The 115,343-nt window shown below is 45.4% G+C and carries 83 protein-coding genes and 2 pseudogenes (2 of these 85 only partly in view); 12 read left to right on the forward strand and 73 right to left on the reverse strand.

Annotation, left to right across the window (positions count from 1 at the left end):
• The 4 genes from EI981_RS16540 to EI981_RS16555 form a co-directional block, all read left to right on the forward strand.
• Positions 1–674: the 3' portion of a polysaccharide deacetylase family protein gene (locus EI981_RS16540; RefSeq protein WP_162616200.1), read on the forward strand. 211 nt of this gene lie to the left of the window's left edge; the window shows 674 of its 885 coding nt (coding positions 212–885); the start codon falls outside the window, past its left edge; it ends in the stop codon at positions 672–674.
• Between the two features lie 73 nt (positions 675–747).
• The gene (locus tag EI981_RS16545) at positions 748–1,785 is read left to right on the forward strand and encodes an asparaginase (protein ID WP_126999963.1); all 1,038 of its coding nucleotides are present in this window, start codon (positions 748–750) and stop codon (positions 1,783–1,785) included.
• 147 nt (positions 1,786–1,932) lie between these two features.
• A complete protein-coding gene (locus EI981_RS16550; RefSeq protein ID WP_126999965.1) occupies positions 1,933–3,198 on the forward strand; it encodes an alkaline phosphatase in 1,266 nt (421 codons plus the stop codon).
• Positions 3,199–3,322: 124 nt separating this feature from the next.
• Positions 3,323–4,285, forward strand: coding sequence for a serine hydrolase domain-containing protein (locus tag EI981_RS16555; protein WP_126999967.1), 963 nt, complete (start codon positions 3,323–3,325; stop codon positions 4,283–4,285).
• Positions 4,286–4,291: 6 nt separating this feature from the next.
• Here EI981_RS16555 and EI981_RS16560 read toward each other — a convergent pair whose 3' ends face one another.
• From EI981_RS16560 to EI981_RS16580, 5 genes are all read right to left on the reverse strand, one after another.
• Complete coding sequence (locus EI981_RS16560) at positions 4,292–4,936, reverse strand: glycerol-3-phosphate acyltransferase (protein WP_126999969.1); 645 nt, start codon at positions 4,934–4,936, stop codon at positions 4,292–4,294.
• 2 nt (positions 4,937–4,938) lie between these two features.
• Positions 4,939–6,030: a glycosyltransferase family 2 protein gene (locus tag EI981_RS16565; protein WP_127004773.1), complete on the reverse strand. Its 1,092-nt coding sequence runs from the start codon at positions 6,028–6,030 to the stop codon at positions 4,939–4,941.
• Positions 6,031–6,212: 182 nt separating this feature from the next.
• Entirely contained in the window at positions 6,213–6,839 is a 627-nt protein-coding gene (locus EI981_RS16570) for a tetraspanin family protein (protein ID WP_126999971.1), read from the reverse strand.
• Positions 6,840–6,870: 31 nt separating this feature from the next.
• Positions 6,871–7,617, reverse strand: coding sequence for a hypothetical protein (locus EI981_RS16575; protein ID WP_126999973.1), 747 nt, complete (start codon positions 7,615–7,617; stop codon positions 6,871–6,873).
• Entirely contained in the window at positions 7,617–8,951 is a 1,335-nt protein-coding gene (locus EI981_RS16580; RefSeq protein WP_126999975.1) for an SPFH domain-containing protein, read from the reverse strand. The genes EI981_RS16575 and EI981_RS16580 overlap by 1 nt, the downstream gene beginning before the upstream one ends.
• A 734-nt stretch (positions 8,952–9,685) precedes the next feature.
• Here EI981_RS16580 and EI981_RS16585 point away from each other — a divergent pair.
• The gene (locus EI981_RS16585) at positions 9,686–10,336 is read left to right on the forward strand and encodes a transcriptional regulator (RefSeq protein ID WP_126999977.1); all 651 of its coding nucleotides are present in this window, start codon (positions 9,686–9,688) and stop codon (positions 10,334–10,336) included.
• Between the two features lie 334 nt (positions 10,337–10,670).
• Here the strand turns inward: EI981_RS16585 and EI981_RS16590 are convergent, their stop codons facing one another.
• The 3 genes from EI981_RS16590 to EI981_RS16600 all read right to left on the reverse strand — a co-directional run bounded on the left by EI981_RS16590 (position 10,671) and on the right by EI981_RS16600 (position 17,868).
• On the reverse strand, positions 10,671–11,876 hold the full coding sequence (locus EI981_RS16590) for an MFS transporter (protein ID WP_126999979.1): 1,206 nt from the start codon (positions 11,874–11,876) through the stop codon (positions 10,671–10,673).
• A gap of 568 nt (positions 11,877–12,444) precedes the next feature.
• Positions 12,445–17,436, reverse strand: coding sequence for a DUF4132 domain-containing protein (locus tag EI981_RS16595; protein WP_126999981.1), 4,992 nt, complete (start codon positions 17,434–17,436; stop codon positions 12,445–12,447).
• 15 nt (positions 17,437–17,451) lie between these two features.
• Positions 17,452–17,868 carry a hypothetical protein gene (locus EI981_RS16600; protein ID WP_126999983.1) on the reverse strand — a complete coding sequence of 139 codons (417 nt, stop codon included), beginning with the start codon at positions 17,866–17,868 and terminating at the stop codon, positions 17,452–17,454.
• A 444-nt stretch (positions 17,869–18,312) separates the two neighbouring features.
• Between EI981_RS16600 and EI981_RS16605 the strand changes: the two genes are divergently transcribed.
• Positions 18,313–19,044 carry an MORN repeat-containing protein gene (locus EI981_RS16605; protein WP_126999985.1) on the forward strand — a complete coding sequence of 244 codons (732 nt, stop codon included), beginning with the start codon at positions 18,313–18,315 and terminating at the stop codon, positions 19,042–19,044.
• A 113-nt stretch (positions 19,045–19,157) separates the two neighbouring features.
• Here EI981_RS16605 and EI981_RS16610 read toward each other — a convergent pair whose 3' ends face one another.
• The 9 genes from EI981_RS16610 to EI981_RS16650 form a co-directional block, all read right to left on the reverse strand.
• Positions 19,158–20,036: a metallophosphoesterase family protein gene (locus EI981_RS16610; protein ID WP_126999987.1), complete on the reverse strand. Its 879-nt coding sequence runs from the start codon at positions 20,034–20,036 to the stop codon at positions 19,158–19,160.
• Positions 20,037–20,060: 24 nt separating this feature from the next.
• Complete coding sequence (locus EI981_RS16615; protein ID WP_126999989.1) at positions 20,061–20,858, reverse strand: hypothetical protein; 798 nt, start codon at positions 20,856–20,858, stop codon at positions 20,061–20,063.
• Between the two features lie 59 nt (positions 20,859–20,917).
• Positions 20,918–22,213 (reverse strand): YwqG family protein, encoded by a 1,296-nt coding sequence (locus EI981_RS16620; RefSeq protein WP_126999991.1) that lies wholly within the window; start codon positions 22,211–22,213, stop codon positions 20,918–20,920.
• A gap of 35 nt (positions 22,214–22,248) precedes the next feature.
• The gene (locus tag EI981_RS16625) at positions 22,249–22,914 is read right to left on the reverse strand and encodes a DUF2625 family protein (RefSeq protein WP_126999993.1); all 666 of its coding nucleotides are present in this window, start codon (positions 22,912–22,914) and stop codon (positions 22,249–22,251) included.
• 55 nt (positions 22,915–22,969) lie between these two features.
• Positions 22,970–24,643, reverse strand: a complete 1,674-nt coding sequence (locus EI981_RS16630) for a DUF6138 family protein (RefSeq protein ID WP_126999995.1) — start codon at positions 24,641–24,643, stop codon at positions 22,970–22,972.
• 69 nt (positions 24,644–24,712) lie between these two features.
• Positions 24,713–25,780 carry a suppressor of fused domain protein gene (locus tag EI981_RS16635; RefSeq protein ID WP_126999997.1) on the reverse strand — a complete coding sequence of 356 codons (1,068 nt, stop codon included), beginning with the start codon at positions 25,778–25,780 and terminating at the stop codon, positions 24,713–24,715.
• 99 nt (positions 25,781–25,879) lie between these two features.
• Entirely contained in the window at positions 25,880–26,689 is an 810-nt protein-coding gene (locus EI981_RS16640; RefSeq protein WP_126999999.1) for a hypothetical protein, read from the reverse strand.
• A 285-nt stretch (positions 26,690–26,974) separates the two neighbouring features.
• Complete coding sequence (locus EI981_RS16645; protein WP_127000001.1) at positions 26,975–27,619, reverse strand: RNA ligase family protein; 645 nt, start codon at positions 27,617–27,619, stop codon at positions 26,975–26,977.
• Positions 27,620–27,663: 44 nt separating this feature from the next.
• On the reverse strand, positions 27,664–28,620 hold the full coding sequence (locus EI981_RS16650; RefSeq protein ID WP_227011468.1) for an AAA family ATPase: 957 nt from the start codon (positions 28,618–28,620) through the stop codon (positions 27,664–27,666).
• Between the two features lie 185 nt (positions 28,621–28,805).
• Here EI981_RS16650 and EI981_RS16655 point away from each other — a divergent pair, with 185 nt between their 5' ends.
• Complete coding sequence (locus EI981_RS16655; protein WP_127000003.1) at positions 28,806–29,903, forward strand: WD40 repeat domain-containing protein; 1,098 nt, start codon at positions 28,806–28,808, stop codon at positions 29,901–29,903.
• A 441-nt stretch (positions 29,904–30,344) separates the two neighbouring features.
• Here EI981_RS16655 and EI981_RS16660 read toward each other — a convergent pair whose 3' ends face one another.
• From EI981_RS16660 to melA, 4 genes are all read right to left on the reverse strand, one after another.
• Positions 30,345–31,523, reverse strand: coding sequence for an MFS transporter (locus EI981_RS16660; protein WP_127000005.1), 1,179 nt, complete (start codon positions 31,521–31,523; stop codon positions 30,345–30,347).
• A 172-nt stretch (positions 31,524–31,695) separates the two neighbouring features.
• Positions 31,696–32,283 (reverse strand): TetR/AcrR family transcriptional regulator, encoded by a 588-nt coding sequence (locus EI981_RS16665; protein WP_127000007.1) that lies wholly within the window; start codon positions 32,281–32,283, stop codon positions 31,696–31,698.
• Between the two features lie 151 nt (positions 32,284–32,434).
• A complete protein-coding gene (locus EI981_RS16670; protein ID WP_162616201.1) occupies positions 32,435–33,901 on the reverse strand; it encodes a stalk domain-containing protein in 1,467 nt (488 codons plus the stop codon).
• Positions 33,902–34,162: 261 nt separating this feature from the next.
• Entirely contained in the window at positions 34,163–35,461 is a 1,299-nt protein-coding gene (melA, locus tag EI981_RS16675) for an alpha-glucosidase/alpha-galactosidase (protein WP_127000011.1), read from the reverse strand.
• A gap of 190 nt (positions 35,462–35,651) precedes the next feature.
• Here melA and EI981_RS16680 point away from each other — a divergent pair, with 190 nt between their 5' ends.
• Positions 35,652–36,479, forward strand: a complete 828-nt coding sequence (locus tag EI981_RS16680; RefSeq protein WP_127000013.1) for an AraC family transcriptional regulator — start codon at positions 35,652–35,654, stop codon at positions 36,477–36,479.
• Here EI981_RS16680 and EI981_RS16685 read toward each other — a convergent pair.
• Complete coding sequence (locus EI981_RS16685; RefSeq protein ID WP_227011469.1) at positions 36,457–37,569, reverse strand: GIY-YIG nuclease family protein; 1,113 nt, start codon at positions 37,567–37,569, stop codon at positions 36,457–36,459. The genes EI981_RS16680 and EI981_RS16685 overlap by 23 nt on opposite strands.
• 158 nt (positions 37,570–37,727) lie before the next feature.
• Between EI981_RS16685 and EI981_RS16690 the strand changes: the two genes are divergently transcribed.
• On the forward strand, positions 37,728–38,612 hold the full coding sequence (locus EI981_RS16690; protein ID WP_227011470.1) for a M23 family metallopeptidase: 885 nt from the start codon (positions 37,728–37,730) through the stop codon (positions 38,610–38,612).
• A gap of 89 nt (positions 38,613–38,701) precedes the next feature.
• Here EI981_RS16690 and EI981_RS16695 read toward each other — a convergent pair whose 3' ends face one another.
• From EI981_RS16695 to EI981_RS16895, 39 genes and pseudogenes are all read right to left on the reverse strand, one after another.
• Entirely contained in the window at positions 38,702–39,334 is a 633-nt protein-coding gene (locus EI981_RS16695) for a hypothetical protein (RefSeq protein ID WP_127000017.1), read from the reverse strand.
• 26 nt (positions 39,335–39,360) lie between these two features.
• Positions 39,361–39,885, reverse strand: coding sequence for a zinc metalloprotease (locus EI981_RS16700; RefSeq protein ID WP_127000019.1), 525 nt, complete (start codon positions 39,883–39,885; stop codon positions 39,361–39,363).
• A gap of 306 nt (positions 39,886–40,191) precedes the next feature.
• On the reverse strand, positions 40,192–40,530 hold the full coding sequence (locus EI981_RS16705; RefSeq protein WP_127000021.1) for a thioredoxin family protein: 339 nt from the start codon (positions 40,528–40,530) through the stop codon (positions 40,192–40,194).
• 80 nt (positions 40,531–40,610) lie between these two features.
• A pseudogene (locus EI981_RS30335) lies at positions 40,611–41,682 on the reverse strand (transposase).
• Positions 41,683–42,161: 479 nt separating this feature from the next.
• Positions 42,162–43,514, reverse strand: coding sequence for a DJ-1/PfpI family protein (locus tag EI981_RS16720; RefSeq protein ID WP_127000023.1), 1,353 nt, complete (start codon positions 43,512–43,514; stop codon positions 42,162–42,164).
• A 736-nt stretch (positions 43,515–44,250) separates the two neighbouring features.
• On the reverse strand, positions 44,251–48,216 hold the full coding sequence (locus EI981_RS16725) for an InlB B-repeat-containing protein (protein ID WP_127000025.1): 3,966 nt from the start codon (positions 48,214–48,216) through the stop codon (positions 44,251–44,253).
• Between the two features lie 139 nt (positions 48,217–48,355).
• On the reverse strand, positions 48,356–49,180 hold the full coding sequence (locus tag EI981_RS16730; protein ID WP_127000027.1) for a hypothetical protein: 825 nt from the start codon (positions 49,178–49,180) through the stop codon (positions 48,356–48,358).
• 347 nt (positions 49,181–49,527) lie between these two features.
• Positions 49,528–50,856, reverse strand: a complete 1,329-nt coding sequence (locus EI981_RS16735; RefSeq protein ID WP_127000029.1) for an alpha-L-fucosidase — start codon at positions 50,854–50,856, stop codon at positions 49,528–49,530.
• 16 nt (positions 50,857–50,872) lie between these two features.
• Entirely contained in the window at positions 50,873–52,006 is a 1,134-nt protein-coding gene (locus EI981_RS16740) for a glycoside hydrolase family 88 protein (RefSeq protein ID WP_127000031.1), read from the reverse strand.
• A gap of 25 nt (positions 52,007–52,031) precedes the next feature.
• The gene (locus EI981_RS16745) at positions 52,032–53,612 is read right to left on the reverse strand and encodes a response regulator transcription factor (RefSeq protein ID WP_162616202.1); all 1,581 of its coding nucleotides are present in this window, start codon (positions 53,610–53,612) and stop codon (positions 52,032–52,034) included.
• A 28-nt stretch (positions 53,613–53,640) separates the two neighbouring features.
• A complete protein-coding gene (locus tag EI981_RS16750) occupies positions 53,641–54,471 on the reverse strand; it encodes a carbohydrate ABC transporter permease (RefSeq protein WP_127000035.1) in 831 nt (276 codons plus the stop codon).
• 12 nt (positions 54,472–54,483) lie between these two features.
• The gene (locus tag EI981_RS16755; protein ID WP_127004777.1) at positions 54,484–55,407 is read right to left on the reverse strand and encodes a carbohydrate ABC transporter permease; all 924 of its coding nucleotides are present in this window, start codon (positions 55,405–55,407) and stop codon (positions 54,484–54,486) included.
• Positions 55,408–55,507: 100 nt separating this feature from the next.
• Positions 55,508–57,256: a sensor histidine kinase gene (locus EI981_RS16760; RefSeq protein ID WP_162616203.1), complete on the reverse strand. Its 1,749-nt coding sequence runs from the start codon at positions 57,254–57,256 to the stop codon at positions 55,508–55,510.
• Between the two features lie 138 nt (positions 57,257–57,394).
• Positions 57,395–58,783 (reverse strand): ABC transporter substrate-binding protein, encoded by a 1,389-nt coding sequence (locus EI981_RS16765; protein ID WP_127000039.1) that lies wholly within the window; start codon positions 58,781–58,783, stop codon positions 57,395–57,397.
• Positions 58,784–59,109: 326 nt separating this feature from the next.
• A complete protein-coding gene (locus EI981_RS16770; RefSeq protein WP_127000041.1) occupies positions 59,110–60,369 on the reverse strand; it encodes an alpha-L-fucosidase in 1,260 nt (419 codons plus the stop codon).
• 25 nt (positions 60,370–60,394) lie between these two features.
• A complete protein-coding gene (locus tag EI981_RS16775) occupies positions 60,395–62,752 on the reverse strand; it encodes a glycoside hydrolase family 95 protein (protein ID WP_127000043.1) in 2,358 nt (785 codons plus the stop codon).
• 147 nt (positions 62,753–62,899) lie between these two features.
• Positions 62,900–64,288 carry an ABC transporter substrate-binding protein gene (locus EI981_RS16780; RefSeq protein WP_127000045.1) on the reverse strand — a complete coding sequence of 463 codons (1,389 nt, stop codon included), beginning with the start codon at positions 64,286–64,288 and terminating at the stop codon, positions 62,900–62,902.
• 156 nt (positions 64,289–64,444) lie between these two features.
• Positions 64,445–65,281 carry a carbohydrate ABC transporter permease gene (locus EI981_RS16785; RefSeq protein WP_127000047.1) on the reverse strand — a complete coding sequence of 279 codons (837 nt, stop codon included), beginning with the start codon at positions 65,279–65,281 and terminating at the stop codon, positions 64,445–64,447.
• Positions 65,282–65,293: 12 nt separating this feature from the next.
• Positions 65,294–66,226, reverse strand: a complete 933-nt coding sequence (locus tag EI981_RS16790; RefSeq protein ID WP_127000049.1) for a carbohydrate ABC transporter permease — start codon at positions 66,224–66,226, stop codon at positions 65,294–65,296.
• Between the two features lie 204 nt (positions 66,227–66,430).
• Entirely contained in the window at positions 66,431–68,017 is a 1,587-nt protein-coding gene (locus EI981_RS16795; protein ID WP_127000052.1) for a response regulator transcription factor, read from the reverse strand.
• On the reverse strand, positions 68,017–69,729 hold the full coding sequence (locus EI981_RS16800; protein WP_127000054.1) for a cache domain-containing sensor histidine kinase: 1,713 nt from the start codon (positions 69,727–69,729) through the stop codon (positions 68,017–68,019). The genes EI981_RS16795 and EI981_RS16800 overlap by 1 nt, the downstream gene beginning before the upstream one ends.
• Before the next feature lie 100 nt (positions 69,730–69,829).
• Positions 69,830–72,004, reverse strand: a complete 2,175-nt coding sequence (locus EI981_RS16805; protein WP_127000056.1) for an alginate lyase family protein — start codon at positions 72,002–72,004, stop codon at positions 69,830–69,832.
• Positions 71,994–73,118: a glycoside hydrolase family 88 protein gene (locus EI981_RS16810; RefSeq protein WP_127000059.1), complete on the reverse strand. Its 1,125-nt coding sequence runs from the start codon at positions 73,116–73,118 to the stop codon at positions 71,994–71,996. The genes EI981_RS16805 and EI981_RS16810 overlap by 11 nt, the downstream gene beginning before the upstream one ends.
• An 819-nt stretch (positions 73,119–73,937) precedes the next feature.
• Entirely contained in the window at positions 73,938–76,268 is a 2,331-nt protein-coding gene (locus tag EI981_RS16815) for a glycoside hydrolase family 3 N-terminal domain-containing protein (RefSeq protein ID WP_127000061.1), read from the reverse strand.
• Positions 76,269–76,324: 56 nt separating this feature from the next.
• Positions 76,325–77,914: a response regulator gene (locus EI981_RS16820; RefSeq protein ID WP_227011472.1), complete on the reverse strand. Its 1,590-nt coding sequence runs from the start codon at positions 77,912–77,914 to the stop codon at positions 76,325–76,327.
• Positions 77,904–79,709 carry a sensor histidine kinase gene (locus EI981_RS16825; RefSeq protein ID WP_127000063.1) on the reverse strand — a complete coding sequence of 602 codons (1,806 nt, stop codon included), beginning with the start codon at positions 79,707–79,709 and terminating at the stop codon, positions 77,904–77,906. The genes EI981_RS16820 and EI981_RS16825 overlap by 11 nt, the downstream gene beginning before the upstream one ends.
• A gap of 48 nt (positions 79,710–79,757) precedes the next feature.
• Entirely contained in the window at positions 79,758–80,588 is an 831-nt protein-coding gene (locus tag EI981_RS16830) for a carbohydrate ABC transporter permease (RefSeq protein ID WP_127000065.1), read from the reverse strand.
• 18 nt (positions 80,589–80,606) lie between these two features.
• On the reverse strand, positions 80,607–81,482 hold the full coding sequence (locus tag EI981_RS16835; protein WP_127000067.1) for a carbohydrate ABC transporter permease: 876 nt from the start codon (positions 81,480–81,482) through the stop codon (positions 80,607–80,609).
• Positions 81,483–81,599: 117 nt separating this feature from the next.
• Complete coding sequence (locus EI981_RS16840; protein ID WP_127000069.1) at positions 81,600–82,913, reverse strand: extracellular solute-binding protein; 1,314 nt, start codon at positions 82,911–82,913, stop codon at positions 81,600–81,602.
• A gap of 191 nt (positions 82,914–83,104) precedes the next feature.
• A complete protein-coding gene (locus tag EI981_RS16845) occupies positions 83,105–84,121 on the reverse strand; it encodes a glycoside hydrolase family 130 protein (RefSeq protein WP_127000071.1) in 1,017 nt (338 codons plus the stop codon).
• 215 nt (positions 84,122–84,336) lie between these two features.
• Positions 84,337–85,878 (reverse strand): DUF4127 family protein, encoded by a 1,542-nt coding sequence (locus EI981_RS16850; protein WP_127000073.1) that lies wholly within the window; start codon positions 85,876–85,878, stop codon positions 84,337–84,339.
• Between the two features lie 328 nt (positions 85,879–86,206).
• A complete protein-coding gene (locus EI981_RS16855; RefSeq protein WP_127000076.1) occupies positions 86,207–87,538 on the reverse strand; it encodes an IS3 family transposase in 1,332 nt (443 codons plus the stop codon).
• Between the two features lie 120 nt (positions 87,539–87,658).
• A complete protein-coding gene (locus EI981_RS16860; protein WP_162616204.1) occupies positions 87,659–88,294 on the reverse strand; it encodes a hypothetical protein in 636 nt (211 codons plus the stop codon).
• An 84-nt stretch (positions 88,295–88,378) separates the two neighbouring features.
• A complete protein-coding gene (locus EI981_RS29710) occupies positions 88,379–90,064 on the reverse strand; it encodes a phosphotransferase (RefSeq protein WP_227011473.1) in 1,686 nt (561 codons plus the stop codon).
• Positions 90,061–91,134 (reverse strand): ribosome small subunit-dependent GTPase A, encoded by a 1,074-nt coding sequence (gene rsgA, locus EI981_RS16875; RefSeq protein ID WP_127000080.1) that lies wholly within the window; start codon positions 91,132–91,134, stop codon positions 90,061–90,063. The genes EI981_RS29710 and rsgA overlap by 4 nt, the downstream gene beginning before the upstream one ends.
• Before the next feature lie 608 nt (positions 91,135–91,742).
• On the reverse strand, positions 91,743–92,216 hold the full coding sequence (gene greA / locus EI981_RS16880) for a transcription elongation factor GreA (protein WP_127000082.1): 474 nt from the start codon (positions 92,214–92,216) through the stop codon (positions 91,743–91,745).
• A gap of 744 nt (positions 92,217–92,960) precedes the next feature.
• On the reverse strand, positions 92,961–93,461 hold the full coding sequence (locus EI981_RS16885) for a hypothetical protein (RefSeq protein WP_227011474.1): 501 nt from the start codon (positions 93,459–93,461) through the stop codon (positions 92,961–92,963).
• The gene (locus EI981_RS16890; RefSeq protein WP_127000086.1) at positions 93,451–99,138 is read right to left on the reverse strand and encodes an RHS repeat domain-containing protein; all 5,688 of its coding nucleotides are present in this window, start codon (positions 99,136–99,138) and stop codon (positions 93,451–93,453) included. Before EI981_RS16890 ends, EI981_RS16885 begins: the two co-directional genes overlap by 11 nt.
• A 126-nt stretch (positions 99,139–99,264) precedes the next feature.
• Positions 99,265–102,468, reverse strand: coding sequence for an RCC1 domain-containing protein (locus EI981_RS16895; protein ID WP_127000088.1), 3,204 nt, complete (start codon positions 102,466–102,468; stop codon positions 99,265–99,267).
• 207 nt (positions 102,469–102,675) lie between these two features.
• Here EI981_RS16895 and EI981_RS16900 point away from each other — a divergent pair, with 207 nt between their 5' ends.
• Both EI981_RS16900 and EI981_RS16905 read left to right on the forward strand, forming a co-directional pair.
• On the forward strand, positions 102,676–103,275 hold the full coding sequence (locus tag EI981_RS16900) for a TetR/AcrR family transcriptional regulator (RefSeq protein WP_127004783.1): 600 nt from the start codon (positions 102,676–102,678) through the stop codon (positions 103,273–103,275).
• A 41-nt stretch (positions 103,276–103,316) separates the two neighbouring features.
• Positions 103,317–104,639, forward strand: a complete 1,323-nt coding sequence (locus tag EI981_RS16905; RefSeq protein WP_127000090.1) for an MFS transporter — start codon at positions 103,317–103,319, stop codon at positions 104,637–104,639.
• Between the two features lie 293 nt (positions 104,640–104,932).
• On the opposite strand, the gene EI981_RS16910 is transcribed toward EI981_RS16905, so the two are convergent.
• From EI981_RS16910 to EI981_RS16930, 5 genes are all read right to left on the reverse strand, one after another.
• Positions 104,933–106,204: an MFS transporter gene (locus EI981_RS16910; protein ID WP_227011475.1), complete on the reverse strand. Its 1,272-nt coding sequence runs from the start codon at positions 106,202–106,204 to the stop codon at positions 104,933–104,935.
• Between the two features lie 100 nt (positions 106,205–106,304).
• A complete protein-coding gene (locus tag EI981_RS16915; RefSeq protein ID WP_127000094.1) occupies positions 106,305–107,054 on the reverse strand; it encodes an SDR family NAD(P)-dependent oxidoreductase in 750 nt (249 codons plus the stop codon).
• Positions 107,055–107,085: 31 nt separating this feature from the next.
• A complete protein-coding gene (locus tag EI981_RS16920) occupies positions 107,086–107,976 on the reverse strand; it encodes an NAD-dependent epimerase/dehydratase family protein (protein ID WP_127000096.1) in 891 nt (296 codons plus the stop codon).
• Between the two features lie 22 nt (positions 107,977–107,998).
• Positions 107,999–108,397, reverse strand: a complete 399-nt coding sequence (locus EI981_RS16925) for a hypothetical protein (RefSeq protein ID WP_127000098.1) — start codon at positions 108,395–108,397, stop codon at positions 107,999–108,001.
• 23 nt (positions 108,398–108,420) lie between these two features.
• Positions 108,421–109,221 carry a DUF817 domain-containing protein gene (locus EI981_RS16930; RefSeq protein ID WP_127000100.1) on the reverse strand — a complete coding sequence of 267 codons (801 nt, stop codon included), beginning with the start codon at positions 109,219–109,221 and terminating at the stop codon, positions 108,421–108,423.
• A gap of 226 nt (positions 109,222–109,447) precedes the next feature.
• Here EI981_RS16930 and EI981_RS16935 point away from each other — a divergent pair, with 226 nt between their 5' ends.
• Positions 109,448–109,900, forward strand: a complete 453-nt coding sequence (locus EI981_RS16935; protein ID WP_127000102.1) for a putative iron-sulfur cluster-binding metallochaperone — start codon at positions 109,448–109,450, stop codon at positions 109,898–109,900.
• A 157-nt stretch (positions 109,901–110,057) separates the two neighbouring features.
• Here the strand turns inward: EI981_RS16935 and EI981_RS30115 are convergent.
• The 7 genes and pseudogenes from EI981_RS30115 to EI981_RS16970 all read right to left on the reverse strand — a co-directional run.
• A pseudogene (locus EI981_RS30115) lies at positions 110,058–110,150 on the reverse strand (aldo/keto reductase); the annotation flags it as partial.
• 129 nt (positions 110,151–110,279) lie between these two features.
• Positions 110,280–110,771, reverse strand: coding sequence for an RNA polymerase sigma factor (locus EI981_RS16945; protein WP_127004785.1), 492 nt, complete (start codon positions 110,769–110,771; stop codon positions 110,280–110,282).
• A 324-nt stretch (positions 110,772–111,095) separates the two neighbouring features.
• On the reverse strand, positions 111,096–112,190 hold the full coding sequence (locus tag EI981_RS16950) for a sensor histidine kinase (protein ID WP_127000104.1): 1,095 nt from the start codon (positions 112,188–112,190) through the stop codon (positions 111,096–111,098).
• Positions 112,180–112,875, reverse strand: coding sequence for a response regulator transcription factor (locus tag EI981_RS16955; RefSeq protein WP_127000106.1), 696 nt, complete (start codon positions 112,873–112,875; stop codon positions 112,180–112,182). Before EI981_RS16955 ends, EI981_RS16950 begins: the two co-directional genes overlap by 11 nt.
• Before the next feature lie 106 nt (positions 112,876–112,981).
• Positions 112,982–114,043 (reverse strand): sensor histidine kinase, encoded by a 1,062-nt coding sequence (locus EI981_RS16960; protein ID WP_127000108.1) that lies wholly within the window; start codon positions 114,041–114,043, stop codon positions 112,982–112,984.
• The gene (locus tag EI981_RS16965; protein ID WP_127000110.1) at positions 114,040–114,726 is read right to left on the reverse strand and encodes a response regulator transcription factor; all 687 of its coding nucleotides are present in this window, start codon (positions 114,724–114,726) and stop codon (positions 114,040–114,042) included. Before EI981_RS16965 ends, EI981_RS16960 begins: the two co-directional genes overlap by 4 nt.
• 25 nt (positions 114,727–114,751) lie before the next feature.
• Positions 114,752–115,343: the end of an ABC transporter ATP-binding protein gene (locus EI981_RS16970; RefSeq protein ID WP_127000112.1), read on the reverse strand. It continues 1,181 nt past the right edge of the window; only the last 592 of its 1,773 coding nucleotides appear in the window; its start codon lies beyond the right edge, outside the window; its stop codon occupies positions 114,752–114,754.

The raw sequence follows: 115,343 nt of genomic DNA on the forward strand, positions 1-115,343 counted from the left end.
ACTATTCATTGAAACCTGTATTTCAGGAGTATGATCTGGGTAGTCTGGTTACTGATGAAGGCTTCTTTCCTAAAGACCTTACATTTGTTGAGATGAATGCAGATCCCTCTCAGGTAAAAGCGGAATTGGAAGCGCAAATAATATGGGCGCTCTCGCATGGAATCGATGTTACGCATTTGGATAGCCATGCCGGCTCAGTGATGGGTCTAGCGACCGGCCGCGATTTTCTTGAAATCGTATTCGATTTATGCGAGAAGTATGAATTACCCTTTAATTTACCTTTACGGATTATAGATCAGTCTTTCTTTAGTAGAAGCCAAAAAAGTCTTTTTGAACAAAGAATTGTTTCTGCTAAGCGTCGTGGAATCAAGTTAATTGATGATCTGATATCGCTCCCCTATCATCTTGAACCCGGAGAGAATTACGATCAGATGAGAGACAGGCTGATTCAGCAGATTGAATGCTGCAAACCAGGTATTACACAAATTGTCGCCCACCCAGCTAAGGTGACGAGAGAGCTTCAATCTCTTACCCCGCACTTCGAAAAAAGGGGGCTTGAATTTCTGCTATTCAATGATCCGTTAATCAAGCACACGCTTCAAAATAATCACATAAAACTAATATCATGGGAATATTTACGCTCCCTGCAACAATCCAAGAAGTCGCCGTATTGACTTATTGGCAAATATACGTTAATTTTCTGACTAAGCAGCACTGAATAGATCGCAACTGGAAAGGAACTCGTACATGATAATACCTGATTATTCCGTAAAGTTTGAAGCTTTGCCCTCTTATAATCCTAAGCTAAAAAATGTTGTCGTTCTAGCTACCGGCGGGACGATTGCCGGCAGTGGAGAAGCGCATAAAACATTGAACTACGAGCCAGGTTCACTACCTATAGAACATCTTCTGGATAGTGTGCCGCATTTGAATGAGATCGCGAATTGCAGCGGCTTACAGATTAGCAATCTGTGCAGCGCTGACATTACTGGCTCACACTGGTTGACCTTGGCCACCATCATCAATGATCTGGCCCAAAGAGAAGATGTTCACGGCTTTGTCATCACTCACGGGACAGATACGCTTGATGAGACATCCTATTTCCTGAACCTTGTCGTCAAGACTGACAAACCTGTCATTATTACCGGTTCCATGCGCCCGGCTACGGCAATTAGCGCAGACGGCCCGCTGAACCTGTTCCAGTCCATTGCACTGGCTGCGAATCCAGAGGCGATCGGGCAAGGCGTAATGGTCGTATTTGCAGAAGGGATCTACAGTGGCAGAGATGTGCAAAAGGTGAACACCTTCAAGGCCAATGCCTTTGACGAACGGGACTTCGGCTGCCTTGGTTATATGCGGGACCATCAAGCTTTCTTCTATACCCGCTCACTGAAGAAGCATACAACGGATGCCCAATTTGATATTTCGCAAATATCTGAACTGCCAACAGTCTCTGTCGCTTATTTCCATGTCGATGCTGACCCCGGGATTCTAGATTATCTGGCTACAATCTCCAAAGGGATCGTCATCGCTGGCGCTGGCGGAGGCATTTATAGCAAACCGTGGATCGACCGGGTTCGGGCACTCAAGAACAACAATATTCCGGTAGTACGCTGCTCGCGCATTTCAAGTGGCATTACACTCAAGGATGCTTATATTGACTTGTCAGCCAATTCCATTCCTTGCAATAGTCTTGTCCCACAGAAAGCCCGGATCCTTCTCTCTCTTGCGTTGACACAGACGACAGAGTATCACGAAATTGCAGCCATGTTTGATGAATATTAATTGGGATATCATCAACAAAATGTACAAAGACAGCCCTGATTCGTCAGGCTGTCTTTATTCATTTACATAAACTGTTAATTGCGAAAACACTCTCTTAACGTAAGTCTCCTACTATTAACTTGTAGAACATAACTTAGGAGGGAAAATATGAAGCCACGTAAGACCAAATTGAAACAAACCATTGTAGCGACTGCCGCTGCAGCTATTCTCGTCTCCGGTGCGATCTCCACGCAAATCGCAAGTCATGCAGATGCCGCATCCCCGCTTACGAAGAATGTAATTCTATTCGTTGGAGATGGAATGGGCACGGCGCAGCGCAATGCTATCCGACTAGCAACCGTTGGCCTTGAGGGTAAGCTGGCAATGGATGATATGCCTTATACTGGTCTGGTTCATACGAGCTCCACCGTTCCGGTAACAGATTCTGCTGCAGCCGCAACCGCCTATGCTAGCGGCGTTAAGACATACAATGGCGCGATCGGCATGAATGCGGACAAGAAGAAAGTCAAGACGATTATGGAATATGCCAAAGAATCCGGTAAATCTACTGGCGTCGTGACAACCAGTCAAGTGACGGACGCAACAGGCGCTGCCTTTGGCGCACATGTGGAGGACCGCTCCAAGCAGAGCGATATCGCACTGCAGTTCATAACCGAGAGCAAGATCGACGTCATCCTCGGTGGCGGCGAGGACTTCTGGTACCCTGCCGGAGATCCAGGTAAGTTCGAGGATGAGCCTGCTGAAGATCCTTCTGAGAAGAGCAAGGGAACTCAAGGCAACCTTGTTAATAAAGCTAAGCAATTAGGTTATACTTATGTTTCTAGCAAAGAGGAACTGCAAAAAGCGAAGAGCGGTAAGCTGCTCGGCTTGTTCGCCAATGAGGAAATGTTCCAGCAAAATCCGGAAGGCGAAGGCGATATTTACAATCCGGTCGTCTCCCTGCCTGATATGACGAAGAAAGCGCTCGATACACTCTCCACCAACAAGAAGGGATTCTTCCTGATGGTCGAAGAGGAAGGCACGGATGAATTTGCCCACGCAAATAATGCAAAAATGACGATTAAATCTGGCCAAGAGCTAGATAAAGCCGTTAAGGTCGCTAAAGATTTCGCTAAGAAAAATCCAGATACGCTCGTATTAGTGCTGGCCGACCATGAGACTGGCGGCTTCTCGATCGAAGCGGTGGACAATGAAGACGAATCAGGAGATGGCATTTCTCAAGAGGACGGACCGTTCGCTATCGCTAAATCGAAGCATAACTTCGTTGTGGACTGGACGACATCCGGACATACGGCTGTAGATATTCCATTAACGGCAACAGGTAAAAATGCCGAACTATTCTCTGGGATCTACGAGAATACAGAAGTATTCAGCAAGCTGATGCAGGCTCTCGGACTGAAAGTGAAGAAATAACTTTTATTAGACCCTATGACAAACAGCCCTTTCGTCACTTGAATGACGCTAAGGGCTGTTTTTTATGTTTATTTAGGCCATAATGTTATATGTACATACATATTATCCAAAGGATGAACACGCCATGAAACTCACATCACTGCCAGCCTCCCTTGCAGAACTGAAGCTAAGAAGCTGTCTGATTAGTAAGCAGGGGCAGCTTATATTCGAATATTACAAAGACACGAACACCCCGGTCCAAATCGCCAAGATCAATTCCTGCACCAAGAGCATTCTATCCGCTCTAGTCTGCATCGCCATGGACCAAGGGGCTGTTCCTCCTCCAGAAACTGCAATCTCGAAATACTTCCCGGAGCTTGTCGTCAAGGCGAAGTATGACGGCATCCAGACGGACGAGCAATCCGCCGCCGGCAAAATATCGGATGCTCGTAAGCTCGATATCACGATCGATCATCTATTAACGATGTCTGCCGGATTTGATTGGACAGAGTTTGGCGGGCAAAATTCTTTTCCGAAAATGACCAGGACGCCGGATTGGATCGATTTCGTGCTGAATCAATCTCTCTCTGATCTGCCTGGGGCAAGAATGGAGTATAATTCCGGAGTCTCACATCTACTGTCCGCTATTCTAGTACAAGCGACCGGCTTGTCCGTTGCCGAATTTGCTGATAAGCATCTATTCGGTCCGCTTGGGATTGAGTCCTATAAATGGGAGACCGACCCGCAGGGCTTCCACACCGGCGGCTTCGGATTATGGCTTCGACCTGCTGATATGTTAAAGTTCGGTCAACTCTATTTGCAGCAGGGAATCTGGGAGAATCAGCAGATCATCTCGTCGGAGCTTATCGCCCGATCCGTCAAGCCTGCTCTTTCCGCCGAAGCGCCGCGTCGTGGATTTTATGGCTGGCACTGGTGGGTGGATTCATTGTCTTCGATCGATTACTTCTATGCACGCGGCTTCGGCGGGCAATTCATCCATATCATTCCCAGCCTTGAGACAGTGGTTGTGCAGACGCATGATAATCGCAAGGAAAAAGAACAGCCGGATATTTTTCGTGAATATATCTTACCGTTGTTCATCGAATAACAATTCCTACTGATCACCCTTGTGCCCCTGATTACGCGTAGTTCGATGATAGGAGTTGCTCTTGAGAAAGGATATCCAGGCTTTCCGGTTCGTATAGAGTAAAATACCAAAGTTAATCACCCAGATATATAACAAGGGCATTGAGAAATGGATTAGCCCAATATAGATCGGTAATATAAGAAATCCAGCAACCACCTGGAAACCATCTGCGTCCCTTGGATCTGTTCTGCGGCTCGGTAGCCATCTAAAGCAGAGCTTCATTAAAGCCAATACGAGTGCATAAGCCAGAGCTCCCTCAAACCTGGTCAGTGCACTCCACACCCCAAAGGTCACGGCTATCGCTTTGCCACCCTTGAATTTCATAAATGGTGAGAATACATGCCCCAAAATAAAAGCAGGAGCGACATAGACCGGTTCATAGCCTTGAATGAACCCGGACTGCAGCATCAAGAGTAACGGAATATACCCTTTGGCAAAATCGAGCACAATGCCCAACATCCCGAGTCTATAACCCGCCGCTTGCCATAAATTGAAGGCACCCGGATTGCCGTCCCCTTCTCTTCGTATATCTTTGCTGGCTACCCTCCCTAGCCAATAAGAGAACATCAGCGAGCCGGACAGAAATGCCGTAACGGTCAACAAGATGATCATTGCTAGGACCTGCCCCTCACCTGGATTGCCCTTCCTTTCCACGACACAGCACCAATAAATACGACCTGATAGGCGGAATACAGGAGCACAATCAGAAAGAACAATGTTGATAAAATATGAACCAGCGGCATAAGCTTACCGAACTTCCCTACGTACTGAATAAAGTAAAAAATTTGAAGCGTATATATTATATATCCGGCCAGTGCAGCAAAAAACCACGATTCGTTACCCCAGAGAAATAAGAAGCTCTCTGATACGATGAGCCCAACGAGCCATAACGCAACCAATACGGTGGTTGGTGCAGCCAAATTGGCGGTGCTGAGAACAGCCCCTTTTCCAAAACCCTGTAACTCACTTTTGATCCCGCCCGGATACATTCTGGAGGAGACAAGGTCATGCCCCAGGAAATTGGTCACCGGAATTCCTGCTGCCCGATACCTTGCCCCTAAATTAAGATCGTCTAAAATCTCCGACTTGATTCCATCATGTCCCTGAACCTCTTCATAGTCCACTCTGGTCGTAATGATACAGGAACCGTATAGCCCTGTTTGTTTACTTTTGCGTTCAAAAGGTGAGGTGAAGGCGAACACGCCGAGAACATTCGTGATCATTGCTAGTCGTTCGTAGAATTTCTCCGTATAGTGATACGGAATGACGGAGATAACTCCGCCAAATTTGCGGCGTATTCCAAGCAGCTTCTCAAGCGCCTGGGGAACCAGCCGGACATCCGCATCCAGAAAAACAATCAATTCACCGGAACTATGCAGGAAGCCGTTCCATACGGCCCAGGTCTTCCCCGTCCACCCCACAGGCAGCTCCGGATTATCGACCACCTTCACGCCGAAACTAACTGCAAGTTCTCGAGTTCGGTCCTCCGAACCATCATCCACAACAATAATCTCATCCGGTTGATAGCTCTGTTGCAGTAAGGAGCTGAGAATATGCGGCAAGTTCGCTTCCTCATTTCTGGCCGGGATAATGACGGAAATCCGTTCATCTCGTATATAGGTTTCTGTACTTTCCGGTACTGTGTTTTTTCGAAACAGCACAAACCCTGAAATACACCCCAAGACGGCAACAACACAAACTGCTATCACCAAATCGATCCCCCCAATCAGAAAGGAACTACTTACTGCTTGAACAAGATTATTTATGTATACGCGACATAACAGTTATCGATGCTAGAAGTATCTATACAGCAAATAAGCCACGAACCCCCCACCTGTAAAATATAGTGAGCTGCTTCATGGCTTATCGTCTACAATCATATTAAAAACTAAGTCGTTGCCTCTTTATAGGGTACTACAGCACCGCAGAAATCGCACTTTACCGACCGATCCGGTGGAACTGTAGCTACGGCTCCGCATCCCGGACACTCGACGGATACAGGTACTTTAGGAGCCCCACCTGCTACTGAAGAAGCATCTCCCGGAAAAGCATTAACTGCATTGTCATTCTCCGACGATGAAGTATATACATAACTGGTGGTAACGGTTCTAACCCCCTGATTGCCTGCCTGTTTGATCTGCTCCTGTACATAATCATTGACCGACCTGGCATCGAGCGGGTCAAAACCTCTATTAACTGTTCCCTTCGCAGAGGGGCCCGGTTGGTTTGAATTAGGGATTCCATACGGTCCACCATTCGGTATTCCATTATAATTACCAGGATTTGCTGACCTACCTTGAGGATAGCCTGCCATATTAATCGGGAGCTGCTTCTTGGCATCAACCATCCTGATACTCATAATCAACAACAGAATGCCTGGTACAATTAATAGAATAAGAGCAAATATGCTAATCGCCACTTCAGAAGCGGCCAAACCTCCAAAAAAACCGACGATTCCAATAAGCAGCAAACCTATTGATAAAATCATAAGCAAGACACCGGATAATTTCTTCACTTCCTAACCTCCTAAACCTGAACATTAAAGACTATTTCGATATGAGTAGCTGGCTGTTACGTCTGGCAAGTGTACTAGAGAATTCATTTAAGCTTTGCAGAATAACCTCAAATGATAACTCTTGGTCGCCAGAAAACATCAGCGTTACCTGCTCTATCAGTGAATGAATCTGATGATACAATGATTGATCCATGTATGTAAGTGACTGTGGTGTAACCGGATCGCTGTAATGAACCTTGTCGATCAGTTTGGTCATAACGGACTCAATCTCATGACTGTACGGGCTATCTACGGAACGAATTTTTTCGTGTAATTCCTTTAACGCCATTTCAATAGCATGCAAGTTGATAACGCCTGTGCTCGTCTCCTCTTCGCGATCGATAGCTGATCTTAGGAACAAGATAAGTAGCCCGCCAAGAATAACCGCCATGGCAAAGGTCAACACATGCAAGAGGATGAACCAACGTAGAGCTAGATCAGCGAATCCGGTAAAAAAGGAAAAAATAAGTACTGCCACGAAATAAGCAACAATAACGGTACCAAGAGCCAGATATCCGGGAATCATTCTTTTAATGGTATCGACATTACCGAACCAATAATCCGCATAACGCCACAGGACGGTTTCCGCCAATAGAACAGAGATCAGCGAAATCCAGAAGGAAATCGTCATCACAAAGCCCGTATATAGTGCCAAAAAAGAGATTAGCGTTGAAAAGACTGCTACCAGATATAGACCAAATAATACGATCTTTCCTAAAGGTAACCGATTGGTTGCCACTAATCGTTGCCCCCTTCCAACAGGCTGGCCCCGCATTCCAAACAGAATTTTTGATTTGGACCAACTTCATGCCCGCAGCTATTGCATTTTAGAACAACTTCCGTACCACAATTACCGCAGAATTTACTGCTACCCGGCACTAATTCGCTGCACTTGGGACAATGACGAGGTAACGGCTCCTTACATTTTACACATTCCAGGCTATTCTCAGGATTATCCGTACCGCACCTTGGACAGGCAAAATATTTATCACCACAGTTCGGACAAAACTTGGAATCCTTCTGAATCGGAGAGCCGCAAACGTTGCAGGTTGCGACGGTTTCCTTGGCCGCGGCTTGTTGTATACTCTCCGCTAACGGCTGGCCGCAGCTGCTGCAAAAAGCCGAATTCTCCTCGTTAGCATGCTGGCAGTTCGAACAAATACGGTAGGCGGCTTGCTTGTTTGTCACTTTTGTATTCATAGCTCCTGCAAGCTCGGACATCGCACTTCCTATCGGGCCGCCAATGCCTGATCCCATTCCAAAGCCAAGTCCGGTCCCCATAATTCCGGCCTGCATGCTTCCTTCATTTTTGGCGGCTCCCTCTAACGTATCAAAGGTACGCTCCTGCTGATAATTGTATCCGAGGATGTCCATCTCCGCTTTGCGTGCCAGCGCATCTCTCAAGCGCTTGACGGAAGGATCCGACTCTGGAAGGTTCACGCTCTGAACGTATAGGTTTAAGACATTAATCCCGTACTCTTCCATAGCAGTAGCTACAGAACTTTTGAAATGATCTGACATTTCACTAGTAAATGCGTTGATCTCCAGCACGCTGATCTTTTTATGTACAAGGTACGAAGTAATTAGCGAGTTAATGTTCATTCCTATTAAGCCGCGGAAGTACTCGACCAACGTATTCTGGGTAAATCCGCGTAGTGTTCCTACCAATTTGGTCAGGAATTTGCGTGAATCCTCAATTTCAATACCCAACTGTCCAAAAGCCCTAACAGGAACAATAATATTATACTTAGGATCCTGTAATTGAATCGGGCTGGACGTTCCCCACTTCACATCCAACGAACTTACCTTGTTAATATACCAAACTTCAGCCGAAAACGGAGATTTTCCTCCAAACGGCAAATTGATGATATTGTTCAATATCGGTATGTTTGCTGTACTTAACGTATGACGACCAGGGCCGTATAAATCAAGCGCTCTGCCATCCTTGAACAGAATCGCCTCCTGGGATTGATTTACAATTAGTTGAGTCCATGTCCCTAATTCTGTCTCGGGATGCTTCCATACGAGAACGTCCGGGGAGCCATCATACTTGATTACATCAATTAGTGCCATTTCTCTTTCCCCACTTATCAATATATTTATTTAAATATGTATTCTACCAGATGCCACCTATTTCCTCCTGCCATAAAACAAAAGGACTAATCTAAAAGTCACTGCCAAGTTGATCTGTCGCACCCTATTGAGATATATCATAGCAAAAGTTGCAAAACTCATAATAGCGAGTTACAATTATGTAAATTGGCCATAAGGTAGATGCCGCTTCGATATTGATGATCGAGGCGGTTTTTTTGTCTTTTAGATCTGTAGCTGAACAACAGGTGTGGCATAAGCCTCTCCCTATTCTCTAACGAAACTACGTATCGTTATTTAAGCAAAAAAAGGCCTCACAAAATTCTAACGAAACTGGGTATCGCTATTTAGTGAAAAAGACAGGATTACTCCTCATTTTCGCTCAAATAACGATATGGTGTTTCGTTAGATTTGAAAAGGCATCAATTTTGCCTAAATAGCGTGTCACAGTTTCGTTAGCGGGGTTGTGGCGACTAATGTTGCCAAGTTTTGTTCAATTAGGTTCTTGGAGCTCAATGGCAACTTATTCTTAGTGACGGCGCTCCGGTTGCACTAGTGGCATTGCAGTCAACCAACGACACTATCTAAATAGTTGTCAAATTCTAGGATGGAGGTTAAACTTATCCTAATGTGGTCGTAAAGCATACGCCGCTTCGGTACTTATGTATCGAGGCGGCTTTTTTGTTATTAAAATTTCAAATCGGTGGTGAAGCAGATTGTCAACATTCGAGCAGATATATGAGGAATGGCTGGAGAAAAATATTGCTCAGGAAGAAAATCAAAGAAGACGTGAATTATTAGTAAAAGGACTGGGACATGGAACAATTGAATTTCTACGCACCATTTGGTATCCCGCCGTTCAACATTTCGATCACTTATATCCTGAATGGGAAGTACGCGATTTTCATAACGGGTATCGTTACATCGATCTTGCCTATCTTCCTGGAACAATGAAAGGTGCCATCGAAATTCAAGGCTACGGCCCCCATGCTAGGGATCTTGACGTTAGACGGTTTAAGGACCTTTGCTGGCGGCATAGCTTGTTAGCACTGGATCATTGGATCATTTTGCCGATTGCTTACCTTTCAATTAAAGATGAGCCGCAGCGATGTCAACAGCTTATCCTATCATTCATTGGCAGGTTTATGGCTGTTGATGCGCCGCCCGAGCTAGATTATCTTGAAGCGGAAACCGTACGTTTTGCACTACGACAGTTCCATTCTTTTAGTCCGGCAGAGCTTGCAAATCACCTGAGCATTTCAGACCAATACGCACGGCGTATTTTACATAAGCTGGTATCTGCGAATCATTTGGAGGTAGCCACCGGAAGTAAGAGATATCGCAAATACCGTCTAAGAAACCTATGAGCCGAACAACAGGTGTGGCAAATACTCACCTTATTCTCTAACGAAACTACATATCGTTATTTAAGCAAAAAAAGGCCTCACAAAATTCTAACGAAACTGGGTATCGCTATTTAGTGAAAAAGACAGGATTACTCCCCATTTTCGACCAAATAGCGATATGGTGTTTCGTTAGAACTCTCGAGGCCTCAAATTTACCTAAATAGCGTGTCACAGTTTCGTTAGCGGGAGGTGTCCGGTGGCATAACGCCGCGATCCGGCCTTACCCGCAAGCAGCCAAGCATTTCCGCTGAGTGTGACTCATGAGCCGCTGCAGAAGAGCTTGCAAAATGCTCAATTACTTTACTTCAACCGATTGTAGATCCTGGTTTGAGCCTTTTTTTAAAGTTAACATCACAATGAAGGAAACGCAGTATAAGGCAGCCAAGTAGATCATTACGACCGTCATGTCATACCTTTGAAGAATATAGCCAACAAAAATTGGTGAAAATCCTCCTATAGCTCTACCGAAGTTAAAAATCGTATTTGTCGCCGTACTTCGAATTTGTACAGGATAAAAATTACCAATTAAAGCTCCATACCCGGCGAACATGCCATTCGAGAAAAAGCCGACAATCGCGCCACCGAGTAAAATGGCGATACTTCCAGTTGCGTAAGAGTATAAAAACACAGCACATGCTGATGCAATCAAAAATATACCAAAAGCCCGCTTTGCGCCAAATCGATCCATAAATCGGCCAAACGCAAGCATCCCAATAATCATGCCAACCGCTGTACTAATTGTCCATAAAGCAGAGCTTGAAACCGATAAACCTTGAGATTTCTGCAACATAGATGGTAACCAAATCATTAAGCCATTGTAGCCGGCAATTTGCACAGTTGCCATAATAATCAATGAAATTGTTGTCATCGATGTTCTAGGCGTCGCAAAAAGCCCGGCTAACTTCCCTTTATTGTCCTCTTTTTTATTTTTTTGAGCAGCCAGCCATTCCGGTGATTCCTCAAGATTCTTACGTACAATAAAGGCGAAAATAACAGGTAACACACCAACTAAGAATAAAGCTCTCCACCCTAAAGTTGGTAGAATAACAGCACTGAGCAATGCTGCTAAAATAACCCCGTACTGAGCACCTACACTAACATATGAAGAAGCTCTCCCTTGCTTATTCTTTGGCCAGGCCTCAGCAACAAGAGCCATACCTATTCCGTATTCGCCTCCTGCGCCAAGACCTGCAATAAATCTATAAATATATACTTGTTCAATATTCGTTGCGAGTCCAGTTAGAGCTGTTCCAATGGCAAACAACAAGACAGTGTACGTAAACACTTTTACCCGCCCATACTTATCAGCTAAAACCCCAAAAATAATTCCACCTAACAGCATACCAATATTCGTGATGGATGAAATCAGTCCACCCGTTGCGAGATCAATGTTAAATTCTGAAATAATCATTGTCATCGCAAAGGAAATAAACATGATGTCCATCCCTTCTAACGTTAAACCAGCTACTGAAGCTACCACTGTTTTCTTACGATAATCCATTTTAGCGCTCCTCCAATTTCTTGTTGTTAAAACCTCTTTTAGGTGTTTGAGGGAATGGATTACACAAACTTCTCCATTCTCTTTTGAAGCCTCACGGGACTTCTTTTAAAAGAGTCACATAAAAAACATAATAAAAAGCCCTTCCGTCACAGAGGACAAAAGGGCATGTAAATACATAGATATTATTAATCTTATAACATCAAGTACCCCTTTTCAGCCTCTCTGGACCGTTTTAAAGGAAAATTATTTCGTGTTACATAGTAGCAAAATAGAATAGGTGATGTCAATAGCTATGATGAATTCGCTAACGAAACTACAGATCATTATTCAGGCCAAAAAAGGCCTCAAAAAAATCTAACGAAACGTGGTAGCGTTATTCTTTGAAAAAAGCGGGGATAAGCCCGAATTTTGCTTAAATAGCGATATGGTGTTTCGTTAGATTTAAAAAGGCCTCAATATTGCCTAAATAGCGTGTCACAGTTTCGTTAACGGGATTATACCACCAAAGGTACGAGCGTGTTGCCACTAGCCTCTAGCCACTAGCGCCCAGCTCCCAATATCTGCCCCTTTATAACTGCATCAAAATTTGCGGATCCTTGATTTTGTTATCTTCGGCTAGCAACACGACCTTGGACAGTACTTCAGCCGTTCTCGGGTCCTCATCCATAAACGGCAAGAACAACCGTCCGCGATGCTGAGAGTGCACTGGAATAATGTTCAATGCCCCGGTTCCTTGTTTGTATGCTATGCCACTACCAAGATGAATAGCGTATTCCCCAAGCTTGCCTTCGATGTGAGCAAAATTGCCGTCCAGTCTCACCTTATCCAGCTTGAGCAGACGTAAGGACTCCTCCACGATCACTTTTCGCAGTTCGATCGTCGTCAGGCTCGCCTCCGGATCCACGCCTCCGACATGCGCTGTGCTGACAACAAGATCGATGTCTCGCATCGTTTCTGAGAACAAGATCGGTGGTACCTCAGCTATAGGAATATGTTTATACGTTTTCCGGTCGAGGAACTCCACCGCCTCCAACGTCGGAGCTTCTGTATCCGCAGGCGAGAACCAATCCGCCATCGCATAGACCGTAGCGATAATATTTTCCCGATAATGCACCTTTTGCAGGCCCGATTCGTAGTTGACTGTCCAACCGCGTCCGCGCAACAGCGCTACCGTCTTGCTTGGCTGTACCTGGTGCCCGGCATAACGCTGCGATCCAGTCTTGCCTGCTCGTTCATCTTCGTTCACAAGATACAGCTCGCGGAATACTTGCTTGAACGGCTGCCGGATGCCACGGGAGAACAAATCGCGTTGATAGTCGCTCCATTCGCCGCTCTCGTAAAGATCCAGTGGATGGGCAATCGTCAGCTGATCCTTGTCTGCAAGCACCCAGGCATCGCCGGACGGTTCAACCAGTCGCAAAGTACCATCCTCTGTTGCCGTGAAATATCCAAGCTGCTGATCCGCTTTGAACACTAACGCAGCAACTAGCGGACGTAGCACCGGACTCGCTGACAAGGCCGCCAGTTCACTAGCGCGGAAATAACTTTGCTCTGCCATAGAACGCTCTAATTCCCGCTTTGCACGACGGTATTGATCTGTCAACTCCGTCTTAGCTTGCTTGAGCTGCTCAATATAAACGTTCTTCTTGAATCTCGCCGGTACCGATTTTAGCAACTTCCCTTTGCTAGTTACTTCTAATTCGGCTTTACCTTCTTCGTCCACCGTCAGGTGCACATTTGTATCTGTATCCAAAGCGTATGGCTCAAAAAGACCGGCCAATTGCTCCAGCATGCGAGCTTCCATATCCCAAGTCAGCCGAATCACATCGGCGTATCCAGCGCTACGAGCCAGATTGCCAAGTGCAATTTGCCCGGCCGTACCTTCGCTCGCACGCCGCTGTGCACCGAATCCCCTACTCTGCTTTAAGAATTCCTGAATAAAGTTATATCTCTCGCGTAAATCCTGCTCCGGATTAGATGCAAACGGGATCAAACTGTACGCCAGCAAATGCTCCTTATTCCGCTTATCGATGACGGATCTCTTCATGTCATCGAGACGCAATTGTCCGAGCACGGCATCGGCAAACAATTGTGAGCGGCGGTGATTGGATCCTGCGGAAATATACTTTGCGCAATCATATAACTGGCGGAAGCGTTCTTCACCTATGGTGCGATATGCTTCATTAAACCAATTGACGTCAAATGCTCCATCGTTAAAGTCCTGCGGCGTAATCGGTGAGTAATGGGCGACAATGGTCTCCTTTTCCGCTGAGAAGCTCTCATTGATATGGGCATGGAAATACCAAGCCGCGCTGCGAAGCCCCTCCCAGCCCAAATACTTGGCTACAATTTCGATCCATTGCGGTGCATACATAGCAGCTTCAAGCAGAAGCTTCTCCGTGATTCCCGTTCCCTGGAGCAATTGCCCTAGCTTCTCCTCATCCTCCCCATCACGCGGATAACAAATCTTCAGGAGATGGCTGAGCGACTCCTTCTTCGTCGTCTGGTTACTGTAACCATAAATATATCCACGAACAAACGTCTCACCGCGCAAGCTCGTCAGTATACGGATCAATGGTTCCATACCATAAATACGCTCGAAAGACATCGTGAACTTAGTGGCATCCGTTGACAAATCGCCGCGAGCAAGCTCAATATCAAGTAGACGAGATACGATTCGCTCACGCAGCTCGATCAGCTGCTCTTGTCGATTCACCAGTGTATCCCGTGGTGAGGTCAGCTCACGCATGTGACTACGTGCATCCCCGCCAAGTAATTCCTTGAACAATTCGTTCTCTCCGATCAACTCCAGCAAAAATGCTCTGAAATATTGGTCTACATCAAGAATCGAATAACGATCCTCCTCATCCATTTCTCCTCTCCGCAGATCATATTGAACCGCCGTTCGGAAGAAAGAGCGGAATGACTCCACATCATGGACACGGCTCTGCAAAATGGAATACAAAGGATCTGCCGCCACTAGCCACACGGGTTGATCCTGCTTCTCCAGCTGTTTCACATCGCTCGTCATCACTTTGATCAGAGCGGCTTCCGCCAACTCATACGTGTCGCCTCTCTTGCTGTCGATAAAGCAAGCAGACACCAACGTCATCACCTGTTGGGTATATCGCAGATCATCCAACATTTCCAATACTTCCAGGATGCTCTCCAGCGGCAGATGCTGTTCCAGGAATTGTCTCCGTCCGCCCTCTAAAAGCTTGGTCTTCCTCATTAGATCGTAGTCAAAAACATCGGAAAAATGACTGTAGAATGAATCTACTCCATACTTCAGATTTTTCATTTGCAGAGTGAGATGAAGTCCCATTAGCTCCTGTGTGCTCACTCCACTCTCTTCATAAAACTTCTGCCACTTCTCAGCTAAAGGATAATGCTGCAGTTCACTTCCTGTCTCGAAGTGATCGTGATCCAGCACCTCCCTCCAATTCTTGTACGATATAGGCCTTAACTCAGCTCCGATGAGCTTAGATTCTTTATGGCCACTGTAATACTCAACCTCGTATTCGGTATCACGATATTCATGCACCAACTCATCCAATCCATGCAGAAACTTGCTTGCTCGTTCTGTAGAGACCATCAAAATTTGCCTCAGGTCTACCCCAGATACATCTCGCTGCTCCAGCAGCCAAGCCTCCGTCTGCTGCGGATCGTAAAGACCAAAGCCGTTCTCGGCGCTAAAACCGTTGTCCTGCTTCAATTTATCAAGCAGCTGTCTTTCCTTAGGCGACGGACTCGTGATGCGATCTGCCCACGGCTTCAACTGTTCGTATTGCTCCGCGCGATCCTGATCGTCTTTGAGCTCTGTTAATAATTCAAGTCCAGCAAGACGCTGCAACTCACCTTTAGCCAACAACAGCCGTTCTAGACTTAGGGACAGCAATTCTCCTGGCTGATGCAGGAGGATATCGATGGCATTCTGCCGTAGTGATCCTGTCTTAAGCTTAAGCAAGTCTTCAACCAGCTTCTGCTCGTTCCCATGCAATGTCAGCTTCTTCACTTGGCGTAGCGCATGCTCGCGATTGGTCATGCTCTTATCGGAGAGGGAAGCGAAAATAAAAGCCCGCTGCTTCTCAGAACTAGAATCACCTGCGAAATAATTGATCAAATCGCCCCTCAGATCTGGACTCATTTGCGCAGACATATCAATCAGCTCGGCGATCCACTCAGAGTCCATATCGTAAGCGGTCAAATATAACATTTTGCGCAGTACCAGATCAGAGGAATAGTGGAATCCCGCAAAATCAAGCACTGCCGATACGCCCGATTTCTCCTTCACTGGAACCGCTTTGAGAATCGCTTTGAAACGCTCAAATTCCTGCTTTCTTGTTACCTTATCTTCCAACGCAGGCGTGCGCTTGACCTTCAGAACACGCTGCTCGATCCCGCCAACATGCCATTCATATTCATAATCGTAGCTATAGTTCTGCAATATCCAATACAACAGCTCCGGATCATTCTCATTCAAGTTGTTCCGAGCAATTTCAAACTTCACGGCCTGGTTCTGACTGTTCGCCAGTACATATTGAGCGACTACCTTCTGATAGTACTCACCGTTCTCCATCAAATACTTGATCTGTTCCGGAAGTACCTCTTCCTCATGAACAGCGGAAGCCCAGAGGCTAATGTATACCTGATTGGCATTTGCGGAAGTAAGCCACTCTCGACGCTGCTTCTCATCAGTAAGCGCGGTATAAGCCTGCAGTAACAGTTGGCCTGCCACACGTTGATTTGCTGCTTCCAGCCCCATGCCGGTCCAGGTACCAAGAGCACGCACAATCGAGCTGAACCGGAACAAGTCGTGATCCAAAATAACTTTCAGCAAATACAAATTCGCCTGTAGCGTACCCGCATCCATCTGCTCGGCAATCGATTGGCGAAGTCCTTCCTGCAGCCGTGCTGCGATAAGCAACTCTCCAACCATCGTATATACATCCTCGCGATGGCTGATCAGAATCCCCTTGATCATTTCAGGCTTAAGGAGAGCCGTCTGGTTATCGCCATAAATGATCTCTCTTAGCGTCTCTTCTACCCAGCCATCACCATGGTCGAGTTCATAAGCAATCAAATCTGGAATCACTCGATTGATCCAGTAGATCCGCTCGATGGTATAATCCGGTTTAGTCAGGTAATCCCGTAGCGAAAACTGCAAAGATTCGGCAGCGAAGAGTTCTTTGATTTTGCCAAGAATCATGTTCAAATGGACTTCAGGCCGCTGTGTTCTGAACGGTCTCCGGTAATACCCACTCGCATACGGAAACTCAACCGCATGCCGGATAATGTAATTTACCATTTCTGCCGTCTTCTCGTCAGTCAGAGCAAGCATCGTTTGCTCAAGCGGATCATAGAAGCTATCCGGCCGTTTGCCACTGAGCCTAGTCAATTCCTTATACAGTGCCATATATTCATCACTATCGGAATTAATATAAGGCTCACGAATGAGCTTGTATAATTCCCGAACCACCGTATCCTCGCCTGCCTCGGTCTCTTTGACCCTAGCTTCGATCGCTGTCCAATATTGTTCTTCCTGAGTCAGAGCCTTCATAATCTCCCTCCATGTTCACCATAGTCCTCCCGCCAGCATCGTAAAGCGCATAAATACGATACGATCCCCTTCCTGGGTCGCTAGTGGAGCATCCAAATCCTCAATTTCCGTCTCATTGATAAACACCCGATACAAGCCATCTGCGAAAGCAGTCAATGCCGCACTCACCGCTTGCTCAGGATCAGCCTGCCTATCATCGTAAACCGTTCCAAAGCCTACCTTGCCCTGTTCTGCGCTTTCCCCGATCTGCGTCTCCGTTATGTAGGGAATTACATTCTTCTCAGACTGGCGTTCCTTAAACGCCTGAACTCCCCCTTCCACAACCCCGGTAATCAATTCTCGGAGGGTTTGTGGAATGCCAGGCAATTCAAGCTCTTGGGCCACAAGCTCCTTGCGTTTACCCGGTTTTTTCACTGTTACGGTCAGTTTCATCTGCATTTCCCCCCTCACTTACATATTCCACTGACATATGATCCGATTCCCTATTTGGAACAATATGTATCGAAAAAATTCATATGCACGAAATTCATTACGTCCTATTCCTATACAGAAATTAGCTAAACAAAGCGTGATCCTGATTCAAAAATAGTATAATGCTTGGCAAGTTATGTAATCAATTTCTATCATTCACGGGAACGTTAAACAATCCTTTGGACCCAGGTTGGTTAGTTGGATTTACCTAGCCTTCTCTTGCAACTGTTGTCACAAATAATCGAAATTAACTATATGGCATCATATATTTTCATAGAAACTTTCTTGAGTAGTAAAACGTTAAAATAATAAGGTTGCTGGAAGCCACGCTTACATCTTTACTTGCGGGTGATTCCCTCTTTTCTCGAACTGCATATCTTACATATTCGAAAGGAAGTCCAAACGATGAAAAAAATCATTGCCTTATCTCTGTCCGTAGCTCTTTGCACAGCTTTGGCCACTGTGTCGCTCATTCCCGCTTCTTCCACAGCGCATGCAGCGGCAACAAAAGAATTAGTTCAAATTTCGAAGCAAGCCCAATACTATGGTGAAGTCACAAACGGAGCACCTAACGGACGCGGTACGATCCATTGGGGGGACAACAAGCAATACTCGGGCGATTTTGTGAATGGCAAGCGCGAAGGCAGCGGTAAATATATCAATGAATATACGCAGGACGGCGATCAGCATAAAGTGGTCTATAACGGGGCTTGGAAGCAGGATAAAATGGAAGGCAAGGGAACTTTGACTCATAAAGTGATCCAGGAAGACGGCGAGGTCATATGGAATGAAATCCAAACGGGTACATTTAAAAACGGGGTGCTTCAAAATGGTTATGATGTGATTCACGCCCAGGCAGACCCGGATTATAGCTTTACCTATAAAAATGGAAATGAGAAGCTGGAAATCCTGGGTACAAATTCCGGACTAAAAGAATCACTGCAAAAAGGCACACTGTTCAGCATTAAATACCGTAACGGCTCGATCAATAAATTATATTCAAGCTTTCCAGCAGATACTAAATCCGAACAACGTAAATTAGACGATGCATTGAAGTACTTAAAGGGGATCCAGAAGAAGCTGAACCCTCACATGGATGAATTCGAACGTTTGTCCAAACAAGTACCGCTGAACTAACAATATAACTTGATCTCCAATATAGAAGCTGCGCAATTAAGCGCAGCTTCTATTAGATTTGATACGGATATCCACGCCCCCAATATTACAAATCCTTTCATCCTGCCATCTTCCTAATCCAGCACCGCAGCTGTGAAGATATAAGCACGACCATCCGCATTTAGAACCTGCGGACCGTCATCTAGTTCAGCCAGCCCCTGTTCCCAATGAATATGCCCACAGCAGACTAATGGGACAGGAGCCCCCTCCAGCTCTTCGAAAATATCCGGGTTGCCTGGTAGTCCATGCGCTTCGATCTTTGGGCTTTCATGAAGCAGTAGAATATCAGGCCCCTGCCTGACAAGCCGACGCAAGGTTTCCAGATAATCAGCTTCCGCGATGCGGTTAGGTTTGTCCGTCCTGCCAATGATCCCTCCTAGCCCTGCTATGGTCAGCCCGCCGTATGTAAACTTATCTACATCAGAGAAAAAATGAATTCCTGCCGTAGAGGATAATTCGTCTATCCCCGCCTTCGTCAAGAGATCATGATTCCCAGTAACGCCTGTCACGAACCCGAAATATTTGCGGAAAGCTCGCCATACGGGAAGTGGATCGCCGCTGGCCCCCCTTCGGGCTAGATCTGTAAATAAATCGCCGCAAAGGCATACCATCACCTTGGCCGGGTCCAAGTCCGGCAAATGGATTTGCAGCAAGAGCGCCAGCATCTCCGCTAGTTCTTCGCCCAGCAGCTTCTGCGCGCCTCTCGCAGATTCCACCACTTGATTAGCTTCCTGGCCCTCTACACTACTATGCCCCGCGATCCCCTGCAAATCAGAAGCGATAACCAGCGCATCCCATTCTTCCGGCAGCCCAATCATCTCACCCCAATAAATTGGGAGCCATTCGTAGGATATGCCTGCTCCTCGGGAAGCGGCAGTGATATAAGGAATTCTCTCCAAGGGTTCTCGGGCGATGTCTACAATTTGCAGCGATCTCTTGCTATGTTTCTTCATCGCAATGCCTCCTGCTAAGTCCTGTTACAGATAGCGGCCGAAATAGTACTCTACCTTTTCATGTGAATACCCGTCTTCCCCTCTCCAGGTGGCCATCGACATAAAATCGGTCCCCCGCCCGCGCTCTTTACGGTAATCATCCTTCGATTCCAGCAGGCCCGCATATCCCCAAATCTCCATGATTACGTCACGTTCATTCTTATTCGCAGGAAAAATATCTTTCCATCGTTTCTCCAGCTGCCGAGCGGCATCCTTATCTTCGCAAGAATCAATGGCTTCAATCATTCGCTTTAAGATTTCCACATCTGCATCACTGACAGTAAACGGATCTTCCTTGCTAAGACATTCAAGGTCCAGCAGGCAGTATACCAGCCAGTTCAAGCGGATGCCTCCCCATTTCACCCGTTCGAAATTCTGAACATTCAGACCCTCATTAACATACTCCTTATTTGACATCAGTTTATGGTCGTTACAATCCCCGCAAGCGCTGTACGACCGCTGTTCCGCTGGCCGCTCAGCGTAAGTATGCATAGGCAGATCATAGGTAAGAGCCCAGCTTGACAAAGCGCTTCGCAAATGGACTTTTCGCGTAGACAAGCTATGCAAAAAAGCCTCAACAATAACATCTTTTGTGAGAACTTCTTGATGGAGCTGCCGCAGCCTTTGCACACATTGATCATGCGACAGGTTTAAGGGGTCGAACATGAGTCCGTGGCTCTTGGCATACTGAAAATCTTCCTCTGTATAGGTATATCCCCCTCTTCTCCAACCTCCAGATTGCCAGAAGGTATCGAACAGGATTTTCTTCGCTTTCCGATCCATAGATAATAAATATCTCCTTCCTTAGCGCCGATTTGCCTTATTTCGCATAGAGATCCGATTCAGCTTTGCTGGTACGTTGTCGCCGTTATCCGGTCCTTGGGACAAATAAACATATAATAAATCCCCTCACCGTAATCCTCCAAATCCGACCAATCCAACTGTCCGATAAAAAGCATACTCCGGCCACAGCATGGACAATTCGGGTATCCGGCATCTTGTACCCAACCCGGATATCCGCCGAATTTGGAATGGGAATCCAACTCCCATACCGCGGCGTAGTAAGCAGAACGAGGGATGCTGGATAACATCAGTTGCGGACCAACCAGCAAATACTCTCTGCTGTATTCTTCTAATTCAATGTCGGGCAAGTAATCGGGCTTCCGGTTATATGCGCTCCAGCTTGGCGCACCGTCTCCATCCAGTTCCATATAAATAACGCCATAACATCCACAATTCACACAGGTATCCACCTGCAGCCGCTCCCAGGACAGGTTCAATCTGGCCAGTGCCGTATGGGTCGTATCCACATCGATCAGTCTAGTTAATTTCCCGCTGCACCACGAGCAAGCCGCAGCAGCATGTCTTAAAAATCCAGAGAACATCTGTTGAACTGTGGAATCGCGCTGGTCTTCCATTTTCTCAACAGCATAGCTACTCCCTTGAACCAGGTTGCGGCGTTGCCCAGAATCCGACAGCTCCCAGCCCGCTTCCCGGGCGTACAATGCTGGAACGACGTACAAATGCTCTGCCCACTCCGGAGGCTTCATCCGCCATTCTTGAAAGCGGCGAACGACTTGTTCATCCCCAATCCAGGCTAAGGCAAGCAGAATAAAATTCCTATTTTCGTCATCCCATTCTACCTGATCCAAGAGCCGGTCCCGAACATCGGGTCCAGCGTCTTTATACAAAATTCCTGGATAGTATAGCTCGTGTTCCAAGAGGAGCGGCAAGCAGCCGGCGATCGATTCGTTACGGAAGCTCACAAGGGAGGATAGAATGTCACGGCTCGTATCTTCATCTCCTGATACCAGCAAATGAGACGCATAAGCGGCCATGCTCTCCGCTTCACTAGGAGACAACGACGCGTAAACCTGTTCTTTGCTGCGTGGATATGGAGTGTATTTAATAAGCGGATCATATTGCAGGGGGCTGTGCATGATTTTCAAAATTTCCACCGGATCATTCAGCCCTTCATACAGATTCACCGTTTTACGATGCTGTTGAATATAGGCTTCCCGCTTCCTCCGCTCTTGCTCCTGGTAGCAGGGCATGCAGTATCCTCCCGTTTTAGCAGCTGTTGACGGTAAAATCATAGCCGCGCAGCCTTCGCTTTGACATGGAACTTTTTCCGTCATACTTCCTCTGCCCTCCTCCTAATAACTTTAGGAATTTATTGTTTTACAGCTGCGAGCCATGCTTCCTTGACCGAGATCGGGCTTTTGCTACTGTTCTGCCCGTCCCCTTCTTCCGACCACAGCGGCGGGTAGTAACTCAGTACTTGATCGGACTCCAACTGCCTGACTTGCTCCTGCCAGCCTTTCCAGCGGAAGGTTTGGTAGAACTGCTCCAGATCTCCATCGGCCAGCCACGCCATAAATCCGGAATAAGCTAGCTCGGTTGACTCCCATTCCAGCGTGTCCGGAGCAAAATAATAGATTAGACCGGTACCTTCATATCGTCCTGTATCCAAGGCGAAAAAACCGCCTGCAGCATCGTAGGCTACAACCAGCATTCCCTCCAAGGGAGCAAACTCTAGATCATTCTTATGAAGTCCATTCCAAGAAGTCAAACTGCCGCATATTTCAGCTCTACCAGCTCCAAGCAGAGTAATCCATCCTTCATCAAACAAGATCCCTCCGGTCCGGTAGGCGACACTCCCTAAGTAGGATCGGGTGCTCACTTGCAAAGCGTATAAAGTCTCCTTAGCTGTATCTAACTCTGCTGGTATAATTCTGTAGGTATTTGCACTGTCTTTCAGCATTTCGCTAAGTTCGACCCATGAATCATTTTCAGCATCTATAAGTTCTTCGATGGGTTTTTTAGATTCATTTAACATGGTCCTCTTGTTTCACCTTCTTCTTGATTCCTTCGGTCAGGCTCTTCCAGACTACTTATCTCATCCAGGCCAGCAGTATCTGCAGCTTGTCCTTGAGTGGCGATGTTTCTTTCTTCGCACGCTGCGCGAGCTTGCTGCGGCTGCCAAAAATCCGGTAAAGAACGTATTCACGCTGATAGTCTTCCTTTGCTGCAAGCTCATGCACAAGTGCGTCCGCCAGTTCCAGGCTGTCGATGACGATATTTTTAACTGCCCCTGCCGACTCATTGCCTCCCAGTAAGATAGATATCAACACTGGCATCTGTTGCACGGAAAGCCCATGTGCTTCCACAAAAGCCTCCGCATATCCGTCCTGAACCGATTGATGCTCCGTATCCACCAATTCCATGTACCGCTGCACGAGCGGGTAATAGACTTCGCTGTACAATCCCAATCCAAACACTGCATAGGTTCCGGGCATTGCCGACTTCTCGCCGGGCTCCACATCCCCGTACCAGGCGAATTCCTCCAAAGCAGCTTCCACATATTTCGCTACGCGCGGAAACAAGTCTGGGTACTGGACGCAATTGGCAAAAAATTGATGCTGCTGCGATTTCGCCAGCTTTTTAACCGGTAAATAGTTTTTGGCTTTGCTTCGTAACGTAAGCTTATAACCTTTGGGGAATCCTTGTTCCAACAGCGAGATGACATAATCCAGCGCTTCGCGGTAGGCCGCTTCCTCTTCAGACGCAATTCGGATGTCGATCGTCTGCAAAATATCATTCGCTTTGCCTTGGAACAAGCTGCCTTGCCGCATGCTTTCATACCGTCCGCTGCCCTGCTGCAAATAATTTGCTGCCTGTTCCGATCCGAGCTGCTTGGCAAGTTCAAGATATTCCTTGCGAGTGTCCGGCTTTTTACGGCCAATCTGCAGCGCCGCATATAGGAAAAATTCTATTGCATCGGCATTCGGCAGGCTAGCCTTGGCTCCTTCTTTAAGCAGCCATTCATGCCCGAAATTCCCGGTTCGGTCAAAATACCGCTCCAAAAACTGTTTTTCCGCCCACTCTCTTAAGGCTGAAGTATACTGATAGGACCACTGCTCCAAACGGCTGCGGTTCGCACGATGCTTGTCGTTCAGACGCTGAATTAACGGATCTATAATGTCAGATTTCTGCGCAAAAAACTGCGGATTAAGTAAATGGCGCGCAAAGAAAAACTCATCGTCTTCGTTCGGTCGCACTGGCAGCTCTGCCAGTACCTTGGATTGGATAAACGCAGCGAGTTCCTGCTTCAGCACTTGAAGTTTATGCTCATTGATTAGCACCTCTTGACGGTGCTGCGCGGCAGACCCCCGCTCCAATTCCAGAATCAGTTCCATTCGGTAATCGAAAAACCGGCTGCCATATCGATCGGATTGAAAAGTCTCTTCTACTTGCGCACGTAAAGCGGAATAAAGTTCCTCCAACAGCGCTTCATCCTTCATTTCCAGCAAACCTTCAATATAAGAACCTGCTTCTACCGTATAAGAGCTATCGCTCCAATCAAAGGGTTCATATAAATCGATATATATCGTTCCGTATCCGCCGCCTTGCTGTTCGTTCTTCCACGAGACTTTAAAGTAATCGTTCACCCCAGCCTGAAGCCGGCTACGATTTTTTAACTCTTGAATTCTTTTGCTTTCCCGCTCATAGACCGGGATAATCTGACTCCATACATCGTCAAGAAAAGCTTCGACATATTGATTCAAACGCAACTCTCCCCTTATTGACCTACGTATAGGCTTACTACTTCATCTCCTGCTTCTCCCTTGTTTATGTCAGCCGATCGTCTCGACGACGTTGCCCTCTTGATCTTTAATATGAGTCTTTATGATTTGGAACAAAAGCCCTGGCAGTGAAGCCAGTCCAAACTCGCTTTCCAGTGGTACCAGCCTTTGACTGAGCTCGGTGGCAGCTTCTTGATTCAAACGAATACTGACTTCCTTATCCTCCATACGAAACTCGGCACTTTCTCCTGGCTCAAATACAACACGGATTTCTTGACTCACAAGGGTAAGACTTCTTTGTTTTAATATCCGTCCACGCAGCAGTTTGCCAATGATTCCAGCCTGCTTCGCTCCGAGCTTCACGCGATCCGGCTGTTTGTTGAACCATCCTTTCTTCCCTGGCTCCCAGCCCAACTGATCCACGAATAAAAAGCCAGTATTAGAGCCTTCCTGCTCTATCCCCTGTTCAACCGCCTCAGCAATCGCCGGAACCTCTAAAAGAGAATCACGCGTTAAATCCGTAACATAACCTGGAATCTGTGCCAAGCCTGCTTCAAGCACGCCTAATGTATTCCAAGTCTGCATGGCCTCAAGCTCATCGACTGTAATGCCAACCATTTGAATAAATTCCAAATGACCATTCGGTGTCTCAATCGTCGGTAGTTCCGGGTCGAGTGTAAAAGCAAGTGCGGTGAGTAGCGTATCCGCGCCAAGGCAGATGGGGCCATTGGCATCCAAATAATCACCGGAGCGGAACACATTGCCGCTGCCGAACACGTATCTCCCCATATTTTGCAGCAAATTGAGCGCCCATGCGGGAGGCTCTTCCTCGTCTTCATTCCGCACAAGCCGAAATGTAAGTTCAAACCCGTAACCGCTGTACTCCGCATTCTCCAATTCTTTCTCATACAGTTCCGAAAATCCATACGTGACAAAATGCCAATGTGGCACTGGCGTCTCGCTTTTGTAGGCGCTAATACCATCGAGTGGATCCTCGCCTCCAAGTGAATAGGGAATCATCGTCCCATAATGCTTCAGCTCTTGCTCCCCGTAGATTTTACCTAATTCCTGATCAATCGCATCCCAGCCGGATGTATTTTCTTCTACTTCTTCGCTCATCACTTTGCCTCCTATGTATTTATGACTAATTGAATATAAGATCGTGTTCAGAAAGATCGGTTTTCTTATCAACACTGGGCTTTTTGAACTACCTTTAAATTACGGTAATTTTCGAACGCGTTGCTTGGGCTTTTGAGTCCGCCAGGCCACCAGAATCCCGGCTTCGCCTAATATCTGATTCACAACCGTAAGATGTTCAACCGGTATTTCCCATACGAAATGACTGCCGAGCGGACGGAGCGACCCTCGTTCTTCGTCATCTTCAATCCAGTCTCGCAAGGTCGGGCCATCTCCCTGCCCCGCGATATGAATTTTCATATGCTTCTCACTGAGAAGATTATATGGATACACCATCCGCAACATGCTTTCTGTGTATCGACCCTGTCCCTGATAGGTTCCTGGCGCTTCGTGAATAAAAGCGAAGCCGTTCTCATAAGGAAACATGGTGGCACCGTTTTCTCCCGCCGCGTAGTACATTGCTTTCGTAATTCTATCTACCGTATATACAATGCCGTATGGTACATCAAACCGCTGTGCAGCACTGTTAGTCCACTCCGTTATCGCTCCATATATCTCTTCAAGCTTACTGTCGCAATGGGCCCCGATATGCGGAAAACTACCATATTCACCGGTCTGATATGTAAAAGCAGCGTCCCAGGGTCGCCCTCCACGTACATCGCTGTAAAGCCAATAAGAACTTGTCAACCCGTTCTCGATCCTTGCCTTTAGTTCCTCCAAGGATACCTCGAATAGATCATGATCCCCTTCATGGTCCCCATCCTTTATATGCTCATAATAAGTGGCTCCGGTAATCGGCATGCCAATGGCATCAAAATAAGACTTCCCGGCTTGCAAGGCATCCAAAGGATGAATATGAAGAGTGTCGTAAAGCGAAACTCCTGTGCACAAAAATAATCACCTCCTATTCAGGCTCAGATGTTTTTCTAACGAAACTACAAACCGCTATTGCCTCAAATACAAGCTAAAATCGAATCTAACGAAACTACAGAACGTTATTTAGGGTAAAAACAAGCACTATGCCCCCATTTTAGGTCAATAGCGATACCCCGTTTCGTTAAAATTTTCAGATTTCCTTTCTAGCCCCCATAGCGATATCTAGTTTCGTTAGAACTCATGTTTTGGGTACTTCTACTCAGAATTACATGATCAACACCTCTTTCTTTATCAACAACTTTATTCCGCCGCTACCTCGGTAAGCAGGTTCGATTCAACCTGTTTGCTTAACCAATGTTCATCGGTTTGAACATGGTTTTTACGGACGAATTTGGCTACGGACCGTTTGAAATCCTCATACGCAAAGGCAGATGCCAGCCTGACAACGTATCCTTCTTGTTCTCCGCCGCAGCGAGACTGTGTGGTATAACACGCCTTAGCCGCTTCCTCGCTCCAAATTCCTCGGTACAGCACAGGAACTGTCGACAAATTGAGCCGTGCCGCCAAATCTACTGTCTCATCCCAAGACAGGCAAATATTGTGCTCATTCCATACGGAGAACAGCATGAAATAACTTGGCAGAGCCGAATAATACAGGGAATGCTTCGCGTACACATTCTCACCGCATAACCGATGTCCTTCCGGAATCAGGTATTTAATGCCGCCATGCAGCGTTTTTACGTAATGCCGGGATGAATGGTCCTTACTGTCCAGCGATCTGGCATGAATGAAATCTGGATACATGGTCGTATTTTCGCCGTCCATTTTTTCAGTAATAACGACTTCTCGCCCTACAAAATGATCGGTATTTCGTAAAATCTTATCATCATCGGTATACCCGCGCGACCATGGCAGATGCATCGTTTTCGGATATTTGATTTTCATAGATCAATCACCTCTTTTCTATCAGGATGCTGCAGCATCCTCATTTAGCAAAGGAATCTGCTTCGGCAAAAAAAATAGAGCTCCGCCAGCCGATCCTCGCCAAGCAAATGATAAATTCGGGACGCACCAGCATCACCGCCGTGCAAGATCTCCATATGGAAGCTGACCATATTCACAACATGCAGAATAAAATCGTCTTCATAGCCAAGCTCATTCAGCACATGGCAAGCTATCATTGCAGACACATGCTCGTGCCCGTAATACGAGTAGTACCCGCGCATCTCTTTCCATACTTTGCAGAACGGTTTACCCGCGTCGTGGAATACAGCTGCAAGCTGCATCGCCAGCAAGCTGTCGCCTTCATAGAAGACATTGATATAATCCAGGACGGCATAGGTATGCTCGGATAGGGTTTTGGAATGATGCGGATTCTCTTGATCATATCCCAGCATGACCCGAAAATGGGGCGAACTTGCTAAATAAGCAAACAGTTCATCATGCCCCGCCTGTTCCGCAAGCAACTGCTCTAGCCTGGGTCGATCGAGATCCGTCTCTGCCGTAGCATGAATCAGATGCAATGCTTGAAATCCTTCACCTAAAACAGGGAATTCGAAGTTTTTGGCAAACTTGGTGAGCACCGTGTCGCTGATCCGTCGCTTTCTTCCCTCGATTCGTTCCTTTGCTAGCGCAAAAGGAGTATCAAAAACGTGGCACTGGACCGGGAAGTCTTTGAAACGTTTCAAAAACTTGAGACGCCGATCCCGACTGACATTCGTGGCATCAAAGACCACATTTCTGCCCGTCCCAAACGCCTGCTCTATCTCTGCAAAGGCCTCATCAAAAACCAAATACGTGTTTTTCTGCTTCGACTCGCTGCCGAACAATCTTTCCCGAATGGAATCGGTCGCTACCAGCACTGCTTTTTCCCGCTTGGTTAATTCTTTGGCATAATAGCTTTTCCCGCTACCCGGAATACCGACCAGCATATGAATCACACTCATCGCTATATCACCTCCTTTCCAGCAGCCCTATGATCAGTATATAGGAAGCATTTTACGAAACACACGGGACCTGCGACGCATCGACCTCGGCCTTTTCACCTGAATTTTCCTGTTTATGGTCTGTATGGTCCTACTTTCATGGTATAATTTGACGAATCTATAATGAAAAGGGGATTAGCCATCCTATGAGAAGAATATTTCAAAATTCACATAGCCATAAAACCTGGGAAATCGACTATGACGGGAACCGCGTTGTCATGTCCAATAATGGAGGCAAGCCTCGCGAGAAGTTATTCGTCGATTCCGGTCAAGCGGCGAAATATGCGGAGAAAGAAATGTGGAGTAAACTTAAAAAGGGCTTCATTTATAGAAATTCCGAAGCTGCGCCGGGCACACCATTGTTCCACCTTTATATCGGGGCCGGTTACACCGGTTTTATGCCGCTGGCTGCTATTGCGGATACCAACCAGTTCTATGCTGGATATGTGGTCGGCCAATTTGAAAAGGAAGAAATCTATCATCTGGACGAGCATGGGCAAAAACAGGTTACTTGGGAGTTGGCAGGTAATCATTTGATCTATGATATGTTTTATTGTCTGGAAGCGGGCAAGCTTCTCATTAATGACAGCCATAAGATTTCAGGAATATCCATGGATGGAAGCGTTCGTAGCTACACTTCATTTACATATCATAACAGCACGCTCTCCCTTTCGGGAAACCGTGGGCTTTGGTACGATGGATCTCATTTATTGATGACAGATCTTCTGACGCAGGAACGCCTGTATCGGACTGAGGCAACACCAGAAATCGTTAATGGTCACAGTCCCCAGCTATGCGCCGCCTTATCGCGAGACGGGCGCTTAATGGCCTACTGTACTCATCCTGATGATATTATCATTTGCGATATGGAGACAGGCTCTGCACATTCGATAGCCAAGGACATCAGTGCTATGACCACAGCCATGGATTTTTCAGCCGATAACCGCTACTTATTTACCCAAGAACAATACGGCTCATGGGAACTTGCATGCTATGATATGAACACTCTAACAAGACGGTCGGAGTGGAAAACCGATCATGTTAGAAGCTTCGCCGTACATCCGACCAAACCACTACTGGCCATATTTAGCTTCGGAAAGGTTCAACTCTATCATACAGAGTCCTGGCAGCGAATACTCGAATTCAAGCCAGAACATGTCGTGAAGAACTGCAAGCTGGTCTTTACTAAAGATTACTTGGCGTTGTATTCCGATTATGGTTGCATAAGCTTGTATGCCATCTAACAATTATATATCCACATTTTTTGCTACCAAAGCCAGTTGAACTCGAAAGCGCACAATAACGAGAATCAACGATCAGGTTCTCCCCTGTCACACGAAACTGCAGCAATTAGGCGCAGGAATCCTGGAACTAGCGAATCACACTTATCAAGCGGTCAAAAACGACCGTTAGAGTAGGGAAACAGCAAATTCGCTCTTCTAACGGACACTTTTGACCATTAGAAGCAAAAAAGACGGTTTTCTGCGACATCCCCCCTTGTAATGGACATAATTGTCCGTTACAAGGACAGGGTACAAAAGGATCAACGCTAACGGTCAAAAATGTCCGAGTAATCAGGCCAAGACATGGGAATGCCCACATTTTTGGGCATGCAAAAGGGGCGTCTCTAAGTCGGAAAACCAACTTTTGAGACATCCCCCTGTTATTGCTGTGTTGTCCGGCATTTATGCGCAAGTCTGTTTCCTGCTTCCCGTCTGAACCTCCGTTTCACGGATCTTTAACAGATAAGGCAGCAATGAAATAAGTCCCAGTACAGCCAGGATCACACCAACCCATAAAGGAGAAGTCAAACCAAAACCTTGATCGATAGTGAATCCTCCGAGTGATGAGCCTATAACAATACCTAGATTGATAATGGAGACATGAATCGTATTAACCAATGATCCCGCATTGGAGGAGCGTGTAACTCTGGTCGTCATTGCCGGATTCATTGGCACTCCTGCGAGCCCAATGACGATCACAGCCATCACTACGATTACTGGGTGATCAGCCAACAAGCCAAATATAATCAATGCGGAAGTGAGCATAATCAAACCTGTAGTTAATATAGGCATCATATATCGGTCAGCAAGCCTTCCTGTGATGATATTCCCGATGACTGTTGCCACCCCGTAGATGCCAAGCAAAAGCGGGACAGTCTGCTCTCCAAAACCAGCAACATCGGTCAGGATTGGTGAAAAATAACTGAATGCCGCAAAAGCCGCTCCAATAATCAACATGCTAGTCGTATAAGCGGCCCACAAGTGACGATTGTTGAAGTCTTTGAATTCTTCCCATATACTTACGGATTCTGCAGATGGCGATGAAGGAATGAGCCATTGTGCCAGAATTGCGGACAATAGTACCAGAACATCGACCGCCCAAAAGCTTGCGCGCCATCCAAAATACTGATCGCACAGCATCGCAACAGGCAGACCGATCGCAGTAGCCACCATTAAACCGCCTAGAACGATGGATGCTGCACGGCCGCCGGACTCCGAACTTACAAGCGTTAGAGCTAGCGCAATAGAGACCCCAAAGCAAGCAGATGAAGCGATTCCGGTAATTACCCTCGCTACCATCATTATCTCATAGTTTGGTGCTAGGGCTCCCAAGGTTTGGCCCGCAAAGAAGACAATAGCAAGCACCATAAAAGCTTTTTTACGCGGCACCTTATACAATCCCACTGTAAGAAGCGGCCCCCCAATAATCATTCCGGCGGCATAGGCGGAAATAAGATATCCAACTGCTGCAATCGAGACTCCGAAATCCCTCGACAATGAAGACATCATTCCGGCGACCATAAATTCTGAGGTGGTCATGGAAAATATCATGAGGCCAAGTACATAGATGACTAACGGCACGCAAACAACAACTCCTGTCAATATTTTATTTTTGTATTAATCAGTACAAAAGTAAACAAAAAAATTCTATTCGAATTAGATCATTATCAGATGAACATTTTTTATAGATAATCAGACACTTTTGTATTATTCAGTACAAAATTGTACAAAAAATATATGTGGACTTTTCTCTCTAAAAAATGGAATCTAGGGTTCCGTCAATGATCCTTTTCGCCAAAGTGTAATTCATCGTAGCTGGAAAAATAACGCGAAGTCCATAATAGCTGCTAAGTATCATTCCGGCAAGCTCTTCAGTTGATTGCTCTTTTGATATTTCGCCCGTATCCTGGCCCCTTCGGATGGCTTTCCATATCGCTTGTTCCAGTAAATCTACATGTTGCTTGAAGATCCTCTCGACGACTGGGTCGCTCTTTGCCCTTTCACCCGCCGCATTAATCAGAAGACAGCCTCTACTGTCATCTTTCTCTCCCCTTGGAATCTCCCACTCCAATAACGAGCGGAGACAGTCCTTTACCGGGCCCTCTTGCTCCAATATTTCGATTTGCGCCTGAATACCCACTTCATGATAACGCCGAAGGGCATGCTCATACAATTCGTGCTTGCTGCCAAATGCGTTATATAAACTTCCTCTGCCGAGTCCAGTTTGCTTACAGAGGTCATCCGTTGAACAGGCTTCATAGCCATTCGTCCTGAACACTTCCACAGCGGCATCAATAACAGCGGTATCTTTAAACTCTCGAGGTCTTCCACTTTTGCTCATAAATCAGCATTCCTTTCTTAAGATTGAACTGTAATTAGAATACGCATTTTGTACTGTTCTGTCAAATATACCTCAAGCTTAGTCCCCTGCGAAAAAAATCGCAGGGGACCCCTTTGTCTTGAACAAGTAGTTTGGAAACCGCGCAGTCTTCTTAAGATTGAATCACAATCTCTCCAGTTGCTTTGTTCCATTTTAAATCGATTCCCAGACCTTCACAGATCATCTCGAGCGGGAACAGGGTCGAGTTGGACATAGAGATGATGTTGGCCGGAGCCTCCGACTTTTTGCCATTGATGTATACCTCGCCTGGCTTGCCTTTGTTTATGGATACCGTCCGGCTGCCATAAGTGAAGCTCCACTCCGTGTAAGAACGCGGGACAGCCTTCGGATCGTTCGCCTTCACTTCTTTGCGGGTAATGGTTATGCCCATCGCTTCAAACACACTGGTGTAGGGAACGTATAATTGATTATCCACTACACCTGAGGTGGCATAAAAACTGATGTCCTCACCGTTCACTTTCCAAGACAGAGCTTGCTGCACTGGAGTTATCAGCGCCTCCGAGCGGTTATATTCCGAGCCACTGCCTGAGGCAAGCCCTGCGTTATAACCATTAGACCAGGCCAGGAACTCCCCTTTTTTATTTAAGGCAAAGCCTGTCTGCCCCGTCGTTCCCCATATTGCCGAGATGCCTGTCAAACCTTTGATCTGAAATGGCTTGGCCTTGCTGCCAGAGTTGTAGTTCCACTGCCAGACAGTACCGTCCTGCTTAAGAGCATAGAGCCGGTTATAACCTGTCTGGATATCAGAGATCTCTTTTAACCCACTGATAGCCGTGAGTTTCTGATTCTTCTCGTTCAATTGAAGTACAGCTCCATCCTTACGCAGCACGAAGATGTCTCGCCATGATATAGCTACGCGTGATATCTCCGATATGAGAATCTCTGGTGCCTTTATCTCATTCACAGTCCGATACCTTCCGTAGAAGTCATTATATATATTTAGCGAGCTCAACTTGCCATCCTGATCCAGAAGCAGTGCTTTCGAGCCCATAATATGAACTTCTTTAATCCCTGTAACTCCTTTTAGTGATACATACTTCATCTGCTTTTTATAATCAGAATCATAAAAAACATGCCACAATGTAGCCGTACCGTCTTTATGCACTGCGATTCCTGCGGAACCGTTCGTACTGATGCTTGCCACATCTCTTAGACCTTCAAGCTTAGATGGAAGTTCCCTTTTTTGATATGGTAGTACAGGATCATCGTTCACATAACCGGAATATCCCTCTCCCCATGCCCATACCTCCCCCTCAGCCGTCACAGCATATGAAGTACTCTGCGCTGCCGCAACCTGGGTTACATGCGCAAGTCCTGCGATCTTCTTTGGTACATATTGATGAATGCCTGTACCGTCCCCGACCTGGCCGAACTTATTGTATCCCCATCCGGTAACGGAACCATCGCTCCAGGCTGCTACTCCAAATAAATCTCCACCAGCGGCGCTAACAACATGAACCGGAGAGTCCGCCTTCACTTCGTGACCGCCCGGCCATAAGCTGCCGATAGCCAGGAAGGCTATAATGAACCATTTTCCGAAGATATCCCTTCGCTTCATCCAACTTCCTCCTTCAATACTATCAGATATTCTACCAAGCCATAATACCATATATTGGGTGTCAAAAATATAAAAAAGCCTGCAAATATGCAGCAATTTAACCAATATTGCCACCTTAGAGATCAAATCCCTGCGATAATGCAGTTTTTGAGTTTGGCTAAAGGTTTCAAGTTTGGATGAGGAATATCCATATAAAAGAGACAGCCCCCATTGTCTATTAAAACAGGGAACTGTCTCTCATAAATTAAGTAGACTAAGAAATTATTTAAATTCCGGCAGCCAACTGCCATGCGCTTCAATCAGATCGTCACAGAGCGAGACGATATCATCGATCGACAACTCGGCAGAGGTATGCGGATCAAGCATGGCGGCATGGTAAATATGCTCCTTGCGTCCGGTTACGGCTGCTTCAATGGTCAACAGCTGCGTGTTGATATTTGTCCTGTTCAAGGCAGCCAACTGCGGCGGCAGCGCTCCTACATAAGTTGGAGTAATCCCAGACGCATCCACCAGACATGGTACTTCCACGCAAGCTTCGGACGGAAGGTTCGTAATTAACCCGGTGTTCATCACATTGCCGCCGATCTTGAACGGCTTGTTCGTCTCGATCGCTTCCATAATGTAAGAAGCATACTCATGAGTTCGGACATGCTCAATGCTCTCGCTGGCAAACAGCTTCTCGCGCATTTCCTTCCAGCCTTTGATCTGTTCAATACAGCGACGAGGATACTCGTCAAGTGGAATATTGAAGCGTTCGATCAGCTCAGGATAGTTGCGCTTGATGAAGTAAGGATGATACTCGGCATTATGCTCAGACGATTCCGTGACATAATAGCCGAAACGCAGCATCAGCTCAAACCGCACCATGTCATGATGTTTCTCCTTCTGTTTCTCCGCCGCCCGGCGCTTGATCTCGGGATACAGATCTACCCCATCCTTTGTGACTTCGAGCAGCCAGGCCATATGATTAATTCCGGCAATTTTGGATTGAACCCCTTCATGATCCATGCCTAATGATTCAAGCAATCCTGGTACACAGACCTGTACGCTGTGACACAACCCTACAGTGCGGATTCCGCCGACAGTATTCATCACATTCGTTAGTACCGCCATCGGATTCGTATAGTTCAGGAACAAGGCATCGGGGCAGACCTCCTGCATATCCTGAGCGAAATCAAGCATCACCGGAATCGTCCGCAAATTGCGGAATATCCCCCCGATTCCTAAGGTATCTGCGATCGTCTGACGCAAACCATACTTCTTCGGGATCTCAAAATCGGTAATCGTACAAGGATCATAACCACCAACTTGGATCGCATTAACGACAAATTTGGCGCCTTTAAGAGCTGCCTTCCGATCATGGTACGCCTTGACTGTGCAACTGCTTCCAAGAGTCTGCCTCATACTATTCAGTAATCTCTCAGAATCGCTTAAACGCTCCTCATTTATGTCATACAAAGCCAACTCATAGCCTTGCAGAGCTTCCGTCAGCATGACATCGCCTAGCACATTTTTAGCAAAAACCGTACTGCCTGCACCTAGAAAAGTTATTTTGGACATTAACCATCGCCTCCATGTCATAATCTATCTCGAGTATAAGCGCAGACAGAATTAGGGAACATGGAGCAACCCATGATTTACATGTCATAATCCAATATCTATATAACATTTATAGCGATAAACCTGTGTCTTACCTGTTATAATATAATATATAGCTTCTACTCACTTCACGAACGGAGGACGTTGCTGCATGTCCCGAATCAATGTCACGATTAATTCCGCGATGCCGCCGGACCGGCTGGATCTTAACCTGATCTTCTTCGGCAAAGAGGAGTGCTTGCCTAATCATTCCTGGGGTCCAGGGGTACGTGATACCTATATTCTTCATCATGTTCATAGCGGTTGCGGTGTATTTCATAGCGGCAATCATAGCTATTCCCTATCCGCCGGGCAAGGCTTCCTGATCGAACCAGGAACTATTGTTCATTATGAAGCAGATGAGCTTGATCCATGGACGTATTCATGGGTCGCCTTCAACGGTCTCAGCGCTAAATCATTCATGAGACGTGCTCAGCTTGAAGCGTCCCAGCTCATTTATGATACGCCTCATAACCCTTATTTTGAATCCTTCTACGATGATCTGCTAGCCGTTCATTCCGAGCGAAGCAGTGATGTATTAAGCCAGAGCATACTTTATCGGCTAATTGCCGAGCTCATATCCTGTTCTGAAACCTCTTGCGAACAGTCCAAGCCTTCTCCCTCCAGAGATACTTATATCCAGCAAGCGATAGGTTTTATTGAGAGCAATTACAGTCAGAAGATTACGATTCAGGATATCGCCGCCTTTGTTGGTCTGGACCGGACCTATTTATCCAGTCTGTTCAAGACCAAATACGGCAGCTCCCTGCAGAGCTTCCTCGTGGAATACCGAATGAACCGAGCGACTGAATTGCTGGCTAACCCGGCGTTGTCCATCAGCGACATATCGCGCTCCGTCGGCTACACAGACCCATTCATTTTCTCGAAGATGTTCAAGAAGGTCATCGGACAATCCCCTAAATATTTTCGCGGGAACTAGGCGGCAGGAAGCTGTACAACACTTCATCCAACTCTTGTTGCTCCATCTCCCCCAGCCAGGATTGCTGAATATGGAGATGACAGCTTCCGCTTCCGTGTAAGTAGTTATATATGATCTGAGCCTGATCAATCTCTTCTCGACTTATTTGAACCAGGGCCTCATCAGAGTCTGAATCTATCTTAAAATATTGCAGGATTCTCGATCGGATCTCCGCCGCTAATAACACTCTCTGTTGTCCATCTGCAGGGAGAGCATATTTTTGACTAAATAAAATGTGGTTCTGTCTAATCAGGAAAAGCTTGATCATAGCATCGTCAATATACTCATAGACGACGGTGCTAAGATTCTGCGCTGAGAATTCAATTACTTTTCTCTTACTTAACAGAAAGTTCACGGATTCTATATGATCTCTCCATCTCGCAGCCGCTTCAAATTCAAAGCTCTCTGCGGCCATTTGCATGCTCTGTTCCATCTCATGAAGAAGAGCTGAACCGGAGCCTTGAAGCAAACTCACGATACGATCCATGATCCGCTCATACTCCTGCACTGCCTCCCCGCCGAGACAGACTCCAAGACATAGCCCAAGAGAATAATTTAAGCATGCCCTCCCAGCTAACGGCTGACTGCAAGCAATGTGATAACACTCCTCAATACTCTGAATGGCTCGCTGAACCGAATGTTTACTGGCTGTATAAGGGCCGAAATACATACTCTCGCCGTCGCCACCTGGGGTGTCAGTCACTTCCATGCGCCGCAGGCCGGCCTTATTCCGAATCGCTACATAGGTATAAGCGAGCGGATTCTTCATCTTCCTGTTGTACATCGGCTTCAGCTCTTGAATCAGTCTGCACTCCAGCATAAATGCTTCAAATTCTGTATCGGTATTGCGATACTCCAGCTCAGCGATATGGGCGACCAACTTGGCAATCTTCGGCGAATGAGACTTTGAATTGTGAAAATACGACTGAACCCTCCGCTTCAGCTGTTTGGCCTTGCCAACATAAATGATCGTACCCCGGGAATCCTTCATCAGATATACCCCCGGCGTTAAGGGCAAATTTCTAACCCGTTCTGCTACATGCGTGTTCAACCCTAGTCTCCTCCAAATCTCCCAGCTTCTCATTATGTCAAAATATCATCCATTCTATAATCCGCTCTCATCTAATCCATGCTTATGTAGTAATTCTACTATTTCAATCGTTATAGATTAAGAGGTTATTATCGACAATATTGAATATAGAGGTAGCTATGAGAAAAATTAGCCGCAAAATCGGGAATACCAACATGTTGCTGGCCTTCATCATTTTTTTGCTGTGGATGATTGTTCTAGGGGCGCCCGGCTTGCCGTCGGTTTACGCCTGGTTTCTGTTAAAGCTTGTTATGCCGTTCCTCGGCTCCGCAGGCATGCTGATCAGTCTTGTCATTATTGCAATCAATCTATCTAAGGGAAGACGGCTTGCAGGTCGAATAATCACTTTTGGGCTATGTACGATTATGGCGCTGCATCTGCTCCTCACGTTGAATATCATTCTAATGCCGTACCCTGCGCAAGTCGACAGGACCAAACCTGCCGTTACCGCTACATGGCCTCTTGCCGGGCCAACGGTTGTCGGCTGGGGTGGCGATTCCACCCATACCAATCTTCCCCACGTCATATGGCCGTCGGAGCGCTGGGCATATGATCTACTGATGGAGCCATATAGTACAGGCAGTACTCATTTTGAAGATTACGGGATTTGGAACCAAGAAGTACTTGCCCCCGTATCCGGTACAGTCATCGCTGCATATGACGCTGAGCCTGATATTGAGCCTGGATCAGAAGATATACTATCAATGGAAGGTAATCATGTATATTTGAAAATGGATGAGACCGGAACTTATCTGTTGCTAAACCATCTTCGGCAAAATAGTGTCACAGTGCAGGTTGGGGACCAGGTTAAGCCAGGTGATGTCCTGGGTCGGGTTGGCAATAGCGGTTCAAGTTCTGAGCCTCATCTGCATATTCATCATCAGCGGCAAAATCCGTTGTCCACTCCTCATCCGATATTGGCAGAGGGGCTCCCGTTGTATTTCACAGGAATCGATGCAGAGCCTATGCCTGAAAAAGGAGATATCGTCCTTCCGCTTCAGTAGCACTAAATATAAAGACTCATATTCGTCGGGCCCTGCTGGCCCTGAATATGAGTCTTTTACAATTAACAGGATATTCGCTTCAGAAGCGATCACTCCGTTAACTGTTTCAAATCTTTGAAGTTTATCTTGATCGTATTCTTATCGCTAGCGATAATCTGATTATCAACCAGCTGATAAGATCCTTGAATCGGGTTCAGCAAGGAAGCCGGAGAGTTATCGAAGGTTGCCAGGAACATAATATAATCGCCATTCATTTTAAGCTCGGTCGAATCATTGACCTTGAAGATCGTCTTCTGATTCTCGCCGCCCACCTGTTTTACTTGTATCGTCTCCTTCTCCGTCACCTCTCCCTTATAGACCTTCTGAATCTCCACATCATAAATGGTGTATGGGATCAGCGGACTGGCCGCGGGATCAGTACCCGGATTCAATCGCTCATCGCCGGGATCGGAAGGCTTCTGAGCAACATTCAGAAATTTGAACGTAGAACTCAGTATCCGTCCTTCAACGATAAGGTCTGCCCGATTCTCGAGTTCCCCTAAGCTGCTATATTTCGGAAAAGAAGCATCAATCAATACTTCCTGCTTGGGAACCACTTCGGAAGCTCCGTTGGCAGAAGTCTGCGAATCGCTGGACTTTGCTTCATTAGAGCCGCAACCAGCAAGCAACGCCATGGTGAGGCAGAATATTGAGAACACAGGAATCCATTTACTTTTATTCATGCCCATCCTCCTCCAAGTCCTCTTAATTAATATACCGAATTGACGTCATTAATGTCATACTGCTGTGGGGTCGTTACGGTATTAAAATTGTTGGTATACTTCATAATCGAGGCAAGCGTTGTATTGGGGTTATCCTTCAAGAAGAAGCAATGTCCAAATTCATGAACCGTGGTACCTTTGACAAAATTGGAGAAATTCGTAGCATCTCTAGCGATGGTTCTGGCATTTAATTGGATGGTGTATTTATAAGGGGATTTCCATTGTGTATTCAATCCGTACCATGTATCCGAGTACTGGGCAGCTGTAATGGAATTCGTGGAAGAGCTCAAGTAACCGATAGTAACCTTGGTTGCAGTACCATTCCAGGCGGAGATTCCATTGGAGATCGGCGTCTTCCATGTATCATTTAGGTTATCCGGATACTTCACATCGATGCCCGCTTTCGGGCTTCCGATATTCGTTAATTCTGCATTTGCCTGAAAGCTATGGGCGAGCAATAGTGGAAGTAGAATGACAGATGAGACCACTAATTTCATAATTCTAATTTTCAAAATTCTCACCTCGTATAATTTTTTCTTGAACCACTCGGTTACATTGACCGACGTTGATGGGCTTGAGCTTGTTGCACTTGCTCCCCTCCTGTCTCCTCTTAATACCGCTTCAACTACCTATTAATCTCTTTTTTAACTTATTTAGTATAATAATGATTCTATCAAAATATATACCATATTGTACCTATTATAGCAATATGATCTATCATCCCATTCGATAGTTCAACATCAGTGAGAATACTTACACTAATAACAAAACCCCGCGCCTAGGCACGGGGTTAGCCAGAAACTTAATACTAAGCAGGATTAATGCGAAGTATACAGTTCATATATTCTTTTTAGCTTCTCCTCTAAATCCGCAAAGCGGACGAAACGATCCTCTCTCAAATATTCCTTGCCCTCGACGAACAAGAGTAGTGTAGGTGCTGTGAAGATCGATAAATGTCCGGCGATCTCTTCCACTTCTAACGCATTCACTTGCCCTAACTCCATTTGCGGAAAATGGTCCAACAAAGTTTGCAGCTTAGGTAGTATCGCATGACATACACTACAGTCTGGTCTTGATACATATAGGAAGGATAGCTCATGCTCTTTGATGAAGGCTTCTACCTTCGCATATGAATCTAATTCTCCTAGTTTCTTCATCATTTTTCTCCTATTCTCTTACTGGACTCTATGTTTGGCTTTTAAATAAAGGGTATTCGGAATATGTGGTGGAAAAGGGCTTATAATTCGTCCTTCTCCAATTTCTCAATCAAGGTGGAAAGATCGATACCTAGCAGGGTTATTTCTTCTGGCTCACGTATAACAGGTGACATTTTAAACATCGGGAAGTTTTCTTCCCGTTCATAGTTATCGATTCGCCGCTGATACTTAGGCTTACGTTGCTTTGCAAGCCCCTCTGTAAAGAGTATTTTGGCTCGTAGGGATTCGGAATGAATAGCCTCTACCCAAACGGTTAATGACGCGGATAAGGCTGTTCAGTGACTCCGTATAAGCATTAGTAACGCGGTGATCGAAGTATCTCTTCTTCCCAGTTAGCCATAGCTTTTGTAACATCTCTTCATCAGTTAAATGTGTATATATCATAAGAGGCTCAAAAGCCGTATGAAGTTCTTTTGGAATCTTCGCTTTCCAGGCGTAGTATTTGAAGTATGCCTTTTGTCTACTGTCGCTATCCCACAATGTAAAGAACGATTCTTTCAATTCGTAGACAATGCCGAGAGAGGAGTTAGGAAGTCTAGAAAGATAAGCTATGACCGTATCGCTTATTACGATTCGGTAGAAAGTCGACAAGTGTTCTTTCCTCGATGTTGGTTATGACGCATCTTGGCTTGATAATGTGGATTTCATCGATACCGAGCCAGTTAGGAATTTCAAAGCTAACCGTTTTTTCCAGACGGTTGATGTAGTCACGAAAAATATTCCGGACCGTCTTTTCGTTCATCCCAACGTCATCGGAAATGCTGACAAATGTTCGTTTAAGACTTTGCTTTTCAACATAAGACAGGAGACTCTTAGTACAGCTTCTCTTTTCGTCTATGGTATGGTCTAATCGCTCCCAAAAGGTTTGATTACACTCACGGCATTTATACCGCTGACGCTTAATTAGAAGCCCTACACGCTTTCCGTGAATCGGTAAAGCTGCTCTCTGTTGCTGTGCTTGTAGAGGTTCGCTACGCACCCACAATGAGGGCAATGAGAAGGTAGAGAGTTAGTCTCCACTCGAATTAGAAAATCGTGTTCATTCTCTGAAATGCTAAGAACCTTAAAACTCGAAAGATTAAGAATATCCATATGGCTACCTTCTGTTCATCAAAAATAGACTTAATTTTTTCTCTTCGAACGGGGAAGCAAGTATATAGGGTAACATTTTTTTATTGCTCTTCCTGGTGGACCCGGAACGATGGAAGAATATTTCTAGATCTTTACATGAGGTTAGCTGGGATTGCATAAAAAGCCATGTGGTCTGCTAAATATCAATCAATATTTTGATCCACTAGTGTCCATGTTTGAAGTTATGGAATGTAAAACAATTCATGCAGCCGAAATATACCGTCAGGATTCTTAAAATTAATATTAGTTGACCCCAATAATTGTAGCAGCGGCCGTCATGGACGACAAAATAAAGTCCTAGACTAACCGCTGTTGTATTGAACTATTGTTTCCCGGTAGTTGAATCAGCCACTTATAGTCTCTCTATTCCAAAATCCGCATTCGATTAGCCCTGCCCCGACTGCCCTTTGTCGGATGAACCGTTTCACTCGATGCGCGAGCTATCCTTTTTTCCTGCCGATAAGACGCCTATCGATGAACCGAGCGACAAGCAAAGACAGGATACCGAGCAAAATCGGTATGCCAAACGCTTCAAAGGAGAAAGGGTGGCCCTCCAGCTTCAGGTGGTCGGTGGCACGATATTCAAGCCGCTTAGCGGCAAATTTCGCTGTCTGGATATCCTCCTGTTTTGCCAAATCCTCGAATGCAGGGTCCATTGCAAACCGGCCCGACATATCACGATGCAAGAACATCATCTTCGCACTATTGCCGCTGTTATTCCACTGCTTGATATCCTCGGCAGCTTCAGACTCGGCATCGGCACCTACGACAATCATTTTCTCGAGCTTCGGCACGTCTTTTGTTTGATAACGCGCGACCAGGTTCAGGCCGTGTTTCGTTACGATGGCTTCATTCTTGCTGGAAACCGTTAGTGTGGTTGTCGTACCCGAAGCGGCATACGTGTCAAATGCGGCTGACAAATCCAGCTCATCTGCGCCGTTATAGAGAAGCACGCCCGCTTTGACTTTGTTCCATTGATAAACATTATTCAGTACGTACGTTATATCACTCAACCCGGCATTGAATGGCTTCATTTTCGGATTTGTCACGTAATTGTAAGAAGGATAATTCATATTTTCCGCTACTTTTCTCGCAACCGCATCACCCAACTGCTGAGAGATGACATATAGCGTTGCGTCGATCCCTGATGTCAGACCGGCAGAAGAGACGATATTACCTTGCGGAACGTAGCGCTGATCTTTCACCCACTGAATGTCTGGATATTTTTTGATAAGCCGGTTAATGTCTCCCCAGTGCGTCGCGGCTGATTTGCTGTTCAGCAAGCCAGTATCCGCCAGATTTTCTGCTCCGTTGCAAATAGAGAGCAATGTCGTATTAACGTCCGCGTGCTTTCGAATCCATTCTCGGACAGGTACATATTTATTATCATCCAAAATCGGCATAAACGGAATGACGATAATGTCCGGACTTTTGCCTAGCATCGCGTCCATTTCATCAAATGAATAATGTGGGACAACATCGAGTCCCCCGGTTAGGGATTTAATTTCGCGGTCAGGGGCAACGCCATATACATTGTAAGCCTCTGTCATCGCAAACATCTCGTATGGGACGAGAAAGTCGAACACTTCCGTCACTTCGTTCGCCAGTAGCACAGCCACTGTCGGTTTGCCGGCATCATATTTCGGTACCTGCACATTCGTTAATGCGGGGACGGCTTTATTGTAAATCGACATTCCGTTATTCATTGTGTTGATGAATCCGATCGCTCCTGCCCCTCCCACGACAACGACAAAAACGATGAGATAAATCGTGATGCGTAATACAACTTTCACTTGTCATTTCTCCTTTAGCTCCGGCTTCTTTACCAAAACAAAATATAACAAACCAAGATGAATTTATCATCAGTCTATGGTTGGTTAGAGGAGCTCGACCAATGTTGGAACGGATGCTGGACCTAAGACTGTTCTACTTTTTTTGCAAGACTCGATAGGGCTATAATTTTTCTGGAAAGGGTGAAACATCAACGAAATTTCCACAAATTTCCCATATGCACGTTCTCATGAATTGGGGGCAATGTACCTGATGGTGGAACATGTATTTGTGGATGGACAAAAGCCTTTATGTAACTGTTCCTCATCATCGACTGGTATTGCCGCAAAGTCATCACTTTACGACGTAAAAACATTGTCACTACACCTACCTTTTGACACTACAAGATGAGGAATTATCCTACCTATATTTCACCATAAAAAAGAGTTTTCCACTATATAATCCGACTTTATCGTATAATGTCATTGAGAGCTATTCCACCACATATTCCGAATAGCCTAAATAAATAACCCTGTTGATATTAGTCTATGGTATTTTGATGGTACAAAAAACCGCTCCTTTCAATGATGGATGTGTGATACCTCCATTTTAACAGAAGACGCTTTTTTGTCCGTTGACTTAAGGAATAAGTAATGGCCCTCAGGTCAATTTGGTCCTTTTTAGGTTAGCTTATACAATAATAGACGGAAGCAGTCTTCACCGCTCCCGCCTTCTACCGTATTAAATGCTTCAATTAAATTAATCCGTAGACGAAATCCATTTTGCGTAAAGAACCGTATTATCGGAGACGGTGCAGGTTTCAAAGTTCCACGCTGTCGTATAGCTCTCGTCTGTATACCAACCGCCGAATTTATATCCCTTCCTCGTCGGGTCGATTGATGGTTTAGATGCAAGACCGCCTACAGGTACAGCCTGATGCTGAATATAGCTTCCTCCCTGTCCCGTTTTAAACTCAACAGCCTTCAGGCCTTCATTCCCAATTTGATGCACGCCGATATCAAGCACATCATCAGGCCGAATGGCATTTCCAAAAAAGTCGCGTGTCAAAGGGAAAATTTTGCTTAGATCCCGCCGTCCTTCAAGCGTTTGATCTGCTCGAAATCCAGCGCCTACCGCAATATTTTGGTCTGCTGACTTGAGCTTGAAGCCTGCTAGCTTAGACACATCAAATTCGGAGCGGGCAATCGCTCTGCCGATCCCAGTATTTCTCGAGTTGAACAGAACTGTATTCTTATCCCCGTTCTTAACAATAGTACCGTTGGTTGGAATAGCGTCTTTAGGAATGATGTCTATATCCAGAGACTGCCCAATATTTTCCAGTATAGTTGTTGGGTCCGCATAAATATTATGCGATCCATAAACGCCTGAAGCAAATTTGCTTCGATCGATCAGAGTTTGCGGATAAATGATATTATAATCGAAGCTGCCATTTGTCATGACACTCTTTGAACCTATGTCGAAAACATTAACCGTATCCTTGCCGTACAAAATATTGTTATAAAAATGGCTCCAGATCCGACCTGTGCTGGCTGTACCGAATATTCGCGTCGTGTTTGTACCAAGCTTGAAAATATTGTTGTGAATAATCGGATAATCGGCGCCATTTGAGCTGCCACCAACCGCATAATAAAACAAATGCGAGTATGCCGCAGATCCTTCTTGAGGACTGCCATCATCAATACTAATGTTGTAACGCACAATGCTGTTCTTCGACCCTGGCATGAACAACATGAAGCCGCCATAATTGTTTCGGCTATAGTTATATTGATAAACTGCCCCGTCATTGAAACTGTCAATGTCAAATGCTTCACCATCGGCGCAATTGTACGGGTTATCCACCACTTCGTTAAATTCCATCACGGAGTCCTTGACGCCCATGAACCAGAGCGCAGCATAATTGGCCACACTGATATATTTGCCAACCCCATCGGTGATGTTTGGACCTTCCCCGTTCGGCTTCGCGTCAGTTAAATACGTTTTTCCAAAACCCGTAATGTAGTTGTATCGAGCTTCGCCCTCAAGAGCGTTGGAAAGAACCATCGCATCACCAGAGCCGTTAGCCATGTAATTGTTGAAGTAACGCACTTTCATAATGGCGGGATATCCACTCTTGGTCCAACCGTCCGGGTGGAAACCTGTATTGCGAATTCCTTCGTTGTCGCAGCGGATTGCGGTATTGCCCTCGGCCAGAATATCGTCGATATAGCCGTAAAATATAATGCCGCCAGCCACCTTAGCACCGCCATAGGACTGGTGAAGGGCATTGACATCGTGTACATAGGAATTGGTCACGTATACATGGCTTTTTTTGCTGGCCATAAAGTTCTCGGGAGTACGCTCCCTAAGCGTCTCAGCGTAATTATTCATAATCATAATGCCGTTACGTCCTATTTCCCATTGGGAGCCAAGGTTTGTCACTTCAAGCCCGTCGATTTCCCAATATTCCTCGTTCACGAGCTCGACAGCGCCGGAGGCTAAACGACTTTCTACCGGATTAGTGTCAAAAATATAGTACAGATCCTTGCTTAGGGTACCGCCGCCATTAATGACCGGTCTCTTGTACTTTTGACCTCCGTCGTTATATTTGCCAAGCTTAATCACCTTATCCTCCGTGCCGGAGCCTCGCAGCTTCAATTGACCGTTCCAAATTGATTCGGCATCCAGGAAAATTTGATCCCCAGGATTGAATCTTTTCTGATTTATTTTGTCCAAAGACTTCCAAGCAGTCTCTGGCGTCAGTCCATCATTGGCATCATTCCCGGTTTGGTTTGAAACATAATACACTCTCGGTTCATGATTCACAATGTCGACCATAACGTCCAGGGTCTGCCCGCCTTCAAATTCTAGCTGGACTGCTGCCTGACCCACAGGTAGCGAGCTTAAGAAGCCGTTCTTCAACAGCATCATGCTTGTGGTGTCCATCAGACTATAATCGACATCTTCGATAAGTCTCTGGCCATCGTACAGTACCCCTGTCAGGTCGACCAGGTCCGGCGTCACGCGCAGGGTGATATTTTCCTTGTTCTCCAGGTCAAATTCAACAGCAGCGGGCGTTACTTTATATTGTTTACCCGCCAACTTGATCTGAGTGGAGATCGTAGCGGTTTTCAGAGTCGCCGACTGCGAAATGACAGAGACATCGTCAAAAAAGTAACGATTTTCGATATTTCCAGCGTTAGCGTTCCAGTTGGTCATCAGCACAAGGGCGCCGATGTCCTTGACCGCAGTAGTTTTATACGCTATTTGCCCGTCAATTTTAGCGGTCATACCGTCACTGTTGACGATCCACTCGAATTTATGCCATCCCCCGGAACGTTCAATTTTATTGCTGGTCGAACCGTCTGTAGGATTCCATGCGCTGCCTGCACGCCAAATATAATAACCTTGTCTGTTTTTATCGCTTAGATCCTGTACAACACCTAGGGCATAATAATTGCTGGTACTGTTGTTATTAGCTACATTCTGGACGCTGAACGCCAGTTTAATCAGTTGATCCATATCGCCATGATCATAGAACCAAGCCGTAACCGTTCCATGAACTGGACTGCCCGCTCTTGAATTCACCAGCGCTCGAGCAGGCCCTGTAGTACCTGATACAGCGGTAGCGGCGTTACGCCCATAGTGCGGCATCACAGTAGTATGACTATAGGAACCTGGAACCCCTGCAGTAAACTTCTTGTCGCCCTCAAAATTATCCATGAAAAGGATGTCGATGCCCTCATAATAAGAGACCGTCGCGTATACAGTAACCTGGTCATCTTCTGACTCACCCGGATGATAGGACGACTTGACATGAATATTCCCGTCCCGGTCCACATCAACCTTAGCCTTATCTACATCGTTTAGACTAAAGGCGACATCATCAATGACGTAATCAAATCCGCCATCAACGAACAGCCTGTCGCTGGACCCCTTGCTCAACACGGATGAATCAAAGCTCAACGAAAGATCATTAGCAGAGAGTTGTTGCGCATTAAATAGACCAAAGCCTTTGGAATCGCTTAATGCGGAATCCGGGGTATGCCGATTATCAGCCGTTACGCCCTTAACCTTGAATGTGTAATCACCCGGGCCATGTTGGCTGATCATGCTGTCCCAATCATATTGGTTAGTCAAAGAGGCTTCCAGCCCTAATGAAGTTGTATTCTTAAACAATTCAACTACATAGCTGACAGCATCGGGCGTCTCCTCCCAAACTGCCTTGGCTCCGGACCATGCAAGGCCTGTCACCGCATTCAGTTCGTGGCCTATCGTTAGCTTCAATTCACGTTCAGCATTCCCAAAGCTCAATTCAAGCAAATAGCTCCCCGGCGACAAACTATCCAAATAGTGATTTGAAATAAGAACAGTATTTTCGGACGTATTAACGGTATAGTTTCCGCTGCCGATAGACTCGCCGTTCAACTTTGCTTCCGTTAAATCCTCTAGATTCGGCAACACATTCACTATCAGACCCTGTGCTGATCCATGACTATAGACAGCGCTTTTAGGATGAATGGAATAGTCCTCCTCGTTCTCATTAAGAACGATCCGTCCGCCTTCCTCTTCCCCGATACCTTCTGGCTTGTCCAAGCTAGCATCCAGAGTAAGCAGTCCCTCCTCCGAATTACCAGCTTGAACATTAGCTAGGGCCAAATTTGCTCCTATAAGTGAGAAGATTAGAACAAGTGATACAATCTTTTTGAACCGTCTAAAAAGATACATACTTTCCCTCCTCAAATCAGAATGCTTCCCTGAAACTTCATGAATTTAAAACTTAAGATTCGTAATATGCCTTTTTCACCTCCCCCCTTTCAATCTTCTAAAGATCGCTGAGTAATTTAGGCTGATTGATAGATGAGTCCTAAAATCGGATAGAGTTCAATTTCTGCCGGTCAATGTGTATATTTGCATTTTCAACGCGTTCTTTCACCATCAATTGAAGTTGATTCTCTGCATTCATTTGTAATAAAAATGGTTTAACCTCCGAATAAGGCCTATAACCCATTTCCTTTCTAGACATCAGCAATACATCGACGAGCTCACCTTTGTATTCAACTTTACTCAGCTGCTCCCCCGCCTCCAGCTTGTTCAATTCATACCAAATATTAAGCGCTTCCATATCTCCCTTTGGAATATCATTCTCCGACTGAGTCAACATTTCAGTGGAGCCGTCCTGCCGCAGCATCATATATTTAAGTTCAACACCCAGCGTAAACATATCTTTGTCTTGTTCGTAAACAGGATATAACTCTTCATCCGTCACCCTCGTTGTATCCAAATACCACTTGACGAGCTCAGACCAGACATTATTTCTGACATAGTTATAGTATTGATACTCATCAAAGGAAGACAAACCGTAAAACACCTCGCCATCCTTCAGCATGCGTTCGCGCTCGGCATTCGTAATTTTTCGTTCATTCATGATGGAAGAAAAGCGGATATCCTTGTCAATCAGCCCATGTTCCACGGCAATGATAGCCTCCATTTTGGCTGTCAGCAGCTTTTCAAGCGCGCTGTGGCGGGCATATTCCAAGGGAGTTTGCCCGTCATATTTGCGATCCCAAAATTCAGAGTCGGCGTCAGCTCCATATTTCTGAAGAAAAGTGTTGGCGGTTAATGCACGTTCATCATATAAAAATAGTAGAAACTCCTGTTCGGATACCCCAAATCCGTCAATGACAATCAAGTCACCCCCCTGAGGTGATCCGCTAACCGGTTTTATTAGTGAGGAAACTACGAAAATAAGGCCAATGGCAACGACTGTAACGAAAGAAACCAATGCAACTCTCTTAGTTTTGCTATGGATAAGCAAGCGTTTAGACAAAAAAATGCACCCCCAGATGGCTTAATGCAGGCGTTTTGTTTTAATACTATAATAGGGAATCGTCCCTTCAGGAGCGTGCATAAAAACTACCATTATGTGCAACTTTTGTACGATAATATATCACGGCACAGATCAGCTGTGTTTTCAAGCAGACAAACGGCCCACCCGCCGTCTGCGGATGAGCCGTAACAATTCCGAATATTATTCTATCAGCATAATTCCTCTACCACTAGGGTCAGTTCGATCACCGTATCTATTTCATCAGGAAGCGGAAATGTATAGTGTTCAGGACGGGATAAGGAAAGAAACGCATCATTTGAATACAGCGCCGTGTTCCATGGATGCCCGATCAACACCTCAGAGCCGTCCGCCAGCAGGCGAGCTTTCTTGATTCGTCCGGCTAATCCTAGCAAATTGATCGCACCTACATTTTCTTCAAACAAATGGGCGTATAGCTTATCCCCTCTCTTCGTATAACGCCCCCACTCCGGCTTCTCTATCCCGGCTTCGCCGCATCCGTAGACACTGTCCGAGTTGCGCCGGATCCATGAACCGATTTCTTCCAGTATAGCTTTTGACTTGTCCGGAATTTCCCCTCTGGCATTCGGTCCCACATTCAATAGCAAATTGCCGTTTTTACTAACACACTCAACCAGCTTACGGATGATCATTCTTGCCGTTTTATACACCTGGTCGCTTGAGGAATAACTCCAATGATTGTTCAGCGTGATACATGCTTCCCATGGTATGGACTCACCTGCTTCATTGACAACCCCTCTGGGCGGAATGATCTGCTCCGGAGAAGCAAAATCCCCGGAGTAGAAGCTGGGATCGTTAGAGTATATGCTTCCGCCTATCGAACCGCTAGCTTCCAATCGATTATCCACGATAATCTGCGGCTGCAGTGAGCGAATCATCTCCATTAATTCATTAGCACGCCAAGCTTTCCCTTGCAAGTGTTCATACGAGAAATCGAACCACATGATATCCAACATGCCATAATCGGTGAGCAGCTCCCGAACTTGTCCGTGCATATAATCCAGGTAGCGGTCAAAAGTGGCCGGATCCCGCTCAAACTCGGGATTATCGCGCATAGGATGATGGAGATCCCCATAGGCCGGATAATCGGGGTGACGCCAGTCAAGCAAAGAGTAGTATAATCCTACCTTCAATCCTTCGGCGCGGAAAGCATCCAGAAATTCTCGGACGAGATCCCGTTTCGCTTGCGTATTCGTCGACTTGTAATCGGTTAGCTGACTGTCAAACAAACAAAAGCCGTCATGATGCTTAGCCGTCATTACAGCGTATTTCATCCCGGCCTGCTTGGCTATCCTCGCCCAAGCTCGCGGGTCATAAAGGTCTGGATTAAATTCATCGAAATAAACCTGATAATCTTCCAACGTCATTTTTTCCTGGCTTCGTACCCATTCGTCTCTTGCCGGAATTGCATACAGTCCCCAATGAATGAACATCCCAAACCGGTCGTGTAAGAACCACTGGGTACGTTCCGTTCTTTGTTCAACAATACTTCTATTCATACCAGCACCCCTTCATTTATCTTTCATACCAGTATCCAGAAACTCCCCGTTCAAGACGCATCAAAGCCTCAAGGTAGTAATAATCTCCCCATATTACGAAGTCGTCTGGAGAATGCCCATGACGTACGCTGTAAGAGCCGCGCCGGAGAAACCCTTCCGCATCCGGATCGCCGATCGTTGAATACCGCTCCACCAGAGACTCCATAGAGCGCTCCATCCATTGCTGGAAATAGTCCCGTTCCGGGTCATTCGTTTCCAGATGACTCAGCAGCTCGTGCAATCCCGCGCAGACGATAGCGGAAGCGGAACTGTCGCGCGGCGTACCGGCGTCGACTGGCGCATTCAGATCCCAATAGGCGACGCGATCCTCCGGTAGATGCTCCAGAAAATAGCGAGCCAGCCGTTTGGATGTTTCCAAGAATAGCTTAATTCCGGTATAACGGTACGATAAAGCGAAGCCGTAAACGCCCCATGCCTGCCCCCGAGTCCATGTCGATCCGTTGTGAAAGCCTTGATGGGTTGAGCCGCCGATGGGGACCCCCGTCAACTGATCGAAGGAGAACGTATGATACGAGGAATCATCGCCTCGGACCAGATACCTTCTGCTCTTCTCCGCTTGGATCATTGCTCTCTCGCGATAGCAAATATCTCCGGTTACATCCGATGCCCAATAAAGCAAGGGAAGATTCAACAGGCAGTCTATAATAATGCGGCCTCCTTCTACCTCATCGCCCTCCTTCCCCCAAGCCTGAATCAACTGCGACGGTTCACGCCAACGCTTCATTAATTTATCCGTAGCGCTAATCGTCAGTCTCTTCGCCTCTTCATTCTTCTCGAGAATCCATTGAGCCTTGGTGGACAGCGAAAATAGAAAGCCGATGTCATGATGATCTAAAGAGATATACTGCTGCAAACGATGGCGGAAGCTTTCGATTTGTTTGATCGCAGCATTGCGATAAACCTCATCCTGTGTGTATTCATAACAGAGCCAGTTGATTCCCGTCCAAAATCCGTTTGTCCACTCATTGTTTGGGTTCAAATTTTGAGTATAACCGCCGCCATTGACCCCGACATGGGGAAACTGATCTCCGAATCGAGCAATATTGGCTCTAGTTTTCTCAACTGCATCCTCTATCGCTTTATTCCACATCCGTCCTAACCCCTCTTCATTCAAGTTAGTGCCTATATTCGCTTGGAGTCACTCCGTTATACTTTTTGAACACCTTCGAGAAATAAGTTCGATCCGAATAACCCAATTTCATGGAGATCACTTCGATCTTGCCCGCATCGTTCTTGATCATCTGCGCCGCCATATCCATCTTCAGACTATGTACATAATCCGTGAAATTCATGCCGGTTAATTTCTTAAAATACCGGGAGAAGTAATTCGGATTCAGAAATAGGTGACTTGCCATCGTAACAGCTGTAATATTCTCCGATATGTGCTCTATCACATAATCTTCAATAACTTTCAGCCTGGGTGTTTTCGAGAACATCATGACGGAATCTGCCGTCGGTCCCATGACATGCTCAATCCGCATATGAATCAGCTCCAGCGACTCTTCGATTCTTCCAGCATGCAAGAAATAGTAATGAAAGGATTCTGATTCTCCCTGATAACCGAGCTCAAATTCAATCATACGAATCATTTGCGAGCATTCCGAACGCCCCCTAGAGGGCGATACCCGGCTTTCCTTCATTTCTGCCAGCGATTTATCGAACAAATCCAGTAGCAACTTCGGGTTTCCTTCCCTCGCAGCAGCCAAGAATGACGCTCTTACGCCTGTCGTCATATGGGGTGTTCTGAGCCACTCGGCCGGCTTCCAATCCTGCATGACAGCTGAGGAGACCGAATCGTAATACAGATCTGAATCATACTGCTTCAGGCGGGAATGAATCGAACCGATCGATTTAACGCCTTGGAACGGATTGCTGACGACAACCCGTATTCGAACCTTGATATACTGCTGAACCGCTCTATGAACTTGATCTATATATCGACCGAATCGTTCACACGCATTTACAGCAAGATTCTTCTCGTAATTATAGATCAGCAGAATCGTTCCATCTTCGTCTTGAAACACTGACATTCCGTCAATGGCCAAAGCTAAATTTTCGGCAATATTATAAAGAGCGAACCGGATCGGCGGAAGATCCTTGAAGCTGTAGCGCGCCGCGAATGAAGCGTAATCGAACATGCCATGCGCCATCAGAAAGTCGCTTTTTTTCCATACAACCCCTATTCTTAAGCCCAATTTCTTCACCGAATCCGAGTCGTCTCCAGACAAAACTTGCTTCATGAATGACTGTTTAAGCAAGTTCTTATGCCGTTGAATCTCTATCCGATCTGATAATTGCTCCAGGCGGCTCGTCATTTCGTCCAGATGCGATACCGCCTTGAGAACGCTTTCCTTCAATTTGACAGAAGTGAGTTCATCCTTGATCAAATAATCGTCCGCGCTGATCTGTACCGCCTTGCGGGCGTAAGAGAAATCCTCGTGACAGGTGAGGAAGATAATCCGGACATCCGGATTGATTTTCTTCATCTCCATAGCCAGTTCGACCCCATCCATCTGCGGGAGACCTATATCTGTAATAACCAATTGCGGGTCCATCTCTTTGAACAGACGCAATGCCTGAATACTAGAGCAGGCAGAAGAGGTTATTCTCAGACCGAGCTCATCCCATGGCAGCAGTTGTTCTAAGTAACTTAACATAGGAACGTCATCGTCAACCAGCATCATCCGATATATCATGCAGCTTCCCTCCACATCTGCTGTAAGTCTATCCTTTGACTCCTCCCATAGTAATTCCATTAATCACTTGCTTCTGAAGAAGCACGAAAACGATAAGAATAGGCAAAATCGTCGATAAAGCAGCCATCATAATCACCGCATAGCTTGTACCGTATTGTGAAGCAAACGACTGTATTCCAAGCGTAACGGTATACTTGCTTTTACTGATCAGGAAAATCAATGGGTTCTGGTAATCATTCCATGTCCAGAGAAACTTCAGAATGCCTACAGTTGCCAAGATCGGTTTGGCCATCGGCAGAATGATCTGCCAATAAATCCGCAAATGCCCGGCGCCATCGATCTTCGCCGCTTCGATATACTCCGTATGAATATCCTTAATAAATTGACGCGCCAGAAACGTCAACGGGATCGAACATGCTCCCATCAGGATCAGTGCGAAGTGCGTATCATAAAGTCCGAACCATTTAATAAGGATATATCTTGGAACTAGGGTTGATTCCTGCGGAATAAGAAAGAATGAGAGCACGAGTACGAACAGCCCATTTTTGAACGGGAAATTCAATTTGGCGAACGAATAGCCGGCCATGGATGAGAAGAGCAGTGTCAGTAATGTCATTAGAACCGCGAGTTTCAATGAATTCAAATAGTACAAGCCGAACGGCACATTGCCAAGCCATACGGTTTTGAAATTCTCAATCAGGTTCCACTTGGTCGGAATCCATTCGATTGGAAATTTCATCACATCTACTTCATATTTGGCAGCTGCAGATAACATCCAAACCAATGGAGAAATGAACAACAAAGAGAAAAATCCGACTATGACAGTAGTTATCAATTTACCCAAACTCAATTTTTTCATCGGTCATACCCCCTAGAACTCGTTCTTCTGCATACGTGATGTAATGATCGAAATAATAGCGATAATCATAAACAGCACCATAGACAATGCAGAAGCGTAGCCCATGCGGAAATTTTGGAACCCTTCCTCATAGAGGTAATAAACCAATACGTTGGTCGAGTTATTCGGACCTCCGGAAGTTAGAAAAGCGATCAGATCGAACACCTTGAAGGAAGAGACTATGCCGGTGATACTTAAGAAAAATGTTGTCGGTCCAAGCAAGGGAACGGTTATCTTGAAAAATTTCTGTAAAGTCCCAGCTCCATCGATATCTGCCGCTTCGTACAACTCATCTGGAATATTCGTTAATCCGGCCATGTAAATGATCATATTGTAGCCGAGAACCTGCCACACCGCGATGATAATAATTGCCCAAAGAGCATAATTTGTGCTGCCCAGCCACCCCGGAGGCTCGCTCATCCCTAATGTCATCAAGATGTTGTTGATTGCGCCTTGCGTAGGGTGGAATAATATGCTGAACACGGTTGCAACTGCTACGGTTGTAGCAATATACGGGATAAAAAAGACCACTTTGAACAGTTCCTTCAGATATACCCTCGAATTGATTACCGCAGCCAGAATCAATCCGAGCAGCATGCTTACCGGAACAAGAATGACGGAATAAAGCAGATTGTTCTTCAGTGCTTTGAGAAATTTCGCATCAGAGAGAATCGCTTTGTAGTTATCGAGACCAATCCAATGAATTGCATCGAGCCCTCCAACCAGGTTCCACTCTGTAAAGCTTAAATATAGCGAAAAGAATAACGAGAAAACGCCGAACAACAGGATGCCCGCAATCTCCGGGACAACAAACAAAAATCCGACTAACGATTCCCTACGGGAGTTTGTCCAAAAAACCTTCCTACCTTTCTCAACATCTGTTTTCGTCGAAACCATTGCCATATCCCTCACCTCAATCTATATGTATCTATGAGAGTATGATAATGGATCACGCGAAAACCCGAGGAAACGATTTATACTAGTATGTGAAATATTGTTACCTTGGACACTTATCGTCATCGACAACAATATATTCGGCCTGCTCTCGTTGCTGGTTGCTCTCTTCAGGTTTGGGAATAAACATGATAAAAGTGGTGCCGGCATCCTCATTTCGCAGCACGTCTATTGTTGCATTAGGTCCGTAAGTTAAACGCAAGCGCCTGAGCGTGTTTAACAACCCAACTCTGCGATTTTCCTGGGCATACGTTTCCTCCTTAAGTATTGTCCTGAGCCGATCGATCTGTGCTTCTTCCATGCCGATCCCGTTATCTTTCACCTGTATGATCACCCCTGACTCCGTCTCGCTGATTTGAACCTCAATCTCTGCATAATCGGGCGGATTTGCAAAACCGTGTACGATCGCATTCTCTACAAGAGGCTGCAGCACAAGGCGTGGAACTTCGAATGACTCCAGATTTTCCGGAAGATCTACGATCAGGTAAAGCCGTAAACGGCTTCTGACCTTCATGATATCAACATAATCCTGGAGCAGCTTACACTCCTGCCTTAGCGTACTCTTATCGTTCACACGCATATACGCTCTTAAGAGACTCATTAAAGCTTCGATCTGCCGGCCGCGGATGGAATCCCCAGCAAGCAGCAAATCGCATTTGATGGAATTCAAAGTGTTTATCAAGAAATGAGGTCGAATTTGGGAGAACAGAGCCTGCAGCTCAATAATCCGCTTCTCCTCCTGCTCCTGCTCAACGTCTGAGATCAACTGGTTGATCTGATCCAGCATATTATTAAAGGCCTTGCCCAGGACCCCGAATTCGTCGGAACCTGTTACAGGGAATCGCACAAGCCGATTCCCGTCTCCGAATTTCTCCGCAATCCTCTGCAGCTTGAATAACGGTCGATGAATCCGTTTCGCCAAGACGATGGACAGAGCGATAAAAATAAGGGCCGATACGCCGAGCACTAGCCCGTACAGAAAAAATATATTCGTTATCTCGTCCGTAATCTCCTTAGGTGAAAACCGATACACCACTTTCCAACCCGTTCTCGAAACATTTGACTGCAATTCGATAACTTCGGGGACGGATTCAAGCTCTGATTGCTGCGGGTATAAAAGAATCGGGTTCCCGTCCGCTTCATACAAGCCGATCTGCCCTGCTCCGATGCCTTCGAACAACTGATGAAAGTACCTGTGGGAAACCGCTACGTACAGCACCCCCAAGTAATCATTGCCGTTATGTTCTTTGATCACCTTCACAAAAAGATAATTTGATTCATCAATATCGTACAATTCTCCTTGCCCAGCAGGCACGTTAAACCAATAAATCCGCTCCGGATTAGCCTCTTTCTTCCATCGTTCTGTAATCCATTCCGATGATATCGCCTCGATCCTATTATTGGCATCGTAATCAGCACCGGCAGTTCCGATCTGGAACTGGGCTTTGTTCACATAGAATACAAGCGCTTTCAGACCGGAAGTCTTGGAAAAGGCTAGGTCCAGCATTTCAGAAATCCGTCCGTATCTCTTATAATCTTCCGAAGAAGCAATCTGGTCCACATTCTTGAATGCATGCAAATCATCATATAGCGCGTTGTATCTGAATAAGTTCGAAGCGTATATGATGTCCTCCACACTCTTTTCCATATCTCCGGCCATTACATTGACTACATTCTGACGCGAGTTCTGTACCTTATCGATGACAACATCCTTGATCAGGAAAAAGGTCATGAATGAAACGATGGACAGCGGAAGCAGGATAAAAATTAACAAAGTCAGCTGATTCCGCATATAAAACGACCGTTTAAAAAGTTTGTACATGCGCCTTTCGCCTCACTCCGATCTAAGTTCCGATTCAACCGAAAGCCTGAAAAGGCCGCCATGGCGGCCGCCTTTTCAATATACCAATCTATCAACCGGTCAATCTATTCATTTTTTCGCTTGGCTGATGATTTTATTGGCATCATCCATCATTTGCTTCTGTGCGGCTTCGAACGTGAGATTGTCAAGCATAAAAGCGCTGAAGCCGTCCTCGATAACCTTCTTCATCTGCCCTGCATAATCGGTAGTCCAGTTCGCGTCGTAGACCGTTTTCGCTCTACTGTCAAAGACTGTCGCTTTCAAGGATTCCTCCTCGATCAACGCAGCGTCCGGGCCGACCAGAGCTTGGATTACTTTGCTGGCATCTGTCTTCTTGTAGCCTGGGAAATCTCGAATGACATCGGTCTGCAGAGCTACATATTCAATGAATTTATAAGCTTCTTCTTTGTGCTTGGAAGAAGTGCCCACGGATAGGTAGTCCCCGCCGATATAAGAAGATCCGATTTCCGCGCTATCGGACGAACGAGGTAGAGGCGCAAAGACAGTCTGGAAATCATGTGGATATTTCTCTTGATCCTTGATCATTCCTACAATAAATGTTGCTGTAGGCACCATAGCTGCTTTCCCGCTGAAAAATTCTGAAGCGTAATGAAGCTTGGCACCAACGATCTCAGAGAACGGCTTGACCGATTTGTCTTCCTTCTCCATAGCGCGGCGCAGCTCGAAAAATTGCTTGTAGGATTCGTCGTTGAATATCGGCTGCTGATCTTGGGACAGATACGGATGCGGCTTTTCGGAGTATGCCGGGAAGCCCACGTACTCTCCCCAAGTATGGAAGTAAGCTCCGAATTGTTTATCTGCTCCTTCGCCCCTATTCAACTTTTTCGCATAATCACGGAAATCATCCCAGGTCCAGCCCCATTCCGGAACCGGAAGATTTGCTTCATCGAGGGCCTGTTTATTGATAATAACCACCCAAGGGCTGGCCATATCCTGAAGACCGTAGACCTTACCCTGATAGACCGGATTGACGTAGAAGTCGTTAGCAGGATCGATGTTATTATTCTTCAGATCATCGTCGATCGGAGCCAGGACGCCTCGCGCTGCCCGCTCGATAATAAAGTCGACATGAGAGAATTGAATGACGTCAATAGGATCGTCTGCTGCGCTCATAATATCCAATTTCTTATAGAAGTCGGTGCTGTTTGCGTTATCTACAAGCTGTATCGGTTCTACATGGATACCAGGGTTCTCCTTCTCAAAGTTATCGACAATCTTCTGTATATCCTCGAATTGTGAACCATTGTACCAAGTGTAGTATTTGATCGTAACCTTATCCTGTTTCTTGTCTTCCTCTTTCGGCTGAGTTGCGGCCTGATTTCCATCCGTATTGCCTGATGCCTGATCGTTCGCCGGCGAATTTCCCCCGCTTGAACCGCATCCTGTGACCAATGCAAACGCAAGGAAGCTGATCAATAACATTTTGAACCTTTTCATTTCGCATCCCCCTACCTATCATTATGTAACTTCGATTTAGATTTTAGTAGTAAAAGCGCTTCCATAGTGTGCAATATTTCGATATGTTCGTGCAATATTTCGATATGTTCGCTGCATTTTGATATTGAATGGAATCTGGTTATTGGTTTATCACATATAAAAAGAAACCGCTCCTTTTGGGTGATTGGTAGTGTAACCCAAAGGCGGTTTCTTTTTATAGTTTGACTTAGGTAAAAGGGTATGCCCCTCAAGCGACAACCTATCCTTCTTCACCAGCTTCGTAGGCTTTTCAGAGTTGCTAGATTGATGGGAGGCTGCAGACTGATCTATTGCGAGCTATATACAGCAAATTTACGAATGATCGGATTAGCAACAGACTCCGTAAGCCGTAACCGGATTTTATCTGCATTTATTGGTGTCAGGGCATCGATCTTCTTATGGCCGATTGCGCTGCCATGAACGATCTCCTTCCATTCTCCATCGGCATGGACTTCAAGAACATATTGACGCACCCGTTCCCCGTACTCTATATCTTCCATCAGCACGACATGATCAATCAACGAAGCTTTGGTCAGTTCCAATTCAAGCATCTCACCGCAACCCTCAATCTCAGCCAGAGAATGACTGAATCTACGTCTGATCTCCTCTCCAAGTTCCAGCAGGCGCTTGGCATCTACCTCAGGCAGCAGCCCACGATCGTCCGGGGAGACGTTAAGCAGAAGGGTCGCCCCATGACCCACCGATCGATAATAAATATCCATCAATTGCTCTAATGTCAATAAGGAATCCTCATCATTCGGATGCCAGAACCAGTGATCCTTACGGATCGGTACGTCGCATTCCGCCGGCACCCAATCTGGGGTCTCCGGCAGCCACTGTAAAGATGCTTCACTGAACATGCTTCCTTTCGCTGTCTTTGCCGTATTCCAGCAAGGGTATGGGGCAAGTCCGTCCTCATTACCAACCCAGCGTATCGTCGGAGCGCCCATATTGAAGATCATCGCCTCTGGCTGGTGCTGCTTGACAAGACCAATGATCCGCCGCCAGTCATATTCACGGCCTTCGGAGCCAGCGCCGTCGAACCAGATTTCCACTAGTGGCCCGTAACCAGTAAGCAATTCCTCTAATTGACGGCAGTAGAAGTCGTCATATTTCTCGGGATCCGAGTAGCATGGCTCGTGTCTGTCCCAGGGAGACACATAGATGCCGAAGCCCATCCCTTCCTCACGGCAGGCGTTCGCACATTCTCTAACAACATCGCCTTGTCCATTCTTCCAAGGACTAGAAGCGACGGAATAATCGGTCGTCGAGGTTGGCCAGAGGCAGAACCCGTCATGATGCTTCGCTGTCAGAACGAAATAGCGGAATCCCGCCTCTTTTGCCGTTCTAACCCATTGCCGTGCATCCAGTTCCTTCGGATTGAACAGAGCAGGTGAATCATTGCCTTCTCCCCATTCTTGATCACAGAATGTATTCATTCCGAAATGGCAGAACAAGCCAAGCTCCTTATCCTGCCAAGCTAGTTGCTCTGGGGTCGGCAGAGCCATAACATAATCCGATGGCTGCTTCTTCAATTCATTATTCATTTATATTTACCCCTTCATAAATTTACTATTTATTAAGTACGACTAGATATGTGTGTCCAGGCTCAGCAGCAAATGTATATCGATAACCTTGCCCAGAGTATAAACTTGCCATCGTTACAGGAACATGCTGAGCATCGTAAATAGATAGCCGTTCTTCACTAAACAAATTACAGTCCCTTGCGCTTGTAGAATATATCTCTGCGGCTTCCAGTTTCCCATTCTGCCAGCGAATATTAATGACGAAGCCACCTCTGGCCCGCAAGCCTGTAACTGATCCGCTTGACCAGGCGGTAGGAAGAGCCGGCAGCAGCCGAAGCTCACCGCCGTGCGATTGCAGCAGCATCTCTTGAATGGCTGCAGCTCCACCAAAATTAGCATCAATTTGGAACGGAGGATGATCGCCGAACAGATTCGGATGCACTGCCTTGGCTAGCAGTTCACGCAGGCTACCATGCGCCTTGTCCCCATCGCCAAGTCTGGCCCAGAAGTTAGCGATCCATGCCTGGCTCCAGCCGGTATGTCCGCCTCCATGCTGCAGCCGCCGTTCCAGCGTCGCTCTGGCGGCGACTCCCAGCTCAGGCATTCTATGTGGAATAATCTGTTCACCCGGATGAAGGGCAAATAAATGAGAAATGTGACGATGGCCTGGTTCATGCTCTTCGTAGTCGACGGCCCATTCCATGATCTGACCGTGGCGGCCGACTTTAGGCTCTGGCAGCTTTGCCCGGGCTCCAGTCCATTGCCCTATCAATCCCTCATCCATCCCCAGAATCTCCGCCGCTTCAATACAAGCGGTAAATAACGCGTAAATGATCTGCGAGTCCATAGATGAACCTGAGCATAAAGAACCAACCTGCCCCTTCTCGTTCACATAGCTATTTTCTGGTGAGAGTGAAGGTGTTGTAACCAAATAGCCATTCTCATCAAAAATAAGGAAATCAAGAAAGAACAGTGACGCTTCCTTCAACACCGGATAAGCCCGTTCGCGCAAAAATGCTTCTGAAAGATTATACCGATAATGCTCCCATAGATGCAGCGCCAGCCAGGCCCCGCCCATCGGCCAAAAGATAGCTGGCGTCCAGGCTCCGAACAAGCCGCTCTCCGCCCAAATATTCGAGCTAGAGTGAGCCGTGAAGCCCCTTGCTCCATATAAGGTTGCCGCTGTCCTCTGTCCATTAATGACCAGTCGATCGATGAAATCGAATAACGGCTCATGACATTCTGACAGATTACCTGTCTCGGCGATCCAATAGTTCATTTGCAGGTTGATGTTCAGATGATAATCGCTCTCCCAAGGCGGTGTGAAGCTGTCATTCCAGATCCCTTGCAAATTCGCAGGCAAGCTGCCTGGTCTTGAGCTTGATATGAGCAAATAACGACCGTATTGATAGAACAGAGCTTCAAGCTGTGGGTCCTCGCCCCCTTGCCGATAAGACTGCAGCCGTTCAGAAGTAGATCGATAATTTCCTACATATTCACGGCTAGTACCTAACGGTTCTTCAATCACTTCGGCTTCTCCTGCTGGATCATCCGAATGAACTTCAAGGCTAACACGATCAAACAACATGCCGTGATCAGCCGTATGTGAATCAAGCAATGTTCTGTACGTGATCGCTCTGGCTGCTTCCATCTGACAGAGCGCTTTCTGGTGCGGATCCACACAGCGGAACGTGGTCTGTGCCGTGAGCATTAGTGTCACCGCATCAGCGGATCGAATGTCCAGATAATTGCCGGATGTCCGGCACTCTCCTCCTGTTGCTTGAGCGCTCAATACCGCTGCGTACTTAACGCCATCAGGTCCACAAATTCCCTCCATCACTAAGGTATGCTCATTCTCCTGCAGCATGTCCCCATCGAAGGGACGCCGACTTAATCGTGCGGTTAAGCTTATAGCCTCCGGTTCTGATGCCGTGATTCGAACGACTAATACCTGATGAACGGCACTGGCAAAGACTTCACGATGATAGCGGACTCCATCCACTACATAACTTATTGAAGCGACTCCTGTACTCAGATTCAATCTCCTGCAGTAATCCTCCGCTTCCGACTTTACGTTACCGAACTGAAGCAGCAGGTCTCCCAGAGGCTGATAAGGTCCAAAATATTGCGGAACATTCGTGAAATGAAGGAGCATCTTCCTCTCTGCCTCTTGAACCTCGCCTTTACGCAACAGATCTCGAATCTCGTCCAGCTTCATTCTGCCCTGTGGATGATCGCATTGTTTTGGACCCCCGTACCAGATAGAATCTTCATTCAGGCCGATTCGCTCCGAGGACACGCCGCCAAATAACATCGCCCCAATCCTACCATTACCGACTGGAAATGACTCTGTCCAGATCCAAGCGGGCTGTTTCTCGATAAGCTCGTTCATCAAGTTCGTCATCGTTCTACTCCTATCTACTCCAAATAGTCTTCATATTCCCGTTTAAATAGATAACAAGGGCCGTCTCTCATGTTCATAAGATCATTGAGACGGCCCTTGCAAGTCAAATGTTAATCATCAAATCTTTACTATCTAATCAAGCCCGTATTATTCAACGAAGCCTTTCTCATTGATGTACTTCGTCGCTTCATCTACCATCCACTTCAATACATCATCAAGCGGCTCATTGCTAAGCATAAATTTACTGAAGCCATCATTGATAACTTTCGAAATTTCCGCGTTAGCTTTAGTCATCTTTTCAGAAGCGCCAAGGAACTGAATATCATCGCTAAACAAAGAGTATTTGAGTGAATCCATGTCATACATATCTTCATGACCAGCAACCAGCTTGTTCATTATTTCTTCGTTGTTCGCTTTCTTATAGCCGGAGAATTCTGGTCTGCTTGGTGAATCTGCTGTAGTCATAAATCTCATCAGCTTATAGGACTCTTCTTTGTGCTTGGAAGTAGCACCCATTACAATTTGCGAACCACTAGTGAAGTATTTGCCTTCATAACCTTTAGGTTCAGCTCCTGCCGGAGGTACTGGTACCGGTGCAAATGCAGTCTTGAAAGTATGTGGATATTGCTCAGTATTACCTGGATCAGCAATCGTAAAGTTACCTGTCAAAATCATAGCCGCTTCTTCGTTGAAGAACTCGGTGCGGTAGTTCAGCTTCGCTGCGAGAATGTCTGAATAAGGCTTAGATGTCTTATCTACAGTCTCCATGTCTTTACGCAATTGGAAGAAATATTTATACGATGGATCAGACAGGATCGTCGTACCGTCATTATACACGAACGGGTCCTTCATCATCGTCTGAGCAGGAGCGTTCATGTAAAGCTCCCAAGTATGGAAGTAAGTACCGTAACGTTTATCAACGCCTTCGCCTTTTGTCAGCTTCTTCGCATATTCGCGGAAGTCATCCCAAGTCCATCCGTATTTAGGAACTTCAAGACCAGCTTCATCCAAGGCATCCTTGTTCATCATAATGTAGTTGATGCTCTTGGTATATTGCATACCATAGTTCTTGCCATCAACCTTAGCATTAACCCAGTACTCATCATCAGGGTTGACGCCTTCCTTATCATAGAACTCATTCAAAGGTGCGAACGCTCCGCGGCCCGCACGTTCAACAGCAGAGCCCAAGCTTGCTAATTGTACTACGTCAATGGATTCTCCAGAGGAGATCAGAAAGTCGAGCTTCTTCTCCATTTCAACGGAATCACCAGGTACAAGAACGACATGCTCAACCTTAATGTCCGGATTCTGTTCCATAAATTCCTTCAGCATTGCATCTGTTCCAACTGCTTGTGCATCGTTATCCCAGTTGTAATACTTGATCGTAACTTGTTTGTCGGATTTTGTATTCCCGGAATTATTCGTGCCTGATGCAGCATTTCCGTCACCGGATTTTCCGCATCCGCTTAACATCAAGCTGATGGCAAGAACGGTACCGAGAATGATAGAAAAGCTCTTTTTACCCTTGTGTCTCATCTTGTTTCCCCCTGCACTGAAGTTTTTTAGTGTAGTGCCTGTACAAGTCTCATTATAGGCGGTTGCCTCGAAGGCCAAGTGCAAAATTTTGATGTTATAGGATTACATTTTTGACTTTTCGATAGCGCTTACTTTTTTGATAAGGCTGATCAGAGATCAGCCTTTCACGCCCCCAAGTGCAATCCCGTTAATAACCTGTTTCTGCAGAGCGATGAACACGATCAGCAGCGGGATAATCGCCGATACAGCTGCTGTCATCATAATCGCATAGTTGTTCGTGAAGTCATCACGGAACAGTGTCATTCCGAGTGGAATAGTGTACAGATCCTTGTCCAGTAAGAAGATGAGCGGATTCTGATAGTCATTCCAGGTCCAGATGAATTTGATAATAGCTACCGTTGCCAGTACCGGCTTACAGAGCGGCACCATAATGGATGAGAAGATTCTTACATGCCCTGCCCCATCGATTCTTGCTGCTTCAATAAACTCATCACTGACGCCAATCATAAATTGCCGCAACAGGAATGTAAAGTAGATCGAGAACATGCTCATAAATATAATCGCTGCATGTGTGTTATAGAGACCGAACCAGCGAATCAGCAAGAAGCGCGGAATCAAAGTCGCTTGATCAGGAATAATCATAAAGGACAAAAGTGCCATAAATACGAGATTCCGTCCTTTAAAATTGATTTTTGTCAACGCGTAAGCCGACATCGATGAGATAATCAGCGTAATGATAGTTGTAATAATAGCTATCTTGAATGAGTTGAAATAAAATTCATAGAAGGGAACCTTCCCCATCCAGACTGTCTTAAAATTATACGCTACATTGATCTTCTCGGGAATCCATTGAATCGGGAAGCGCATAACATCTTTCTCGTATTTGAACGCTGCTGATACCATCCAGACGAGAGGTATTAGGAATACGATGGACAGAGCACCCATGAAGACGGTGACTATCGCTTTTGATATGTTTTTTCTAATTAGCTGCATTTGATATTCCCCCTAGTCTTCATTTCTCATTTTCCAGGTCAGTGCTGTAATTATGCCGATAATAGCGAACAGCAGCCAGGAAATGGCGGAAGCGTAGCCCATGTTATGATATTTGAAGCCTTCCTCGTAAATGCGGTATACGAGCACCATAGAAGAGTTGTTCGGACCACCTTCGGTCAGATACGCGATGACGTCGAACACTTTGAACGAGCCGATCAGCATCGTAATCAACAAGAAGAAGGTTGTTGGACGCAGCATCGGTACCGTGATGGCGAAGAATTTCTTCATAGGTCCTGCTCCGTCAATTTCCGCTGCTTCATAGATTTCATTGGAGATGTTCGTTAGACCAGCCATGTAGATAATAATGGTATAACCGAGGCTCGCCCACGAACTGATAATTGCGATCGACAATAATGATGTCTTTGGATCAACCAGCCATTTGGGTGGATTGGAAATACCGATATCCATCAAGAATTGGTTAATTGGACCGAGAGACGGGTGGAACAATGCGCTCCATACCGCTGCTACCGCGATAATCGACGATATGTACGGAATGAAGAATGCTACCTTGAAATAATCTTTGAAGAAAACGCTGTTATGAATGAGCACTGCCAGTACCAAAGCAATTGCGATCGGAATCGGCACGGTCAGTATCATATAGATAACATTGTTCTTAACAGCTTGGATAATCGTCGGATCATGGAACATTTTTACATAGTTATCGAATCCGGTAAATTCAATTCCCTTCACTCCAGATAATAAATCCCATTTCGATAAACTCAAATATAGGGAAAATCCAAGAGCAAATACATTAAGGAATAGCATGCCGACAATTTCCGGCGTTAGAAATAGCCAACCGATCATTGCTTCCTTGCGATGCGGAGTCCAAAATTTCTTGCGTGGTTCTCTCTGGATGTCCGGCACAGGTTGTTTGACTGCCTCCACGTTGTATCACCTCAACAATTAATAAGTTATCATTATAGTAATATATTCGCAGGCAACTAGAAGGAGTGATTATGACTAGGAGCGTGCACGATTTTGACCTTCTACTGAGCGCCGAACTTATGGATATATAGGCCTTTTTGAAATACAAAAAAGCGCGGCAAATTGTTGAGAACAATTCACCACGCTTATTCTAGTCTAATATGATTATTTACGCGCCGTATGCTTGGCTTTATATTCGCTTGGCGTTGTGCCTACGTATTTCTTAAATACTTTAGAGAAATAGGTTCTGTCCGAATATCCCAGGCCGATGGCCATCGATTCTAGATTTTGATTGGACATCTTCAGCATCTTTGTCGCCAGCTTCATCTTGTACTGATGCACATAATCGGTAAAAGTCAGCCCGGTCATCCGCTTGAAATAACGAGAGAAATAGCTCGGATTCAAGTACAGATAACGCGCCATATCGATCGAAGTGATATTGTCAGCGAGATGCTGCTCAATATATTGCTGAATGACCTGCAGCTTCGGCTCCTGAGTCGTACTTGTTCCCTGCTTGTCCCTGCTCTCCGTAATCTGGACGAGCTTCCGCTCAATCAGCTCCATGGAATCGCTTAGTGTACGAGATAAGGTTAGATATTTGAACAGATCCTCTTCAAACTTCAAATTAGAGAACATCAGCTCAATACCCCGCAACATAAAAGAAAGCTCCTTCGCAAAATCACTCGGTTCGATCATCGATTCCCGCGCATTTCTGGCGATCTCCAGCAGAATACTGTGGATACCGTCCAGATCTTGCTTGATTACCGCCTGCTCCAGCTGCGACACGCAGCTATTCAGGAACCCTTGTGGGGCCTGCTGGAAGATCGGGGCAGCACTCTGGGAAATATCTGTAATCGTATAATCGGCTGTTTCATAGAACTCCAATTTACCTTGCAATATTTGCTGATAGGCCGGCCCCACAGAATCCAGCTCCATTTTATCTGATACAGATACAATACTAGGCTGAATCTTAAGATAGTTTACACACTTGGAACGCAGCTGCTGTAGGAAATTGCTAAAATGCAGTGTGGCATTCTGAGCTAAATTCATCCGGAAATTGTACAAAATCGCGATATTGTCTTTTTCAAGAATCGGTGTAACTCCTTCAAAGGATTCGGACAGTTCCAGTGCAATATTGTATATCGCGTACAGAATAAGCTGATATTCACTCTGTTTATATCGCGTATCGAAGTTGGCAAATTGTACATTCACGATCCCCAGCATGAACCACGGATAATTCCAGGAGACTCCGATTTGTGAAGCATACGCCATCGTCATCTCAGACGGTGCCCGGTCAATGACCCTCTTCAGTAAATCCTGACGGAATAGCTGGCTGTTATAATTAGAAGTCTTCCAGCGAATCAGACCGCTTCTAGACTTCAAGATCGTAACGGATTTCTCCAAGCTCTTCTGCAGTTGATCCGCTGTCAGTTGATCCTTGATCAGATAGTCATCCGCCTTAAGCTTAATCGCCTGCTGAGCATAATTGAAATCTTCATGACAGGTCAGGAAGATCACCCGTACATCCGGCTTGATCGAGGTAAAGCTGTCGGCCAGCTCAATTCCGTTCTTCTGCGGCAGGCCAATATCTGTAATTACAATATCAGGCTGAACCTCTTCAAACATATGCATGGCCTTCACGCTTGAATAGGTCGTCCCGACAATCTGCAGATTGTTCGCTTCCCAGTCGATCATCTGCTGCAGCACTTTAAGCATGGGAACATCATCGTCGATAAGCATGACTCTATACATTATTCATTCCCCCCAGATAGAAAAACATGGTGTATCCCCAGAGGCAAATACAGAGAAACCGAAGTACCTCCCTGCTGGAGGTTGCTGATCGTCATTGTAGCTTCTTCTCCAAAGGTCAATCTCAATCTCTGAACGACATTGATCAATCCGACTCTCTGATAAGAACCGTCCTCTTCGTCATCGAACATGAGTCTGCGGTTAAGCATCCCTAACGTCTCTTCTTCTATACCGCTTCCATTATCCTCAATCTCAATCATAACTCCGCCTGCGTCATACCGTGAGCTAACTCTGATCGTTGGCGAAGGATGATCCACAAATCCATGCACAATCGCATTCTCTACCAACGGCTGCAGAATAAGCTTAGGTACGATCAGTTCTTTCGTCTTAGGCTCCAGATCAATCTCAAGCTTCAACGGGATTTCACTGCGTATCTTCATAATGTCTACATAGTGAGCGAGCAGCTTGCATTCTTCTTCCAGCGTGGTCGGTTCGTTCACTTTTAGATATGCTCGCAGAAGACTCATGAGGGAATCAATAATTCCACTATGCAGCTTGTCCTGCTGTAATATGAGACTGCATTTAATCGAATTGAGCGTATTGATTAGAAAATGAGGGCGAATCTGCATAAACAGCGCTTCCAATTCCATGACCCGCTTTTGCTCTTGTTCCTGCTCGATATCATGAATCAGCTGCTGCAGTTGATCTAGCATTGTGTTCAACGTATGGCCTAGCTCGGCGATATCATCCCTGCCCTTGACCTCCAGCCGCACATCTAGATTACCAAGACCAAATTGACGAACTACTCGCTGCAGCTTATGGATCGGACTATGCAGCCTCTTGGCGATCACCATGGAAGTCATCAAGAAGACCAGGAACAGCAGAATAACGACGATAAGTCCGGTATAGAACGTACGAGAAATCTGACCAGACCATTCTTTCTCCGACGCCTCATAGACAAGCTTCCAGCTTGACTTAGAGATGTCACGGAACGTTCGCACATTGTGATTAGGTTCTGTATTATCCAATGACAATTCCGGATTCCCGGAGATCAACTCGCCCGAAGAATCGAACAACGCGACCTTACCGAACTCCACAGGACTTAATAACTTGCTAAAATAGGATTCCGCAATCGAGACGAGCAGAACGGACACGTACTGCTTCTCCCGGCTGTCATAGATGACTCTGGCAATATAGTAGCTTCTGTTGCCGAGACCACTGTCAGCCATACCAAGCCACTGCAGCTTCTCCGGCTCATTCAAATCCACTCGCTTCATCAACTGGGTTACACTGGCATTCACCCCCGTCAAGTTCTCCGTTCCGGAAGAAATGACAAAGTGCTGACGGTTAACGAGGTACATGCGAATATTGTTGTTCAGCGGCTTCGTGTTGATTAGGTTGAATAAATCCTGAATTTGTGTAAACAGCACATACTCATTGTAATTATTGATTCGCTTCGTATCGGCAAAAGACTTCAAATTGGCTCGTACATTGGCATCGTTTACAATAAAATGGGATGCAAACGTGACGTCATCAACCGTCTTGTTCATCTCGTCGGTCATTACGTTCAGGAAATTCTCATTGCTGAGCTGAAGCTTCTCGACCATCGAACCGCGAATTAATAGGAATGAGACGGTCGAGACGACAATCAGCGGAATGAAGATAAGAACTAGGAATGACAGCTGAATACGTCTATAGTATGTTAGTTTGAACATGCACTCCCGCGCCTCTTTCTATAGGTAGTTCAAAAAGTCCGCTTTTGTTTACGTGAACTCTCATCTCTATTTTATCAGTTCGTCATCCCTTAGGCATTCATTAATTTATAACCGTAATCTTCCTCTTGTCAGCAGAGCCCGTAATAAGTACGACCTCTCCGAAAATCTGTACCCCGTCCACCACATAGGAATCGTAATGACCTGAGGGTACCTTATGACTGATCACTAGGATATGCTCACTATCTAATTCAGGATGGACAATCCGGCAAGCCTCGGCCTGTGCATCATCTACCTGTTCACCGGTATGGCGGAACACTGGGATCTTGCTTACTTGCGGGGCTACCGATTCGCCAGGACGCAGCGGGTAGAGTAGCTGCATCATTGAGGCCATTCCTCTCCCGCTCCGTGAATACGTCACTTGATGGTTGGATTCCAACAAATTATATTCGCGAGAAATGACGCCTTCGGATACTTCGGCATGAAGCCCTTCACTCTGAATTGGGAGCATGAGCAGGTTCGCTTCCTCGTCATTTTGAGTACGACAGATTAGTGAACCCTTCTCTAATCCGATGACACCCGATCCGAAGTGGAAATGCTGCTTGAACTGATGCTCTCCCTTACTTTGGAAGCGGTCAACGAGCAGCCAGTAATGCGGCTTGATAAAAATAATTCTCCGGTTTACCAACACTGGATCGTCTAAATGCAGATAGCCATCATGGCTGCCTTCTACATAGTCGTAATCAGGGCGACTGATCCATTTGCAGCCTAGAGGACTGGCAATGCGATGGAACATCCAAGTGTCAGCAATTTCCGTAAAGCCGATGTCATCGACTGTCGTCGTGTTGTGGGCTGCGCTTTCTTTTAACGCTTGTCGAACCGGTGTATGGTCACTGTAATTGTATCTGCCGAGATCCGTTAGAAATTCCTTCCCGTAGGCGTGAAGGTCAATATGCAGCATATCCGCATGCCCGTGTCCGCCGCCTTGCGGCCCACAGTGGAAGTACATATACAAATCCTGCTCGCTCCAGCCTGAACGCATTACATAATGCCCGGAGTGGAGAAAAGCATGAGACATTTCCGCTGGCTCCACAGGATTCAAGCTCTCATAGCTTCTGACGGCTTCCATTCCAAGCAGCCATGCACTATCATAGTCCATCTGCTGATTAGCACCGAAACGTAGAGTCTCATCCTTAAACAGCGCAGCTGCATACGTCAATAACGAACGAACGTCATTATCGTCGCTGTCGCCGAACATAGGCTGCCTATGACTAGGATTAGCCCAATACAGGGAAGCCATAGCCATCTCGTGCACTTTGCCGCGGAATTCCTCGTCCAGCTTAATTCCATGTCGCTCGGCAAAATATAGACAATCGAGGTAGCAGCACATCACCTCATGATGATAGGTCGGCGATTGCTCCCAATGAATTCCGTCTGCCATAACCTGAATACGTGCTGTCTCTCCAAGGCGCTCTTCGCCCAAGCTGCACCACTGCTCGGAACCCTTCAGTTCAGGGAAGGTTAAGGCAATCGGAAGTAAGCCATTCGTCTCCAGCACGCCCCAATTGCTGATATGCTTCCAGCTTGTAAATGCATCCGCTAAATACCGAGCATGCTCCGATAAGGAGATCAGCACTTTCGCGAGCAAGGCCGGCGTGAACTGCGGAGAATCCCACACATAACGCAGCGCCTTAATCCAGTTGCTGCCCCGCAGACCAGCTTCAATCGTACGCCAGTTAAGCGTATCGCTGGTAGGCTCGTTCGGCACTGGATTGCGATCGATCCAATCTTCAAGCTGGCGGCATAACGCTGCCGCATATTTATCATCTCCGGTCATGGCGTAAGCCTGACCCAGGGCGATCCAGTAGCGATGCCGATTCAACATGTACGCCCATTCCGGATCGACATCAGGAATGTAGTTCCAGTCAATTGCTTCATCGAATGTAACTGGAACCTGAGTCCGCTCCATATCCCATGGGAACTGGAATAGGAATGTCTGGTTAACGACTTCATCCGCCGTCTTCATCACCATTGCGACCTCATCCACCCAGTTCTCTTTGACGTAATTGGTAATTTGAGCAGTTTCCTCTTGTGACCATCGGTTCCCTGGTAGATGACGCTCCAGATAATAACGATGCAAGGCTTGCAGGGCATCTTCATAGTGATTCTGCTTAACCGCTTCAGCTACATCAGCTAATTCTGGCTTCTCCAGTTGAAGCAGCGAAAAGACCGAATATACTTTGTCCTGATAACTCGCTTCCGTACCGTTAACGTTCATACCAATACCCCTTTATTCCTTTTTCAAGACGCATTAAGGCTTCCAGATAGTAGTAATCGCCCCAGATCATATAATCATCCGGCGACAGTCCGCCACGTACATAATAAGAACCACGGTTCAGAAGTCCTTCCGCTTCCTCTCCAATCGTGGAGTAATTCTCTACCAGGGAGGTCAAGGAATCGGTCAAGCCTTGCATGAAGTACTCCCGATCCGGATCCTGCTCATCCATATGCTCCAATAGCTCCTGCAGACCAGCCGCTACGATAGCCGAAGCTGAGCTGTCACGATAGGTGTCTTTGTCTATCGGAGCATTGAAGTCCCAATAAGCTACATGATCCTCAGGTAAATGGGCAAGGAAATAACGGGCCATTCTTTTTGAAGTCTCCAGGAATAACGGATCGCCTGTATAACGATAAGCAAGTGCAAATCCATATACACCCCATGCCTGGCCACGTGTCCAGGTTGAACCGTTTGTATAGCCCTGATGTGTAGCCCCGCCGATCGGTTCACCCGTGCTTGGATCGAAGAAGAAGGTGTGATAGGAGCTATCGTCTCCACGCACAATATAACGTCTCGTCTTCTCAGCCTGTGTAATCGCGACCTCACGATACTTCGGATCGCCGGTCTGCTGTTCCGCCCAGAACAGAAGCGGCAGGTTCAATAGGCAGTCAATGATAATCCGTCCTGCTTCCTTCGGATCTCCCTCGCGTCCCCACGCCTGGATGTAGCCGCCTCCAGCTGGACGCCAGCGCTTCAAGAGGTGATCTGCTGCCTCCAGTGTCAATTGGCGAGCGCTTTCATCCTTCTCAATAATCCACTGTGCCTTCGAGGATAGAGAATACAAAAAGCCGATATCATGATGATCCAGCACGATCTTGGCATCAAAGCGGCGACGGAAATCTTTTACTGTCTCGATCGCCTTCTCACGGAAAGACTCATCTCCTGTATACTCATAGCACAGCCACAGCATCCCGCTCCAGAATCCGTTCGTCCAATCCTCATTGTCATTCAACTGATAGACGCCGTCCGTACTAATATGCGGGAATCTCGTTCCGAACCGCTCCATATTTGCCCTAACCTTACCTACCGCATCTTCAATCGCCTTATTCCACATCGTTCTTGCTCCTTTCGAGTCATGTTGTCCTAAGCCTATAATAAGAAGTCCAGTGCCTTCCTAGTAGGGGGTATTTTTGACCTTATGTGAACAATTTTGACTTTTAGTAGAAAACAGACCTTTGGTGACTGAAAAAAGGGGCCGTAAACCGTGAAATTCCCCGTTATTCTCCAAATCTATCATATAATACTGCCCGTACCGGGCCTTGCTTTTTATGTACAAGATTGTGTTAATATGTTTACTTTCTTTGTTTCAAAATAGTATTTGAACAAGTTATAGAGATGGAGAAAAGTTAAAAGGGATGATCCAGAAAGGACAAAGCTACGGGATACAGAATTGCGTGATCGCACTTATCAAGTGGTCAAAATTGACCGTTAGAGCAAGAAAAAAACAACTTCGCTCTTCTAACGGACACTTTTGTCCATTAGAAGCAAGAATTGCGGCTTTCCGCACACTTTCCCCATGTAATGGACATCCTTGTCCGTTACAAAGGCAGCTTACCAAAATCTAGGCGCTAACGGTCAAAAATGTCCGAGTGATCCGGCCAAAACATGAGAATTTACACATTTGGGAGCACGCAAAAAGGGGCGTCTTCAAATCGGAAAATCGACATTTGAAATGCGACTACGATTTGGTACTCCACCTTCTCCGAGAATTCAAGGTCGGAATGAACGACCCAAGGAAAAGAAAGCTGAGCGATACTAGCTAATTAGCCACATTAAAACACGAATACTTGCAAATTCTAGGGCGATGAGCGAATAGATACAATTATAAAAAAACTGCCGACAAGGACTTTGCCGACAGTTTGAGCTGCTAATATTATGTTGGCAAATTGTTACCAGTAATTATCAATTCCGCCGAGACTGTATTCTGGGAGCTGCCGCCAATTTGAATGGCAACCCGGCAAGGCTCTGTAGCGAACCTCATCTCCCGATTCCAAAGTCCCAGTTCCTCCTGGCCTATGCTGAAGGTGACCGTCCGCTGCTCGCCTGGAGGTAATTCTATCTTGCGAAAAGCTTTCAGCTCGGCTATTCGCCGGGTAATCCCGGATTCGCGAGCCTGAATATACAACTGAACTGTTTCGGCTCCGTCTCGTTCTCCTGCATTTTTAACCGTTACCGTAGCCGTAATCCGCCTGCCTTCTTCCAAGGCGGCTGTGGAAACTTCATTCTCTGACAAGACAACCTGCCCATATTCAAAAGTCGTATAGCTTAATCCGTAGCCGAAAGGGTACAGCGCAGCGGAAGGCATGTCAACATAAACACGCGGCCGGCCCGGATCCTTCTGGTTATAGTAAACCGGAAGCTGCGCAGCGGAACGTGGCAGCGAAACCGGCAGCTTGCCGCTTGGGTTCACCTGCCCGAACAGGATTTCAGCGATCGCCTGGCCGCCCTCCGTGCCGGGATACCACCCGCAAAGCACTGCATTGCTGATCTGGGCGATGTCGGTCAGAGCATGCGGCCGCCCCTGGATGATCACCGTAACTACGGGCGTTCCGGTCGCAGCGACCGCCTCAGCCAGCTGCAGCTGAATGCCACCAAGCGAAAGGTCCGCGAGATCCACGCCTTCGCCACAGTCCATTTCGGATGGGCTGCCTTCCGAGACGATCGCCGCACCATTGCTGTCGAAATTGCCGCCGAATTGGCGTGCGCTGCTGCCACCAATTACGAGCACCGCGACATCCGCCCCTTTGGCAGCCTCCACCGCTTCATTCAGCCCTGCCATCGATTCATCGCGAATGCCGCAGCCCCAGGCGTGAACGACCTCTACGCCTTCCGGGGCGCACATGCGGATGCCCTGCAGCACCGTTGTTCCGGTTCCATTACGTTGAACGCTGGTATAATCGCCTAGCTGGTTATACAAGCGGTCCGCATTAGGGCCGATTACCGCGATCCGCCGCAGCTCTCCTGCTTCGCCGAGGGGCAGCAAATTCCCTTCATTCTTCAGCAGTACCGTCGATTCGCGCGCGACCTGTAAATTAATCTGCTGGAACTCCGGCCGGCCGACAACGGAAATCGCACGCAGCTTCTCAGTATAGGGATGATCAAACAGGCCGAGTCGGAACTTGAGCAGTAGTACACGGCTTACCGCTTGGTCTATCTGGGCTTCTGACACAAGTCCCTGCTTTACTGCCCTTTCTAACGTCGAGAACGATTTATCCCAGAGGCTTAAATCCACTCCGGAGGATAAAGCCAGCGCAGCGGCCGATTCATGACTTCCAGTCAGCGCCAGCAGCCGGTCGATTGCACAGCCGTCGGCCATCACGATCCCATCGAACTTCCATTCCTCGCGAAGAATACCAGTGAGCAGCGCCTGATTGGCATGACAAGGAATCCCGTCAATTTCGTTATACGCTGCCATAAATCCGGCTGCCCCGGCTTCCATTCCTGCTTTGGCTGCCGACAGATGAATTTCACGCAGCTCACGCTGCCCGATCGCAGCCGGCCCCGCATTTCGTCCTCCCTGCGCCGCACCCTGGGCACATAAATGCTTCAGCACTACAGCAACCTTATTCGGAGAAGCCAGCTCGCCCGGCTCGTCTCCTTGCATCCCGCGAACAGCTGCTTCCGCGAAGCGTGCAGCCAAATGCGGGTCTTCACTGAAGCATTCCTCAGAACGTCCCCAACGGGGGTCCTGTAAAATGTCCAGTGCTGACACAAGACCGATATGGGCTCCCCGGCTTCTTATTTCCGCAGCCACATACGCGTAAGCCTGCTGCATCAGCGCCGGGTTCCAGGTCGAGCCTACAGCTAAGTTGACGGGCAGAAGCGTCCCATCCAGCGCCTGATGTCCGTGCGGACATTCCTCAGATAATAAGACCGGGATGCCCAATCGCGTATTTTCTATTACGTAACGCTGCACCATGTTCGCGGCCTCAGCGCTTTCAGCCACAGTGATTCCGTTTTCATAATTGACGCCCGACCAAGGATCGCTGCGGAACAATCCATACAATGCGCCCATCCCATCTCCAAAGGCAACCTCCTGCTTAAAAGCTTCCGTCAGCGAAATTCCATCGCCGTTTCGGACATAGGCATTCCATCCGTACATCCGTTGGTTTAGCTGTCCTACCTTCTCCTGAAGATTCATCCGGGAGAGCAAGTCCTGCACCCGCTCCTCTATTGGAACGGAGGACATCTTGTACTTTTCCATTACCTGATTCCCCCTGATATTGCCTCATTCGTTCTCATGTGTAGTCATAACCAGGCTTACTTGCCTGCATCCTTGCTGGCACTAAGCCCGCGATATTCTTTCGGCGTCATGCCCGTATACGATTTGAACACGGACACGAAATACTTATATTCCTTGTAGCCTACCTTATCCGCAATTTCGAATACCTTATCGTGGGTTGTGGCCAGCAGCTCTTTGGCTTGATCAATCTTGGCCTCATTCATGTATTCTGTAAAACCTTTTCCTGTGCTTTGCTTAAAAATATAACTGAAATAGCTCGGCGTGATCTTCAGCCAGGAGGCCACCTCGGAAGCCTTCAAATCCGATTGATAATGATCGTTCATGTACTTCTTCGCCTTCTCAATGATCCAGTAGGATTTATCGATTCCCTGCTTGTCGATCAGCAGTAATAATTGCTGAATCTCTTTCAGCACCAAAACCTCTAGCCCAGTATAAGAGTTGTAAACGTTCAGATTCGGAGTCTCGTTGTGCCCGTAGTCCAAATCGGTCATTCCGCTTTTGCGAAGTCGTTGGCGCAGCAGAGCAAAGAGCTCTTCGTAAATTTTGACGATATCCGGCAGCAGGAATCCTTCTTTTCGAAACAATTGAAACATCGATGCCACCAGTTCCTTCACTTCATCCTGATCCTGCTTAAACAGCGCCGATACCAGTCGCTTTACCCTCTCCGCAATATCAAAATCCGGCAGTATCCGATTCATCCCGATACTATCCCGATACTCCGGAAGCAGAACAAGAAGCCCTTCCGAAACATGATATGACAGGAGCTCGGTAGCTTCAGCACAATAAGCTGAAGTGTCAGCTAGATCATCATAGGGAAGAGAAGCCCCGCCATATAGGCCGATATCCTTCTCTGTAGACAGGATTGCAGAGGCCAGTAATTCATCCCAAGTCTTGCGATCCAGCCTGATATTCGACACAGCTAACGTGATTAACAAATTCTCGTGATAAAAAACAGATACCGCACGCAGCCCAGAGTGCTGCAGATAGCCTTGAATCATGCTCATCCATCTATCCTGAATCTCTTTATATTGAACAGGCGGTATTGTACTATATCGTTCGTAAAAGTTGTCCAGTTGAGTGGCGAGTATACGGAACTGTACACCATGCAGCGACGTCGGCACTTCTTTACTGTACGAAATCCCGTGACGGGCCATATCGAGCAGCCACAGCTTGGCCTCCTGAGGAACTCCTTCCTGTTCACGCTTATGAATACTGGTTACAACCTTGCTTACTACCGTAGTCAGCTCTTCGATATCGACCGGCTTAAGCAAATAATCGCTGACGCCAAGCCTGATTGCCTGACGAGCATATTCAAAATCCTCATAGCCGCTGATCATAATGACCTGCACCCTCGGAAACTGCTGTTTCAACTGCTCTGCTAACTGCAAGCCGTCCATATCTTCCATCCGAATATCAGAGAGGAGGAAATCAACATCATGCTCCTGAACCATCTGAAGCGCTTCCTTCCCGTCATATGCCTCGCCTACGACCTCTACGCCAAGCTCGTCCCAGTTGATTGTGCAGCGAAGACCCTCGCAAATGACAGGCTCGTCGTCCACAATCAGCATCCTTATCCGTCTGTCGTTCGACACCATATTATTGCTCATGCTGCTCACCGCCAAGTTTGTCGGCCGTTTCGCGGGGAAGCCTAACCCGTACCCACATGCCTTCGGCCGAATTATTTACAATTTCCAAACCGTAGTCTGGTCCGAAGAATATCGATATTCTCTCGTGTATGTTATTCATGGCTCCCTCCCTGCCCCCAGGTTTCCCTCCATTTTGCAGCGAGCTTCGAATCTCATCTTCCCTTGCAGGCTCCATTCCTTTGCCATTATCGATCACATCAATCCAAATTTCATCCTCAGCCGAGTAGCATCTTACCTTAATATCGCCAAATTCTTTATTACGATCAAAGCCATGCTTAATAAAATTCTCTACCAATGGCTGTATCGTAGCCTTAAGCGTTACTGCGTCCTCAATATCCGCCTCTGAATAAAGACAATATTTCAGCTTGTTTCCGAGACGACGCTGCTGCAAATACAAATAGGATTGAGCAAATTCCAGCTCCTTGCGCAGTGTTGTCTGATAGCTGCCATTGTTCACGCTAGAGCGGAAAAACTTCGAGAGCATCTCAATCAACTGGCTTGATTTTGACGCCTTCTCCAGGCGCGCTGTCCAGCGGATCATATCCAAGGTGTTATATAGAAAGTGGGGATCCATCTGGTTCTGCATCAGCTTCAGCTCGGATTCCCGCTCCCGGAGCTCTAGCTTATATTTATGATCGATCAATTGCTTGATCGTGAAGACCATTTCGTTAAACTTGTGGTTCAGCTCAGAAATTTCATCTCGCGAATTCACCGGTACCCGGGCATTGAAATCCCCGTGCATCACGCGATTAGTTTCCTTCTTCAAGCGAAGGATCGGCAGGATAATCGTGTAATGGAACCCGATAAGCGCTGTCAACCCGAGCAGTAAAATCGCGACCAATATAACTACCATGATCACTTTAACGGAACGGAATTCCTCCGCCACAGTTGCCTCCGGAATCATAGCAATCACTTTCCAGCCTGTGTTCTCAATTCCCTTGTACAACGTCAAATAGCGCTCGTCCTCTATGGAACAAGTGATGAAACCGCCCCTGCTGTTAACCAGCTTGTCTAGCAAAGCCGCATCCGGAATAAAGCTATCCTGCATTCGATCCTTTGAGCCGAGAATAAACTGCCCGTTCTCTTCGACGATGAATACAGTTCCTACTCCTTCCTTAAATATCCCTTGTTCCAGCAAATGAACTATGCCCGCTTCATCCATCCGGATCGTTAACCTGCCTAGCGGTTGAGTGATCTGGCTGTAGGAATTCAGAATTCGAAACAAGGACATAATCCGGACATCGCCATACCAATCACTGTTCAGATTGTAACCTTCAGTCCAGACGATTCCTCCCTTACGAGCATCAGCCTCCTGCTCCCACTTCGTCTCATCCCCGCTGAACGGTTCGCCCATCTCGATTAAGCTGCCGTTAAATCCGGTTATTTCAATGGATCGGATATAGCTTCTCGACATGAGTTGGAACGTAAGAAAATCCTCAATATTGCGCTTGAGATTCGTTCTCTGTTCACTGTTCAAAGGCGGAGAGGGGCGCAGAAATAGACGCATATCCGGGCTTAAAATGAGATAGTTGGCGATATCCTCGACCATTTTGGTCTGCTCTCCCAGCTGATTGGTTACGTTATCCAAATTGCGTTTCGTAGAATTGATGAATTGTTCTCTTAATATCTCATTAAATTTATACTGCACGACTACACCGACGCCGAAGGTAGGCAGAATGACAAAGATCAGAAAAATGACAAGCGCCTTTCGTTTTAAACCGAAGCTGCCGAGAAATCTCCCCTTGCTTGTCCCCATAAGCTGTTCTCCTTCCTACGCTACCCTACGGACTCGGCGTGCATCTGTTTAGCCCTTCACGGCTCCCGCCGTCATACCGGCAACAAGCTGCTTCTGCAGCAGCAGGTAGAAGATAATGATTGGGATCAGGGCGATCGTCAGCGCAGCCATTTGCAAAGTCAGGCTTGCCGTTTCAATGCCGACAAAGTTGGCAAGTCCGAGCGGTAGCGTCTTCAACTCTGATGAGGTAATCAATACGAGCGCGAATAAATATTCATTCCAATTGTAGATAAAGTTCAAAATAATGACCGTAGCGAGTGCCGGTCTTGTGATCGGCAGAATAATCGACCAGAAGATGCGGTAAATTCCCGCTCCATCCACTACGCCCGACTCTTCCAGGTCTTTAGGAAACCCTCTCATAAAGCCTTCTAGAATAAAGACGGTCAGAGACAAGTGAAATGCCGTATACGGCAAAATTAACGAGAAATAGGTATCGATTAAATGCAGCTTCTGCATAATCAGAAATATCGGAATCAATGTGGCATGAATCGGAACGAGCATTCCCAACAGGAATAAGCTGTAAGTCAGCCCGCGAAGCTTGAATTGAAACCGTGATAGAAAATAAGCTGCCAATGCCCCTAACAGTACCGTTACGATGAGAGAGACAAGGGTAACGAGAATACTGTTGAAAAAATACACATCCATATTGGCAACCTTCCACGCCTCGACATAGTTGGAAAATTGGAAATCGGTCGGGAGCGAAAATGGATTTGCTGCGTACTCCTGCTCCTTCTTAAAGGAGTTTACCACCATCCAAAAAAGAGGAACTATATTCATAATAGCGAATAGACTTAAAAATGTGTATGCGAATAACTGGAACAGACCAGACTTCTTCTTCATGGCTTATTCCTCCTTCCCTTAAGCATCTTTCTCACCGGCCAACCGATTAATCAATGTAATTACAACGAGACTGAACAACAGTATTAGAATGGAAACCGCGCTGCCATAACCGTAGCGCATGTTCATGAAGGCACTGTTGTACATATAAATCGTCATAACCTCGGTTTGATGCGCGGGACCGCCGCCCGTCAATATTTGAATAAGATCAAACACGCGGAAGGAATTACTGATGCTATAGACAACGCATACCATAATAGTGCTTCGGATCATCGGAATAGTGATCCGCATCGTCCGCTTGAAGCCGGTTGCCCCGTCCAGTTCGGCTGCCTCATTGACTTCATCAGGAATATTTTGCAGAGCAGCCAGAAAAATAACCATATAAAGACCGCAGTTTTGCCAAATGTAAGCAATACTGATCGACAGCATCGACCATTTTACATCGCCAAGCCAGTTCTGCTGCCAGCCCTCAAGGCCTATAAACCCGAGCAGATTGTTCAGCATCCCGTACTCTGTGTTATAAATCATCCCCCAGATCAGCGATACCATGACCGAAGAAATGACAACAGGCATAAAGCCGATCGTCCGGAAAAATCCGGAGCCTTTAAGCCCACGGTTCAGCAAAATCGCTAGCAGCAAACCAAGTGGAAGCTGACCGATCAGACCGGTAACCATAATGATGACGTTATTTTTCACAGACAGCCAAAAGGTGCTATTGCTTAAGATTTGTACGTAATTATCGATGCCGACAAACGTCATCGAGCCAATACCATTCCAGTTCATCACGGAGTAGTATAAGGACAACCCGATCGGAACGATGGCTATTCCCAAATAAATCAGCAATGCAGGAAATAAACCGAAAAATATCGCCAGCTTCGTTCCTTTAAGTGTTTGCATCAAGGGATTCCTCCTTTGTTCTCATCTTGCTTTCAATCCCGATGAATGAAGAAAACCCGGATTTCGGGTTTTCTCCGGGCATCGGATTTGAACGACAGGATGATATAGAATCAGCTTCTAATTCATCGTGTCAAAGGCATCTTGAACTTCTTTAGCCAGCTCTTCAGGCGTTCCTCTACCTACGGTAAGGGCTTGCAAGCCGTTTTGCAGAACATCGACCACCTGTGTCGGAACGACACTGTCAAATACCGGAGCAGTTCCGTTACCGGTCAATTCCAGCATCTCCTTCAAATATTTGCTCGCATCCTCCGGCACATCCACTTTCGCTGGAACTACAATTCCGTTGCGGATCAATTCTTTATATAAATCCTCATTCACGAAAAACTTCATGAACTCTTCAGCAGCCTTCTGCTTCTTCTCATCCAGTCCGCTCTTGATAGCAATGCCGTATTGAACGACGCCGGCACTCTTAACCGGATCACCCTTGCCGCCTTCTACGCTCGGGAACAGCGCAATGCCGAACTTGTCCCCTTCATCATTATTAATACGAATCCTTCCGTCAACGGTCGAGGATGAGATGTGCATTGCTGCTTTTCCTTGAATGAAATAATCCTGGCCCTGAACGGAATCCATATTGTTGGCATCCGTATTGAAGGCTCCAAGCTTGGTCAAATCATCAATGACTGATAACGCTTTTACGAATTCAGGGTCTGTAAACTTCGCTTGTTTCTCTAGCACGGACGGCAGGAAATCACTACCCGTATAGCGGTCCCCGATGATCGAGATATAAGAAGACTGGAGCGGCCATTGTTCCTTATTTCCTAGAGAAATCGGCGTTATTCCCGCTTCCTTCAACTTCTTCACCGCGTCGATGAACTTGTCGTAGGTATCCGGAAATTGATCATATCCTACCTGCGCAAACATCTCTTTGTTGTAATAAATAATATCCACGAACGATTGCTTCGTCGGAATGGCATACTGCTTGCCATCTACATTAAATCCTGCTAATGCGCTTTCAGGCATAATAGAAGCCCAATTATCCATCATGTCATTGATCGGTTGCAGCAAATCGCCTGCTACTAGCGGATCCAGATCCGCTCCAGGCCATACCACGTTAATATCCGCCAAATTGTTAGCCGCGGCTAACGTCCGCAGCTTGGTTTTGTACTGTGCTGCCGGTACGCCGTCCTGTTTGATCACGATATTTGGATGCTGCTCCTCGAACTCGGCGATCCGAGCCTTGTAGACTTCATTGTCCACGTTAGGAGAAGTCCAGGGGTGCATCATGTTCAAAGTGATGGTCTCTGATTCCGAACCTCCGTTGTTATTTCCCTCTGCTGCCTTGTCCTTGCCGCAAGCTGCCGTAACCATAACCAGCATCGCAACCAGACCGAGAAGCACTGCTTTTTTACCTTTGTTTGTTTTTCCCATAATCAACCCTCTTTTCTTATAATTGAAAGACAAGATGTCTGCCTAAAAAGATGGGAGTTAATTGATGTCCATCTTCTATACATTTAGTATAAAAGCGTTTTCATCTGGACTATATCCCACAAACTTTCGATTATATCCGAATTATTCATCTGATTTTTGTAAATAAAGGCGATTAGCTCGAATACAAAATATTATTGCGGTTCATTTAGAATATAATCCACCAAATCATCCAGCGGCACTGTAGCCAGCGCAATCGCTGTGTCTGTAACTCCATAGTAAATATAGAGCAATCCATCCTTGACTACATTGCCTGTCGGGAAAATAACATTCGGAATTTGATAACCAAATTTTTCATAATACGTTTCAGGCTCCATAATGAAGTTTTTCGTTCTGGCAATGATTTTCTCCGGATTGTCCAGATCCAGCAACATGGCTCCTACCCGGTAAACAACATGATCATCCACCCCATGATAGAGCACCAACCAACCTCGATCGGTTTTTACTGGAGGCGTGGAACCGCCGATTTTTCTCGATTCCCAGGCCATATTCTCAGCCTTGGCAAGCAGCTTCGGCTCCTCCCAATGAATGAGATCCTCCGAATAGGTAATCCACATTGCCGCTTTCTCCGTACCATAGGCCTCGCCTACATATTCCTCCGGACGGCGCAGCAGCACATATTTGCCATTGATTTTTTCAGGGAAAAGAATATTGTCCCGATCATTCATGTCCAGCGGCGTCGTATCCGTAAGAAACTCCCAATCAACCAGGTTCTTCGAAGTTACGATCGAAGAGCGGGTCAGCCAATGCCCCTCCTGCTCCCCCCATCCGTCAGGGTACGTCGGAATCGAACGTTCCGGAATGCCCGCGCCTGTCGGATAATAGCTCATCGCGCAAGGCCGGAGTGCATAGTTCATATAGAAGGTGTCATCTATTTTTACAATCCGGGGATCCTGCACGCTTCCGTAAGGAAAGCCCAGCATATCCGGAGTAAGGATAGGCTCGTTCTTCACATGGGTAAAGTTCACACCGTCCTCGCTTTCCAGAAGTCCTAGATAATTCTTGCAAGGGGTAAGCGAGCCTGCGGTACGCTCAATCATGTAAAATTTTCCGTTGTCGATGATGACCGCCGGATTGAATACAGTAACCTTTCTCCATTCGTATCCTCCCGGAACCACAATGGGATTGTCCGGATGTCTAGTAATTTTCATCGGGTCTGCCTCCTTTTGAAAGCCCTTTTATTTGTTTATAGTGCTATTATAGACTGGGGCTTCGGCACAAAATATCCTACAAACTTTCGAAATCATCTGAATAATCCGGGTATTATTTTATATAAAAAAACGTTTGCTGAGAGCGTATTCAAAGACATGAAAAAAGGCCGCCCAAAAGCGGTAAACCGCATTAGGGAGCAGCCTGTCCTAAAGTTCTAATCAATCTCAAGCTCAAACCCGATTTCAAACATCCGTACCCAAGGAAAATGCAGATCTTCGATCCTAATTTGCCCTTCCTTGATGTTACCCAAATACTGAGCCACTGCGCTTTTCATTTTAGCAGCAAGGATCGCATGCACCTCGTCCAGACAATGTCTAATCATGTAATAGCTGGCGTTCAGTCTGGGCAGATCATTCTCGAGCATATCCTGGCGAACCAAGGATTGATAAATAAAGTCCTCAACAAGGCGATGATAGTAAAATTTGCGGCTTTCATGAATGATATTGTTCTCAGCCTGCCCCATGTAGTAAGAAATGATAATAAAATGAGAAATCACCGTACCGAGGGTATTTCCCGAAGTGTTCCAGCCGGCATATGCCGTCAATTGATCCAGCAAGCCCTTTTGCTTCAGCAGCTTCATCAACACCGGATCCCCGCCGTTGCAGGTTGCGACATCCCCGAGGGCAACCAGTTTCCCTTTGCGCAAATAATTTTGCATCGCCTCTACCGTCTCTCTGTAGTGAATCTCGGAAAAGTAAGAACGATGCCTGTCTTTGAATGGAATTTGCTCTGCCATCCCTGCCTGATCGATAGCTGGTGAATGCACGACAAGAACCAGTGGCGTTTCAAAGGAATGATCCGTCATCAAGGCACCTGAAGCGGTGACATGAGACTTGATACTCTCGTTCAGGCTTCGGTCTTCATATTTCGGCTTAATTGTCGGGCCCTGGGTGGAGGAATAACGTACAAATATTTCAGGCTTATAGTTTTTGATCTGGCAAAAAATATGCGAGAACATCGTACACCCGATTTCATCGGCACCCGGATAAATCATGACGCGATCCATAATGTCCAATTCCTCAACCCGGCAAATCATCCTCCGCTGCTCTCTGGAAGAAAAGCCATACTGGGAATTAACATCAAGCGGGATAATCAAATGATCGATTATGCCATCCTTCGCTAGCTGTAATGCGTAATGATTGATCCCCTGATTGACCACTCTGCGTTCGATAAAATCATGCAAATATTGCTTCGGGATCAACTCCTGCAAATTTTCAAGCTCCCGCCGCTCCGCTTCGGATAGACTGTCACGCTCCGACTTATCCGTCAAATAGCTATATTTGAATATTTGCCCTCCATGAAATTTGTAATAATCAGGCTCTTCCTCGTCTTTGTTGTTGTTCGGAACCCTCATAATGAGATTGAAGGCATGAATCTTTATGTACGGATAGGATCGTTTGATATCACCCAACACGGAAATCCTGCGTATACATTCCTCCAGGGACAAATGATGCAGCCGGGAAGGAACGATTCCGCCATACACCAGCATATCAATCGATACGAGCAGCACATCGGTATCCCGCGCCGCCTCCAGCAGCCATTGTCTCACTGCGGCCGTATCGGCTGGCTTCTTCTTGCTGCCGAGGATCTCTAATTCAGGCACAACCACCTGCAGATCGGTCATTTTAGCAAGCTGCTGGGGAAACAGATAGTTACAGGGGCGCTCGTCTAATGGCAGGTATACCACTTTTGACATGATGTTAGCCCATCTCCTTTTTCTAAAATAAAAATGACTTCTAATTGTTATATTAGCTTCCAATAGGCTCAGGAAATATCCTAGTAAATTACGATATTATCCGAAATTTCACATCCTTGTCCCCAAAGCCGTGAATGACGCGCTTAGAGAAGCACTTCTAGAACCCGAATGTGAATGATGATCCCTAAATACCATCACCCATCAACCTGCCAAACTTAGTAATCTTACCTTTTTCAAACGCGCCAATTGTTACTTGTAAAAAGAAAACCACATGGAGAGCTGAACTGTAACCCCCTTTGTGGACAGCATTGAAAAAGCGACTATGGTCTTAGGCAGCTAAGAGATGGCTTCTGAATTCATCAGGAGTCATCTTTTTTAATGTCCATTGATAGCGTTCTGAATTGTAATGGGCCATATACTCATTAACCTGTAGACGCAGTTCTTTAAGAGATTGACAATCTTTGTAGTTAAGTTCGTCCTTCATATGACCAAAGAACGACTCCATGGACGCATTATCCCAGCAGTTTCCTTTACGAGACATCGACTGCTTAAACCCAGCCTTGGCGATGAGGAGACGGGTTTTAGGGTGTGTATAGTGTGTCCCCTGGTCGGAATGGAAGATGGCGTCTGGATGAATATTACCGTCCAATCGTTTGAGTAAGCGAGCCATGGTCCGTTCAACCAACGTTAACTCCAAAGTTGAAGAGAGATAGTGCGCCAATATTTGCTTCGTAGCACCATCCTTCACACAAGAAAGATACGCCCACTGACCGCTACCATAGCGCATGTATGTGATGTCTGTAAGGAAGACCTTCTCTGGTTCTCCCTGATCAAACTTGCGCTCCAAAAGGTTAGGACATGTACGATGTTCTTGCGTCGCTTTAGCCATCTTGCGATAAGGATTGGCTTGACGGATCGTAGCTACTAATCCGAACTTGCGCATGATACGACGAATCTTTTTATGATTCATTACTATGCCATTCAATTTCTCCAGCCTCATTTTGATGACCAATGCGCCTGCTTTTCCGTTCAAGGCTTCAAAATGCCCCTTAATAAGCTGGAAGTCGTATTGATCGGCTGTCTCTCGCAGCTGACGTGTTTCTTCAGCGCTGCACCAACGATAATAGCCGCTCGAACTAACTTCAGCAATTCGACAAAGGTAACGTGTTAAACGTCGTAACGCATGCTTACGAACCGTTTGATTAATGAGCTGAAAGCGCTCGGAAGGCGTCAACTCCTTACTGTTTCGCCTTTCGAGCGCTTCTAGCTTTTTTAAAAGCTCGTTCTCCGCTTCGAGGAGTTTAATCCGAGCTTCTGCTTGTTTCAGCTTCTCTTCTGCTGACGATTCACGTTTTGATCGTCTACCTGTACTTCCTATACCTCTGCGCTCCGCTAGCAAGCCAGCCTCACCGTACTTAGCATAGGTCTCTCTCCAACGGTATAGGCTCTCTGTAGGTGTCCTCTGACCGATAAGTTCGATATTAAAGCCTGCTTTCAGAAAAATTTCCATTGGTGGCTCTCCCGCTTGGTTAGCTTGCACCGCTGCGAGCTTAAAAGCTGGGGCATACGAGATGTTCCTCCCCGATACGCGGCTTACGTTCGGATTGGACTCCAACAGCCTGATCTCTACTTCAGTATATCCTGTTCTGATTTTCCTCATGATGTTCATTCCCCGTGTTTTCTCGATAGTATGATTAAAACACAAAAACCCGTAAGAGGTCACTTTTTTCAAGTGTCCATCTTACGGGTTACAGTTCAAGCTCACATGTGGTTTCAAATCTCATAGTTTTGCTTCTTTAAACCAAACACTCAACGATGTTATATTATCATCCAAAACGCATCCTTCACTAAATGCTTCAAGTCCGGTTAATCTCCAGTCACTAAAAAACCTGGTAAGGACGTCTCTTATTACATCTAATGAATTTATTCTCAGAGGAATTTCAACATCAACAATAAAACAGCCATCAATTTTAAAATACTCTGAGACTCCCAATAGATTGAAACTTAATGATACATGTTTGATAATCGTTTTAACTTTATTAGTAGCATCGATTTTAGATACACTGTTAATATAGAAACTGCAATTTAACGTTTTTTGCTTGTTATCATGCTCAGCATGAATGAAATGAATATTTATATCGACACTGTTAATTGAGGCATTGAATTTACCCGCATGAACCGACGAGAACCCCCATGCATATTTATTGCATAACGTTTTAAGAATCTCTTTTGCCATATCTACATCGATAATCTCGTGTTTTGTTTGTAATTCTAGGGTAGTCACATAATACATCGAGTTGTTTTCGTTCTTTTTATCATTAGCAACTACAGTCCCAGACTTTACAAATGACGATTCAAGTGCTTTAATAATTTTTTTTGAAACCTGTATTGTCTGTTCTTTCAATGCGGTATTCACTCGATATTTTAGAATTATCAATCCCTATTCTCCCTTTTTCTAGGATTCATAAGAAATTACTAAGGGCTCAATCGTTATATACATCTACATATCCCTCATTTCATAGATTTTTTGAAGCGCGTTCACACTATAACTCTTTTCTGCGGGATCTTCGGAAAAAATATACTCCTGCAGCATGCGGTATCCAAACTTGATGAGGGTCATTGTCAGAATACACGCTTCATCCATCGGCGGTATATCCATATATTCCGAAATGCCTTTCAGGTATGCCGGAACAAGCCGGCGATAGTTTTCCTCAAATCTTGTAACATCCATGCCGTCTACAATTAGGCTCGCTATGTCCTCTCCGAGAAAGCCCCATCCGGTTGTGTCCCAGTCTATCATCCTTATTTTCCTGTCGGTAAAGAATATGTTTTCATTCCAGAAATCCCGATGGCACAAAACGACAGGGAGGTTTTGCAGCTTATCGAATATTTCATCTTTACGGTTATCCATATCCATGAGCATCTGTTTTAGGTGTTCGGGTATATTGCAGCCCCTTGAACGAAGGTAGCCGTATTCAAACGATTTTCCCTCAACCAACTGAATGTCGCCGTCTTTGAGCATTTGCTTCAAAAATTCCGGCATGCGGCACGGCTCCGACACAAGAAAATCGTATGTGAATGACTGCGTATGCCATTGATTGAACTCTCTCATTAAAAAGCCTTCATCCCCAAGACATGAGATTCCCCTTAAGTCATCGTGCTGTTTTGTAATACTGCCTTGAAACCGTCCCAACTCTAACGTGGCTTGTTCAAGCATTTCAATGGTAAGGTTGCTACCTGATACGCCGTCAATGTACTCGATCCACAGTTCTAAGTCCCCATCCCGAAGCTCCGAATGATAACATTCCGGCCAGCGGAGAGCGGGCGTGAACGCTGCGCCGAGATTGCTTTGATACAAATCATACTCTCTGCGCCATGAGTTCGGATCACCAGGGCGTTCCCATTTCCCCTGTTTTTTCCACACTACATTATACGGCAGTTTTTCACCGTCAATAGTTTCAGCAGCGCCCGTGACAAGCAGAACATCTCCTACTGTCCCACCTTGCAGTGGCTTGGTCTGGTAACTGGCGTGGTTTATAGCCTTGCCGAGCATTTTACTCAGCACGATTGTCAGCTTTTCGACCTCAAACTGCGTCTGCTCAACTTGTGAAAAATCATAATAAGTATAACTGAGCCGTTTATTTGTTTTTTCAAATCCTCCTGGTACAATCTCAATGGCGAATACACAGCCCTCCGGGTCATCTACACTGCCATCCCTGCCAATGCCAAGTTCACGGCAATCCAAGAATCCCATTTTCTTTTTAAATACATCGGGATGCCCGCACGTCATACATCCGGTATAACCAAGTAATTTTGCAACTTCAAGTCCGTGCATAACCAAAGCCGTCCCGATTCCTTTGCGTTGGTACTCGTAGGATTTTTCAACATGGCTGTCTTTATCACCATGCTTGACTGCAAGGCTGCTGAGCCATACGATGTGTTCGCCATTGTCTCCCATAGGCATCGCGGAAAAAATAGCGTGTCCGAGATAGGTTAAGCCGTCGTCTGTGACTGCTACCAAGTCTAGCTCCGGGATATAGTATGGTGAACGGCGAATATTATCCGCGAAAACCTCATGGAAATCTCCGTCACTGTCGCGCTCATTAAACTCAAAAGCATTACGATTAAGTTTTCTTATAACACCGTATTCGTCCGCATGTATTTGCTTGATTTTATAATGGCTCATTTCTTAAATCCTCCGTTTTTCTTGATTTGTTTATTCCGCATGGCAATCGACTTGTGACACGCTCGTTTATCCATTAGATAACCCGATTTATCGTTCACAAACTTGTTTTCCTGTTTCTGTGTAAGGTATCGCTCCCAATGCTCACGCGGCAATGATCCATCGGCAAGAGCGGCAAGAACTGCGCAGCCCGGTTCCGTCTGATGGCGGCAGTCATTGAAGCGACACTGCGTGAATAGTTCCTCCACATCGTTAAATCCCGCGCTGATGCCGTCGTCCGCACCGAACAGCCCAAGTTCTCGCATACCCGGCGTATCAATGACCATCGCGCCAGAGGGAAGCATGAAGAGCTGGCGGTGTGTTGTTGTGTGCCGGCCCCGGCTGTCCTCCTCGCGGATAGCCTGGACAGTCATCACTTCCTGATTCATCAATGCGTTTAGCAGCGAGGATTTTCCCACGCCGGACATACCGAGGAGTACCACGGTTTTGCCGGGTTGCAGATATTCGCAGAGCGCGTCTAACCCAACCCCTGTGTGACTGGAAACTGCGTGTACTGGCACATCAGGAGCGGCTTTCTGTAAATCAGCTAACAGTGCGTTCAAATCCGGAGCCAGATCAGCTTTTGTTAAGATTACGACAGGCTGACCGCCGCTCTGCCTTGTCTGTGTCAGGTAGCGCATGATGCGATTGACCTTGAAATCCCAGTTTAGGGATGACACGATAAATACATAATCAAAATTTGTTGCTACGACTTGCTCCAGTATTGTTCTGGCATATCCTATTGCGTGCCCCGAAAAGTCAGCGCGGGAAAATTTCGAGCGACGGGGCAGCAGTTTTGCAATGCGAGAAGCGCCGTTCTCGTTGTATTGCAACAATACAAAATCTCCTACGCTCGGGAAATCCTCCCGAGCCCCCGCTGTGTGATAGAACGTGCCCTTTAATACAGCCGTCACTTCTCCTTGTTCAGTGATGACGGTATATTGATCTCTCTGAAGTTCCGTAACCCTTCCGGGTATTAAACCGATCGGCGGCGTTTCGGCTTCGATATAGCCGTATTGTTTCAAATCAATCATTGACCCTATTCTCTCCTAAAAATTAAAGTTGTTTTTGGACATAAAAATACCGCGAACAAGCAGCCTCCTAAGAAGCTGCTGTTTCGCGGCGAAAAGCCAAAAAGTCGGCTTGTAATCAAAAAAGGATACGACCTTCATCGTATCCCGCTAACAGCAGTATTCACGAAAGGTTACTGTTTACGGCATAGCAAACAACACGGGTGATATTCCCATTTTCTCTCATTCCAAGCTATAATCAAAGATTGGAATTTACTATGCCCGATATTCGGTTAAGTTAAAACCACCAATACCATATAAGCAGTCATTAAAAAACATCTCCTTTCGCAAGAAAAAGTTGAAATACAATTTTACTTCTATAGTGAAACATAATCCTTTGTTAGGAATCAATGGAAAATTTGATTATAAACAAGTTTTACCTCTCCAACTCAATCCCCCAACCATTGCATATAACATGAGAAAAGCCACCTTCATTCTCGATTTCGAAGGAGGCCTTTCATACCGATTTGTTGCTGATTCGCATGTTTTTCATTCATCTCGTAAAAAAAATTAGCCCCACATAAACGATACGTTCGTCTAAGCGGGGCCAATTCTTTTCAACTAATTTCTCTTTATTTGATCTCAAGAATTTCGTATTTGATGATACCTACTGGAGCTTCGACGTTGATGATGGTTCCTATTTTCTTGCCAAGAATCTCCTTACCGAGGGGACTCTCATAAGAAATTTTGTTCTCGAACGCATCTGATTCGGTAGGTCCAACGATTTGGTACTCCACCTTCTCTTTGAATTCCAAATCGTTCAGTATCACCGTCGAGCCGATGCCAACTGTTCCTTCTTCCACGCTGTCTGAATCAACAACTTTGGCGTTCTTCAGCATTTTCTCTAAGGTGAGAATACGTGTCTCCATGAATGCCTGGTCTTCCTTGGCGGAGTGATATTCGCTGTTCTCCTTCAAGTCGCCATAGCTGATGGCTAATTTGAGCCGTGCAGCCAATTCACTGCGCCGTGGGCCCTTCAGTTCCTTAAGCTCAGCTTCCAGCTTCTCGAGCCCTTCTTGTGTCAATATTACTTCTTCATTAGCCATTATCTACATCTCCTATTTATCCTGCATACCCTTATTTTAAACTATTTCCTTAAAGAAAGGAGCATAAACTTAAGAGAATTTTTCAGAAAATAAATATAGATTATTTCTAAGGACTAATCATATTTGTGACTGTTCTGATCTATTTTGATAATTTAATGCGAAACTTACTCAAATAACACCATAAAAAGTCGGTAAACAACACCTTTGATTTTTTTCAAAGGCTTTTTGCACACCCGCATATTTGCCCTTTCAGATTGTGAAGCCTTCATTACAAGATCCTCTACCATTTGAATTCGGATGATGATCATTCAATTAATCCCCGCCGACAGGTTCATTATGTTTAAATCTTCAACGAATAATTTTTTTTGAATTCTTTAGTTTTAAAATCAGCTTCACTATTCTGTGCTGATTTGAAAATCCGCTTTTATGCAATTTTAGGAAATAATCTTTAAGAGCCTTGTAGTTTCATGACCATCTTGAATATCCCAATAATAATCGAGAACTACTGTGAGGTCTATTAGGTTGTCAGCCCATCTCACTTCCGTAACTATGTTATCTGTGAAATCAAAATTTTCTAGAATATCATTCAAATTAGTAGCCGACACTTTTCACCGAGCTACTTTCCAAAATAAATTACTAACATAAGTTACCACGTGTATTTTTCGCAATAGAAATTCTAATATTACAGCTAATTCTCAAATAGAAGACAATAGAAAGGAGGCATATACAACATCACAGTAGAAGTCATTGCTCATAAAGAGTGATTGAAAGACCTAATTCCCCCATGAGTCCTTCACTATACTCAGCAATAATATTTCTGTTTGGAAAAAGTTCTTTTGCTCTTCTCATCCAGTTATATACCAAGATGTCTCCAAACTGTTTTAAAATTTTTTCATTATCCATAGACTCGCAGTCTTTTCCCAAGAAAAAGTCACCAAAACTCCAACTATTAACCCATTGTTCTATGTGTTTTTTATTAGAGTTGAATTGTGATTCTAATTTCAATAACTTATCCAATGCTTTATCTTCTTGAGTCTCGAAGAAATCAGCGATAAATATATAACCATTGACTTCAATAATATTTGGACATAGAACATAAGCTACTGAAATAAAATCCTCAATGTAATTACTGTTCGCCGAGTGGTTAAACAGCGAAACTCCTCTTTGTTCTTTGAACTCATGAAATATCTGTTCGTTTACGATACTTTGGTATAATTTTATAGCGTTCATCTTATCACCATCCAAATAAATCTTTAATAAATTGCGGAACTGCCCCATCTAACTTATATGGCTGGTAGAACTCTTTACCAGCTGGATTGACGTTGATATTAAATGCCTTAACTCTATCCCCGCTCAAATCATAAATTAATTTTCCTTGTCCATCATACACAAAAACATGCGCGCTATTGGCAGTAGTATAGTAGCTATTTGGAGCGCCTGTTACTGGGCGATCACTCCCTGAAGAATTTACTTTTACTATTCCATTGTTTTTTAACCCCTTAAATTGATTAGCTTTTAACTCAGAAGTATTGGTAGCCCCTCTTATAAATGCATTACCCGTACCCCTACCAGAAACTATCCCCTTATTATTTCTACCTCCAAACGATCCAAAACCAGCAGCAGCCATTGCTGCAAATACTTCTTCTTGTACTGAATCTTGATATGCTTCTAATAATTGTGCTTTTGCCCATGTAGCCCTACCCTCATTATTCCCATAGGTACTTGTTTGTGTTAACAGGCCAAATAGATACTTAAACTGATTATTGTTTTTATCATTAAAAATAGGCTGGAATTTAGTTCCGAGGTAAGATCTATAAGCCCAATACTCTGCATTTTTAGTTGAGGTTTGTTTGATTGCCTGCGTTAAAATATTATCAAGTTCACCGTATTCATAAGGCTTAAATTTGAAATGCCCACTTGGATCAATGAAAATTAATGGATTATTCTCCACATACGTATACAAATTCAGACTAAGCGGATTCGTAAGTTCCCCCTTATACGTATCCTCACTCACAAACCTGCCATCTACTGGATCATAATAACGAGCGCGTAAATAGTATAAACCTGATTCGTCGTCATAATATTGACCTGTGTATCTGTAAGGATTAGACATGGACTCGGCCATTGAAGTGATTCTACCCCAGGTGTCATATTCATAGCTGTTGAGCATTGTTCCAGCAGAATCATTTATTTGTATAACATCACCATGGCCATTGTACAAATAATATCCTGCTTTATTCGAGTTGTTATCTTCTCGATATAGAAGCTCATTACCCCAAATATTTCGTGCTTTTACTCCTGTTACATTACCATCTGAATCCAGGTTTAACTCTTCAATTACATTGCCGTTTAAATAAACGTACCGAACTCTCTCATTCGTTCCCATCTTAGTTGCTCTGAGTCCATCAGCGTAATACGTGTAGGAATATTCTGTGCCCTCTTCTTTGTCTGAAAAACCATTAAGCATGTTGGCAGCGTTATATGAATAATGAGTCTGTTTGGTGGAGGGCTGTTCTTCATCAAAGGTCGTGTTTCGTTGCTGGCGATTCCCTCGCTCATCATATACATATTTAATTTGCCCTGGCTCTATATCTTCCTGAACAAGACGATTCAGACCATCATATGAAAAACGCTCATTCGAAGACTGATTTCCCTTCGTTCTATTTATTTCTATTATATTCCCCAGTCCATCATACTTATTAAGTTCTTCAAATGCAGCCACGCCATTCGTTTGATGAGTTAGTCCAATGATCTCACCAAATTCATTCTGCTGTATTCGTTGGGATGTCCGGTTTGGATACGAAATAGTATAAAAATTGTTATTAAGGCCAATTGAATAATTGTATCTCATTATCCCAGAATTTCCATACTCGACGGAGTCAATACGACTTAGATTGTCATACGAAATCTTCTGAGTCTTGGTATCTGGAAAAGTTAGGTTTGTCAAGCGATCCCACTTGTCATACCCTAGTTGATAGTTGCGTCCAGCTACCGTTTGTTGATCCATACGATTCCATTGATCGTAATGATAGTCGATACTCTCTACTTTGTTTTGTTCCCCATACTCAGCAGAAGTTAAATTAATAATCTTGCGAGTAAGTTTATCATAAGCATACGTAATCCCATAGACTTTCTTGTTTGAATTCGTAATCTCTACAGACTCAGGCTCATTATAAGTTGTGTATGCATAGCGTGTAACTTGACCCTTTTTGTCCATAAATTTTGCGGTTAGACCAATGTTATTGTATTCATAGCTTTCCTTATTACTAGAAGCATCGGTACTACTCATAGTCCAACCGGCTTCATTATATGAATTTTCGGTTTGCTTCTTTCCGTTAAGATAATAAGTTAAAAGATTACCATTATGGTCATAAGCATACTTATGTTGCTTACCCTCCTGATCTTTCAGAAGAATTAAATGATGATTTGAATCATAGCTGTATTTCGTAGTATTACTGCTTCCTGGGGAACCTCCAATCTGAGTAATTATCTGGTCTTTAGTTACATCACCAAATGCTGAATATGATTTAGAAGTCGTTCGAACTTGATCAGAAGATTTCTCAACAATCCGCTCTAATAGTCCGATTGTGTTGTAATATTTAGTCTCAACCTTGCCATCTGGATAGTTCATCTCAATTGTTTCTTGATAGCGTTCATTATTTCCAATAGCTGTATTCGCATAAGAGAAGACGGTTGTATTCCCCATGCTATCTGTTATTGTCTTTTGTCTTCCTGTTGAATCATAAGTATAGCTTGTTTGTAAGGACGGCTCACCAAAAGGTAGTTCAGCATCAATGATTTGACCATCCGTCGTCTGATTGACAAAAGTTACTCGACTCATACCTGCTCGTGACTGTTCGCCCCGTAAGGCTAATCCAAACGGAGAATACTGAGTTCTCTGAATTTCTCCGTCTGGAAATGTAACAGTTACTTGCCGCTTCGTATCATCATAAGAAATTGACGTCGTTCTAGTTGTTTTAAAACTGGAGGATACTACTCTATTCATCGAATCATACTTGTACTCTCTATATGAATAATCTGGATATAAAATTCGGATAGTATTCCCGCGAATATCATATTTATACTCTGTCTTTAAATCAGATATATAGATGCTACTGGATAATTTCGCCTTAAGCAATTCAGTTTCTACCTGCCCTAAAGAGGTATACGTATAGATTCTCTCTGTAACCGGCGGTATCTTCTCAAACTGATCCCCAGCAGCTGATTCCAAGGTCTGGAGTACATTTCTATCTTTGTCATACAGAGTGTATTCTGTTTTATAAGTATCTGTATTAACTTTAGAAGGGGTTGCAGGATCACTATACCTCTGAGTCCAGATTGTCCATTTAAGTTGATCTCTCTTATAGGCTTCAGGATCATTGCTTGAATAATATACCAGCTCTTGGACTACTTCCTGTTGTTGATCTGAACTTTTGATAGTTTTCTTAGTGAGTTTATGTTGAGGACCATCGTACTGATATACTGTCGTATTTCCTGATTTATCCTCGTAATTTGCTACCAGCCCCCACTCGTTATATGTATATGACTCTTTAATGCTGGATAGAGGAGCTGGAGGAGGACTTTGAACATCTGATATGTTACCTACATAGGACGAAATAACGTTCGGTTGCTCGGTACCTTGAGTATATTCATATCTCGTAATATAGCTATTCCGATTCGTGTAATGAATCCCTCCATCATTAAGATCCAACGGGTTGTAATCCTCAGGGTTAACCCAATTATATTTCAAAACAAAGTTAATTCCGTCAGGCTCATATTCATACTGTTTAAAGCTGTAACTTTGCAATTTTCCAACTTGCTTTTGTGTTCTTATCGTTTGCTTATGTCCAAATCGAGAACTATTTTTAAGTCGAGGGATGTTCTGTTTATGGTTCTTCCAATATTCATTAAACTGCCAGCCATGATCCAAATGTTGATTCGCATAATAATCCGAAATTAACTTTGTCTGATTATTCTCTTCATAAATATAGTCAACCCGTTCAACCGCATGATAACCGAAATATGTTATTGCATTTGAATCTGTGTATAATCTTGTACTACCTCTGAATAGTTCCTTCTGCACATATTCCGGGTTAATTGACCAACCAGAATTATAGTTCTGATAATTAAATTTAACCTTTAGCCCATTAAAAAAGTTAATATCCTTCAATAATAAGTAGGCGATCTCTCCATACTGAATGTTGTTCACTTGAACAATACTACTAGATTCAACATATTGATTATCTGAGCTCCACAACCATTGATTGGAATAGCAGATTTTAGTCTTATCTGTACATTGATTTGCATCGTAAGACGTAGGAATGCCATCGGCGTTAGAACTATAGGCGTAATCATTAGATTTGAAATTAAAATCCGCTAATTTAGTTGAATCAATCGTATAGTAATCATAGGACTCCAATATTTTCTTTCCTTGTGTTTGATCGATTACTTGTTCTAATTGCCAATAACCCAAGTTAGGATTTTCTACCAATTGAGCCCCTGTATCATCCGACCAAGTTCTGTATGCTAGATTCGTTACTGAACGGGAAACATCATACTTTATATCTTTAACAATCGTCGTCCCATCTGTTACTTTAATTCCTGTTATAATAAGAGGACTATCTTTAAAATTCAAATCTCTTTTTCTAAAGATAGTAATGTTTCTTTGATAGGAGTCAATTATATTGATATTATCATTACCATCAATTTTAAAATCATTATATTGATACAAGATTTTGTCACCATAGCGGTTTTCCTTGCTTAAAATTCTTCCAGAGGGACTAAACGTATATGTAAACTCCTCATTTACTATTAATTTATAATTGGATTGTTCCTTAACTAAGGATAAGCTCTTATAAGGGTATTGATAAGGAAGCCCATTATGGAATTCAATAGATGCTCCATTTTCCAAAGTAAAGATAATCTTCTCTACTTCTGACGTTTGCAATGAATACCTGGTCAGGAATCCGCTTGTTGGAATATTTGAATTTGTGTCTCCAGCACAAGGATTATTTGCTTCAGAACAACTAAGTAACTCTGGTTTGATTTCAGCAATTTCGGAAGTGATTTGCATATTAGGTATATTTAAAGTCCACCCGGTAGCAATAAAGCCATTAATCTCAGCCTTTGAAGTTACTCTTCCTATATTTCCAATACCAGTTTCATACTCCGGCGATAGAACTTTACTGAACAAAGAATTATAGGAGCGATTCAGATTTAGCGCCAATCCATACTTTCCCGTTAATTGAATATCCGTCACGCTATGATTTGCAGTTCTATATACAGGATCAACGATATTATCGGTTTGGACTGAATAATTATATTCAATATTAAATTCATCGACTTGAAACGGTTTTGTAGAATTTATATTACTCAATGAATTAGGAGTGGTCATAAGTTGAGTAATTGTTTTGTTATCCTCCAGATTAGATTGATAATCTTTTAAATAATCCTCTCGATTCTTAACATAGTTATAATTTTCGATAGCTGCTGGCACAATTTTATCCAATTGCTCTTTTTCTCTTTCGGCTAATTGTTCGATTATAGCGATTACTTGTTCTTCATTCCAATTGACTACCTCTAGTTTTTGCTCTTCCGTTATATTGACCAGCTCCTCAGGCTGATAATATGCCAGAATTTGTTTCAGTTTTGGACTAAAATTTTTTTGGATAAATTGCTTGCGACCTGTAATATTCAGAGTACTGTCCACTTTTTGATGCTTTAAGCTAATATTCTTACTCTCCGAACTTCTATAAGTAAATGCCTCTGGCACTATCTCGTTGGTAGATTTAGTCACAGGAGAGGTTGAATCAGAAGTGCTATCTTGTTGAGATGATGCCGATGAATCCGCAAATACCAGCGAACCAGGATTTATGGAAGTTATTATAATTGCAACAACAAGCAATTTTACTAGAATCTTCATTGTAAACCTCCTGTTTGAGATAATTTAAAGAGCCACTTATGACTGCAAATCTAAGTGGCTCTTCTCGTTGTGATTATGAAATTTTCATCTTTGTCTTTAGTAAGTAAAATTTCATTCTTGGGAATGTTACTCGGTTTCCGAGTCCTGTAATAAATCATGCTCTGACGAACTAGCAGTGGATACAATCAGGGATTCACTCGGTAAAGACAGGTTGCCTGAGCTATCTATTGCAATGATCTCATACCTATAAGAGGTGCCCGGTACTAGTCCCATATCCTGAAAGTTATTCACGCTTGAGGTTCCAACCAGTTCAGAGTCACGATATATCTGGTAACCCACTACCCCCACATTATCTGTTGATTCATCCCATACTAATTTAATACTATTAGTCAGTGTTTCTGAATAAGTTAGGTTGGTTGGAGCAGAAGGACTTTCATTATCAGGTATAATTGTCACATTAAGCGGAACACTTGGACTCGATTTATTACCCGCAGCATCTCTAGCAACAACAGTAAATCGGTAAGGTGTACTAGGAAGGAGATTAATTACTCCACCACTTGGCAGAGCAACTGTTGCAACGAGATTCGTTCCTTCAAAAATGTCATAAGCAACTACACCAACATTGTCTGTTGATTCATCCCATTTCAAAGTAACTGAATTGTTAGTCATGGTGACCAAAGTTAAATTAGTAGGTGTGCTAGGCTTCGTAGTATCTGCCTTTGTAGTAAAACTAACATTTGAACTATCTGCCGATTGATTTCCTGCATTATCCCTGGCTCTAACCATAACAGTGTAGGTTGTATTCGGTTGAAGTTCATTTAACGTATATGAGTTTGTTGTACTGGTTGCAATTAGATCTGGATCCGAGTCAGAGATAAGATAAATATCATAGCCTACAACTCCCACATTATCGGTTGACTTCGTCCATGATAGCCGTGCACTAGTAACACTAATTATTGAAGCTGCCAGATTCGTTGGAGCGGTAGGTGGTTCATGATCGGATGATAGAGTTACAATCAAAGGTAAACTATGCTCGGACACATTACCTGCCATATCTTTGGCCCTTACTGTAAAGGTATAGGTTCCACCCTCAGTCAAGCCATATATAGTTACGGTTAGTTGAGTAGTAACTGCTACTTGCTCTCCATCTTTGAACAACTCATATTCGGCGACCCCAACATTATCTTTCGAAGCTTCCCACTTCAAAGTAACCGAATCATAGGTGGAGGAGACCTTAGTCAATTTAGTAGGTACAGTTGGAGGTTCAGTGTCTTGACCTGTTTGAATAACTACTGAATTACTCGGTTCTGATACATTGCCAGATAAATCTACCGCTTTAACTGTTATTAAGTAAGTCTTGTTTGTTTCTAGTTTTTCTAAAGTGACTCTGTTCGTTCTTGAGCGAGTCAGCTTTGAATCATAATTGTAAATATCATAACCAGCAATTCCCGAATTATCGCTCGAAGTTTCCCACTCTAATGTCACAGTATTAGCAGTCTGTTCTACAATAATCAGGTTGTTAGGCTTGGTTGGAGGAATGGATTCGTATCCTCTTGTCCAGACAGGAATCGGAAATAAGCTTTTTTTACCGTCACCGGTGCCAATTTGTCCGTACGTATTATCTCCCCATGTCCAAAGTGTTCCATCGGCTTTTAGTGCAATTGAATGTTCTTCCCCAGCCGCAATGGAATCTACTCCAGTCAAATTAAGAACTTGAGTAGGAGTTAATTGCTCATTAGTTTTTCCTCCTAACCCATCTCCAATTTCCCCACTCCAGTTTCTTCCCCAGGCCATTACAGTTCCATCGGCTTTTAATGCTAGTGAATGATAACCTCCGGCTGCGATAGCAATTACCTCTAATTCAGGAATTTGAACGGGTGAATGCATTGATTTTGTTGAGCCAATCCCTAGTTCACCATAACCATTTCTTCCAAATCCCCAGACTTTACCATTATCATCCAAAACTAAGGTGTAACTATAACCTGCGGTTACTGCTTTTATATTATTTAAACCTGGAACCTGAGTTGGGACTGGTGTATTATGTAATTTTCCACTTCCATCCCCTAGTCTTCCACTATCGCCAAATCCCCAAGTCCACACTGTACCATCACTTTTCAAAGCAACAGTATGATCATCACCTGCAGCAACTCCAACAACATTGCTAATACCTTCAACTTGAACAGGAATGCTTCTATTAATAGTAGTTCCATCTCCTAATTGTCCATAATTATTTCCCCCCCATGCCCAAACTGTCCCGTCTTTTTTTAGTGCTACTGTATAATCATATCCCGCAGTGACCGATATAACATCTGTAAGACCTACAGCCACTACAGGTGTATATTTCATTTCGGTAGTCCCATCACCTGCTTCCCCTCCATTATTATAATGAGAATAGGTCAACACGGTTCCATCTTCCTTAATAGCAATAACATGTCTATTTTGATTCCCTAAAGCAAGCGACTTTATATTTTCAAATCCTGGTAACTCAGATGGAACCCTCGTATATTTATCTGAACTGTTTGTTCCCCACCCCCATACTTTACCGTCATTTCTTAGTCCATAAGTTACATATCTCCCACCCGCAATTAAATTAACCGACTGTGGATATTCAAAGTTCGTGTTATCTACTTCAATTCTTCCAGATCCTGAAGTGATACTATGGATTGCTATTATTACTTTTGCTTTAACCGCATTAACAGGAACATTTCCTCGGATTGTAATATGTTCATAGCCCTGATTCGGTTCGTTAATCTCTTGAAATTCACTACCAACTAGAACACTAGATGAATTATAAAATTCAATTTTTAATTGCGCGGTCGCACCAAACAGATCTATTACACGATAATAGCCACCTAAAATATATGATCGTCTCCCTTGGATGGCTATTGTTTGACTAAGTCCGATTGAAGATCCGCTGGAAATACCACTGGCACTTATCCTTTGAGATTGTTTTCCTGAATAAGATGAATTCGAGATGTCATATATAGCATTTCCATTTCCATTCCCATAAATCTCCCAGTGGTCTGCAACTCCATTATTCCCTGAGTACAGCTCAAAATCCGAATTTGTTAGACTATCTAAATTTCCCACGACTATCCTTCGAATCAAGCTTCCATTTTGATCATTTGTATATTCCCATGAAGTTTTTTCACCAGAGGAAGAGGTTACCGTTTTGTGGATCAATCGATTTGAAGAATCATAATTATAGTATGTAGTAGAACCATAGGCTTGTAAGTCAAACAACAAAAAACTAAGTACTGTAATACAAGTAACTAGACACCTTCTAAATCTAGACAAAATATTCGCCTCCCCAAATAGAAATATATTCAATTATGTGACATATTCTCCCTTATCATCTTATATTCCTCTATTTATGTACATTACTTTTCACTTCTACACCCCCTCCCAAAATTTTTCTAAACAAAGTCTTGCACTCCCCCCTTTAAATTTGATATAATCCTGAACGAACGTTCAGTATAAAATATTTTTGCTAATAAGTTAAGGGAGCCGATTGTAATGGAATCGAAGGGCGCTGCATTGAATAAGAAGCAATTGCAAAGTGAACAGACGAAGCGAAGAGTTGCCGATGCTGCACGAGCTTTGTTTGTCAATAAAGGCTATAAGGCGACTTCGATTGAGGACATTTCGGAGGCGACCGGAAGCAGCAAAGGGAATATTTATTATCATTTCAAGAGCAAAGAGGGTCTATTCCTCTATTTATTGGATGAGTGGGAGCAGGAATGGGAAGTGAAATGGCAAGAGAATGTGTCTCATTATAAGACGGTCACCGATAAGCTGTACGGCTTCGCCAAGCATTTGGTGCTTGATGATCTTAATCATCCCCTCTCCAAAGCAGCTGGCGAGTTCTTCAATCATGATGAGAAACCAGGTGATGTTGAGGAACGTATTATCGAGATGGTGCAGGGGCACCTTAAATTTAATCAGGATCTGATTCAGCAGGGCGTCGATAACGGAGAGTTCAAGGCGGAGAACATCGAATGTCTTGCCATCATTTTAGAGAGTCTCGTGATCGGTCTGAGTCATATGTCGCGTCAGTTGAAATTGCAAAATGCGATTCAATTGTATCAGCAAGCCATTAAAATATACTTATATGGTATCGCTAATCCCCCTCATTAAATTTATTGGTTCTTTCAAATGAGGTTTAAATATACGTTATTATGCAGCTTTCATTTTTTATTATTTTTTATAAAACGAACGGTCAGTATAGTTCCAGGAATCGGATGTATCCACCGACAGCCTCAACTATTCTACACCATGCGGAGGATATTATTATGTCAATTTTATTTAAAAATAGAGGAGCACTACTGCTTCTCATGCTTAATATTTTTATCGTATTTACCGGGATCGGTCTTGTCGTTCCCATCATGCCGACCTATATGACTGAGCTGCATATTAGCGGTAGCACCGTCGGCCTGCTGGTCGCATCATTCTCACTAACACAACTTATATTCTCTCCTTATGCTGGGAGATTATCCGATATGTTCGGACGAAAGAAAATTATTGTAATCGGGATGGTCGTATTCGCCGTATCAGAGCTTCTCTTCGGGATCGCTAATGCGCCAGCGCTACTATTCGCAAGCAGAATGATCGGTGGATTGGGCGCCGCGCTGATCTTCCCTGCCGTAATGGCCTATACGGCGGATACTACCACCGATGACGAGCGGGCTACCGGAATGGGCTTCATCAATGCAGCCATTACGACCGGTTTTATTATCGGTCCTGGTATTGGCGGATTTATCGCCGAATTCGGGATTCGCGTTCCATTCTTCGCGGCCGCAGTTGCCGGCGCCGTCGCCGCCACAATTACCTTGTTAGCACTGCCGGAATCCAAAAAACAAGCGAAAGTGGCAAAGGATACTGCCAACGTTGCTCCTAAACAGTCATTATTCAAACAATTACTAAACTCCTATAAAGAACCTTATTTTATTGCTCTTATCATCGTGTTTGTTGCTTCATTTGGTCTGGCGAACTATGAGACCGTATTTGGACTTTTTGTTGATCATAAGTTTGGCTTTACGGCCAAAGATATCGCCTTCATAATTACCTTTGGTTCCATCGCCGGGGCGGTCGTTCAATTAACGATCTTCGGCTGGATTTTGAACAAGTTCGGAGAACGCAATGTCATATCATTCTGTCTGATCACAGCTGCTGCATTCGTTCTTCTAACGCTATTGGTGCACACTTACTGGCTCATTCTCGTCGTAACATTCATTCTGTTCCTATCGATCGATATATTGCGGCCTGCAATCGGTACACAAATGTCCAAGATGGCCGATGAGAATCAGGGATATGTGGCTGGTCTGAACTCGGCATACACGAGCCTTGGCAATATTGCAGGTCCGATTGTTGCCGGATTCTTGTTCGATTATAACATCAACTATCCTTACGTCTCAGCTGCAATCGTTCTCGTATTGTGCTTCCTGCTCTCGCTCAGAGCGAAACGAAGCAGCCAGCAAAGCACTCCCCAAGCTGCAAAATAACGAAACAAAGGGGCTATCCTGACGCGATTGCTCTTATCTAACGGTCAAAAATGACCGCTAGAGCAAAAAAAGAACAACTACGCTCTTCTAACGGACACTTTTGACCATTAGAAGCAAAAAATGCGGTCTCTCGCGACATCACTCCTTGTAATGGACATAATTGTCCGTTACAAGGAAGTTTCACCAAAGATTCAACTCTAACGGTCAATAATGTCCGATAATTAGGTCAAACAAAGCAAAAGGGGCATCTCCAAGTCGCAATATCGACTTTGGAGATGCCCCTTTAGTTGCTTCTACAGCTGAATCGCCTTTCGATTCACAAAGCCGATCACAGCTGTGATCAAGCTAAGCAAAGCAGCCAGCAAATACATATTCACAATTCCGAACCATTCCGCAATTCCGCTCAGCAACAGAAGGGACAGTCCATACAAGGTGCTAAGCAGCGTTGATTGTGCCGAGAACACTTTTGGCAGCATTTCTTTATTCACACTGCGCTGAATGAGCGTACGTCTGGTCACTCCAGCAAGCTCGGTAAATGGCCCGGTGAAGAGAACAATGACAAGTGCCAGCCAAGCCGTATGATTCAGCGCGAAGCAGGCGGTTAGAAGGCCGTAGCCCAACGTCCCTATGATCATGGAGAGGAACATTTTTTTCTCGAATTTCTTGACCAGAGCGACGACGATGAACCCACCAAGTACTGCTCCGGCAAAGTAACTCGCATTAATATATCCCCACCACTTCTCATCCTGATGCAGTACATCCTGGACAAACACGAGGATGAACGCGCCGACCCATACCATCCCGCCCAGCGCATCGCATACATCCATCAGCGTCAAAGCACGAAGTCTAGGAACCCGCCAGAGAGCGACCCAGCCTTCCTTCAGAACCTCCCAGCGAGTTAAAGCCTTCTCATCCGATGATGTTCCATCCCCCACCGTATCCTTCGCCATCGTCACCGTGGTATGCACGTCGAACAAGTTTCTCCGCTTGGCCTCCGTAGGATCCTCGATCAGAACCGTAACCGCAGCAGCAATACAGTAACACACTGCAACTACCACTAATACGGGAAAAGAGCCCATCGCCGCAACCAGCACCCCGCTGATGGCCCACCCGGCGAACTGCACGATCTGATCTGTCGTTCCGACAATCCCATTCGCCTTCATCAAGCTGGAATCATCCACTAATCTTGGGATCAGTGCGTTCCGTGCCGGACTTGTCCACCCATCCAGAAAGGATAGGCCAGCAATGAGGGCATAAATGACTACGGTATTCACACCGCCAAACCATGGTGACAGATATAATGCAAGTACTGTGAACAGCATAAACTGTCCACTTTGCGCTAGTGTCAGCAGAAACGATAAGCGATAACGGTGAATCAGCAGCGGCGCCAACAGCCCGCTAAGCATCTGAGCGACAACGCGAAAGAAAGGCACCAGTGTGGCAAAAATAATCGATCCGGTCTGATTCAGCACATAAGTGGTCAATGCCACCAGGTAGAGCACATCGACCGTATTCGATAATGTCTGTGATCCCCATAAATAATAAAAAGACGGTCTGAATTTCACCATGTTCACTCCTATTTAGTTGTATAAAAATATTAATCTAAGAAGCGCATGGCTTAACTCAAATCGGTCTCATAACAATCTCCTTATCTATAAATAAATCCTAGGGCTCGTATATCATTTTCCGGGTCATTCCCCCATCGACCACGATATGTGCCCCTGTAACAAAGGTATTATTCGGATCTGTAAAATATAGACACGCCCGGGCAATATCCTCTGGAGTTCCAACCCTGCCGGCCGGATGCTGTTGATGATCAATATCCCGCAGCGCCTCATAATCCCTAGTCTCAATCCAGCCGGGACTAATGCAATTGACGCGAATCTGATCACTTCCGAGTGTCACCGCGAGAGCATGACTAAGAGAGGCAATCGCTCCCTTGGAAGCGGCATAGGCTTCCGAATTCGGCTCCGACATCAAGTACCGCGTCGATGAGATATTGACGATCGAACCTCCGCGTCCGCCCGCCTTCATATATTTGGCGACTTCGCGCGAGGCGAGAAAGCAGCTGCGCACATTTGTGTTCAGCACATCGTCCCAGTCCTCCACCGTTAAGTCAAACAGATCTTTGAATCGAGATACACCCGCATTGTTGATCAGTACATCAATCCGGCCAAACCGCTCATGAGCTGCGGCCATCAAGCGGATAATATCCGCCTCCTGCCTGACATCACATGGAACGAACAAGCTAGTTCCACCGCTAGAGTTGATCTCCTCAGCGACCTTGTTCCCCGCCGCCTCATTCACCTCAGCTACGACAACCGCCGCTCCAAGCTCGGTATAGGTCTTAGCTACGCCGCGTCCAATGCCCTGCCCCGCCCCAGTGACGATGACAACTTGACCCTGAAACAACACCTGAATCCGCTCCTCTCAAATGAATAAGCATCTATTCTCTATGTTCAGATACAATATCGCGGATCAGCTTTGGCAACCATTCCTGAACGGATTGAAAAGTGTAACCCGCCGCCTGAGCTTTGGCCGTATCCATCGTCCATGAGGTCGGAATGCCAAACGGAGACATATGTTCCTCCTCAGTCTCTGGTACGATGTGGGCCTCTTTGCCGGTAGCTTGTTCAATCATTTTAATAATTTGGCCGATCGTCACCGACCCATCAGAGCTTCCATTCACAGGTCCTGTGATCGAAGCGTTGCCTAGCCATTTCATGAAGGACGCTACTTCACCCGAAGTGATGAATGAGATCGCCGCCTCAGGATTAGGAACACCAATCGTCAGTTCCTTCTCCACATGCTCTACATGGAAATGCAGCCTGCGTGTATAGTCGTCCAGTCCAAGGACAATCGGAATGCGCATCGCACACACTGGAAACTTAGCCTTTTGTATGAAGACTGTCTCGACAAGCCGCTTCCCCTCCGCATAATCGAACTGATCACGGTCACCCATTTTCAGCTCATAATGATATGGATCAAAATCCGCCTCGACTAGCGTATGATTGAGGTAGTCGTACACCGATTCTGAAGAGGTTACAATATACCGACCGACATAGCCTTCAAAAGCTTGCACCGCAGCTAGTGCCTCATTCGGAGAGTAACAAATATTGTCATAGACGATATCCCACGGCCCAGACTGCGCCACTTCCCGCAAGGAAGCTGCGTCTGTGCGGTCCAGAACAATTTGTTGAACCTCGCCTGCAAATTCTACCTTCGTCAGCCCGCGCGTAGCGACCGTCACCTGATGCTGCCCCTCACTGGCCAGCAGTTGAACCAGCCTCCTCCCGAAATATCGAGATCCTCCTAGGATCAATATTTTCTTCTCCATAACACATACCTCCCCCTCTTTTCTACCGACTACCGAATAAGCTCTTCATCAACGTTAACCCACAGAGTATCCCGAAGAAGAAATGGCCCTCCTGTCTAGCTACATCTAAATACAGAGCATAATAAGGCATCTTGAAGAAAATATTCAGCACCGGATAGATCATTAGAATCAAACTAGGCAAAAATACGAAAAAGAACAATGGCCTATAAAACTTCCTGCGTGACGGCAAACCATTAAGGAGGCTCAAATAGATCCCGAACACAAGCGCATATATGATATTGCCCAGTAGACTATAATCGATGCGAAGGAACTCCCCCTTCTTCGACTCCATCATGCCAACGAATTGGTTGCCGTAATATACGACGATCAGCATCCCGATGGTCCATAGCAAGTAGTAAAAATAACCCTTCGATTTATTCATCACTGACCACCTCCGTTCTTATCTTAACTGACAGTTCCCTCATTCCCATCACTTTTGTGCCTGGTCAGACCCGTTTTGACATGCTTCAATTGCGCTACAATAATAATGCTAATCACAACCAACAGGAACCATGAACTGATCTTGCCGATATGAACGAGCTGCCACTTGTACTCCTGATCCGGATATCTCCAGGCTCCCAGAAAAGTTGAAATATTCTCCGCGATCCAGATGAAGAAGCCAATCAGGACAAAAGACAGCATCAACGGCATCCGGTACGTCTGGGAATGAAGCGTGTAATGCACTCTCGTCCGGAAGAATATAAGGAATAGGAGAGCCGTTAGCCACCAGCGATAATCGCCAATAAAATGATGCGTGAAAAAATTGAGGTAGATCGCCGCACAAATAAGCACAGTAAGCCACCCTCTGGGCCAGCCCACCATCTCCAGCTGAAGTCTGCGCCATGCCTGACAAATATAACTGGCTACACTAGCGTACATAAACCCGCTATAGAGCGGAACCCCGTAAATCTTCGTCCAAGCCTGTTCAGGATAAACCCATGAACCCATATGTACCTTGAACAATTCCAGACATAGGCCAATGATATGGAACATGCAGATTACCTTGAGTTCATCCAGCGTCTCCAGCTTGAAGACAATCATGCCGATTTGCGCCAGCACACAGATGATCAGAATCAGATCATATCTCGGCAAGCCCGGGATATGTACGACCTTGGTTAATCCCAGCGTTCCAAAAATAATTACTGGGAATATACAGGACAAAGCTTGCAACCACCCAAATTGCAGCAAATTTCGAACAAAAGTCATAAATTCCTCCGATAATTGGTAAACAGATATACACGATTTTAACACAGACGGGGTGAGAGGGGCAGAACATTTTTTCTTATATATCAATTCCCCCCGACCGTGCAAACCAAAGAAATAGGCTCTTTTCTAAAAGATTTTTGCTATAAATTGATGTATGCTATAATGGGCCAGAATCACGCCTAAAAGGCTTTTATCATATTAACACGCTAAATAAGGGGAGATAAAAATGGATGGTTGTTGTCAAATCACCACCGAAAAGTCAACAACACCTACTCAATGTCCTGTTTGTCAACAAAAGGGCAAAAGTATTCAACTAATAACGCTCAAGGCATTGCTTAAACCAACAGTGTTAGAAACCACTCAACCTGAAATGACATACGCTTTTTGCACTAATGCATCTTGCGATGTTGTGTATTTCAGCGGTGAGCAGACCTTTGGCAAGGATATGCTCAAAGTTCCGGTGTTTCAAAAAGACGATGCGTTGGATGTTCCTGTTTGTTACTGCTTTGGATGGACGAGAGAAAACTTAATACAAGCTGTTCAGCAAAATCAGCGTCCCATTGACCATATACGAGAACAAGTTCAAGCTAATCGTTGTGGGTGCGAGGTTAATAACCCACAAGGATCCTGTTGTTTGGGTAATGTTACTTCATTCATTCGGAGCATCAACAAGAGCTAATCTCTCGTCAACTAAGATATCAACATGACTTATGAAAACTGCCAAAATTTAAAAAGAGAGCTGTGCGCACAGCTCTCTTATCATTATATCTAATCACTTAGAAATCGAAATTATTCAGATCTGGACCAAAATGCTAATTCTCATTCAGCGCATCGATCTACGCGATATCTTCTGCGCTCAGCTCGAAATCAAATATATCAGCATTCTCGATAATCCGCTGCTCGTTCACAGATTTCGGAATCGTAATAATCCCGAGATCTTATCCAAAGCGCGCCAAGTGTCTTTGTACTAGTCTTTGACTGGCCAATGCACGAGGAACAGGTCGATACAATCAAGACCTAGCTTGGCATCTTTACGCCATTATCAGGGTAACTATATCTTAAGCTGTCTGTCTGCTCTTACGCAGCTTCTGTCTGGCGCGATACAGTAATATTTTAAAATGAGATAAGCCAATTCCCATCAGTTCAGCAGATTCCAAATAGGAAAATCCATGTACATCGAACAGCAGCACCGCATGCTGTTGATTCGGCGGAAGCAGGGACAGCTGGTCAAATAGTTCATCTCGAACCTCCTGGGTGAGCACCTTCGTCTCCGGCGTCTCTTCATTGGAGAAGTTATAGAAGAATTCATTCTCATACACATTGGAACGGCTATCTTTACGGATCTTATCGATGTAGGCGTTATGGGCCACCCGCAGCAGCCAGGCTTTGATCCGCTTCGGTTCCATCCCATCAAGCCTTGTCAGGGCACGGTAGAATGTCTCCTGCATTAGATCCTCGGCATTGTGATGATTCCGGCATAAATAGTACAAATATTGATACACATCGGTTTTATACTCACGGTAAATTACATCCATCATTCGGCTATTCATCATAGGTTTCTCCCTTAATTCTCTATATTTCCTGCGAGCATTGCCGCAGTCATACTACCCGTTCCTATACATGCGATAGGAAAAATAGTAATTTAGAGTTTTATCTGAGTGCTATCCAAGGACACCCAGTACTGCTATTGTCATTATGGATGATATAGCTTGCAGTACGGATAAGATTTTCTTAAGTTTATCTTAAGATTTCACTGCTTAATTCTTAAAAAAACGCGACAAGCACAAAAAAACCATCTGGAATGGTCTCCAAATGGTTCATTTCCTGTTGCTCTATGCTATTATCAATACCCAGATCGGATACCCGGCGTTTCTCTATTCCAAGTCGTCCTTCCTTAAGCGGACTCGGAATACTGTGCGATGTTCATTACTTTCAGCCATAATCGTACCTTCATGCTGATCAACGATATGCTTGGCAATCGCCAGGCCGATTCCCGAGCCACCCGTATGCGTTGCCCGTGATTTCTCCACGCGATAGAAGCGATCGAACAGATGCGGCAGATCCGCTTTCGGAATCGGCTCGCCATAATTGATCACCTCAGTGATCACTTCATTCGCCGTAGCCTCACCGCGGATATCAATATATTTCCCGCCGCTGCCATAGCGAATAGCATTCGTAATAAGATTCTCGTACACCCTCCGCAGCTTGTCCCCGTCTGCATGAACGAATAGCTGTGGCTTGAGATAGAGGCGACACTCCATCCCATTCTCCTGCAGCTGCCAGCCGAAATGAGATGTAATCTGATATAACATCTCGGTCAGATTAATTCTCCTCTTCTCCAGCCTCATCTCCATATTTTGCAGTCGGGTGAATTCGAACAGATCCTGCAGAAGCTGTGTTAGACGCAGCGACTCTTCGTATGCCATATTGACGTAATATCGAAGCTCAACCTCATCGCGATAACGATCCTGATCGATGAGCCCCAAATATCCAGTAATCGAAGTAAGTGGCGTGCGAAGGTCATGCGATACATTCGTAATCAGCTCACTCTTGGTCTGCTCTGCACGTCGTTCCTCCTCAATCGAGGTTCTGAGCCGATCAATCATGCGGTTAATATCTGTAGCAAGCTGACCGAGCTGACCCACATTCTCGACCGGGATTCGTGATGCTGATCCTTCTTCAATCTGGTGTACTTCCTCAATGAGCAGCTTCAAATATTTCTCCTCATGCCTCCGTACACTGCGCCTGTAGAAATACAGAGCAAACAGCATCAGAATCGGTACACCGGACAGATAATACACTTCCGGAAATCCAATATTCCGGTTGATCCAGATCAATGCTGATTGCAAAGTGAGATGGGGAAAAAGAAAGAACGTCAGCTTGGCTAATTGAAAGAGTAAGAGCAAAGCAACTAGCGAGGTGACTACAGTCCATAACAACCAGGACAAAAAACGAAGACTAGCCTTCAATTTTGTAGCCAACCCCCCATACGGTCTTGATCAGCGCTTCGCATTCCATTTCCTTCTCCAGCTTATCTCGCAAGCGGCTGATATGCACGGTAACGGAGTTGCTGCTCTCGAAATATTTATCCTTCCAGATAAGTTCAAAGATCTCCTCCGAGCTGAATACCCGTCCCGGATGGCTGGACAGTAGATACAGAATGCTGAACTCGATCGGTGTCAGCTTGACTGCCCTTCCATCGACACTTGCGGTGTGTGTCTCTTTGTCCACCTGCAGAGGGCCGATCTTAATAATATGACCTGTGTTGGACGAAACTGGCTGTGCTGAATAGGAGGATCTGCGCAGTAGCGACTTGACCCTGGCCACAAGCTCCAGCGGGTTAAATGGCTTCACCATATAATCGTCAGCACCAGTCATAAGCCCAGTAATCTTATCCATATCGCCATCTTTTGCACTCAGCATTAGAATCGGCGTTGTCAACGTCTCGCGGATTTTCAGACAGACCGAGATTCCATCCAGACCCGGCATCATTACGTCAAGTACGATCAGATCAATCTCCTGCTGCCCGACGATGTCCAGTGCTGCCAACCCGTTATCCGCCTTAATCACACGATATCCTTCATTTATTAAATAAATCTCTATCAGTTTGGCTATCTTCTCATCATCATCTACAATTAATATTTGTTTACTCATCTGTTTCATCCTTTTATCGACTAAAGTCACACATATGATTCTATCATACCATGACGAATAACATCGATTCCAAATAAACGGTTAAAAAAGGATTACAAGCTTTTCATTATTGCCACTGGATTGGAATAAAAACTGTAAATTGTGTACCCTGTTCCGGCTGCGATTCTACAGATATCTGCCCGCGATGAATATCAACAATCTTCCGGACGATAGACAAGCCGAGTCCACTGCCGCCAGCATTGCGATTTCTTGATTTATCCGCTTTATAGAAGCGATCGAAGATGTAAGGGAGATCCTCCTTGGAGATACCTACTCCAGAATCGGCGATGATCACATTAGCCCCCTCTTCATCTGCAGTAAGCTTCACCCCTATCCTGCCTTTCACAGGTGTGAACTTAATACTGTTATTAAGGAGATTAACCCACACCTGGCTCAGCAATTCCTCTACGCCCTCGATATAGATTTCCTTAAGGTCCAGCTCGATCTCTATCTGCTTACCCAGCCACTGCGGCTCGGTAGCAAGCACAATCGATTGTAACAGACGGTCTAGCCTGAACCTGCTATGTTCAAATGAGGAACGGTCCGATTCAAGTGAGGACAGCTTGAGCATGTTATCACTCATCTGCGAGAGCCTGCGACTCTCACCTTCAATGATATCCAGATAATGCCCTCGCTGTCCTTCATTCAACTGCGGATTCCTTAGCGCTTCAGTGAAGCCACGAATCGAGGTCAGTGGAGATTGAATCTCATGCGACACATTTGAGATAAAGTCCTGGCGCATCATCTCCATTCGACCCAATTCCCCGGCCAGTTCATTGACACTCTCTACGATTTGGTTGAATTCGCGATACTCAGCCTGTTCATCAATCTTCACAGAGAAATCGCCTTTGGAGATCCGGCGAATGGCGTCCAGAATACTCTTCACCTTGGCGATTTCTTTCTTACGGTAGAAGAGCCCAATAAGCATCATACTACCAAAGAACAGATGGAACGCTATGATGATGTTAATAGCTTGCAGTACATAAGTAGACGAAGGAACTCCAGTATAATGATAGACCCAGCTCATAATATAATAAGCACCGAACCAGCAGGCTACAAGCAGTAATAGTACGGCAGCATATTGAAAGATATGCTTCACGATATTCCATATTTTCTTTAGTATTTTCATCGCTCTTCCTGGTACACCTCCAGACGGTAGCCCAGCCCGCGAATCGTTACAATTCGAAAGCGGAACCGCTGTTCCGGGAATCGCTCACGCAACCGGTTCACATGTACATCGACCGTCCGTTCATTTCCCTCGAAGTCATAGCCCCAAATATCCTCAATCAATTGCTCTCTGGGAATTGTCTTGCCCGGGTAGCTGCCGAGCAGGAACAGCAACTCAAATTCCTTGGGCGGCAGGGTAAGGCTCTCACCCTCTGCCATGACCTGGAATGTCTTACGATCCACATGAAGTGTACCGATCGTCACGCTCTGTGAAGCGATCACTTGATACCGCTTGAGCAGCGCCCTTACCCGTACGATAAGCTCGGCAGGCTCGAATGGCTTCACAAGATAGTCGTCCGTGCCAAGATCAAAGCCCTTGACGATCTGTCTCGTCTCCCCCTTAGCAGTCAACATTAGAATCGGCATCTCATACATTTGTCGCAGCTCACGGCAGAGCTCCCAACCATCCATATTGGGCATCATGATATCTAGGATAACCATATCCGCCCGCTGTGCCTCCATCATTTCGAGTGCTTCAACACCATCGGCCGCTTCCAGCACCTCGCCGATCCCTGCCTCTTCGATCAGAACCTTGACCAGTTCACGGATATGATGATCATCATCAACAACAAGTATTTTCGCCATAATTGACTATTCACCTACGATCTATTTATTGTTGCTGAAGGGTCAACTCTGGTGAGGCATCGGCAATCTGTAGTTGCTGCGTCGCGAACTCCCGATACATCTCATGATGCTGCAGCAGTTGTTCGTGGGTACCCCGTCCGGTGACTTTTCCCTTCTCGATAAAAATAATCTGATCCGCTCCGACAACCGTTGATAACCGGTGAGCGATGACAATCGTCGTCCTTCCCGCCATCAGATTATCGAGCGCTTGCTGCACTACGATCTCCGAGCGGCTGTCCAGACTGGATGTGGCTTCATCCAGCATCAATATCTTCGGATCACGAAGCAATGCACGGGCAATAGCAATTCTCTGCCGCTGTCCGCCAGATAGCTTCACTCCGCGTTCGCCTACATCTGTATCAAATCCCTCCGGCAGCTCGGAGATGAACCCATCTGCATAAGCCATTTTCGCAGCTTGCTCCAGTTCTTCAAGGTTGACTTCACGTTCAATCCCATAGCATAGGTTTTCGCGAATCGTCCCGGCAATCATCGGGCTCTCCTGGGACACATAGCCGATAATCCCCCGCCAGGATCGAAGTGAGAAGGAATCGATTGGCTCGTTGCCGAGCATTACCTGT

Origin of the sequence: Paenibacillus lutimineralis (genome assembly GCF_003991425.1) — a bacterium.
GTDB lineage: Bacteria > Bacillota > Bacilli > Paenibacillales > Paenibacillaceae > Fontibacillus > Fontibacillus lutimineralis.

Bases quoted from the DNA above. Each gene is read 5' to 3' on its own strand.
- EI981_RS16545 (WP_126999963.1), top strand. From the start codon at position 748: ATGATAATACCTGATTATTCCGTAAAGTTTGAAGCTTTGCCCTCTTAT.
- EI981_RS16550 (WP_126999965.1), top strand. From the start codon at position 1,933: ATGAAGCCACGTAAGACCAAATTGAAACAAACCATTGTAGCGACTGCC.
- EI981_RS16555 (WP_126999967.1), top strand. From the start codon at position 3,323: ATGAAACTCACATCACTGCCAGCCTCCCTTGCAGAACTGAAGCTAAGA.
- EI981_RS16560 (WP_126999969.1), bottom strand. From the start codon at position 4,936: ATGATCATCTTGTTGACCGTTACGGCATTTCTGTCCGGCTCGCTGATG.
- EI981_RS16580 (WP_126999975.1), bottom strand. From the start codon at position 8,951: ATGGCACTAATTGATGTAATCAAGTATGATGGCTCCCCGGACGTTCTC.
- EI981_RS16590 (WP_126999979.1), bottom strand. From the start codon at position 11,876: ATGGATTATCGTAAGAAAACAGTGGTAGCTTCAGTAGCTGGTTTAACG.
- EI981_RS16595 (WP_126999981.1), bottom strand. From the start codon at position 17,436: ATGAAGGCTCTGACTCAGGAAGAACAATATTGGACAGCGATCGAAGCT.
- EI981_RS16600 (WP_126999983.1), bottom strand. From the start codon at position 17,868: ATGAAACTGACCGTAACAGTGAAAAAACCGGGTAAACGCAAGGAGCTT.
- EI981_RS16605 (WP_126999985.1), top strand. From the start codon at position 18,313: ATGAAAAAAATCATTGCCTTATCTCTGTCCGTAGCTCTTTGCACAGCT.
- EI981_RS16610 (WP_126999987.1), bottom strand. From the start codon at position 20,036: ATGAAGAAACATAGCAAGAGATCGCTGCAAATTGTAGACATCGCCCGA.
- EI981_RS16615 (WP_126999989.1), bottom strand. From the start codon at position 20,858: ATGGATCGGAAAGCGAAGAAAATCCTGTTCGATACCTTCTGGCAATCT.
- EI981_RS16620 (WP_126999991.1), bottom strand. From the start codon at position 22,213: ATGACGGAAAAAGTTCCATGTCAAAGCGAAGGCTGCGCGGCTATGATT.
- EI981_RS16625 (WP_126999993.1), bottom strand. From the start codon at position 22,914: ATGTTAAATGAATCTAAAAAACCCATCGAAGAACTTATAGATGCTGAA.
- EI981_RS16635 (WP_126999997.1), bottom strand. From the start codon at position 25,780: ATGAGCGAAGAAGTAGAAGAAAATACATCCGGCTGGGATGCGATTGAT.
- EI981_RS16645 (WP_127000001.1), bottom strand. From the start codon at position 27,619: ATGAAAATCAAATATCCGAAAACGATGCATCTGCCATGGTCGCGCGGG.
- EI981_RS16650 (WP_227011468.1), bottom strand. From the start codon at position 28,620: ATGAGTGTGATTCATATGCTGGTCGGTATTCCGGGTAGCGGGAAAAGC.
- EI981_RS16655 (WP_127000003.1), top strand. From the start codon at position 28,806: ATGAGAAGAATATTTCAAAATTCACATAGCCATAAAACCTGGGAAATC.
- EI981_RS16665 (WP_127000007.1), bottom strand. From the start codon at position 32,283: ATGAGCAAAAGTGGAAGACCTCGAGAGTTTAAAGATACCGCTGTTATT.
- EI981_RS16670 (WP_162616201.1), bottom strand. From the start codon at position 33,901: ATGAAGCGAAGGGATATCTTCGGAAAATGGTTCATTATAGCCTTCCTG.
- melA (WP_127000011.1), bottom strand. From the start codon at position 35,461: ATGTCCAAAATAACTTTTCTAGGTGCAGGCAGTACGGTTTTTGCTAAA.
- EI981_RS16680 (WP_127000013.1), top strand. From the start codon at position 35,652: ATGTCCCGAATCAATGTCACGATTAATTCCGCGATGCCGCCGGACCGG.
- EI981_RS16690 (WP_227011470.1), top strand. From the start codon at position 37,728: ATGAGAAAAATTAGCCGCAAAATCGGGAATACCAACATGTTGCTGGCC.
- EI981_RS16695 (WP_127000017.1), bottom strand. From the start codon at position 39,334: ATGAATAAAAGTAAATGGATTCCTGTGTTCTCAATATTCTGCCTCACC.
- EI981_RS16705 (WP_127000021.1), bottom strand. From the start codon at position 40,530: ATGAAGAAACTAGGAGAATTAGATTCATATGCGAAGGTAGAAGCCTTC.
- EI981_RS16725 (WP_127000025.1), bottom strand. From the start codon at position 48,216: ATGTATCTTTTTAGACGGTTCAAAAAGATTGTATCACTTGTTCTAATC.
- EI981_RS16735 (WP_127000029.1), bottom strand. From the start codon at position 50,856: ATGAATAGAAGTATTGTTGAACAAAGAACGGAACGTACCCAGTGGTTC.
- EI981_RS16740 (WP_127000031.1), bottom strand. From the start codon at position 52,006: ATGTGGAATAAAGCGATAGAGGATGCAGTTGAGAAAACTAGAGCCAAT.
- EI981_RS16745 (WP_162616202.1), bottom strand. From the start codon at position 53,612: ATGATATATCGGATGATGCTGGTTGACGATGACGTTCCTATGTTAAGT.
- EI981_RS16750 (WP_127000035.1), bottom strand. From the start codon at position 54,471: ATGAAAAAATTGAGTTTGGGTAAATTGATAACTACTGTCATAGTCGGA.
- EI981_RS16755 (WP_127004777.1), bottom strand. From the start codon at position 55,407: ATGGTTTCGACGAAAACAGATGTTGAGAAAGGTAGGAAGGTTTTTTGG.
- EI981_RS16760 (WP_162616203.1), bottom strand. From the start codon at position 57,256: ATGCGGAATCAGCTGACTTTGTTAATTTTTATCCTGCTTCCGCTGTCC.
- EI981_RS16765 (WP_127000039.1), bottom strand. From the start codon at position 58,783: ATGAAAAGGTTCAAAATGTTATTGATCAGCTTCCTTGCGTTTGCATTG.
- EI981_RS16770 (WP_127000041.1), bottom strand. From the start codon at position 60,369: ATGAATAATGAATTGAAGAAGCAGCCATCGGATTATGTTATGGCTCTG.
- EI981_RS16775 (WP_127000043.1), bottom strand. From the start codon at position 62,752: ATGACGAACTTGATGAACGAGCTTATCGAGAAACAGCCCGCTTGGATC.
- EI981_RS16780 (WP_127000045.1), bottom strand. From the start codon at position 64,288: ATGAGACACAAGGGTAAAAAGAGCTTTTCTATCATTCTCGGTACCGTT.
- EI981_RS16785 (WP_127000047.1), bottom strand. From the start codon at position 65,281: ATGCAGCTAATTAGAAAAAACATATCAAAAGCGATAGTCACCGTCTTC.
- EI981_RS16795 (WP_127000052.1), bottom strand. From the start codon at position 68,017: ATGTATAGAGTCATGCTTATCGACGATGATGTTCCCATGCTTAAAGTG.
- EI981_RS16800 (WP_127000054.1), bottom strand. From the start codon at position 69,729: ATGTTCAAACTAACATACTATAGACGTATTCAGCTGTCATTCCTAGTT.
- EI981_RS16805 (WP_127000056.1), bottom strand. From the start codon at position 72,004: ATGAACGTTAACGGTACGGAAGCGAGTTATCAGGACAAAGTATATTCG.
- EI981_RS16810 (WP_127000059.1), bottom strand. From the start codon at position 73,118: ATGTGGAATAAGGCGATTGAAGATGCGGTAGGTAAGGTTAGGGCAAAT.
- EI981_RS16815 (WP_127000061.1), bottom strand. From the start codon at position 76,268: ATGGAAAAGTACAAGATGTCCTCCGTTCCAATAGAGGAGCGGGTGCAG.
- EI981_RS16820 (WP_227011472.1), bottom strand. From the start codon at position 77,914: ATGAGCAATAATATGGTGTCGAACGACAGACGGATAAGGATGCTGATT.
- EI981_RS16825 (WP_127000063.1), bottom strand. From the start codon at position 79,709: ATGGGGACAAGCAAGGGGAGATTTCTCGGCAGCTTCGGTTTAAAACGA.
- EI981_RS16830 (WP_127000065.1), bottom strand. From the start codon at position 80,588: ATGAAGAAGAAGTCTGGTCTGTTCCAGTTATTCGCATACACATTTTTA.
- EI981_RS16835 (WP_127000067.1), bottom strand. From the start codon at position 81,482: ATGCAAACACTTAAAGGAACGAAGCTGGCGATATTTTTCGGTTTATTT.
- EI981_RS16840 (WP_127000069.1), bottom strand. From the start codon at position 82,913: ATGGGAAAAACAAACAAAGGTAAAAAAGCAGTGCTTCTCGGTCTGGTT.
- EI981_RS16845 (WP_127000071.1), bottom strand. From the start codon at position 84,121: ATGAAAATTACTAGACATCCGGACAATCCCATTGTGGTTCCGGGAGGA.
- EI981_RS16850 (WP_127000073.1), bottom strand. From the start codon at position 85,878: ATGTCAAAAGTGGTATACCTGCCATTAGACGAGCGCCCCTGTAACTAT.
- EI981_RS16855 (WP_127000076.1), bottom strand. From the start codon at position 87,538: ATGAGGAAAATCAGAACAGGATATACTGAAGTAGAGATCAGGCTGTTG.
- EI981_RS29710 (WP_227011473.1), bottom strand. From the start codon at position 90,064: ATGAGCCATTATAAAATCAAGCAAATACATGCGGACGAATACGGTGTT.
- rsgA (WP_127000080.1), bottom strand. From the start codon at position 91,134: ATGATTGATTTGAAACAATACGGCTATATCGAAGCCGAAACGCCGCCG.
- greA (WP_127000082.1), bottom strand. From the start codon at position 92,216: ATGGCTAATGAAGAAGTAATATTGACACAAGAAGGGCTCGAGAAGCTG.
- EI981_RS16890 (WP_127000086.1), bottom strand. From the start codon at position 99,138: ATGAAGATTCTAGTAAAATTGCTTGTTGTTGCAATTATAATAACTTCC.
- EI981_RS16905 (WP_127000090.1), top strand. From the start codon at position 103,317: ATGCAGCTTTCATTTTTTATTATTTTTTATAAAACGAACGGTCAGTAT.
- EI981_RS16920 (WP_127000096.1), bottom strand. From the start codon at position 107,976: ATGGAGAAGAAAATATTGATCCTAGGAGGATCTCGATATTTCGGGAGG.
- EI981_RS16925 (WP_127000098.1), bottom strand. From the start codon at position 108,397: ATGAATAAATCGAAGGGTTATTTTTACTACTTGCTATGGACCATCGGG.
- EI981_RS16930 (WP_127000100.1), bottom strand. From the start codon at position 109,221: ATGACTTTTGTTCGAAATTTGCTGCAATTTGGGTGGTTGCAAGCTTTG.
- EI981_RS16935 (WP_127000102.1), top strand. From the start codon at position 109,448: ATGGATGGTTGTTGTCAAATCACCACCGAAAAGTCAACAACACCTACT.
- EI981_RS16945 (WP_127004785.1), bottom strand. From the start codon at position 110,771: ATGAATAGCCGAATGATGGATGTAATTTACCGTGAGTATAAAACCGAT.
- EI981_RS16955 (WP_127000106.1), bottom strand. From the start codon at position 112,875: ATGAGTAAACAAATATTAATTGTAGATGATGATGAGAAGATAGCCAAA.
- EI981_RS16960 (WP_127000108.1), bottom strand. From the start codon at position 114,043: ATGAAAATACTAAAGAAAATATGGAATATCGTGAAGCATATCTTTCAA.
- EI981_RS16965 (WP_127000110.1), bottom strand. From the start codon at position 114,726: ATGGCGAAAATACTTGTTGTTGATGATGATCATCATATCCGTGAACTG.